The sequence below is a fragment of the Streptomyces sp. NPDC087310 genome (genome assembly GCF_044744405.1).
Taxonomy (GTDB): Bacteria; Actinomycetota; Actinomycetes; order Streptomycetales; family Streptomycetaceae; genus Streptomyces.
This window is the reverse complement of record NZ_JBIUYF010000010.1, coordinates 135990-249220: the sequence shown is the minus strand read 5'-3', so window position 1 is coordinate 249220 and position 113231 is coordinate 135990. Positions and strand designations below refer to the sequence as shown.

Annotated in this window: 103 protein-coding genes, 1 tRNA gene and 1 riboswitch (1 of these 105 only partly in view); of the genes, 39 read left to right on the top strand and 65 right to left on the bottom strand. The window is 71.6% G+C overall.

Annotation, left to right across the window (positions count from 1 at the left end; genetic code table 11):
- The 3 genes from ACIO3P_RS34210 to ACIO3P_RS34200 all read right to left on the bottom strand — a co-directional run.
- Window positions 1–77, bottom strand: partial view of a DUF6114 domain-containing protein gene (locus ACIO3P_RS34210; protein ID WP_329829542.1) — the beginning only. Its footprint begins 493 nt before the window's first position; only the first 77 of its 570 coding nucleotides appear in the window; it begins with the start codon at window positions 75–77; its stop codon lies beyond the left edge, outside the window.
- 95 nt (window positions 78–172) lie between these two features.
- Window positions 173–808, bottom strand: coding sequence for a DUF6230 family protein (locus ACIO3P_RS34205; protein ID WP_329829541.1), 636 nt, complete (start codon window positions 806–808; stop codon window positions 173–175).
- 650 nt (window positions 809–1458) lie between these two features.
- On the bottom strand, window positions 1459–2439 hold the full coding sequence (locus ACIO3P_RS34200; RefSeq protein ID WP_329829540.1) for a tetratricopeptide repeat protein: 981 nt from the start codon (window positions 2437–2439) through the stop codon (window positions 1459–1461).
- 174 nt (window positions 2440–2613) lie between these two features.
- On the opposite strand from ACIO3P_RS34200, the gene ACIO3P_RS34195 reads away from it, so the two are divergent.
- Window positions 2614–3249, top strand: a complete 636-nt coding sequence (locus ACIO3P_RS34195) for a TetR/AcrR family transcriptional regulator (RefSeq protein WP_329829539.1) — start codon at window positions 2614–2616, stop codon at window positions 3247–3249.
- A gap of 55 nt (window positions 3250–3304) precedes the next feature.
- Here ACIO3P_RS34195 and ACIO3P_RS34190 read toward each other — a convergent pair whose 3' ends face one another.
- The 6 genes from ACIO3P_RS34190 to ACIO3P_RS34165 all read right to left on the bottom strand — a co-directional run bounded on the left by ACIO3P_RS34190 (window position 3305) and on the right by ACIO3P_RS34165 (window position 8415).
- Window positions 3305–4228 (bottom strand): ABC transporter permease, encoded by a 924-nt coding sequence (locus ACIO3P_RS34190; protein WP_401851062.1) that lies wholly within the window; start codon window positions 4226–4228, stop codon window positions 3305–3307.
- Window positions 4188–5087 (bottom strand): ATP-binding cassette domain-containing protein, encoded by a 900-nt coding sequence (locus ACIO3P_RS34185; protein ID WP_329829537.1) that lies wholly within the window; start codon window positions 5085–5087, stop codon window positions 4188–4190. The genes ACIO3P_RS34190 and ACIO3P_RS34185 overlap by 41 nt, the downstream gene beginning before the upstream one ends.
- On the bottom strand, window positions 5084–5563 hold the full coding sequence (locus tag ACIO3P_RS34180) for a MarR family transcriptional regulator (RefSeq protein ID WP_329829536.1): 480 nt from the start codon (window positions 5561–5563) through the stop codon (window positions 5084–5086). Before ACIO3P_RS34180 ends, ACIO3P_RS34185 begins: the two co-directional genes overlap by 4 nt.
- A 79-nt stretch (window positions 5564–5642) precedes the next feature.
- On the bottom strand, window positions 5643–7343 hold the full coding sequence (locus ACIO3P_RS34175) for a methylmalonyl-CoA mutase (RefSeq protein WP_401791237.1): 1701 nt from the start codon (window positions 7341–7343) through the stop codon (window positions 5643–5645).
- Between the two features lie 144 nt (window positions 7344–7487).
- Window positions 7488–7814: a DUF3817 domain-containing protein gene (locus ACIO3P_RS34170; protein WP_329829534.1), complete on the bottom strand. Its 327-nt coding sequence runs from the start codon at window positions 7812–7814 to the stop codon at window positions 7488–7490.
- Window positions 7815–7908: 94 nt separating this feature from the next.
- Window positions 7909–8415, bottom strand: a complete 507-nt coding sequence (locus tag ACIO3P_RS34165; protein WP_329829533.1) for a MarR family transcriptional regulator — start codon at window positions 8413–8415, stop codon at window positions 7909–7911.
- A 198-nt stretch (window positions 8416–8613) separates the two neighbouring features.
- On the opposite strand from ACIO3P_RS34165, the gene ACIO3P_RS34160 reads away from it, so the two are divergent.
- Both ACIO3P_RS34160 and ACIO3P_RS34155 read left to right on the top strand, forming a co-directional pair.
- Window positions 8614–9696: a glycoside hydrolase family 6 protein gene (locus ACIO3P_RS34160; RefSeq protein WP_401851065.1), complete on the top strand. Its 1083-nt coding sequence runs from the start codon at window positions 8614–8616 to the stop codon at window positions 9694–9696.
- A gap of 242 nt (window positions 9697–9938) precedes the next feature.
- Window positions 9939–12683: a hypothetical protein gene (locus tag ACIO3P_RS34155; RefSeq protein ID WP_401851068.1), complete on the top strand. Its 2745-nt coding sequence runs from the start codon at window positions 9939–9941 to the stop codon at window positions 12681–12683.
- A gap of 114 nt (window positions 12684–12797) precedes the next feature.
- Here ACIO3P_RS34155 and ACIO3P_RS34150 read toward each other — a convergent pair whose 3' ends face one another.
- The 4 genes from ACIO3P_RS34150 to ACIO3P_RS34135 form a co-directional block, all read right to left on the bottom strand.
- Window positions 12798–14777, bottom strand: coding sequence for a galactose oxidase-like domain-containing protein (locus tag ACIO3P_RS34150; protein ID WP_401851070.1), 1980 nt, complete (start codon window positions 14775–14777; stop codon window positions 12798–12800).
- Between the two features lie 3 nt (window positions 14778–14780).
- Window positions 14781–16586, bottom strand: a complete 1806-nt coding sequence (locus ACIO3P_RS34145) for a glycosyltransferase family 2 protein (protein ID WP_401851739.1) — start codon at window positions 16584–16586, stop codon at window positions 14781–14783.
- Window positions 16587–16881: 295 nt separating this feature from the next.
- Complete coding sequence (locus ACIO3P_RS34140; RefSeq protein WP_329829526.1) at window positions 16882–17193, bottom strand: MTH1187 family thiamine-binding protein; 312 nt, start codon at window positions 17191–17193, stop codon at window positions 16882–16884.
- Entirely contained in the window at window positions 17190–17534 is a 345-nt protein-coding gene (locus ACIO3P_RS34135) for a DUF3817 domain-containing protein (RefSeq protein ID WP_329829525.1), read from the bottom strand. The genes ACIO3P_RS34140 and ACIO3P_RS34135 overlap by 4 nt, the downstream gene beginning before the upstream one ends.
- A 224-nt stretch (window positions 17535–17758) precedes the next feature.
- Here ACIO3P_RS34135 and ACIO3P_RS34130 point away from each other — a divergent pair, with 224 nt between their 5' ends.
- The 4 genes from ACIO3P_RS34130 to ACIO3P_RS34115 all read left to right on the top strand — a co-directional run bounded on the left by ACIO3P_RS34130 (window position 17759) and on the right by ACIO3P_RS34115 (window position 20450).
- Window positions 17759–18397 (top strand): AIM24 family protein, encoded by a 639-nt coding sequence (locus ACIO3P_RS34130; protein ID WP_401851073.1) that lies wholly within the window; start codon window positions 17759–17761, stop codon window positions 18395–18397.
- Entirely contained in the window at window positions 18397–19047 is a 651-nt protein-coding gene (locus tag ACIO3P_RS34125) for an AIM24 family protein (RefSeq protein WP_329829523.1), read from the top strand. Before ACIO3P_RS34130 ends, ACIO3P_RS34125 begins: the two co-directional genes overlap by 1 nt.
- Window positions 19048–19058: 11 nt before the next feature.
- Window positions 19059–19826 carry an AIM24 family protein gene (locus tag ACIO3P_RS34120; RefSeq protein WP_401791251.1) on the top strand — a complete coding sequence of 256 codons (768 nt, stop codon included), beginning with the start codon at window positions 19059–19061 and terminating at the stop codon, window positions 19824–19826.
- A gap of 147 nt (window positions 19827–19973) precedes the next feature.
- Window positions 19974–20450 carry a MarR family transcriptional regulator gene (locus ACIO3P_RS34115; RefSeq protein WP_329829521.1) on the top strand — a complete coding sequence of 159 codons (477 nt, stop codon included), beginning with the start codon at window positions 19974–19976 and terminating at the stop codon, window positions 20448–20450.
- Between the two features lie 90 nt (window positions 20451–20540).
- Here the strand turns inward: ACIO3P_RS34115 and ACIO3P_RS34110 are convergent, their stop codons facing one another.
- The gene (locus ACIO3P_RS34110; RefSeq protein ID WP_401851076.1) at window positions 20541–22064 is read right to left on the bottom strand and encodes a sensor histidine kinase; all 1524 of its coding nucleotides are present in this window, start codon (window positions 22062–22064) and stop codon (window positions 20541–20543) included.
- Complete coding sequence (locus tag ACIO3P_RS34105) at window positions 22061–22723, bottom strand: response regulator transcription factor (RefSeq protein WP_329829519.1); 663 nt, start codon at window positions 22721–22723, stop codon at window positions 22061–22063. Before ACIO3P_RS34105 ends, ACIO3P_RS34110 begins: the two co-directional genes overlap by 4 nt.
- Before the next feature lie 116 nt (window positions 22724–22839).
- On the opposite strand from ACIO3P_RS34105, the gene ACIO3P_RS34100 reads away from it, so the two are divergent.
- Window positions 22840–23580, top strand: coding sequence for a PepSY domain-containing protein (locus ACIO3P_RS34100; protein ID WP_401851079.1), 741 nt, complete (start codon window positions 22840–22842; stop codon window positions 23578–23580).
- A 99-nt stretch (window positions 23581–23679) separates the two neighbouring features.
- Here ACIO3P_RS34100 and meaB read toward each other — a convergent pair whose 3' ends face one another.
- Window positions 23680–24648, bottom strand: coding sequence for a methylmalonyl Co-A mutase-associated GTPase MeaB (gene meaB, locus ACIO3P_RS34095; protein WP_401851081.1), 969 nt, complete (start codon window positions 24646–24648; stop codon window positions 23680–23682).
- A gap of 52 nt (window positions 24649–24700) precedes the next feature.
- Window positions 24701–25903 carry an acetyl-CoA C-acetyltransferase gene (locus ACIO3P_RS34090; RefSeq protein WP_329829516.1) on the bottom strand — a complete coding sequence of 401 codons (1203 nt, stop codon included), beginning with the start codon at window positions 25901–25903 and terminating at the stop codon, window positions 24701–24703.
- 222 nt (window positions 25904–26125) lie between these two features.
- Between ACIO3P_RS34090 and mce the strand changes: the two genes are divergently transcribed.
- From mce to ACIO3P_RS34055, 7 genes are all read left to right on the top strand, one after another.
- Window positions 26126–26554 (top strand): methylmalonyl-CoA epimerase, encoded by a 429-nt coding sequence (gene mce / locus ACIO3P_RS34085; RefSeq protein ID WP_329829515.1) that lies wholly within the window; start codon window positions 26126–26128, stop codon window positions 26552–26554.
- Window positions 26555–26713: 159 nt separating this feature from the next.
- Window positions 26714–30436, top strand: a complete 3723-nt coding sequence (gene scy, locus ACIO3P_RS34080) for a polarized growth protein Scy (RefSeq protein WP_329829514.1) — start codon at window positions 26714–26716, stop codon at window positions 30434–30436.
- Between the two features lie 337 nt (window positions 30437–30773).
- A complete protein-coding gene (locus ACIO3P_RS34075) occupies window positions 30774–31712 on the top strand; it encodes a cellulose-binding protein (protein WP_329829513.1) in 939 nt (312 codons plus the stop codon).
- Window positions 31713–31809: 97 nt separating this feature from the next.
- Window positions 31810–32742, top strand: coding sequence for an ABC transporter ATP-binding protein (locus ACIO3P_RS34070; protein WP_329829512.1), 933 nt, complete (start codon window positions 31810–31812; stop codon window positions 32740–32742).
- A gap of 2 nt (window positions 32743–32744) precedes the next feature.
- Complete coding sequence (locus ACIO3P_RS34065) at window positions 32745–33524, top strand: ABC transporter permease subunit (protein ID WP_329829511.1); 780 nt, start codon at window positions 32745–32747, stop codon at window positions 33522–33524.
- 161 nt (window positions 33525–33685) lie between these two features.
- Entirely contained in the window at window positions 33686–34840 is a 1155-nt protein-coding gene (locus tag ACIO3P_RS34060) for an ABC transporter ATP-binding protein (RefSeq protein WP_329829510.1), read from the top strand.
- Window positions 34837–35751: an ABC transporter permease subunit gene (locus ACIO3P_RS34055; protein WP_329829509.1), complete on the top strand. Its 915-nt coding sequence runs from the start codon at window positions 34837–34839 to the stop codon at window positions 35749–35751. The genes ACIO3P_RS34060 and ACIO3P_RS34055 overlap by 4 nt, the downstream gene beginning before the upstream one ends.
- 88 nt (window positions 35752–35839) lie before the next feature.
- Here the strand turns inward: ACIO3P_RS34055 and ACIO3P_RS34050 are convergent, their stop codons facing one another.
- Window positions 35840–36169: an ATP/GTP-binding protein gene (locus tag ACIO3P_RS34050; protein WP_329829508.1), complete on the bottom strand. Its 330-nt coding sequence runs from the start codon at window positions 36167–36169 to the stop codon at window positions 35840–35842.
- A gap of 222 nt (window positions 36170–36391) precedes the next feature.
- Between ACIO3P_RS34050 and ACIO3P_RS34045 the strand changes: the two genes are divergently transcribed.
- On the top strand, window positions 36392–37420 hold the full coding sequence (locus ACIO3P_RS34045) for an LLM class flavin-dependent oxidoreductase (protein WP_329829507.1): 1029 nt from the start codon (window positions 36392–36394) through the stop codon (window positions 37418–37420).
- Between the two features lie 105 nt (window positions 37421–37525).
- Here ACIO3P_RS34045 and ACIO3P_RS34040 read toward each other — a convergent pair whose 3' ends face one another.
- Window positions 37526–37918 carry an SCO5389 family protein gene (locus tag ACIO3P_RS34040; protein WP_329829506.1) on the bottom strand — a complete coding sequence of 131 codons (393 nt, stop codon included), beginning with the start codon at window positions 37916–37918 and terminating at the stop codon, window positions 37526–37528.
- Window positions 37919–38134: 216 nt separating this feature from the next.
- On the opposite strand from ACIO3P_RS34040, the gene nucS reads away from it, so the two are divergent.
- Window positions 38135–38806 carry an endonuclease NucS gene (gene nucS, locus ACIO3P_RS34035; RefSeq protein ID WP_329829505.1) on the top strand — a complete coding sequence of 224 codons (672 nt, stop codon included), beginning with the start codon at window positions 38135–38137 and terminating at the stop codon, window positions 38804–38806.
- Between the two features lie 130 nt (window positions 38807–38936).
- Here the strand turns inward: nucS and ACIO3P_RS34030 are convergent, their stop codons facing one another.
- The 3 genes from ACIO3P_RS34030 to ACIO3P_RS34020 form a co-directional block, all read right to left on the bottom strand.
- The gene (locus tag ACIO3P_RS34030; protein ID WP_401851083.1) at window positions 38937–41915 is read right to left on the bottom strand and encodes an ATP-binding protein; all 2979 of its coding nucleotides are present in this window, start codon (window positions 41913–41915) and stop codon (window positions 38937–38939) included.
- Between the two features lie 212 nt (window positions 41916–42127).
- Complete coding sequence (locus tag ACIO3P_RS34025; RefSeq protein WP_066956508.1) at window positions 42128–42451, bottom strand: STAS domain-containing protein; 324 nt, start codon at window positions 42449–42451, stop codon at window positions 42128–42130.
- Window positions 42452–42631: 180 nt separating this feature from the next.
- A complete protein-coding gene (locus ACIO3P_RS34020; RefSeq protein ID WP_401791272.1) occupies window positions 42632–43480 on the bottom strand; it encodes a 3-hydroxyacyl-CoA dehydrogenase family protein in 849 nt (282 codons plus the stop codon).
- Between the two features lie 251 nt (window positions 43481–43731).
- On the opposite strand from ACIO3P_RS34020, the gene ACIO3P_RS34015 reads away from it, so the two are divergent.
- On the top strand, window positions 43732–44304 hold the full coding sequence (locus tag ACIO3P_RS34015; RefSeq protein WP_329829502.1) for a cob(I)yrinic acid a,c-diamide adenosyltransferase: 573 nt from the start codon (window positions 43732–43734) through the stop codon (window positions 44302–44304).
- 21 nt (window positions 44305–44325) lie between these two features.
- On the opposite strand, the gene ACIO3P_RS34010 is transcribed toward ACIO3P_RS34015, so the two are convergent.
- Entirely contained in the window at window positions 44326–44922 is a 597-nt protein-coding gene (locus ACIO3P_RS34010; RefSeq protein WP_401851085.1) for a hypothetical protein, read from the bottom strand.
- 233 nt (window positions 44923–45155) lie between these two features.
- Between ACIO3P_RS34010 and ACIO3P_RS34005 the strand changes: the two genes are divergently transcribed.
- The 3 genes from ACIO3P_RS34005 to ACIO3P_RS33995 all read left to right on the top strand — a co-directional run bounded on the left by ACIO3P_RS34005 (window position 45156) and on the right by ACIO3P_RS33995 (window position 49032).
- The gene (locus ACIO3P_RS34005; protein ID WP_401851741.1) at window positions 45156–46361 is read left to right on the top strand and encodes a sensor histidine kinase; all 1206 of its coding nucleotides are present in this window, start codon (window positions 45156–45158) and stop codon (window positions 46359–46361) included.
- Entirely contained in the window at window positions 46358–47008 is a 651-nt protein-coding gene (locus ACIO3P_RS34000; RefSeq protein ID WP_401851087.1) for a response regulator, read from the top strand. Before ACIO3P_RS34005 ends, ACIO3P_RS34000 begins: the two co-directional genes overlap by 4 nt.
- Before the next feature lie 161 nt (window positions 47009–47169).
- Complete coding sequence (locus ACIO3P_RS33995) at window positions 47170–49032, top strand: glycosyl hydrolase family 18 protein (RefSeq protein ID WP_401851089.1); 1863 nt, start codon at window positions 47170–47172, stop codon at window positions 49030–49032.
- 108 nt (window positions 49033–49140) lie between these two features.
- On the opposite strand, the gene ACIO3P_RS33990 is transcribed toward ACIO3P_RS33995, so the two are convergent.
- The 25 genes from ACIO3P_RS33990 to ACIO3P_RS33870 all read right to left on the bottom strand — a co-directional run bounded on the left by ACIO3P_RS33990 (window position 49141) and on the right by ACIO3P_RS33870 (window position 75997).
- Window positions 49141–49587 carry a DUF2550 domain-containing protein gene (locus ACIO3P_RS33990; RefSeq protein ID WP_329829499.1) on the bottom strand — a complete coding sequence of 149 codons (447 nt, stop codon included), beginning with the start codon at window positions 49585–49587 and terminating at the stop codon, window positions 49141–49143.
- Between the two features lie 161 nt (window positions 49588–49748).
- Window positions 49749–50123: a F0F1 ATP synthase subunit epsilon gene (locus ACIO3P_RS33985; RefSeq protein WP_329829498.1), complete on the bottom strand. Its 375-nt coding sequence runs from the start codon at window positions 50121–50123 to the stop codon at window positions 49749–49751.
- A gap of 120 nt (window positions 50124–50243) precedes the next feature.
- Window positions 50244–51698, bottom strand: a complete 1455-nt coding sequence (gene atpD, locus ACIO3P_RS33980; protein ID WP_329829497.1) for a F0F1 ATP synthase subunit beta — start codon at window positions 51696–51698, stop codon at window positions 50244–50246.
- A complete protein-coding gene (locus ACIO3P_RS33975) occupies window positions 51698–52630 on the bottom strand; it encodes a F0F1 ATP synthase subunit gamma (RefSeq protein ID WP_329829496.1) in 933 nt (310 codons plus the stop codon). The genes atpD and ACIO3P_RS33975 overlap by 1 nt, the downstream gene beginning before the upstream one ends.
- A gap of 20 nt (window positions 52631–52650) precedes the next feature.
- Complete coding sequence (gene atpA / locus ACIO3P_RS33970; protein ID WP_329829495.1) at window positions 52651–54246, bottom strand: F0F1 ATP synthase subunit alpha; 1596 nt, start codon at window positions 54244–54246, stop codon at window positions 52651–52653.
- Between the two features lie 157 nt (window positions 54247–54403).
- The gene (locus ACIO3P_RS33965; protein WP_329829706.1) at window positions 54404–55219 is read right to left on the bottom strand and encodes a F0F1 ATP synthase subunit delta; all 816 of its coding nucleotides are present in this window, start codon (window positions 55217–55219) and stop codon (window positions 54404–54406) included.
- Window positions 55220–55221: 2 nt separating this feature from the next.
- Window positions 55222–55776, bottom strand: coding sequence for a F0F1 ATP synthase subunit B (locus tag ACIO3P_RS33960; RefSeq protein WP_329829494.1), 555 nt, complete (start codon window positions 55774–55776; stop codon window positions 55222–55224).
- A 43-nt stretch (window positions 55777–55819) separates the two neighbouring features.
- Complete coding sequence (atpE, locus tag ACIO3P_RS33955) at window positions 55820–56053, bottom strand: ATP synthase F0 subunit C (RefSeq protein WP_329829493.1); 234 nt, start codon at window positions 56051–56053, stop codon at window positions 55820–55822.
- A 76-nt stretch (window positions 56054–56129) separates the two neighbouring features.
- Window positions 56130–56966, bottom strand: a complete 837-nt coding sequence (atpB, locus tag ACIO3P_RS33950; protein ID WP_329829705.1) for a F0F1 ATP synthase subunit A — start codon at window positions 56964–56966, stop codon at window positions 56130–56132.
- A 210-nt stretch (window positions 56967–57176) separates the two neighbouring features.
- The gene (locus tag ACIO3P_RS33945) at window positions 57177–57614 is read right to left on the bottom strand and encodes a hypothetical protein (RefSeq protein WP_329829492.1); all 438 of its coding nucleotides are present in this window, start codon (window positions 57612–57614) and stop codon (window positions 57177–57179) included.
- A gap of 273 nt (window positions 57615–57887) precedes the next feature.
- Window positions 57888–59282 (bottom strand): MraY family glycosyltransferase, encoded by a 1395-nt coding sequence (locus ACIO3P_RS33940; protein ID WP_329829491.1) that lies wholly within the window; start codon window positions 59280–59282, stop codon window positions 57888–57890.
- Between the two features lie 145 nt (window positions 59283–59427).
- Window positions 59428–60738 carry a serine hydroxymethyltransferase gene (gene glyA / locus ACIO3P_RS33935; protein WP_329829490.1) on the bottom strand — a complete coding sequence of 437 codons (1311 nt, stop codon included), beginning with the start codon at window positions 60736–60738 and terminating at the stop codon, window positions 59428–59430.
- 257 nt (window positions 60739–60995) lie between these two features.
- Window positions 60996–61649 (bottom strand): protein-tyrosine-phosphatase, encoded by a 654-nt coding sequence (locus tag ACIO3P_RS33930; RefSeq protein ID WP_329829489.1) that lies wholly within the window; start codon window positions 61647–61649, stop codon window positions 60996–60998.
- Window positions 61646–62293: an L-threonylcarbamoyladenylate synthase gene (locus ACIO3P_RS33925; protein ID WP_329829488.1), complete on the bottom strand. Its 648-nt coding sequence runs from the start codon at window positions 62291–62293 to the stop codon at window positions 61646–61648. The genes ACIO3P_RS33930 and ACIO3P_RS33925 overlap by 4 nt, the downstream gene beginning before the upstream one ends.
- Window positions 62294–62419: 126 nt before the next feature.
- Window positions 62420–63304 (bottom strand): peptide chain release factor N(5)-glutamine methyltransferase, encoded by an 885-nt coding sequence (prmC, locus tag ACIO3P_RS33920; RefSeq protein WP_329829487.1) that lies wholly within the window; start codon window positions 63302–63304, stop codon window positions 62420–62422.
- A 55-nt stretch (window positions 63305–63359) separates the two neighbouring features.
- On the bottom strand, window positions 63360–64439 hold the full coding sequence (prfA, locus tag ACIO3P_RS33915) for a peptide chain release factor 1 (RefSeq protein ID WP_401791283.1): 1080 nt from the start codon (window positions 64437–64439) through the stop codon (window positions 63360–63362).
- A gap of 199 nt (window positions 64440–64638) precedes the next feature.
- Entirely contained in the window at window positions 64639–64863 is a 225-nt protein-coding gene (rpmE, locus tag ACIO3P_RS33910; protein ID WP_066950131.1) for a 50S ribosomal protein L31, read from the bottom strand.
- Between the two features lie 245 nt (window positions 64864–65108).
- A complete protein-coding gene (locus tag ACIO3P_RS33905) occupies window positions 65109–66209 on the bottom strand; it encodes an LCP family protein (protein WP_401851092.1) in 1101 nt (366 codons plus the stop codon).
- 382 nt (window positions 66210–66591) lie between these two features.
- Window positions 66592–68664, bottom strand: coding sequence for a transcription termination factor Rho (gene rho, locus ACIO3P_RS33900; protein WP_401791285.1), 2073 nt, complete (start codon window positions 68662–68664; stop codon window positions 66592–66594).
- A 422-nt stretch (window positions 68665–69086) separates the two neighbouring features.
- Window positions 69087–70004: a homoserine kinase gene (thrB, locus tag ACIO3P_RS33895; RefSeq protein ID WP_399292883.1), complete on the bottom strand. Its 918-nt coding sequence runs from the start codon at window positions 70002–70004 to the stop codon at window positions 69087–69089.
- A 333-nt stretch (window positions 70005–70337) separates the two neighbouring features.
- Window positions 70338–71435, bottom strand: coding sequence for a threonine synthase (thrC, locus tag ACIO3P_RS33890; protein ID WP_401791288.1), 1098 nt, complete (start codon window positions 71433–71435; stop codon window positions 70338–70340).
- Window positions 71436–71442: 7 nt separating this feature from the next.
- On the bottom strand, window positions 71443–72744 hold the full coding sequence (locus ACIO3P_RS33885; protein WP_329829481.1) for a homoserine dehydrogenase: 1302 nt from the start codon (window positions 72742–72744) through the stop codon (window positions 71443–71445).
- A gap of 127 nt (window positions 72745–72871) precedes the next feature.
- Window positions 72872–74266 carry a diaminopimelate decarboxylase gene (gene lysA, locus ACIO3P_RS33880; protein WP_329829480.1) on the bottom strand — a complete coding sequence of 465 codons (1395 nt, stop codon included), beginning with the start codon at window positions 74264–74266 and terminating at the stop codon, window positions 72872–72874.
- Between the two features lie 58 nt (window positions 74267–74324).
- A complete protein-coding gene (gene nrtL, locus ACIO3P_RS33875; RefSeq protein ID WP_401851094.1) occupies window positions 74325–75395 on the bottom strand; it encodes an ArgS-related anticodon-binding protein NrtL in 1071 nt (356 codons plus the stop codon).
- Between the two features lie 56 nt (window positions 75396–75451).
- Window positions 75452–75997: a response regulator gene (locus ACIO3P_RS33870; RefSeq protein ID WP_401851096.1), complete on the bottom strand. Its 546-nt coding sequence runs from the start codon at window positions 75995–75997 to the stop codon at window positions 75452–75454.
- A gap of 12 nt (window positions 75998–76009) precedes the next feature.
- On the opposite strand from ACIO3P_RS33870, the gene ACIO3P_RS33865 reads away from it, so the two are divergent.
- Complete coding sequence (locus tag ACIO3P_RS33865) at window positions 76010–76408, top strand: hypothetical protein (RefSeq protein ID WP_329829477.1); 399 nt, start codon at window positions 76010–76012, stop codon at window positions 76406–76408.
- An 83-nt stretch (window positions 76409–76491) separates the two neighbouring features.
- Here ACIO3P_RS33865 and ACIO3P_RS33860 read toward each other — a convergent pair whose 3' ends face one another.
- The 4 genes from ACIO3P_RS33860 to ACIO3P_RS33845 all read right to left on the bottom strand — a co-directional run bounded on the left by ACIO3P_RS33860 (window position 76492) and on the right by ACIO3P_RS33845 (window position 81889).
- Window positions 76492–77766, bottom strand: coding sequence for an MDR family MFS transporter (locus ACIO3P_RS33860; protein WP_401851098.1), 1275 nt, complete (start codon window positions 77764–77766; stop codon window positions 76492–76494).
- Complete coding sequence (locus ACIO3P_RS33855; protein WP_329829475.1) at window positions 77766–79580, bottom strand: ABC transporter permease subunit; 1815 nt, start codon at window positions 79578–79580, stop codon at window positions 77766–77768. Before ACIO3P_RS33855 ends, ACIO3P_RS33860 begins: the two co-directional genes overlap by 1 nt.
- A gap of 14 nt (window positions 79581–79594) precedes the next feature.
- Entirely contained in the window at window positions 79595–81190 is a 1596-nt protein-coding gene (locus tag ACIO3P_RS33850) for an ABC transporter substrate-binding protein (protein ID WP_401851100.1), read from the bottom strand.
- A 114-nt stretch (window positions 81191–81304) separates the two neighbouring features.
- Window positions 81305–81889, bottom strand: a complete 585-nt coding sequence (locus tag ACIO3P_RS33845; RefSeq protein ID WP_401791298.1) for a GNAT family N-acetyltransferase — start codon at window positions 81887–81889, stop codon at window positions 81305–81307.
- Between the two features lie 75 nt (window positions 81890–81964).
- Between ACIO3P_RS33845 and ACIO3P_RS33840 the strand changes: the two genes are divergently transcribed.
- Complete coding sequence (locus ACIO3P_RS33840) at window positions 81965–82342, top strand: PadR family transcriptional regulator (RefSeq protein WP_329829472.1); 378 nt, start codon at window positions 81965–81967, stop codon at window positions 82340–82342.
- On the top strand, window positions 82339–83559 hold the full coding sequence (locus ACIO3P_RS33835) for a hypothetical protein (protein ID WP_401851102.1): 1221 nt from the start codon (window positions 82339–82341) through the stop codon (window positions 83557–83559). Before ACIO3P_RS33840 ends, ACIO3P_RS33835 begins: the two co-directional genes overlap by 4 nt.
- A gap of 48 nt (window positions 83560–83607) precedes the next feature.
- Here ACIO3P_RS33835 and ACIO3P_RS33830 read toward each other — a convergent pair whose 3' ends face one another.
- From ACIO3P_RS33830 to ACIO3P_RS33820, 3 genes are all read right to left on the bottom strand, one after another.
- Window positions 83608–84402, bottom strand: coding sequence for an ABC transporter ATP-binding protein (locus ACIO3P_RS33830; RefSeq protein ID WP_329829470.1), 795 nt, complete (start codon window positions 84400–84402; stop codon window positions 83608–83610).
- Complete coding sequence (locus ACIO3P_RS33825) at window positions 84399–85394, bottom strand: FecCD family ABC transporter permease (RefSeq protein WP_401851743.1); 996 nt, start codon at window positions 85392–85394, stop codon at window positions 84399–84401. The genes ACIO3P_RS33830 and ACIO3P_RS33825 overlap by 4 nt, the downstream gene beginning before the upstream one ends.
- A gap of 203 nt (window positions 85395–85597) precedes the next feature.
- Entirely contained in the window at window positions 85598–86698 is a 1101-nt protein-coding gene (locus ACIO3P_RS33820) for an ABC transporter substrate-binding protein (protein ID WP_401851105.1), read from the bottom strand.
- Between the two features lie 68 nt (window positions 86699–86766).
- Window positions 86767–86949, bottom strand: a riboswitch (cobalamin riboswitch).
- A gap of 78 nt (window positions 86950–87027) precedes the next feature.
- Between ACIO3P_RS33820 and ACIO3P_RS33815 the strand changes: the two genes are divergently transcribed.
- Window positions 87028–87684 carry a response regulator gene (locus tag ACIO3P_RS33815; RefSeq protein ID WP_329829468.1) on the top strand — a complete coding sequence of 219 codons (657 nt, stop codon included), beginning with the start codon at window positions 87028–87030 and terminating at the stop codon, window positions 87682–87684.
- Here the strand turns inward: ACIO3P_RS33815 and ACIO3P_RS33810 are convergent.
- From ACIO3P_RS33810 to ACIO3P_RS33795, 4 genes are all read right to left on the bottom strand, one after another.
- Window positions 87651–88922, bottom strand: coding sequence for a hypothetical protein (locus ACIO3P_RS33810; RefSeq protein WP_401851107.1), 1272 nt, complete (start codon window positions 88920–88922; stop codon window positions 87651–87653). The two genes, ACIO3P_RS33815 and ACIO3P_RS33810, sit on opposite strands and share 34 nt — an antisense overlap.
- Before the next feature lie 16 nt (window positions 88923–88938).
- Window positions 88939–90267, bottom strand: a complete 1329-nt coding sequence (locus tag ACIO3P_RS33805; RefSeq protein WP_401851109.1) for a sensor histidine kinase — start codon at window positions 90265–90267, stop codon at window positions 88939–88941.
- 276 nt (window positions 90268–90543) lie between these two features.
- On the bottom strand, window positions 90544–92346 hold the full coding sequence (locus ACIO3P_RS33800) for an RNA polymerase sigma factor (RefSeq protein WP_401851111.1): 1803 nt from the start codon (window positions 92344–92346) through the stop codon (window positions 90544–90546).
- A 30-nt stretch (window positions 92347–92376) separates the two neighbouring features.
- The gene (locus ACIO3P_RS33795; RefSeq protein WP_329829464.1) at window positions 92377–93579 is read right to left on the bottom strand and encodes a 4-hydroxybenzoate 3-monooxygenase; all 1203 of its coding nucleotides are present in this window, start codon (window positions 93577–93579) and stop codon (window positions 92377–92379) included.
- 172 nt (window positions 93580–93751) lie between these two features.
- Here ACIO3P_RS33795 and ACIO3P_RS33790 point away from each other — a divergent pair, with 172 nt between their 5' ends.
- The gene (locus tag ACIO3P_RS33790; protein ID WP_401851113.1) at window positions 93752–95503 is read left to right on the top strand and encodes an IclR family transcriptional regulator C-terminal domain-containing protein; all 1752 of its coding nucleotides are present in this window, start codon (window positions 93752–93754) and stop codon (window positions 95501–95503) included.
- Window positions 95504–95587: 84 nt separating this feature from the next.
- Here ACIO3P_RS33790 and ACIO3P_RS33785 read toward each other — a convergent pair whose 3' ends face one another.
- On the bottom strand, window positions 95588–97072 hold the full coding sequence (locus ACIO3P_RS33785) for a S1 family peptidase (RefSeq protein WP_401851116.1): 1485 nt from the start codon (window positions 97070–97072) through the stop codon (window positions 95588–95590).
- A 536-nt stretch (window positions 97073–97608) separates the two neighbouring features.
- On the opposite strand from ACIO3P_RS33785, the gene ACIO3P_RS33780 reads away from it, so the two are divergent.
- Together ACIO3P_RS33780 and ACIO3P_RS33775 are read left to right on the top strand one after the other, a co-directional pair.
- Window positions 97609–98100, top strand: coding sequence for a hypothetical protein (locus ACIO3P_RS33780; protein ID WP_401851119.1), 492 nt, complete (start codon window positions 97609–97611; stop codon window positions 98098–98100).
- A gap of 63 nt (window positions 98101–98163) precedes the next feature.
- Complete coding sequence (locus ACIO3P_RS33775; protein WP_401851121.1) at window positions 98164–98784, top strand: DUF4232 domain-containing protein; 621 nt, start codon at window positions 98164–98166, stop codon at window positions 98782–98784.
- Between the two features lie 135 nt (window positions 98785–98919).
- On the opposite strand, the gene ACIO3P_RS33770 is transcribed toward ACIO3P_RS33775, so the two are convergent.
- A tRNA-Arg gene (locus tag ACIO3P_RS33770) sits at window positions 98920–98991 on the bottom strand.
- A 110-nt stretch (window positions 98992–99101) separates the two neighbouring features.
- Window positions 99102–100106, bottom strand: coding sequence for a Ku protein (locus ACIO3P_RS33765; RefSeq protein ID WP_401851124.1), 1005 nt, complete (start codon window positions 100104–100106; stop codon window positions 99102–99104).
- A 70-nt stretch (window positions 100107–100176) separates the two neighbouring features.
- Here ACIO3P_RS33765 and ligD point away from each other — a divergent pair, with 70 nt between their 5' ends.
- Window positions 100177–101070, top strand: coding sequence for a non-homologous end-joining DNA ligase (ligD, locus tag ACIO3P_RS33760; protein WP_401851126.1), 894 nt, complete (start codon window positions 100177–100179; stop codon window positions 101068–101070).
- Window positions 101071–101136: 66 nt separating this feature from the next.
- On the opposite strand, the gene ACIO3P_RS33755 is transcribed toward ligD, so the two are convergent.
- Entirely contained in the window at window positions 101137–101988 is an 852-nt protein-coding gene (locus tag ACIO3P_RS33755) for a nuclease-related domain-containing protein (protein WP_401851127.1), read from the bottom strand.
- Window positions 101989–102177: 189 nt separating this feature from the next.
- On the opposite strand from ACIO3P_RS33755, the gene ACIO3P_RS33750 reads away from it, so the two are divergent.
- From ACIO3P_RS33750 to ACIO3P_RS33730, 5 genes are all read left to right on the top strand, one after another.
- Window positions 102178–102537 carry a zinc-ribbon domain-containing protein gene (locus tag ACIO3P_RS33750; RefSeq protein ID WP_401851129.1) on the top strand — a complete coding sequence of 120 codons (360 nt, stop codon included), beginning with the start codon at window positions 102178–102180 and terminating at the stop codon, window positions 102535–102537.
- Window positions 102538–102748: 211 nt separating this feature from the next.
- Window positions 102749–103201, top strand: coding sequence for an SH3 domain-containing protein (locus ACIO3P_RS33745; protein ID WP_401851130.1), 453 nt, complete (start codon window positions 102749–102751; stop codon window positions 103199–103201).
- A 115-nt stretch (window positions 103202–103316) separates the two neighbouring features.
- The gene (locus ACIO3P_RS33740; RefSeq protein WP_401851132.1) at window positions 103317–104705 is read left to right on the top strand and encodes an FtsW/RodA/SpoVE family cell cycle protein; all 1389 of its coding nucleotides are present in this window, start codon (window positions 103317–103319) and stop codon (window positions 104703–104705) included.
- A complete protein-coding gene (locus ACIO3P_RS33735) occupies window positions 104702–106159 on the top strand; it encodes a penicillin-binding transpeptidase domain-containing protein (RefSeq protein WP_401851133.1) in 1458 nt (485 codons plus the stop codon). The genes ACIO3P_RS33740 and ACIO3P_RS33735 overlap by 4 nt, the downstream gene beginning before the upstream one ends.
- A gap of 60 nt (window positions 106160–106219) precedes the next feature.
- Window positions 106220–107311 carry an amidase family protein gene (locus ACIO3P_RS33730; protein WP_401851135.1) on the top strand — a complete coding sequence of 364 codons (1092 nt, stop codon included), beginning with the start codon at window positions 106220–106222 and terminating at the stop codon, window positions 107309–107311.
- A 37-nt stretch (window positions 107312–107348) separates the two neighbouring features.
- On the opposite strand, the gene ACIO3P_RS33725 is transcribed toward ACIO3P_RS33730, so the two are convergent.
- A complete protein-coding gene (locus ACIO3P_RS33725; RefSeq protein ID WP_401851137.1) occupies window positions 107349–108248 on the bottom strand; it encodes an ADP-ribosylglycohydrolase family protein in 900 nt (299 codons plus the stop codon).
- 116 nt (window positions 108249–108364) lie between these two features.
- On the opposite strand from ACIO3P_RS33725, the gene ACIO3P_RS33720 reads away from it, so the two are divergent.
- Together ACIO3P_RS33720 and ACIO3P_RS33715 are read left to right on the top strand one after the other, a co-directional pair.
- Window positions 108365–109303 carry an alpha/beta fold hydrolase gene (locus ACIO3P_RS33720; RefSeq protein ID WP_329829428.1) on the top strand — a complete coding sequence of 313 codons (939 nt, stop codon included), beginning with the start codon at window positions 108365–108367 and terminating at the stop codon, window positions 109301–109303.
- Between the two features lie 120 nt (window positions 109304–109423).
- The gene (locus ACIO3P_RS33715; protein ID WP_401851140.1) at window positions 109424–110377 is read left to right on the top strand and encodes a diiron oxygenase; all 954 of its coding nucleotides are present in this window, start codon (window positions 109424–109426) and stop codon (window positions 110375–110377) included.
- A gap of 1067 nt (window positions 110378–111444) precedes the next feature.
- On the opposite strand, the gene ACIO3P_RS33710 is transcribed toward ACIO3P_RS33715, so the two are convergent.
- Window positions 111445–111768, bottom strand: coding sequence for a hypothetical protein (locus ACIO3P_RS33710; protein ID WP_329829426.1), 324 nt, complete (start codon window positions 111766–111768; stop codon window positions 111445–111447).
- Window positions 111769–111944: 176 nt separating this feature from the next.
- On the opposite strand from ACIO3P_RS33710, the gene ACIO3P_RS33705 reads away from it, so the two are divergent.
- From ACIO3P_RS33705 to ACIO3P_RS33695, 3 genes are read left to right on the top strand one after another with little or no spacing between them, the layout of a single operon-like run.
- Entirely contained in the window at window positions 111945–112799 is an 855-nt protein-coding gene (locus ACIO3P_RS33705) for a helix-turn-helix domain-containing protein (protein ID WP_401851142.1), read from the top strand.
- 14 nt (window positions 112800–112813) lie between these two features.
- The gene (locus tag ACIO3P_RS33700) at window positions 112814–113011 is read left to right on the top strand and encodes a DUF397 domain-containing protein (RefSeq protein WP_401851144.1); all 198 of its coding nucleotides are present in this window, start codon (window positions 112814–112816) and stop codon (window positions 113009–113011) included.
- A gap of 21 nt (window positions 113012–113032) precedes the next feature.
- Complete coding sequence (locus ACIO3P_RS33695; RefSeq protein ID WP_401851147.1) at window positions 113033–113230, top strand: DUF397 domain-containing protein; 198 nt, start codon at window positions 113033–113035, stop codon at window positions 113228–113230.
- Window position 113231: the final 1 nt, after the last annotated feature.

Below are 113231 nucleotides of genomic sequence, written 5' to 3'. Positions count from 1 at the left end.
CGGAACCGCAGACGCCAGTAAGTGAATCGGCCGGGGGAATCCGAGGAGCCTCGGGGACCTGAAGACTCGGCGCTCATGGAAAACAGCTCCCTGGTACCGGTGTTGCTGTGAGAATGTTCGGAGCGGGCGGACGGGCCCGTGCAGTGACGAACCCGCCCGCCCGGGCGGGTGCTTAGTAACACTCCTTGGCGTCCTTGTGCAGCTTCAGGCTCAGGTTGTTCAGCGTGAAGGTGCCGGCCGTGGTCGCCCATGCCGTCTGCTCCACTTTGGTGAGCGTGACCTTCTCCGCACGCTGCGCGAAGCCGTTCGGGTTGGCCCGGTCACCGGGGTTGATGCCGGTCTTGTTGCTCTTGTCGCCGGCCGCCACACCGATGTCGATCTTCGAGAACTCGGCGTCGGCTTTCAACTGGGCGATGTCGATGTAGATGTTGGTCGCCCTGACCGGCTTGTCCGCGTCCGTACCGGCCCGCAGTTCCAGGCTGATGGAACCGAAGACCGGCACGTTCGGGGTGACCACCGACTGGCACATGTTGGTGATGGTCGCGCTGCTGAACCCGGAGACGGCGACCGGGTTCTCGGTCTTGTTCCCCTTGAGGTCCGTGCCGGCGTCCATGCTGCCGTACTGGATGAAGTCGTAACCGACCAACCGGTCCGCGCTGACCTTGAAGCTCTGGCCGGACACGCTGAACGAGGCCGCGAGCGCGCCCTGTGCCAGCGCGACACCTATCGCTGCCGTCGCGGCCACACTCGGCACCATGACGACAGCGAACCGCCTCCATCTGGTCCCGCCACGAACTTGGGACTCCATGAATGTCCTCCTTCTCGGACGTACATCTCCGGATCGGGTGGGAGCCCGTCCTGGGATGGGAGAAGTGCTACGTCCTCGGGAAGGAGAGCGCCTGCCTCCGGAGGCGCCAACCGCGTCCCGGAACCACCGGCGATCACCCCCGAGCGACAACCACTGGCCACGCGTTCGCGCAACCTCTGGACAGGCCCTGCCGGGTGGGCAGGAACCCCCCTGTCCGGGCCGGCGGCAGTGCCGCCGGACCGCTCGGTGGGGACCCATGGACCGAGGGCGCGACTGGCTGCCGTGCTGATACGGAAATGGACCGAGCGTCGCCGATCGTGGTGCATTCGCGCTGTTGACACAAGGGGTTCATTACTGGCTAGTAACGGCCAGATAACCGGTACACGACCAGGTGATATCGCGCGACCACACAGGGTGCCGCGTACCGATGCGTCAGAAGCGGGTATTGCCCCCCATAGCGGGACAGATCAAGGGAGTTGATTTACTACGGGTAACAGTAATCGCTTTTACCAAGTTTTGGTAAAGAGCGACATCTGTTGGCGTCGACTCGCCAAATCCGGGGCGAGGCCGCGGAGTCGGCCGTGCCGGCTCACCCGCCCAGCGGATCAGCGGGGCGCCGGCACGACGGACGCCTCGTCAACACCCCGGAATCAGAAGAGGACCCGGGCCAGCGACGACCGCGCCGCGGTCACCCTCGGGTCGTCCCCGCCGATCACCTCGAACAGCTCCAGCAGCCGGACCCGCGCCGCCTCCCTGTCGTCACCGGCGGTACGGCGTACGGCTTCCACGAGCCGGCCGAACGCGTCCTCCACATGCCCGCCGACCAGATCCAGGTCGGCCGCGGCGATCTGCGCCGCCACATCGGCCGGCCGGTCCGCCGCGTCCTTGCGCACCTGCGCCTGGTCCATCCCCTGGACCCGCGCGAGGAGTTCCGCCTGGGCGAGGCCGAGCTTGGCCTCGGTGTTGCCGGGGTCGTCGGAGAGCACGCTGCGGTACGCCTCGGCGGCGGCGGGGAAGTCATTGGCGTCCAGCGCCTGTACGGCCGCTTCCAGCAGGGCGTCGTACGGACCCTCCGGTACGGCGGCCTCCTGCTCCGCGGAGTCGTCGTCCTCGCCGTCGGTCGCGTCGACCGCGATCCCGGTGAGCCCGAAGCGCTCCTCACCGACCTGGATGAGCTGATCGAGCGTCTGGCGGATCTGGGTCTCGGGGGCCGCGCCCTGGAAGAGCGGCAGCGCCTGCCCGGCCACCACCGCGAAGACCGCGGGGATGCCCTGGATCCCGAACTGCTGCATCAGCATCTGGTTGGCGTCGACATCGATCTTGGCGAGAACGAACCGGCCGTTGTACTCACGGGCCAACCGTTCCAGTACGGGGCTCAACTGCTTGCACGGCTCGCACCACTCGGCCCAGAAGTCGATGACGACCGGTACCTCGGTGGAACGCTGGAGGACATCGCGCTCGAAGCCGGCTTCGTCGACGTCGATCACCAGGCTGGACGGGGGTACGGCGCCGGTGCCGCCCTGCCGGGCGGACTCGGCACGGGCCTGCTCCGCCTTCGCCTTGGCCTCACCGGCCGCCTTCACCGCGGCGAGGTCGACGACGCCGCTCATGGACATGTTCCTAGGCTGCATGAGTACATCCTCCCCCCTCGGCGCGCACTTGAGAAAAGCGGTGGGCCCACTCCGTCCGCACACCGCTTCCGCTACGGGTCGTAGCGTAACTGTCGCGTCAGCGACGTGTACAGACTCCCCTTGACTCCCCCGGTGAGCCGGCTCACACCCCTACCGGCCGGTATGGTCGCTGGCATGCCCAGCGACAGCCGCCCCGGCCCCCGTGACAGCCGCTCCGGGCCGCGCGGACGCCCCCGCAGCGCCGAGGCCGACGCCGCGATCCTGGAGGCGACCCGGGCGGCCCTGGGTGAGCTCGGGTGGACGAAGTTGACGATGGGCGACGTGGCGGCCCGCGCGGGCGTCGCCAAGACGACGCTCTACCGGCGCTGGCCGTCCAAGAGCGAGCTGGTCGTGGACGCCGTCGCGGCCCCGTTCGACTCGATGGAACTCGCCGACCTGGGCAGTCTGGCGGCCGACGTCGAGAACGCCGTCCTCCAGTTCGCCGCGCTGCTGGAGCGGCCGGAGACCAAGACCGCGCTCATGGCGGTGATCGCGGAGTCCACCCGGGACGAGGCGCTGCGGCGGCGGATCAGGGTTTCCATCGTCGAACGGCAGAAACGGCTGGTGCTGCTGGGCCGCGAGCGCGCCCAGGCCCGCGGTGAACTCCCGTACGAACCGGACGCCGCGGCGGCGGCCCGTACCGCGGACCTGATCTTCGACGTGATCGCCGGCGCCGTGGTCAACCGCACCATGGTGAGCGCGGAGCCGGTGGACGAGGTGTGGGCCCGTACGTTCACGGAACTGCTGCTGGGCGGCCTGACCCCGAGATGACCCGGCGCGGTCCGGTTCTCCTCCCCGGGTGTCGTCCCGGGGGCATCTCAGGCCGTCACCTCGCCAGCCGGCCCAGCAGCGAGGAGGCCGCCGCGATCCCCAGCACGGCCGCCCCCAGCAGCACCCCGTAGTCCAGCGCGAGATGCGACGGCGTACCGAGCAGCAGCCCGCGCAACGCGTCCACCTGGTAGCTCAGCGGGTTGATCCGGCTGACCGTCTGGAGCCAGCCGGGCATGATCGCCACCGGGTAGAGGGCGTTCGAGGCGAAGAACAGCGGCATCGTGATGGCCTGGCCGATGCCCATCAGCCGGTCGCGGGTGAGCACGATGCCCGCGATCGTCATGGACAGGCAGGAGAAGAAGGCCGAGCCGAGGATCACCGCGACGGCCACACCGAGCAGCCGCAGCGGGTTCCAGGTCAGCCCCACCCCGAGGGCCGCCGCGATGACGATCACCACGACCGCCTGGATCAGCGCCTTCACCCCGGAAGCGAATGCCTTGCCGCTGATCAGCGCGGCTCTCGGGGTGGGTGTGACCAGCAGTTTGGTCAGGATGCCCGCATCACGTTCCCAGATGATCATGATGCCGTAGAAGATCGCGATGAACATCGCGGACTGGGCGATGATGCCGGGCGCCAGATAGTCGATGTACGGGATGCCACCGGTCGGGATGGCCTTGATACGGGTGAACGTCTCGCCGAAGATCAGCAGCCAGAGGGCGGGCTGCACGGCCCGGGTGTACAGCTCGGTGCGGTCGTGGCGCAGCTTCTGGAGCTCCACGACGCACATCGCGAGGACCCGGGCGGGCAGCACACGCCAGCCGGTGCGGGCGCGCGGCGGGGACAGCAGCAGGGCGAACCGCCCGGGGTCGGGGCCCGGCCCCGTACCCCCGCCCCCGACCGTCTCGGCCGACGCCTCGGCCGACGCCTCGGCCGACGTCTCAGCCGACCCGGGACGCGGTGCGGCGGGTGGACCTGACATCACGGAAGTCGCCTCCCTCTTCGTCCAGACCGCTGCCGGCGACGTCCCTGAAGACGTCCTCCAGCGTCGGTACGGGGTCCCCCGGACCGGCGAGGGCCCCGGCGACCCGGCGGTCGCGCAGCTCGGCCCGCAGCTCGTCGGGCGTGCCGAGGGCGTGGACGCGCCCGCGGTGCATCAGCGCGACGCGGTCGCAGTACTGGTCGGCCTCGTCCATGTAGTGCGTGGTGACGAGGACCGTCATGCCCGTGGCGTTGCGTACGGCGTTGATGTGCTCCCACACGCTGGTGCGGGCGATCGGGTCGAGGCCGATCGTCGGCTCGTCCAGCATGAGCAGCCGGGGCGCGCTGACCAGGGCCTGCGCGAGTTCGAGGCGGCGGATCATGCCGCCGGAGTACGTCTTGGTCATCCGGTCGGCGGAGCCGGTCAGATCGACGGCCGCCAGCGCCTGCGCGACGCGCTCGGACCGCTCGCGGCGCGGTACGTCGAAGACGCGGGCGAACAGCGTCACGTTCTCGCGGCCCGTCAGCGCGGCGTCCGCGGAGAGTTGCTGCGGTACGTACCCCAGCAGTCTGCGGACGGCCATCTTCTCCTTCGCCGCGTCGTGCCCGAAGACCCGGACCATGCCCGCCGGAACGGGCAGGAGGGTGGTGATGCAGCGGATCGCGGTGGTCTTGCCCGCGCCGTTCGGCCCGAGCAGTCCGAAGACCTCGCCCGCGTCGACGGAGAGGTCGAGGGCGGCGACGGCCTTGGTCTCGCCGAAGGAGTAGGTGAGCCCGGAGCACCGCACGGCGGGCACGGCGTCGGGTCCCCCGGTGGGATCTGGGGCGGATCGGGGGGCGGATTCGGGGGTGCGGGTCATACGCCCTCCCCTTCCTCGTGTTCTTCTTCGTGTTCCTCGTCGTGGAGGTGGTGCGCGAGTCTGCGCAGCGCCGGCAGGGCCGCCGCCAGGGCCTCGCGGTCCTCGTCCGTCAGCCGCGCCACCTGCTCGCGTACGAGAGCGGACCGGCGCGCCCGCCAGTCACTCAGCCGGGCCTCACCGGCCGGGGTGGGCGACAGCAGCGTGGAGCGCCGGTCGGCCGGATCGGTCTCCCGGCGCAGACAGCCGGCCAGGACGAGCTGGTTGACCAGGGTGGAGACGGAGTTGCCGGCGAGCCACAGCTCCTCGGCGGCGTCCGACACCCGGATCCCGGGGCGCGCCGCGACCAGCCGCAACAGCTCGACCTGGGTTCCGCGCAGCGGCGCGGCGGTCATACCGCCGCGCAGCCGTCGCCGGATCGTGCGCTGCACGCCTGCCAGCGCGTCCGCGAGCGAGTCCGGGAACTCCTCGGTGGACATACCACCCATTTTACCTCTCACTCCGAGGTAATTCACTCGGACGAGTGACCGCGGAAAGGTCGCTCCAAGGAGCCGAGGTCTAGAACCCGGGCGGTTCCGTGTACGTCCCCCACTCGTCCCGCAGCGCGTCGCAGATCTCGCCGAGCGTCGCCTCCGCCCGTACCGCCTCCAGCATCGGGGCGATCATGTTCGAGCCGTCGCGGGCCGCCGCCAGCATGGCTTCCAGCGCCGTACGCACCCGGGCGTCGTCGCGCGCGGCCCGGCGCTCCGCCAGGACCTGGACCTGGTCCCGCTCGACCTCGTGGCTGACCCGCAGGATCTCCAGGTCGCCGGTGACCGAGCCGTGGTGGACGTTGACGCCCACGACCCGCTTGTCGCCCTTCTCCAGCGCCCGCTGGTACTGGAACGCGGACTCGGCGATCTCGCCGGTGAACCAGCCGTCCTCTATGCCGCGCAGGATGCCCGAGGTGACGGGCCCGATCGGATGGCGCCCGTCCGGATGGGCGCGCAGACCGCGCTCCTTGATCTGCTCGAAGATCTTCTCGGCGTCGGCCTCCATCCGGTCGGTGAGCTGCTCGACGTACCAGGAGCCGCCGAGCGGATCCGCCACGTTGACGACACCGGTCTCCTCCATCAGCACCTGCTGCGTGCGCAGCGCGATCTCGGCGGCCTGCTCGCTCGGCAGGGCGAGGGTCTCGTCGAGCGCGTTGGTGTGCAGGGAGTTCGTCCCGCCGAGGACGGCCGCCAGCGCCTGGGCCGCCGTCCGTACGACGTTGTTGTACGGCTGCTGCGCGGTCAGCGAGACACCGGCGGTCTGGGTGTGGAAGCGCAGCCACTGGGCCTTGTCGGTGCGCGCCCCGTACACCTCCTTCATCCAGCGCGCCCAGATCCGCCGGGCCGCGCGGAACTTGGCGATCTCCTCGAAGAAGTCGAGATGGGCGTCGAAGAAGAAGGAGAGTCCGGGCGCGAAGGTGTCCACGTCCATCCCCCGGCTGAGCCCCAGCTCCACGTAGCCGAAGCCGTCCGCGAGGGTGTACGCCAGCTCCTGCGCGGCCGTCGCGCCCGCCTCACGGATGTGGTAGCCGGAGACGGAGAGCGGCTTGTACGCGGGGATGGCGGCGGCGCAGTGCTCCATCAGGTCGCCGATCAGCCGCAGATGCGGCTCGGGCTGGAACAGCCACTCCTTCTGGGCGATGTACTCCTTGAAGATGTCGGTCTGGAGGGTGCCGTTGAGGACGCCCGGGTCGATGCCCTGGCGCTCCGCCGCCACCAGGTACATGCAGAAGACGGGGACGGCGGGGCCGCTGATCGTCATCGAGGTGGTGACGTCACCGAGCGGGATGTCCGCGAAGAGGATCTCCATGTCGGCGGCCGAGTCGATGGCGACCCCGCAGTGGCCGACCTCGCCGAGCGAGCGGGGGTCGTCCGAGTCGCGGCCCATGAGCGTGGGCATGTCGAAGGCGACGGAGAGCCCGCCGCCGCCCGCCGCCAGGATCATTTTGTAGCGCTCGTTGGTCTGCCGGGCGTTGCCGAAGCCGGCGAACTGCCGGATGGTCCAGGTCCGGCCCCGGTAGCCGGTCGGGTGCAGACCACGGGTGTACGGGTACTCCCCGGGCCAGCCGATCCGCTCGAAGCCCTCATAGGTGTCGCCGGGCCGGGGCCCGTAGACCGGCTCCACGGGGTCCCCGGAGAGCGTCGTGAAGTCCGCGTCACGCTTGCGGGCCTTGTCGTACCGGGCCTGCCAGCGCCGGCGGCCCTCCTCGATGGCGTCAGCGTTCATAGGACCAATTTACTAGGACGTCCAAGTAAATGTCGATGGCCGTAGTGGCGCGACCGGGTGGCCCCACTGGACGAAACGGCCGCCCGCAGAAGGATGCGGGCGGCGGATGAGGAAAGCCGTGAAGCCTTGAAAGCTTTGAGGGCCCTACGCCTGGGCGGTTTCCGGGGCGCGGTCCGTGAGCAGCGACTGGACCTCACGGGTGATCTTCGGCTCGACGAAGAACGACGCGACGGGGATACAGCCGGCGGCCAGCACCCACAGCAGCTTCCCGAAGGACCACTTCGCCTTGGAGCCCAGGTCGAAGGCGAAGACCACGTAGATGATGAAGAGCACACCGTGGATCTGCGAGATCACCATCGTGTTGCCGGTATCGAACCCGTACTTCAGGATGATCGCCACGGTGAAGACCAGCAGCCATACGGCGGTGACGTACGCCATCACCCGGTAGCGGGACAGCACATTCGACTTCATGCGCTGAGCCTAACCGGGCACAAGGGGCGATCTTCGCCCGCCCCTCCCCCGGGCCTCCCTCGGGCCTCCGGGCCTCCGGGCCTCCGGGGCGGGCTCAGCCCTCGAAGTCCTGGGCGGCCACCCGCAGCGGGCGCAGCATCGCGAAGATCTCGCCGCACTCCTCCGCGTCGTAGACCCCGAGCCCGAAGTCCATCTCCATCAGGTCACGGGTGGCGGCCTCCACCACCTCGCGCCCTTTGTCGGTGATGGAGGCGAGCGTGCCGCGCCCGTCGTTGGGGTTGGGCCGTTTGTCGACCAGTCCGGAGGTCACCAGCCGGTCCACCGTGTTGGTGACGGAGGTCGGATGGACCATCAGCCGCTCGCCGATCTTGGACATCGGCAGCTCGCCGGCCTTGGAGAAGGTGAGCAGCACCAGCGCCTCGTACCGGGCGAAGGTGAGACCGTACGGCTTGACGACGGCGTCCACCCCGGCGAGCAGGATCTGGTGCGCGCGCATGATCGACGTGATGGCCCCCATGGAGGGGACGGGCCCCCAGCGCTGCTGCCAGAGTTCGTCGGCGCGGGCGATGGGGTCGAAGGGCAGGCTGAGCGGCTTGGACACGCCACCGACCTTACCCACTGGTCACTTGCGGGTCAGCCTCGTCTCGCACTTCGGTCGCACGGTCCGCCCCCGGCTCCCGGTATCGCGCTGTCGGTGTCGCAGAGCACTACCGGCTGAACGTTATGTAACGATATGCCGGTCTTGCCATTCCCATCGTCGCCCAGTCCGTCGCGCCCAGTCGACTTCCGAGGGGGCTGGATGTCCGGCCGCAGACCACACCCGTCATCGCCGTCACCGTCGCCGTCGCACCGTAGGCGCGCCACACCGACGGCCGTCGCCGCGGTCCTGCTCGCGCTCGCCGCGGCGGTGAGCTGCGCCCCGTCCGGGTCCGGGGGCGACGCGCCCGCCGCGCCCCGCGCGCGGACGACCCCGGCGGTCCAGGGCGAGGCGGCCCCGTCGGCGGCGTCGCCGTTCTGGATCGACCCGGACAGTGACGCGGTCCAGCAGGTCAAGGAGTGGGAGAAGCAGGGGCGTTCGGACGACGCGAAGCTCCTCAAGCGGATCGCGGACCGCGCGGTCGCCGTCTGGCCGGCCGGCGACAATCCCGAGCCGCAGATCCGCCGGGCGGTGCGGGGCGCGACCGCCGACAAGCGGACCGCGGTCTTCGTCGCGTACAACATCCCGCACCGTGACTGCGGGCTCTACTCGGCGGGCGGCGCCCCCGACGGGCAGTCCTACCGCGACTGGATCGACACCTTCGCGAACGCGATCGGCGACGCCAAGGCCGTCGTCGTCCTGGAGCCCGACGCGGTCCCGCACCTCACGGACGGCTGCACCCCCGCCGAGCACCACACCGAGCGGTACGAGCTCCTCTCCCACGCGGTCGGCCGTCTGAAGCGGCAGCCGCACACCCGTGTGTACGTGGACGCCGGCAACCCGGACTGGATCTCCGACCCGGCCAAGATCGCGGGCCCGCTCCAGCGGGCGGGTGTCGGCGCGGCGGACGGCTTCTCGCTCAACGTGTCCAACTTCCAGACGAACGACACGGTCAAGACGTACGGCACCCAGCTCGCCGGCCTGCTCGGCGAGACCCACTTCACGGTGGACACCAGCAGAAACGGCGGAGGCCCGCTCCCCGGCAACCGCGACCAGGCATGGTGCAACCCCCCGGGCCGCGCCCTGGGCACCCCGCCGACCACGAACACCGGCAACGAACTGGTCGACGCGTTCCTCTGGATCAAACGCCCCGGCGAATCGGACGGCCCCTGCCGCGGCGGCCCGGCGGCGGGCACCTGGTGGCCGGAGTACGCACTGGGCCTGGCGCGCCGGGCGAAGGGCTGATCCGGCGCGCGGACAGGGAGCGCGCGCCCCGACTTGACGCCCCGACCTCAGCGACGGAATCCCGCCACTCGCTCTGCGGCCCGGGAGCCGCCCGGGGTGGCGTCAGGACCACCCCTACGGGTGGAGGTTGTGTGCAGTGCGTCCTCTTCCGCGTTCCGTGAGCGGTAACGTGTCGAATTCCTCTGCTGGGGCATCGTTACACCAGTCGAGCGTCATTCGAACACGGTTTCAACGGGGAGATCATGACACCCGTATTCGAGAACGCCAACAAGGTCTTCGAGCTGCTGGCCACCCTTGTACGCAGGCCGAGAAAAGGTGAGTTACCCGCGGAACTCGCGGACCGTAACGGAATTCCCGTGGTCTGTCTGGTCGGTGACGACCTGGCGGAGCTGACCGACGGAATCAAGGCTTCACTCGGTGAGGCCACGCCGCACCGGATCCCGCACGAGTTCATCTCCATGTCCGCGATTCGGGACGAAGTCGCTCAGGAATCGGACCCTTTGCCTGCCGAATGGCAGCCGGTCGAGGTGTACCGGCGGGCGCTGGTGGCGCTCGCGCAGGAGTTCTCCTCGTTACGGAACGGGCGCGACGAGCGGGTACGGTTCCGGCGGTTCGGGCTGGTCAACTGGTTGCTGGAGTCGGATTACCCGGCCCGGGAGCCGGATCCCCAGCAGGACCGGGAGCTGCTGCGCAGGCTGCGTGAGCGGGAGTTCCAGCGCCGGCGGCTGTTCGGTGTGCTGCGGAGTCCGGACACCGAGGTGTCGATGCAGGGAAGCGTTCCCTGGTGGGTCCTGGTCCTCGGACTTCATCTCTTTCCGCTCGCCTGGTTCCGGGCCTGGCGCGGAGTGGGGGCCGAGTACCGATGGCTCGTGCGGCAGCCGTACATGGCGCCGCGCGACCCGGGGACATTCGCCGGGTTCGCCATGCGGCTGACGCGGCCCCGGCGGGGGCGGGAAAACCCCGAGCAGGTCGGCAAGTTGATGATCAACGCCTTTCTGGAAGATCTCCGGGTGGCATACCGGCGCCGATTCCGGCGACGCAGGGCGGCGCGCCGTACCGCGTATTGCGTGGCGTTTCTGACGGACGTGAACGACGCCAACCACGGCACGGCACTGATCCGTTCGCTGGTGGACGTACGCAACGAGACCGGGGTCTTCGATCCGCTGGCCGTCCTCTGCACCGGAACGGGGCTCGGGGGCGAACTTCTCGGCCACGAACTGCGCGGGCAGGGGCCGCTGTCGGAGGATCTGTACGGGATCTGGCGGCACAACTTCGAGGCCGCCGGGCGGAGCCGTTCGGCCGGGGTCTGGTACCTGCCGGTCGACGTGCCCGCGCCGCTGGCCCCGGACGCGCCCACGTACCAGCAGCAGAAGAACCGGGTGGAACTGGTCAGACAGCTCACGGTGGACCCGCCGCCGGGGTGGGCGCGGCGCAGGGTGACGGCGCTGGCCGGGGTGGTCGCGGTCGCGGTGCTCGCGGGCGGGTTCGCCCGGGCCTTCGACCCCGGGCCCGCGCTGAAGTGGCGGGAGCTGCACTGCGGGCTGAGCCGCTCGGACCCCGACGCGGCGACGCTGGAGCGCCGGTCGACCGGGGAGTGCGTCGGGGTCGCGCCGAACGGCTACGCCTTCGGCTCCAAGGACCCGGCGCTCAAGGAGACCCTGAGCACGATCGCCCGCCAGAACCGCGAGGCCGACAAGATCCACCGGGCGTTCGGGGAGCGGCCGGTGGTGACGCTGGTCCATCTCTCCGCGCTGCTCAGCAGCTCCGGACAGCCGCCCAGCTCACTCACGTACGTACGAGAGGCCCTGCAAGGTGCGGCGAGCGCGCAGCGGCGTCAACTGGACAAGCGGGGGGCCACCGATCCGGTGCTGCGGATCTTTCCGGCGAGTGCCGGCTCCGGGATGCGGTTCGGCGCCGACGTGGCCCGCACGGTGGAGCGGATGATGCGGAGCGACCCGTCCATCGTCGGTGTCACCGGGCTCGACCAGAGCCGTACGGCCACCATCAGGACGATAGAGGAGCTGACCCGGATCGGCCTGCCGATGGTGGCGACGTCGCTGTCGGCGGACACCCTCGACGACCACTCGCCCATGTACTACCAGGTGTCGCCGCAGAACCGGCGCCAGGCGACGGTCGCCGCGGCGTACGCGGCGCACCTGGCCACGGAGAAGAGCATTCCCCAGCGCAGCGTACGGATCGTCTACTCGGCGGACCGGACCGACGAGTACAGCGAGAACCTGCGGGCCGACGCGGCGACGAGCTTCGACTCCACCGGCTTCACCGTCGAGCAGCAGGGGTACAAGCCGTCGCCCGCGTCGTCCACGCCCTCCGGATATCCGGGGCCGCGGACCGTGGGCGAGCAGTTGTGCGGGTACGACGGGCTGGTGTTCTTCACCGGGCGGCCGGAGGACTTCGAGACGCTGCTGGCGGGGGTGAACGCGGCGTGCGGTTCGAGCCCGCCGGTCCTGCTCGGGGGTGACGACGTGGCGCGGATGGCGGCGGACCCGGTCCGGCGGACGGCGTACCCCAAAGTGCCCTTCGATTTCCTGGACTTCACCCTGGGGTCCACGTCGTGCACGACCAGGAGCGATCTTTACAGCACCCTGCGGAAGCTGTTCCCCACGGAGTGCGAGCAGTTGGCGAACACGTCGCTGGACGGCCATGCCTCGCTGGCCTTCGACGCGGTCAACCTTTACCTCAAGGCGGTGGGGCAGCTCCAGGACGCGCCGTCGCGGCTGCCGCTCTCCTCGCTGACCGTGTGGCACTCGCTCAGCAGCATCCACGGGACGGCGGCGCTGGACGGGGAGAGCGGGCGGATCGACTTCGGCGGGGTGGTGGACCGTCAGATTCCGCTCGACAAGATCATATCGGTGCAGCGGGTCGACGGGGTGAAGCGTCCCGCGCAGGTCGGGTTCTGCGGGCGGTGGGGGACGCTGAGCCAGAGCGCGTGGTGTCCGCCGCCTGAGCAGCGCGGAGGGACCAGGTAGAGCTGGGGGCGCGTAGTGGGGAAGCTGCGGGACGCGCGTACGCGGGGCGCCGCAGAGGGGCGCGTACGCGGGGTTCCCGCTTCCCGCGTACGCGCGTCCCGCTGCCCGCGGTCGCTACTCGACCTGGATCCACTTCGCCTCGGAGGGGATGCCCGCCGCGTCCGTGACGAAGAGCATGTACCAGCCGGGCGGTACCAGGGCGCGGTCCTTCGGGACCTCCACCGTCAGTGAGCCCTTGCCCTTCTCCATCGTGAGGTCGACCGAGCGCTGCTCGACGTCCGTCGTGTGGGTGACCGCGCTCGGGCGCATCAGCCGCGCCTTGGCGATGGCCTCGGGGTGGTCCGTACGGAACGTGGCCCGGCCGTTCGCGCCGACCCGCTGCGGGCCCGCGCCCAGCTTCGGGCGCTTCTCCTGGGCCTTGTCGCCCTGGAGGTACGGCGGGGTGTAGATCTCCACGCGCTGCTCGAAGGTGCCGAGCTTGGTGTTGTCCGCGTCGTCGAAGAGCGGGTCGGAGCCGAAGGTCACCACGCGGCCGTCCGGCAGCAGCAGCGCCTCCGAGTGGTAGTTGCGGCCCACGGTCGGGTCGGCGGCGCGGCGGAAGGTGTTGGACTTCGGGTCGTAGAACTGCGCCTTCAGGATGTCGCTGGCGCTGCGGCCCCGGTAGTCCGAGGAACCGCCGGTGGTGAACACCGAGTCGTCCGGCAGCAGCACACTGCTCAGGTACCGGGTGCCCTGCGGCAGCTTCGGGCCCTCCTGGAAGGCCGGGTTGTCCGCCTTCAGGTCGACGACGGCCGTACGGGCGGTGGCCCTGGAGGACTCGCCGACCCCGCCGCCGCCCAGCAGCATCACCCGCTGGTCCTGTACGGGCGGCAGCATCAGGGAGGCGGAGGTCTCGGTCTGGTCGAGGTCGGTGAGCCCGCCGATCCCGGTGAACGTGTTGGTCTTCACGTCCCACAGCCCCGGCTCGCGGCCCTTGTCGGCGGGGCCGTACCCGGCGTTGGAGCCGGAGTAGAAGAGCTTGCCGCCCTTGGTGAGGAAGAGCGCGGGGTAGGTCGGGAAGTAGCGGGTGGGGCCCTTGGACCACTTCTTGGTCGCCGGGTCGTACAGCTCGTTGTCCCCGGTGAGTACGGCGCCCACGTCGTCCAGGCCGGAGACGGCGAGCACCTTCCCGTCCTCCAGGGTGACGAGCGTGGGGTACCAGCGGGCCTCCTTCATCGGGTCGACGGGGATGTACTTCTCGGCCCTGGGGTCGAACTCGTACGCGGCCTTGATGCCCTGGAAGTCCTGCTTCTCCGTGGTGATCTTCTGGGCGAGGCCGTAGAGGTTGTCGGCGTCCTTGCCCTTGAGGCCGAGGATCTCGTACTGCGCCGCCTGCGTCGTCAGCGCCTGTGGGCCCGTCTTCGCCGCCTCCACGAAGACGCGCGCCTCGCCGGCCGTGACCTTGGTCTTCCAGGGCAGCATCCGGCCGCTGGACGCGTACGCGACCTTGAACTCGCGCTTCGCCTTGGGGACGGTGACATCGAACTTGCTAAGGTACTCGACGCCGGACGGGGAGCGGAAGCGCGTCCCCTTCTTGAAGGTGTGCGCCTTGTCGGGGTTCTCGTTCTTGACCCGCATCCCGCCGCCCGCGCGGTCGATCTTGCCGTCGAGCACCTCGTAGCGCGCCGTGCCGCCCGCGACCAGCAGCCGGCCGTCGGGGAGCTGGGAGTGGCCCGAGCAGAAGAAGTCCTCGGGGGTGGGGATCTTCTTGAAGGAGTTGTCGGCCGGGTTCCACAGGATGGTGTCGAAGGAGCCCTTGTCGAACTTCTTCTGGTTGTTGCCGGAGCCCGCGATGATCAGCACCTTGCCGCTGTGCAGCAGGGCCGCGTGGATCGCGTTCGTACGGTACTCCTCGGGCACGGCGAGGGTGCTCCAGGAGCCGAACTGCCGCTTGTAGCCGGGCTGGGCGATCTTGTACGCGTGGTACTTCTCCTGGGCGAAGGAGACGGCGGCGGGGGCGTTGAGGCCCACGAGCACCACCACCGCTCCCCCGCCCATCAGCGTCTTCCTGAGCTTGTTCGACGGCCGGCGTCGGGGCCGGTACGGCTCGGGCATCGGTCAGTTCCCTCCGGTCGTCGTCGACACGGGCGTCGCGCGGTCCGCCCGCTGTTCGTCCGGTGCCATGGGCTGGGGCGGTGCCGCCGGCTTGGGCGGGAAGGCCGGCTTCGGCGGGATCGCGGGCCGCGGCTCGGGGGAGGCGGGGGCGAGTGCCGGGGTGGGGGCGAGGGCCGCCCTCCGCTCGGCGCGCTCCTGGCGGAGCGTCCAGCCCCAGACCGCGACCGGGGCCAGCGCGATCGCCAGGGCCAGGACGGCCCAAGTGCGCATCGCCACATGGGAGTGGCCGAGGAACACGGACGCCATGAGCGAGCTGATCAGTACGGCGGCCCAGTAGAGGTGCACCCGGAACGTCAGCAGCCGGTCGGGGCTGGCCTCCCCGCCCTTGGGGGTGACGACGAAGCGGCCACGGGTACGCAGCACCGCCGAACCCAGGGACTTGAGGTAGATCGGCGCGGAGAGCGCGGACATCGCCATCCCCGCGAGTCCGCCGGAGCCCTCGGGCTCGTGCGGCGAGACGTTGTGGCGCCGGTTCCAGAGGTAGAGCCCTATCTGGAGGGCGGCGGCGTCGCTGTAGAGCATCAGCAGGACCGAGGACGAGACCTGGGTGCCGGAGGCGCCGAGCCACAGGAACAGGACGCAGCTCAGGATGCCCAGGAACCAGTTGACCGCGGTCATCGGGTAGTAGACGAGCATCATCGTGTAGCTGAGGAGCCGCCCGGGCGGCACCCGGAAGGGCGCCTTCCAGTACTGCTTGAGGAGGGTCTCGTACGTGCCCCTGGACCAGCGGAGCTGCTGGGTGAAGAAATCCGTCCAGGAGGCGGGCCCCTCGCCGACGGCCAGCACGTCGGGGGTGTACACGGAGCGCCAGAACCGGCCGGTGAGCGGGTTCCTGCGGCGGTGCAGCTCGAAGCCGGTGGCCATGTCCTCGGTGATCGAGTCGTACAACCCGCCGACCTGCTTGAGCGCGGTGATCCGTACGACGTTGTTGGTGCCGACGAACATGGGCGCGCGGTAGCGGTTGCCGGCCCGCTGGATCAGCGCGTGGAAGAGGAATTGCTGGGACTCGGCGGCCTTGGTGACCGGTGAGGTGTAGTTGCCGTACACCTGGGGGCCGACGACGAAGGCGACGTCCGGGTCGCGGAAGTAACCGAGCATCCGCTCCAGGAAGTTGGGGAGCGGTATGTGGTCGGTGTCGACGGAGGCGAAGAAGTCGTAGTCGTCGCCGTGCATCGCGACCCAGGCGTTGTAGTTGCCGTGCTTCGTCCTGGCCTTGTGGACACCGCGCTGACGGTTCCACTCGGGCACCCCGCGGCGGGTGAAGTGGCGCACGCCCAGCTCGGCGCAGAGCGCGCGGGCGGCGGGGCTGTCGCCCTCGTCGAGCAGCCAGATGTCGAGCGGGCCGCTGTGGCGCAGTCGTACGGCGCCTTCGAGCGTGTCCCGCACCATGGCGAGGGGTTCCTTGCCGGGGACGTACGTGGTGAGGAACGCGACCCGGGTGCCCGTCTCGGCGCGTACCGGTACGGGGTCCTGGGCGACCATCGTGGCGTGGGCCACGGAGACCACGTTGACCAGCATGAAGAGGGCTATGAGCCCGATCGAGCCGAGCATCACGTGGTCGAAGACGATGAGCCAGCGGTCGCCGCCCTCGCGCTCGGTGCGGTGGCTGGGCCAGACCAGGTAGACGAGCAGGGCCCCGGAGAGGAGCGGCGCCAGGGCCATCAGCGCGACGGCACGTATTCGGCGGGGTTCCCGCGAGAGCAGACTCCGGTACTGCACCCGGTAGGCGGCCGTCCGGTCCGGCTCCATGAGGGGGCCGGCCAGGCAGCTATGGATGTCGTAGTCGTACTCGAAGCTCTCCGGGCGCACGGTGCCACCAGCTTTCTCACGAGGTCGATGTCCCCACAAAAAGGGACATTGACCGGCGTGTCGACTGGAGGGGTCCGTGCGGGGGGCTTTACCTTCGAGGGTTCGCCCGTACGGAGGCCCCGGACCGAGGCCCCGTACGGAGGCCCGGGACCGAGGCCCGTACGGAGGCGGCCCCGGACATCGAAGCGGGGACCCGCGTGAAGAGCGCGCGGGTCCCCGGAAGCTCGCGTCCGGTTCAGGCGGAAGCGGGGCGTTCCGCGGAGAGGTGACGTTCCACCGTCTCGACCTTCGAGGTCAGGCCGTCGGTGACGCCGGGCCTGATGTCGGCCTTGAGGACGAGCGAGACGCGCCCCGCACGGGCCTCCACGGCGGCGACGGCGCGCTTGACCACGTCCATCACCTCGTCCCACTCCCCCTCGATCGAGGTGAACATGGCGTCCGTACGGTTCGGCAGTCCGGAGTCGCGGACGACGCGGACGGCGTCGGCGACGTACTCGCCGACATCCTCCCCGACGCCGAGGGGCGACACGGAGAAGGCGACGATCACGCGCTCACCGTGCCTTCGCGGCGGGCGCGGGAGGCGATGACCTCGTCGTCGGCGGCGCGCTTGAGCTTGCGCTCGGCGAAGAAGCCGCCGGCGGGCAGGACGGAGAGCACGAAGTAGAGGGCGGCCGTGCCGAAGGACCACTTGGTGCGGTTCCAGGCGTCCAGCCAGAAGAGCACGTACAGGACGAAGAGCAGACCGTGGACGGCGCCCATCACGGGGACCGCGTTGAACTCCGTCGTCCGCTTGAGGACCGAGCAGACGAGGAGCAGGAGGAAGGACACGGCCTCCGGGGCGGAGACCAGGCGGAGGCGGTGGAGGGAGGAGGCGGTCTTGATGTCCACGGGGCAGGCACCTTCGTCATCGGGGGCAGCGTGAGGGCAGGTCGACACGCGGCTTCACGCACGCGATCTTGTGAAAGCGCGCACAAGCGCTTCCTCATTGTGGCAGGACCATTTGACCCGACCGTTATCAGGGTCCGGGTCGGGGCCCGGCTCCGGGAAGAGTCGGGGCCGTGTCGGGGCCGTGACCCCTGTTCCGTGTCGGCGGCGCCGGATACCTTCGATCCGTGGCTCAGTTCCGACTGCAAGGCAGCAAGGTGCTCGCCGTCGACCTGACCGGCGACGCCGTCAAAGCGAAGAACGGCTCGATGGTCGCGTACGACGGGCGGATGACCTTCAAGAAGATGACCGGGGGCGGTGACGGACTGCGCGGGATGGTGACGCGCCGCCTCACCGGCGAGCAGATGACCGTGATGGAGGTGAAAGGCCAGGGCACGTGTTACTTCGCCGACCGGGCGAGCGAGATCAACCTCGTCTCGCTCCACGGCGAGAAGTTCTACGTCGAGTCGAGCAATCTGCTCTGCACGGACGCCGGGCTGCGTACGGGCACGGCCTTCACCGGGCTGCGGGGCGGCGCGACCGGAAATGGCTTGTTCACGACCACGGTCGAGGGCACGGGGCAGGCGGCGGTCATGTCGGACGGTGAGGCGGTGGTCCTCCGGGTGGCGCCGCAGTACCCGCTGTACGTCGACCCCGGCGCGTACATCGCGCATCAGGGCAACCTCCAGCAGAAGTTCCAGTCCGGGGTGAACTTCAGAACGTTCATGGGCGAGGGCTCGGGCGAGTCCTTCCAGATCCGCTTCGAGGGCGACGGTCTGGTCTATGTGCAGCCGAGCGAACGGAACACGATCGGGGGCGATGTCTGATGCCGTTCCGCGAGCTCAACTCACGGATGGTCGAGGCGACGGTGGCGCCCGGCCAGAAGCTGTTCAGCCAGCGCGGCGCGATGCTCGCGTACCGGGGCGAGGTCAGCTTCACGCCGAACATCCAGGGCGGCCAGGGCGGGCTGATGTCGATGATCGGCCGGCGGGTGGCCAACGAGGCGACGCCCCTGATGACGGTCGAGGGCAGCGGCACGGTGATGTTCGGCCACGGCGGCCACCACATCCAGGTGGTCAATCTGGCGGGCGACACCCTGTACGTGGAGGCGGACCGGCTGCTCGCCTTCGACGGCACCCTCCAGCAGGGCACGATGTTCATGGGCTCGCAGGGCGGTGTGATGGGCATGGTGCGCGGCCAGGTGACCGGCCAGGGGCTGTTCACGACCACGCTCAAGGGCCACGGCGCGGTCGCGGTGATGGCGCACGGCGGGGTGATCGAGGTGCCGATCACCCCGGGGCGGGACATCCATGTGGACCCGCAGGCGTATGTCGCCCACCACGGCGACGTACGGAACAAGCTCTCCACGGCGCTCGGCTGGCGCGACATGGTGGGGCGCGGCTCGGGTGAGGCGTTCCAGTTGGAGCTGAGCGGCAGCGGTGCGGTGTTCGTCCAGGCGTCGGAGGAGAAGCTGTGAGCGGAGGAGTCATGAGCGCGCCGGTGATCCACGATCCGGTGACGCTGCCGAGCGACGACAACGTCAACGCGTACACCTTCTGTGTGGAGTTGAAGGGGAGCCGGTGGTTCCTCCAGAAGGGCAAGATGATCGCCTACTACGGGCAGATCAACTTCGACGGGATCGGCCACGGCCGCTTCGAGGGGCTGGTGCGCAGCAGCTTCCACTCGCCGCTGCACGCGGCGGACTGGGTGGTCGCGGAGGGCAGCGGCAAGATGCTCCTCGCCGACCGCGCCTTCGACGTCAACTCCTTCGACCTGGAGGAGGGCAATCTGACGATCCGGTCGGGGAATCTGCTGGCGTACCAGCCCTCGCTGGCGCTGAAGCAGTCGATCGTGCCGGGTTTTCTGACCCTGATCGGGACGGGGAAGTTCGTCGCGGCGTCCAACGGGCCTGTGGTCTTCATGGAGCCGCCGCTGCGGGTGGACCCGCAGGCGCTGGTCGGCTGGGCGGACTGCCCCTCCCCCTGCCACCATTACGATCATGGCTATATGTCCGGTGTGCTCGGCGGTCTCCGGTCGCTGACGGGGATCGGGGGCGTCTCGGGCGAGGAGCACCAATTCGAGTTCGTCGGCGCCGGTACGGTGCTGCTGCAGTCGACGGAGACGCTGATGGCCGAGCAGCCGACGGGCGCGGCGGCCCCGGAGGCGGGGGTGCCGGGCGGCGGGGGCGGTCCGTCCTCCGGTCCGTCCTCCGGACAGGGAGGACTTGGCGATCTCCAGCGCCGCTTCGGGCTGTGAGCGGTAGTCTGCGGAGTGTGACGTCGAACGCGTGCGCCTTTCCCGTGGCGTGTCCGCTCTCCGTGGCACGTCCGCGTGCCGGGCGTCACACGTATCACCCCTCCCACATTTCGTCCAGAATTCAACTTCTTAGGTAGAATCGATTACATGGAGACCGAGACGGCCACCCGCTGGCTGAGCGATGCGGAGCAGTGCGCCTGGCGCACCCACCTGGATGTCAGCAAGCTGCTGACTCACCAGTTGGAGAAGGACCTCCAGCCGTTCGGGCTGACCATGAACGACTACGAGATCCTGGTCAATCTGTCGGAGTCGGCGGAGCGGCGCATGCGGATGAGTGATCTCGCCACCACGACGCTCCAGTCCAAGAGCCGGCTCTCGCACCAGATCACCCGCATGGAGACCGCGGGCCTGGTGCGCAGGGAGAACTGCGAGTCCGACCGGCGCGGGCTCTTCGCGGTCCTGACCGACCAGGGCATGGAGACGATGCAGCGGGTCGCCCCGCACCATGTCGAGTCCGTACGACGGCACTTCATCGATCTGCTCTCGCCCGAGGCGCTGGCGGAGCTGCGGGCGTCGCTGACCCCGGTCGCCGAGCAGCTCCGCGGACGGCGCGGCAAGGTCTGATCCCGGCGCGGCCCGCACGCCCCGCCCGCCGGGCCTTACGCGCCGGGCGCCCGCACGCCGGGCTTACCGCCGGGCCCCGCACCCAGGGCCCTACGCGCCCGCCTCGGCGTCGCCGGTCGCCGCGGGAAGCCGCAGTTCGAAGAGGGCGCCGCCGGACGGCGCCCCGCCGACCGTGAGCGTGCCGCCGTGGCGCTCCGCCACATCGCGCGCGATGGCCAGCCCGAGCCCGGCCCCGCCGTCGTCACGGCTGCGGGCGTCGTCGAGCCGGACGAACCGCTCGAAGATCCGCTCGCGCTCCGCCTCCGGCACCCCGGCCCCGTCGTCGGCGACCGCGAGCACCACCCAGGCGCCCACCCTGCGTACCGACGCCTCGACCGAACCGGCCGCGTGCCGCTGCGCGTTGTCGAGGAGGTTGCCGAGCACCCGGGCGAGCTGACCGCGCGAACCGTCCACGTCGAACCCCTCCCGGGCGCGCACCGCGACCGGGATACGGTCCGTGGCCCGCTGCGAGACCTCCTCGCGGACCAGCGCGCCCAGATCGGTCCTGGTACGCCCCGGCCGCTCCCCCGCGTCCAGCCGCGCCAGCAGCAGCAGGTCCCCGGCGAGCTGCTGGAGCCGTACGGTGTCCGCGACCGCGCCCGGCACGTCCAGCAGCCCCGGGTGGGCGTGGCCCACTTCGAGCTGGGTGCGCAACGAGGCGATGGGGCTGCGCAGTTCGTGCGAGGCGTCGGCGACGAAGCGGCGCTGCCGTTCGACGGCGGCCTCCAGCGCGGTCAGCGTCTCGTTGGTGGTCCTGGCCAGCCTGGCCACCTCGTCGTGCGTGGCGGGCTCCGGCACCCGCCGGGACAGGTCCTCGGAGGCGGTGATGGCCGCCATCTCGCTCCGGATGCCCTCCACCGGCCGGAGCGCGCGCCGCGTGACCAGCCAGGTCACTCCCCCGACGATCAGCAGCAGGACCGGCAGGCCCAGCAGCATCGCGGCGGCGGTGGTGTTGACCGCGCTCTGCCGGTCGGCGAGGCTCGCGCCCGCGTGGACGAGGACGGTCCTGCCGGTGCGGTCGGTGGCCTCGACGGTCGCGAAGCGGTACTGCTCCGCCCGGCCGTCGACCGTCGCGCTCCCGTCGCTGTACGCGGTGGTGTCGTCGATCTCCCCGACGGCGGGGTCGTCGTCCCCGTCGTTCCCGCCGTCGTCATCGCCGTCGTCGTCATCGTCGTCGCCGGAGACGCCCGTGCCGGAGACGCCCGTGCCGGAGCTGGCCGTGGGCCGCGGTGCCGCGCTCCCCGCCCTGTCGACCGTGGCGACACCGGAGCCGCTGATCCGCTCCAGCCCCTCGCTGAGGGCGAGCAGCCGCCCGCCCTCGTCGGTCACCTGCACCGGATGGTCCTCGGCGTCCGGCAGCTCCAGCTTCGCGTACGGGATCCGGTCGGGGGCCTGTGCGGCGATCTCCAGGGCCACCTCGCGCGCCGCCCGGTCCGCCGCGCGCTCCGCCTGTCCGGTGAGGTTCCCGCGCAGCGAGAGCAGGACCGCGATCCCGGCGGCCACCAGCGCCACCGCGACGACCGCCGTCGCGCCGAGCGACGCCTTGGCCCGTACGGACGAGAAGCGCCCCCTCACAGCGCGACCAGCCGGTAGCCGGCGCCGCGCACCGTCTGGATGGACGCGGCGCCGATCTTGCGGCGCAGCGCGCTGACGTACACCTCGATGATGTTGGGGTCGCCCTCGTAGGCGAAGTCCCAGACGTGCTCCAGGATCTCCGGCTTGCCGACGACCTGCCCGGCCCGTACCGCCAACTGTTCCAGTACGGCGAACTCCTTGGCCGTGAGCGCCACTTCCGTACCGTCGCGGAAGACGCGCCGGGCGGCGGTGTCGACGGTGAGCGCGCCGATGCGCAGTACGGGCGAGGCGCCGGCCGAACCGCGGCGGCGCAGCAGGGCCTTCACCCGGGCGACGAGGACGACGTACGAGAACGGCTTGGTCAGATAGTCGTCGGCGCCCGTGTCGAGCCCCTCCGCCTCGTCGTACTCGCCGTCCTTGGCGGTGAGCATCAGGATCGGTACGTCATGGCCGGCGGCGCGCAGGGCGGCGCAGACCCGGTAGCCGTTCATGCCGGGCAGCATGATGTCGAGGACGACCAGGTCGTACACTCCTTCACCGGCGCGGTGGAGCCCTTCGAGGCCGTCGTGGACGACATCGACGGCGAACCCCTCGGCGGTCAGGCCCTTGGCGAGCGACACCGCGAGCCGCTTCTCGTCCTCCACGATCAACAGGCGCATGCGTACAGCTTCGCAAACGGAACCTGAAGATCACTTCAGGTGACTTCAGCCTGGCTTCAGCTTCGGTACGGCAGATTGAAGGCGTTCGACACGGACCGACTCGGGAGGCCCTCCTCATGAAGCGCAACTTCGTCATCGCAGCGATCACCGCGGCGGCCCTGATCGGCGGCGGCACCTACACGGCCGCTGTCGCGCTGAGCAGCGACCACGGGCAGGACGGCACGGACGCGGCGCCGGTGGTGCCGGTCGTCACCGCGACGCCCACGGCCTCGGACGGCGCCTCGGACGACAACGGTGGCGACCGCGACGACCGGGACGGCAAGGACGACGACGCGGGCGACGACACCACCGTCGCGCCGGCCCCGCCCCGGACGACCGACCCGACGCCGAGCACGCCGAGCGCGCCCCGGGGCAACCTCTCGGCGGCCCAGGCCGTCGCTGCGGCGCTCGCGGCGCACCCGGGGGCGGTGTCGTCGATCGAGCGGGACGACGACAGTGCCGCCGACCGCTGGGAGATCGATCTGCTCGGCAAGGACAACCGCTGGGTGGAGCTGCGGGTCGACGCGGCGAGCGGCACGGTCCGGGTGGTCCCGGACGACGACGGTACGGACGACGACGCCGACGACCGCGCCGCCCTGCGCGCCGCCACGGTCGACGTCCGGCGGGCGATGTCCGCCGCCCTCGCCTCCGTACCCGGGACGGTGACCTCCGCCGAGCTGGACGACGACCGGGGCGGGCCCTGGGAGGTCGAGGTGCGCGGCAAGGACGGCCGTACGCACGAGCTGAACGTCCACGCGAAGACCGCCACGGTGACGGTGGACCGCGACGACGACAGCGACGACGGTGACGACGACTGACGGCGGCCGGCAGCGGCCGACAGCGGCCGACACGCTGACGCGCTGACACCCTGGCGACACGAGCCGGACGGGCCGGGAACGGCGGCCCGTCCGGCGGACTCAGACGGCGGACGGGCCGGTCGTGATCCCCGCGACCAGCTCGTCCGCCGCCGTGTACGGGTCCAGCTCCCCCGCCACGATGCGCTCGGCCAGCGCGTCCAGACGGCGGTCGCCGTGCAGGTTCCCGATGCGTTCGCGCAGGGTCGTGACGGCGATGGTCTCCACCTCGTGGGCCGCGCGGCGGGCCCGGCGCTCGGCGAGGACGCCGTGCTCCTCCATCCAGGCGCGGTGCTTCTCCAGCGCCTCCACCACCTCGTCGGTGCCCTCGCCCCGCGCGGCGACGGTCTTCACGATCGGCGGGCGCCAGTCGCCAGGGCCCCGGGACTCGCCGAGGCCGAGCATGTGGTTCAGCTCGCGGGCCGTGGCGTCGGCGCCGTCACGGTCCGCCTTGTTGACCACGTACACGTCACCGATCTCCAGGATGCCCGCCTTGGCCGCCTGGATGCCGTCGCCCATGCCGGGCGCCAGCAGCACCACCGAGGTGTCGGCCTGGGAGGCGATCTCGACCTCCGACTGGCCGACCCCGACGGTCTCCACGATGATCACGTCGCACCCCGCGGCGTCCAGCACCCGGATCGCCTGCGGGGCCGCCCAGGCCAGGCCGCCGAGATGGCCGCGGGTCGCCATCGAGCGGATGTAGACGCCCGGGTCGGAGGCGTGCTCGGACATCCGGACCCGGTCGCCGAGGAGCGCGCCGCCGGAGAACGGGGACGAGGGGTCGACCGCCAGTACGGCGACCCGCCGGCCCGCCCGGCGGTACGCGGAGACCAGCGCGGAGGTCGAGGTCGACTTGCCGACACCGGGCGATCCGGTCAGGCCGACGACGTACGCGTTGCCCGCGAGCGGGGCCAGCGCCGCCATCACCTCACGGAGCTGCGGGGACGCCCCCTCGACCAGGGAGATCAGCCGGGCCACGGCCCGCGGCCGGCCCTCGCGTGCCTGAGCGACCAGCTCGGGGACGTCCTGCATCACAGCTCCGTTCCTGTCGCTCTCCCGTACGTCATATATGGCTGATTTCCTGTCACCGCGCGGGCACGCGGACGATCAGCGCGTCGCCCTGGCCGCCGCCCCCGCAGAGTGCCGCCGCGCCGGTCCCGCCGCCGCGCCGCTTCAGCTCCAGCGCGAGATGGAGCACGAGCCGGGCGCCGGACATCCCGATCGGGTGGCCGAGAGCGATCGCACCCCCGTTCACGTTCACCTTTTCCGGCGACACCCCGAGGTCCTTCATCGACTGCACGGCGACCGCCGCGAACGCCTCGTTGATCTCGATGAGGTCCAGCTCTTCGACGTCGAGGCCGTCCTTCTCCAGGGCGTGCAGAATCGCGTTCGAGGGCTGGGACTGGAGGGAGTTGTCCGGGCCCGCCACATTGCCGTGCGCGCCGATCTCGGCCAGCCACTCCAGGCCCAGCTCCTCGGCCTTCGCCCTGCTCATGACGACGACCGCCGCCGCGCCGTCGGAGATCTGCGAGGAGGTGCCCGCCGTGATCGTGCCGTCCCCGGCGAACGCGGGGCGCAACCGGGCCAGCGACTCCACGGTGGTCTCGGGGCGGATCCCCTCGTCCTCCGAGAAGAGCACGGGCTCGCCCTTGCGCTGCGGGATCTCCACTGGGGTGATCTCCTCCTCGAAGATCCCGTTCTTCCGGGCGGCGGCGGCCCGCTGGTGGGAGAGCGCGCCGAACTCGTCCTGCGGGGCGCGGGCGATGCCGAGGCGGGCGTTGTGCTTCTCCGTGGAGGCGCCCATGGCGATGGACTCGAAGGAGTCGGTCAGCCCGTCGTACGCCATGGAGTCCAGCATCTCGATCGCGCCGTACTTGTGGCCCTCGCGGGACTTGGGCAGCAGATGTGGGGCGTTCGTCATCGATTCCTGGCCACCGGCGACGACGATGTCGAACTCGCCCGCGCGGATGAGCTGGTCCGCCAGGGCGATGGCGTCGAGCCCGGAGAGACAGACCTTGTTGACGGTGAGGGCGGGCACGCTCATCGGGATGCCGCCCTTGACGGCGGCCTGGCGCGCCGGGATCTGCCCCGCCCCGGCCTGGAGCACCTGGCCCATGATCACGTACTGCACCTGATCGCCGCCGATACCGGCCCGCTCCAGGGCGGCCTTGATGGCGAAGCCGCCCAGGTCGGCGCCGGAGAAGGTCTTGAGCGAGCCGAGGAGCCGCCCCATGGGGGTACGGGCGCCGGCGACGATCACGGACGTGGTGGTGTTCGTTCCAGACATGGGACGCGATCCCCTTTGTGTGCGACTGCGTGCGGCTGAGTGCGGCTGCGTGCTGCGTGAGGAGTGGACAGTGGCGGAGTGGACAGTGGTGGACAGTCGTGGACAGTCGTGTGAACGACGGTTCACTTCAAATGTACTGAGCGGTACGGCTCCGGGTCACCCGGCGGCACGTGTGACGGCGCGCACGTTGCGTAATCACCTCCCTACCGCTGCACTGTCAGCATGCTGACGAGAATCGACCACATCGGAATCGCCTGTTTCGACCTCGATACGACCGTCGAGTTCTACCGGGCCACGTACGGCTTCGAGGTGTTCCACACCGAGGTCAACGAGGAGCAGGGCGTCCGCGAGGCCATGCTCAAGATCAACGAGACGTCCGACGGCGGGGCCTCGTACCTCCAGCTCCTCGAACCCACCCGGGAGGATTCGGCCGTCGGCAAGTGGCTGGCCAAGAACGGGGAGGGCGTCCATCACATCGCGTTCGGGACCGCGGACGTGGACGGGGACGCCCAGGCCGTACGTGACAAGGGCGTACGGGTCCTCTACGACGAGCCGCGCACCGGCTCGATGGGGTCGCGCATCACGTTCCTCCACCCCAAGGACTGCCACGGCGTACTCACAGAACTGGTCACCTCCCGCCCGGAGCACTGACCTTAAGGATTCCCGGCCCGGTAGAGTGGCGCTTCCGGGCCGGGGCCGGGCCGGGGCCGCGCCCCTGTCGTTAATCTGTCACCATTCCCCCGGGGGTCCGTTCGCCGAGAACGGTGCCCAATAGGGCAGTTGCGACCAGGGGACGGATGGGACCGCGCAGTGCGGGGCTACGAAAGCCAGCAGAGCCACCGAGCTGAGGACGACCACCTCTCGCGGTTCGAAGCCGAGATGGACCGGCTGAAGACCGCGCGGGAGAAGGCCGTCCAGCACGCCGAGGACCTCGGTTACCAGGTCGAGGTGTTGCGCGCCAAGCTCCACGAGGCACGGCGCGCTCTGGCGACCCGTCCTTCTTCCTCGTACGACAGCGGCGACCTCGGCTACCAGGCCGAACAGCATCTGCGGAACGCCCAGATGCAGGCCGAGCAGATGCGCCAGGACGCCGAGCGCGAGCTGCGCGACGCGCGCGCCCAGACGCAGCGCATCCTCCAGGAGCACGCCGAGCACCAGGCGCGGCTCCAGGCGGAGCTGCACACGGAGGCCGTCCAGCGCCGCCAGCGGCTCGACCAGGAGCTGGCGGAGCGCCGGCAGACCGTCGAGTCCCACGTCAACGAGAACGTCGCCTGGGCAGAGCAGCTCCGTGCCCGTACGGAGGCCCAGGCCAGGCGGCTGATGGACGAGTCGCGCGCCGAGGCGGAGCAGGCGCTCGCCGCCGCCCGCGCGGAGGCCGCCCGGGTCGCCGACGAGGCGCGGCGCCGGCTGGGCTCCGAGACCGAGTCGGCCAGGGCCGAGGCCGAGGCGCTGCTGCTGCGGGCCCGCAGGGACGCCGAGCGGATGCTGAACGCCGCGTCGTCGCAGGCCCAGGAGGCCACCAGCCACGCCGAGCAGCTCCGTACCTCCACCACCGCCGAGGCCGACCAGGCCCGCCAGCAGGCCACCGAGCTGAGCCGCGCCGCCGAGCAGCGGATGCAGTCCGCCGAGGAGCGGATGCGGGAGGCCAGGGCCGAGGCCGAGAAGGTCGTCACGGAGGCGAAGGAGACCGCGGCCAAGCGGCTCGCCGGCGCCGAGTCGCAGAACGAACAGCGCACCCGTACGGCCAAGTCGGAGATCGCCCGGCTCGTCAACGAGGCGACCAAGGAGGCCGAGGCCACCAAGGCGGAGGCCGAGCAGGCCCTCGCCGACGCCCGCGCCGAGGGCGAGAAGCTGGTAGCGGAGGCCGCGGAGAAGGCCCGCGCGGTCGCCGCCGAGGACACCGCGGCCCAGCTCGCCAAGGCGGCCCGTACCGCCGAAGAGGTCCTGACGAAGGCGTCCGACGACGCCCAGGCCACCACCCGCTCCGCGAGCGAGGAGGCCGACCGGATCCGCCACGAGGCCGAGGCCGAGGCGGACCGGCTGCGCGGCGAGGCGGCCGAGCAGGCCGACCAGCTCAAGGGCGCCGCCAAGGACGACACGAAGGAGTACCGCGCCAAGACGGTCGAGCTCCAGGAGGAGGCGCGCCGGCTGCGCGGCGAGGCCGAGCAGCTCAGGGCCGAGGCGGTCGCGGAGGGCGAGCGGATCCGCGGCGAGGCCCGCAGGGAGGCCGTCCAGCAGATCGAGGAGGCGGCCAGGTCCGCCGAGGAACTGCTGACGAAGGCGAAGGCCGACGCCGACGAGCTGCGCAACAGCGCGACGACCGAGAGCGAGCGGGTACGCACCGAGGCCATCGAGCGCGCCACGACGCTGCGCCGGCAGGCCGAGGAGACCCTGGAGCGCACCCGCGCGGAGGCCGAGCGGCTGCGCGAGGAGGGCGAGGACCTCGCCGAGGTCATGCGGGTCGCCGCCGAGCAGGCCGCCACGGAGCTGCGCGAGGAGGCCGAGCGGGGCGTCGAGGCCCGCAAGGCCGAGGCGGCCGGTGAGCTGACCCGGCTGCACTCGGAGGCGGAGGCGCGCTTCGCGTCCGCCGAGGAGGCGCTGACGGATGCGCGCGCCGAGGGCGAGCGGATCCGCCGCGAGGCGGCCGAGGAGGCCGAGCGGCTGCGCACGGAGACCGCGGAGCGCAGCCGTACGCTCCAGGCGCAGGCCGAGGAGGAGGCGGAGCGGCTGCGCACGGAGGCGGCCCAGGACGCCTCGGAGTCCCGCGCGGAGGCGGAGAACGCGGCGGTACGGCTGCGTACGGACGCCGCCACCGAGGCGGAGCGGCTCAAGACCGAGGCGCAGGAGACCGCCGACCGGATCAGGGCGGAGGCCGGTGCCGCCGCCGAGCGGGTCGGCACGGAGGCCGCCGAGGCGCTGGCCGCCGCGCAGGAGGAGGCGACGCGCCGCCGCCGCGAGGCCGAGGAGACCCTGACGGGCGCCCGTGCCGAGGCGGAGCAGGAGCGCGAGCGCGCCCGCGAGCAGAGCGAGGAACTGCTCGCGTCGGCCCGTAAACGCGTCGAGGACGCGCAGACCGAGGCGCAGCGGCTGGTCGGCGAGGCCGACTACCGCGCGACGGAGCTGGTGGCCGCCGCCGAACAGACCGCCCAGCAGGTACGGGACGCGGTCGCGGGCCTGCACGACCAGGCCGAGCAGGAGATCCTGGCGCAGCGGGTCGCCGCCGAGCAGGCCGCGGACCGGCTCCAGGCGGAGACGCGCGAGGAGACGGAGCGCGTACGGGCGGAGGCGCACGCGGAGCGGGAGCGGGCCACCACGGACGCGAACCGGCTCCGTACCCGCGTCCAGGAGGAGTCGGAGGCCGCGCAGGCCCTCGCCGAACGGACCGTCAACGACGCGATCGGGGAGGCGGAGCGGCTGCGCTCCGACACCGCGGAGTACGCGCAGCGGGTACGGACGGAGGCGTCGGACGCGCAGGCGGCGGCGGAGCAGGACGCGTCGCGCACCCGTGCCGAGGCCCGCGATGACGCCAACCGGATGCGGAGCGACGCCGCCGCGCAGGCCGACCGGCTCATCGGCGAGGCCGCGGGCGAGTCCGAGCGGATGCGTGCGGAGGCCGCGGAGACCGTGGGCTCCGCGCAGCAGGCGGCGGAGCGGGTACGCGCCGAGGCCGAGCAGCTCAAGCGGGAGAGCGAGGCCACGGCCGAGCGGGTCAGGACCGAGGCGCAGGAGGAGACGGACTGGCTGCTGGACGAGGCGCGCAAGGACGCGGCGAAGCGCCGCTCCGACGCCGCCGAGCAGGCGGACCAGCTCATCAACAAGGCCCAGGAGGAGGCGCTGCGCGCCGCCACCGAGGCCGAGAAGCAGGCCGACGCGCTGGTGGGCGCGGCCCGCAAGGAGGCGGCCCGGATCACCTCGGACGCGACGGTCGACGGGAACTCCCTCGTGGAGCAGGCCCGTTCGGACGCGAACGAGCTGCTGGTGGGGGCGCGCCGGGACGCGACGGCGATCCGGGAGCGGGGCGAGGAGCTGCGTACCCGTGTCGAGAACGAGATCGAGCAGCTCCACGAGCGGGCGCGGCGCGAGACGTCCGAGCAGCTTCGGACGGCCGGCGAGCGCGTCGACAAGCTGATGAAGGCCGCCGACGAACAGCGCGCCGAGGCCGAGCAGAAGGCCAAGGAGCTGGTCGCGGACGCCAATTCGGAGGCGAGTTCGGTCCGGATCTCCGCGGTGCGCAAGGCGGAGGGGCTGCTCAAGGAGGCCGAGCAGAAGAAGGCCACCCTGGTCAGGGAGGCCGAGCAACTGCGCGCCGAGGCGGCCGCCGAGGCGAAACAGATGGTCGACGAGGGCAAACGCGAGCTGGACGTCCTGGTGCGCAGGCGCGAGGACATCCAGGCCGAGATCTCCCGTGTCCAGGACGTACTGGAGGCGTTGGAGTCGTTCGAGGCGCCGTCAGGCGGCGCCAAGGACAATCCCGTCAAGGCGGGCGCAGTGGCCGGAACCACCCGTTCGAGTAGCAAGTCCTCCGACAGTTAGACCATCCGTCAGTTGGGGATGGGAGAGGGAACCGGGGGTAGGTGCGTGCAGGTGCGAGGCGGCGGCCCGAGTCGACGCGCGGCGTCGGTGACGGACGACAACGCCGCGGACGCGCATGCCCATCTCCGCGCCGCCGCCCCCCGGCTGACGCTCCGTCCGGGTGTCCCCGGAACCCGTCCGAGTGTCTCCGGAGCCCGTCCGGGTGTCTCCGGAGGGCGACTTGCCACTCAAAAGGCTGGACATTCTCCATATCAAAGCTGCATCGGCTCGATGACACGCCGCTTAGGCCCCTAGGATTCCCCCTATCACCTCACCGGTCTCATTCGACAGGAACCCCATGAGCGACACTTCCTCCCCATTCGGCTTCGAGCTCGTGCGGCGTGGTTACGACCGCGGTCAGGTGGACGACCGCATTACCAAACTCGTCGCCGACCGTGACAGTGCACTGGCCCGCATCACCGCTCTCGAAAAGCGCATCGAGGAACTGCACCTTGAGACGCAGAACGCCCAGGCCCAGGTAACCGACGCCGAGCCGTCGTACGCCGGCCTCGGCGCCCGCGTCGAGAAGATCCTCCGCCTCGCCGAGGAGGAGGCGAAGGACCTGCGCGAGGAGGCCCGTCGCGCGTCGGAGCAGCACCGTGAGCTCGCCGAGTCGGCGGCCCAGCAGGTGCGCAACGACGCCGAGGCGTTCGCCGTCGAGCGCAAGGCGAAGGCCGAGGACGAGGGCGTCCGTATCGTCGACAAGGCGAAGGGCGACGCGGCGACGCTGCGTTCGGACGCGCAGAAGGACGCGCAGTCCAAGCGTGAGGAGGCCGACGCGCTCTTCGAGGAGACCCGTGCCAAGGCCGCCCAGGCCGCCACGGACTTCGAGACGAACCTCGCCAAGCGGCGTGAGCAGTCGGAGCGCGACCTGGCGTCCCGTCAGGCGAAGGCCGAGAAGCGCCTGGCGGAGATCGAGCACCGCGCCGAGCAGCTCCGCCTGGAGGCGGAGAAGCTGCGTACGGACGCGGAGCGCAGGGCCCGTCAGACCGTGGAGACGGCGCAGCGTCAGTCCGAGGACATCGTGGCGGACGCGAACGCCAAGGCCGACCGGATCCGCAGCGAATCGGAGCGCGAGCTGGCGGCGCTCACGAACCGCCGCGACTCGATCAACGCCCAGCTCACCAACGTCCGCGAGATGCTGGCGACGCTGACGGGTGCCGCGGTGGCCGCCGCCGGTTCCCCGGCGGACGACGAGCCGATCTCCCGCGGGGTCCCGGCGCAGCAGTCCCGCTGAGACCCTCGGCCCTGCCCGATCGATCGATCGGGTAACGATCGCGCAGCCCCCTGTCACTCCGGTGGCGGGGGGCTTTGTGCGCGTTTAGGTTGGCCGCATGATCGAGGTAGAGGGGCTCACCAAACGCTTCGGCCGTAAGGTCGCGGTCGATCACCTCTCCTTCCAGGTGCGGCCCGGCGTGGTGACGGGGTTCCTCGGTCCCAACGGGGCGGGCAAGTCGACCACGATGCGGATGATGCTCGGTCTGGACCATCCGACGGGTGGCTCGGTCCGGATCGACGGAAAGCACTACCGGGACCTCGCGGAACCGCTCAAGCACATCGGGGCGCTGCTGGAGGCCAAGTCGGTGCACGGCGGGCGCACCGCGTACAACAACCTCCTCTGTCTGGCGCAGAGCAACCGGATCCCGGAGAGCCGGGTCGCTGACGTCCTCGACGTGGTCGGACTGACGGCGGTGGCGCGGAAGAAGTCGAAGGGATTCTCCCTCGGGATGGGGCAGCGGCTCGGTATCGCGGCGGCGTTGCTCGGCGATCCGGAGATCTTGATGTTCGACGAACCGGTGAATGGTCTGGACCCCGAGGGAATCCACTGGATCCGCAATCTCATGAAGGCACTCGCACACGAAGGCCGCACGATCTTCGTATCCAGTCATCTCATGAGTGAAATGGCCCTGACCGCCGATCACTTGATCGTGATCGGGCAGGGCCGGCTACTCGCGAACACGTCGATGGCCGACTTCATCCACGCGAATTCGCGGAGTTACGCGCGACTGCGTTCCCCACAGCGCGAGCAGGTGAAGGACGTGGTGCACGCGGCGGGTTTCACGGCGGTCGACGCGGCCGACGGGGTCCTGGAGATCGACGGGGCGACCACGGAGGAGCTGGGTGAGCTGGCCGCGCGCCACGGGATCGTGCTGCACGAGCTGAGCGCCCAGCGCGCCTCCCTCGAAGAAGCGTTCATGCGGATGACGGCGGAGTCGGTCGAGTACCACTCCCGCGGGTCCGGCGAGGGTGAGGGTGAGGGGGTCTGACCATGGCTTCGGTTCCGGCGGTCCTCCGCTCCGAGTGGACCAAGATCCGTACGGTCTCCTCCACGACCTGGACGCTGGTCAGCGCGCTGGTGGTGACGGTGGCCCTGGGCGGGGCGCTCTCGGCGGTGGTGAACTCCCAGTTCGGCACCCTCTCGGAGATCGACCGGGCGAGCTTCGACCCGACGTACACCAGCTTCTCGGGGATGGTCCTCGGGCAGCTCGCGATGGTGGTCTTCGGGGTGCTGGTGGTCGGCTCGGAGTACAGCTCGGGCATGATCCGCAGCTCGCTGGCGGCCGTACCACGGCGCGCCACGTTCCTCTTCGGCAAGATCCTGGTGGCCGGGGTGCTGGCGCTGGTGGTCGGGCTGATCACCGGCTTCCTGGCGTTCTTCCTCGGCCAGGCGCTGCTCGGCGACCACGGGACGAGCATCGGCGAGCCGAACGTGCTGCGCGCGGTGATCGGCAGCGGTCTCTACATGACGCTGATCGCGCTGTTCTCGATGGGCGTCACCGCGATGCTGCGCAGCTCGATCCTCTCGCTCGGCATCCTGATGCCGTTCTTCTTCCTCGTCTCGCAGATCCTGGCCGCCGTCCCCGGCGCCAAGGACGTCGCCCGCTACTTCCCCGACCAGGCGGGGCGCCAGATCACCCAGGTGGTGTCCGGGGCGCTGAACTCGACCCCGGCGCCGTACGGCCCGTGGCAGGGGCTGGGGATCATGGCGCTGTGGGTGGTGGCCGCGCTGGCGGGCGGGTACGCCGTACTGAAGAAGCGCGACGCGTAGGTCCGGCTGTCGCGCGTGGCTCGGCATGTGGGGCCGACTCCCCGCCGGAACGACTTGGCCGGAACCGTCAACGCGTGGATATCCTCCTTACTCTAACGGGGGCCTTAGGCCCGGACCGGCCACTGCCCCGAAAGACGTGACCTTGTCGATGGGGCTGGAGAATGATCGAGGCAGTCGGCCTGACGAAGCGCTACGGTGCCAAGACGGCCGTGTACAACCTTTCCTTCCAGGTGAGGCCCGGCCATGTCACCGGGTTCCTGGGCCCCAACGGCTCCGGCAAGTCCACGACGATGCGGATGATCCTCGGTCTCGACCGTCCCACCAGCGGCCATGTCACGGTCGGCGGCCACCCCTTCCGGCAGCTCCCGAACGCCCCGCGCCAGGTCGGCGCGCTCCTCGACGCCAAGGCCGTGCACGGCGGGCGGAGCGCGCGCAACCACCTCCTCTCGCTCGCCCAGCTCTCCGGCATCCCGGCCGCCAGGGTCGACGAGGTCCTCGGCGTCGTCGGCCTCCAGGACGTCGCCAAGCAGCGCTCCAAGGGCTACTCGCTCGGCATGGGGCAGCGGCTGGGCATCGCGGCGGCGCTCCTCGGGGATCCGCAGGTGCTGCTCTTCGACGAGCCCGTCAACGGGCTCGACCCCGAGGGCATCCTCTGGGTCCGCAATCTGATGAAGCAGCTCGCGGACGAGGGCCGTACGGTCTTCGTCTCCTCGCACCTCATGAGCGAGATGGCGGTGACCGCCGACCACCTCATCGTGATCGGCCGCGGCCGGCTCCTCTCCGACATGAGTGTCAAGGACTTCATTTCGGCCAACTCGGCCGACTTCGCCCGGGTCCGCACCCCGGGGGACGAGCCGGAGCTGCGGGAGAAGCTGCACGCGGCGCTGACCGGGGCGGGCGGCCAGGTGCTCTCCGAGCCGGACGGCGCGCTGCGCGTCACCGGCCTGCCGCTGCCCCGGATCAGCGAGCTGGCGCACGGCGCTGACGTACGGCTCTGGGAGCTGTCCCCGCACCAGGCGTCGCTGGAGGAGGCGTACATGCGGATGACGCAGTCCACCGTCGACTACCGCTCCACGGCCGACGCCCTCGCCGGCTTCACGCCGCCGCCCCAGCCGCCCGGCTACGGGCCCCCGCAGGGGTACGGGGCGGCCCCGCAGGGGTTCGCGCCGCCCGTGGTCCCCGAGGTGCCGCAGCAGGGCTGGTACCCCCCGCCGCCGCCCGGGGCCGGGGGTACCGGCCCCGGCCCGATCCAGCAGGACACCCCGGCGCCCGCGGCGGAGCCGACGAAGCGTGACAGCAGCGAGGACCCCCGATGAAGACCCCGCCGACCCCGTCCACCCCGTCCACCCCGCCGCCCCCGTATCAGCGGCCGGTCCCGTCCCAGCAGGCGCCGCACCCGTCGGCCGCGCCCCAGCAGGCGCCGTACGCCTCGCCGATCCCGGCCCGGCGGGCCCACCTCGGGGACGCCCTGGCCTCCGAGTGGACGAAGCTGCGCTCCGTACGGGCCACGATGTGGTCCCTCGGTGTGCTGGTCCTCCTGATCGTGGGCGTCGGGGTGATCGCGGCGCTGCTCATCGTCTCCGCCCGGGACACCAGCGACGTGGACGCCGAGGTCAGCGGGGAGTCCATGCTCGGCCTCGGCTTCTTCGGGGTGCTGCTGGGCTCGCTCTGCGTGATCACGCTCGGGGTGCTCACCATCACCTCGGAGTACGGCACGGGCATGATCCGTACGACGCTCACCGCCTGCCCCAGCCGTGCCCGGGTACTGGCCGCCAAGTCGCTGGTCTTCTTCGCCGTGGTCTTCACGGTCACGACCGTGACCACGATGATCGTCGCCGCGCTCCAGATCGCGATCCTCGACACGGACGCGCCCGGCACCACCGAATGGATCCGCGCGACGGTCGGTGTCAGCTTCTACCTGGCGATGCTCGGGCTGCTCTCGATGGCGGTCGGCGCGCTGGTCAGGCACTCGGCGGGGGCGATCACCGTGATGATCGGCCTGGTGCTGCTGCCGCTCGTCCTCGCGATCTTCATGATGGCCAGGTCGCTCCGCGGCGTCCAGGAGTTCCTGCTGACGTACTCGATCCCGAGCCAGCTCGTCCAGCTCTACGGGGACGCCTTCGGCACCGTGGGGCCGGGCGGGTGGGCGGCGCTGTGGATCATCACAGGGACGACCGCGGTCGCGATGGTGGGCGCGTTCTTCTCCCTGGACCAGCGCGACGTATGACAGGCGACGTATGACAGGCGGCGTGCGACATGTGACGGGCGGCGTGTGACGCGCGACGTGTGACGGGGCCGGGCAGGCCGGGCCGGGCTCAGTACCTCGGTGCGTTACGGGACCGCTGCACCCGCGAGGTGCGGCGGTCCTTCGCGTTCCAGCACGCCTGGTGCCAGTGGCGCCGGTCGTCCACCCCGCCGTACTCGGGCCACGCCACCACATGGGCCACCGCGGAGGGGATCTCCTGGTCGCATCCCGGGCACCGGTACCGCTTACCGGCGGCACTTGCCCCCGCCACGTGACGAACTGACCAGTTCTCGCCCTGCCATGTTTCCGATCGCTGGAAACCGCCGTACCGGTCGCCCGCCTCGGCGGCTCGGTCGGTCGGGTTCTCGCCGCCTCGGGGGCGGTTGCGACGCGGGGACACGGAACACCTCACGGGGCAGACAGCACGGACCGATTCCAGCCTACGGCCAGCGCCACAGGGCAGACGCCCCTCAGGGACGCGCGCACCCCGCCTCCGCAGGAGAGCCACGGACGGCACTCACCGGACAATCGCACGAGTTTTGCGCCCGGCCGTGCCTTTGGCACGTGTCAGACGTTGTTGCCAGTAGGGGGAGTCGCGTCGGCCGCGAGGAGGCAGAAGGCGATGCGTGTTGGAGCTTTTGTACTGGCCGCCCAGTTCCCGGGCCAGGGACAGGGGGAAGCGCTGCACCGGGCGGTGCGCACCACGGAGCTGGCCGAGGAGTCGGGACTCGACGCGGTCTGGCTGGCCGAGCACCACTTCGTGCCGTACGGAGTCTGCCCGTCGGCCGTGACCCTGGCCGCGCTGCTGCTCGGCCGTACGCGACACATCCGGGTGGGTACGGCGGTCAGCGTGTTGCCGAACGTACATCCGGTGGCGCTCGGCGAGCAGGCCGCGCTGCTCCATCTCGTCTCCGGCGGGCGGTTCACCCTCGGGGTGGGACGGGGCGGCCCCTGGGTCGACCTGGAGGTCTTCGGGACGGGCCTGAGCGCCTACGAGCGCGACTTCCCCGAGGCGCTGGAGCTGTTGCTGCGCTGGCTGCGCGGGTCACGGGTGGGGACCTCCGGCGACCGGTACCACTTCCGTGAGGTCGCCGTGGTCCCCCGCGCCGACGAGTTGACGTACCCCGGCGGCCGGCCCGAGACGATCATGGCTTGTACGTCACCCAGGAGCGTGCGGCTGGCGGCCCGGCACGGGCTGCCGATGCTGCTGGGCATGCACTGCGGTGACGAGGAGAAGGCGGAGATGGTCGCGCTGTGGCGTACGCACGCGCGCGCGGCGGGCCTGGCGCCCGCGGAGATCCAGAACGCCCCGCATGTGTCGGCCGGCGTGGTGCAGCTCGCGGACAGCCGCGCCGCCGCCTCGGAAACCCTGGTCAAGGCGATGCCCGGCTGGCTGCGCCAGGGGCTCGGCGCGCATGTGACGGTCGACGGCCGGTCACGCTCGATGCGCGACCCGGTGTCGTACACGGAACTGCTCTGCGCCCTGCACCCGGTGGGGCCGCCGAGGCTGGCGGCGGACCGGCTCGCGGCCACGGCGGAGCGTACGGGCATCACGCGCTTCGCCCTGCTCGTGGAGGGCTCCGGCGATCTGGCGGCCACGGAGGAGAACGTACGGCGCCTGGGGACGGAGGTGCTCCCCCTGCTCGCGTGAGCGAACAGGACCCGTGCCCACGGGCCCGTACCCACGGGCCCGTCAGGGACGCTGCCGCTCCGGCGCCGTGGCTCACCCACGGCGCGGGAGCGGCAGCCGAAACCGTCAGCAGTCCCGGAGCTCAGGGGACTGGTTGAGCAACTGGCCCCTCACCGAGGTGAAGCGGGCCAGCCGCTCGTCGACCGAGGGGTCCAACGGGAACACCGCGACGCGGTGGCAGTTCTGGAATGCGAGCCGCACTCCGAAGTGACGCTGGAGCGCACCGCGAATGGCATCACTCGCGAGCGCGCGCAGCAGTTGACCACGTGCCTGCTCGTCCGGCGGGGGCGTCTGGTTGTCGGCGAACTGTCCACCGTCCACCTTTAGCTGAGCCACCAGAGAACTGATCATCTCCCATGCGTAGGGCAGGGAGGTCCGGACGCAGTCGACGAAAGCCGCTTCGTCGACCTCGCCTCGCTCGGCCTGATCCAACAGTGCCGGTGAGACGTCGAGCGACATGGGTTCTCCTCTCGCGACCCCGCGGGGAACGGGGCCTTACGGGCAGGGAAGGAGGGCGACGACGACGCAGCGTGCACGACCGGCGACCTCACGCATCCACGTTAGGCGCGCCGACGGGAGGGCACCAGGAGAATGGGACCACAACCGGCCAATAACGAACGGGGGCTTCCAGGGCGAATCGCGCGCGGTGGCGGCAGTCGAGTAGCGTTGCCGACCATGCGTCTCGTCATTGCCCGCTGCTCCGTCGACTACGCGGGCCGGCTCACCGCCCACCTGCCCTCCGCCCCCCGTCTCATCCTGGTCAAGGCGGACGGCAGTGTGTCCATCCACGCCGACGACCGGGCGTACAAACCGCTCAACTGGATGTCGCCTCCTTGCACGTTGAAGGAGGGTACGGACGATGACACCGGCGTCTGGACAGTCATCAACAAAGCGGGCGAGAAATTGATCATCACGATGGAGGAAGTCCTCCACGACTCGTCGCATGAACTGGGCGTCGACCCCGGTCTCATCAAGGACGGCGTGGAAGCGCACCTCCAGGAGCTGCTCGCCGACCGTATCGAGACGCTGGGCGAGGGGTACAGCCTCATCCGCCGCGAGTACCCGACGGCGATCGGCCCGGTGGACATCCTCTGCCGGGACGCCGACGGCGGCACGGTCGCGGTGGAGATCAAGCGGCGTGGCGAGATCGACGGTGTGGAGCAGCTCACCCGCTATCTGGAGCTGCTCAACCGCGACCCCCATCTGGCGCCGGTGAAGGGTGTGTTCGCGGCACAGGAGATCAAGCCGCAGGCGCGGGTGCTGGCGACGGACCGGGGCATCGGGTGTGTGGTGCTGGACTACAACGGCATGCGCGGCATCGAGGACGACAAGCTGCGCCTCTTCTGACGTGAGCCTGTTCCGGCGGCGTAAGGCTGTGATGACGTAACTGCCCGGTCGTACAAGAAGAACCGGCGGGCCGCGCGATGTGCGCGGCCCGCCGGCTCTTCTTGTACGAAGCCGTCAGCCCGTCAGTCCGTCATACGACGCCCGGCTCGACCGTCCGCTCCTCGCTGAGGCTCGGGTCCGGGCCGCTCACCGAGGTCTGCGGGGTCGACGGCGCGGGCGCCGTGTCCGTGTCCGAGGGTTCGCCGGAGGGCTCCTCCGTGGGCGGTGTGACGGACGTCGAGGGCGACGGCGGCTCCGAGGAGCCGGTGGGGGTGTCCGACGGCTCGTCCGTGGGGTCCGTCGGCTGTCCCGAGGCGGACGGGGAGTCGCCAGGGGACGAGCTGGTGCCGTCCGACGGCGTGCCCGAGGACGAGGGCGAGTCGGAGGGTTCGGCGCTGTCCGTGGGGCCCGTGGGGCTCGGGGAATCGGGTCCTGCGGGGACGCCGCCCGGGTTGTACGTGGAGGTGTCGACCGGCTGCTCGGCGGGGTTGCCGTCGTCGCCGTTGTTGTCGTCCGGGTCCGTGGACTGTTCCGTACGGACCTTGTCCGGCGGCAGGGGGTCGCCGTCCGAGGTCGCGCCGAGGGTCACGACCGTACCGAGCACGGCCGCGAGTACGGCGCCCGCGCCCGCCGCGACCAGGTTGCGGCGGGCACCGCCGAGCGCCGGGCGGCGCGAGTGGCCCGGCGGCGCGGCCCGCGGCGCGGCGTGGGCGGGCCGGGCGCCGGAGCCGGGCGGGAGGGCGGGGGTGTCGCGCCGGGTCACCAGCGCCATGTTCTCGCCGGAGCCGGAGCCGGACCCCAAACCTGAACCTGAACCTGCGCCGGAGCCGACCCCGGAGCCGATCCCGGCCGCGGGGACGGCGCCGAGGCCGAGCCCGGCGCCGGCGGCCGAGCCGCCGCCCGTACCGGTCCCGTGCCCCGCGGCCTGCCCCGGTCCCGTACGGGACGGCTTCGACAGCCCCGGCAGTTCGGGCAGCCCGGCCGCCCGTGACAACGGCTCCGCGTACCGTACGGTCGGCGCCTCCGAGCCCGGCGGCTTCGGCCCCGCCAGCGCGGCCTCGCGGTCGGTGACCAGGGCGAGCGCCCTGCGTCCCGCGACCGTGCCGATCTTGTCGGCGAGGGCGCCGCGCATGCCGATGGACGCCTCCAGCTCGGCGCGCGCCCGGTCCAGGTTGCCGACGCAGAGCGCGAGAACGCCCAACTCGTGGTGGAAGTACGCCTCTTCCGCGACCTCTCCGGCCATCCTGGCCGCCTCGGAGCCGGCCCGCAGGGCCCGTTCCCAGGCGCCCCAGTGCAGTCCCGCGAGGAACGCGGGCGCGGCGCTGCGGGCCAGCAGCACGGCGGCGCTGGGGTGGCCGGCCTCCGTGCCGGGGACCAGCGGGCCCATCGCCGCGAGGATGGCGTCCGCCTCGGTGGCGGCCCGCTCGGGGGTGACCGAGGGGTGCCCCGACCACCAGGCGTAGTGCTGGGCGGCGGTGTGGGCGTGGGCCACGGCGTCGTCGCCGTACCCCCGCGCCTCCAGTTGCGCGGCCACGCCGGCCGCGAGCCGGTAGCGTCCGCCGACCGGGGTGAGCAGTCCGCAGCTCATCAGCTCGCCGAGGGCGGCGTCCGCGTGGGTGTCGCCCACCAGCGCGGGCAGGTGCGCCTGGTGCGGGACCTCACCGCCGAGCGCGACGGCGAAACGCAGGGTGGCGCGCGCGGCCTCGCTCAGCCGGGCGGCGAGCGGGGCGGCGGGCGCGGCGCCCTCGCCCAGCGTGGGCAGGGGTACGTCGTAGCCGCCGGGGACGGCCGGCGTGGCGGCCGTCGCGCCCTCGCCGGACGTGCGCTCGAAGGGGCGCACGAAGGGCTCGAACTCGTCGACGGCATCGGCTCCGGCGCGCGCCTGGTCGCGCTGGCGCAGCAGCGCACCGGCCTGGACGAAGCGCAGCGGCAGCCCCTCGGACTCGAACCAGAGGTCGCCCGCCCAGTTGGCCTCCTCGTCGGTGAGCGGCCGTTCGACGACGTGCTCCAGGAGTTCCAGCGAGGAGCCGCGGCCGAGACCGCCGAGGGTGACCTCTTCGAGGCGCGCGTCCGGCGAGGGCACGGCGGTGTCGGGGGTCGCTGCGCACAGGTAGGCGCACTCCGGGGTGGCGGTGAGGAGTTCGTCCAGCGCCTCCCCGCCCAGTTCCAGGTCGTCCAGGACGACGACCGCGCCGATGTCGCGGACCCGGTCGAGGAGTTCGGGCCGGTCGGGGCGGGCGAGCGGCGAGCGGTGGACGGCCGCGTACAGCTCGTACAGCAGCTCGGTGGCGGTGCGGCGGTATCCGGAGAGCCGGACGACGCCGTCGGGCGCGAGGTCCGCGCAGTCCGCGGCCACGGCCTCGATCAGCGCCGTACGCCCGGAGCCCGCGGGCCCCGTGAGGCGTACGGAACGGCCGCGCCCCAGCAGTTCCGCCAGCTTCGCGCGCTCCTCGCCCCGTTCCAGCAGCGGGAGCGCGGGCGCGGCGGGCCCCGCGGGTACGGGCGGGCGGCCGGCGCGCTGGACGGCGGTGCGCTCCTCGGCGGTGAGCCGGGCGGGCGCGGTGTGTTCCCGTCCGGGCGGGCGGCGTTCGATCTCGCTGCCGTCGACGGGGTTGACGGTCACCAGCAGGTCGCCCGAGACGAGCTGGACCGTACGGACGGGCTGCGCCGGTGTGATGGGGCCCGCGCCCTTGATGTGGGCGACGGCCGGGAGGGGTGCGGGCGCCGGGGTCGGAGCCGGCGCCGGGACGCCGGGCGTGATCGACACCCGGGGCGGGCGAGGCGGTTCGGCCGCCTCGCCGCCCGTCGCGGCGGGTTCGCCCTCGTGCACACTCACGACGGCGCGTTCGACGTCGTGCCCACGGTCGGGACGCGGCGCTTCGTACTCTCCGTCGGTGCGCGGCGCTTCGTACCCGCCGTCGGGGCGCGGCGCTTCGTGCCCGCTGTCGGGGCGCGCGTCGTACCCGCCGTCGGGACTCGCGTCGTACCGGCCGTCGGGGCGCGCGTCGTCACCGCGCGCGTCGTCGTCGCGCCGGCCGTGCTCCTCCGGCCCCCGGCTTATCGGGTCCATGGTGAAAAGCCCCCAGATCGTGGCGTGCCGTTGCCCCGGCCTCACACGCCCATCCGCCGCTTCTGGTCCGGTGCCTGCTCCTCAGGGTCCGTCGAGCCGCGTACGGCCGAACCCTGAACCTCCGCACAGTATCTACGAACAGCCGGGGCGACACCTCGTCCGGGACATCACGGTCTCGTGAGGATTGTGCGAGGTGGCCAGGTCAGGCCAGGTCAGACCCGAGGGAGCGATTCTGCGGCGATGCCGCCCTCGATGGCAAGGATGCGGTGCAGCCGGGTGGCCACCAGCAGACGTTGCATCTGCGGCGGGACACCCCTCAGCACAAGCCTCCGGCCACACCGCCCCGCGCGTCGGTGGGCTCCCATGATGACGCCGAGTCCGGTGGCGTCCCAGGAGTCCAGTTCGGTCAGGTCCAGCACCAGATCGCCGGCTCCGTCGTCGACGGCCGAGTGCAGGACCGTACGGGCGTCCGCCGCGCTGCGTACGTCGAGGCGGCCCCCGACGACCAGCTCGGCGTGGTCGCCCCTGATGTGCATATGCTCTCCCCGAGAGTGCTTCCGTGCTCCGGCCTGTTCTGTTCTGTTCTTGTCCTCAAACAACTGACTGCCGGACGGCCTGAGAAGTTGCCGTCTGTCGGCGAACCGATATCGAATTCACCCCGTGGGGTGAGGAAACGGCCGACACGGGCCGGCGCCGCGTGGGGCACCGGCCGGACCTCAGTGCTTGTAGAACCCCTGCCCGCTCTTGCGGCCGATGTCACCCGCGTCCACCATCCGGCGCATCAGCTCCGGCGGCGCGAACTTCTCGTCCTGGGTCTCGGCGTAGATGTTGTTCGCGGCGTGCAGCAGGATGTCGACACCGGTGAGGTCGGCGGTGGCGAGCGGGCCCATGGCGTGACCGAACCCCAGCTTGCAGGCGATGTCGATGTCCTCGGCGGACGCGACGCCCGACTCGTAGAGCTCCACGGCCTCCACGACGAGCGCGGAGATGAGCCGGGTGGTCACGAAGCCCGCGACGTCGCGGTTGACGACGACACAGGTCTTGCCCACCGACTCGGCGAACTCCCTCGCGGTGGCGAGGGTTTCGTCGCTGGTCTTGTAGCCGCGCACCAGTTCGCACAGGCGCATCATCGGTACCGGCGAGAAGAAGTGCGTACCGACGACACGCTCCGGACGCCCGGTGACCGCCGCGATCTTGGTGATCGGGATGGCCGAGGTGTTGGAGGCGAGGACGGCGTCCTCCCGTACGAGCTTGTCGAGCGTACGGAAGATCTCGTGCTTGACGTCGAGCTGTTCGAAGACGGCCTCGACGACGATGTCCGCGTCGGCCACGGCGTCCAGGTCGGTCGTCGTGGTGATCCGGGCGAGCGCGGCGTCGGCGTCGGCCTCCTCCAGCTTGCCCTTGGCGACGAACTTGCCGTACGAGGCCCTGATCCCGTCCACGCCCCTGGCCAGGGCCGCGTCGGTGACATCACGCAGCACGACGTCCCAGCCCGCATGGGCCGAGACCTGCGCGATTCCGGACCCCATGAGTCCGGCCCCGATGACGGCGAGCTTCCTGGCCACAACGCACCCCACGTTTCCCGATCGGCTTCTGTTCAGATTTAACGCATGTTTACTTCTGCTGCCTCTGCCGGAGGTTAGCGGTCGAGGCGCGCCGTGTAACGGTGAAGAGATGCGCGTCACGTCTCACATGACGGACATCACACCGCCGCGCCCCGCCCGCGCGCCCCCATCCGCCCCTCACGCCCCATCAGGCGCCGCGCGCGGCGCACTTGACCGCCCTCCTGGGGGCAGTGGCTGATTAGGGTGGCCGTATGGTCAATCTGACGCGCATCTACACCCGTACCGGCGACCAGGGCACGACGAGTCTGGGCGACATGAGCCGTACCGCCAAGACCGATCCGCGGATCGCCGCGTACGCCGACGCCAACGAGGCGAACGCCGTCATCGGCACGGCGATCGCCCTGGGGCAGCTCCCCGCGGAGATCGTGAAGGTCCTGGTCCGCGTCCAGAACGACCTCTTCGACGTGGGCGCCGACCTCTCCACCCCCGTCGTCGAGAAACCCGAGTTCCCGCCGCTGCGCGTCGAGCAGGCGTACATCGACAAACTGGAGGCGGACTGCGACCACTTCCTGGAGGGGCTGGAGAAGCTCCGCAGCTTCATCCTCCCCGGCGGTACGCCCGGCGCGGCGCTGCTGCACCAGTCCTGCACGGTCGTCCGGCGGGCCGAGCGCTCGACATGGGCGGCGCTGGAGGTGCACGGCGAGGTGATGAACGCGCTGACGGCGACGTATCTGAACCGCCTCTCCGACCTCCTGTTCATCCTGGCCCGCGCGGCCAACAAGGAGGTCGGGGACGTGCTCTGGGTCCCGGGCGGCGAACGCTGACGGCCGCCCGGGCGGGGCGGATCAGCGCTTCGTCAGCCGCCCGGGACGCTCCACCCGGGTGGGGACGGCGGTTCCCGCCTGCTCGGCCGGGGGCTTCTTCGGCCAGAGCGCGTACGTCAGGGCGATCACCCCGTGGATCCCGGCGACCCGCGCCGCCGTGAGCTGCCAGGCGGTCAGGGATCCGGTGTCGTTCGCGTCGCCCACGTACACGACGGCGAGCTGGAGCAGCCCGGCGGCGACCGCGGCGCCGAGCAGCGTACGCAGCCACAGCTTGGCCTCGTGGCGGGCGCGGGCGGCGCCGTAGCGCGGCGGCTTCGGCGGGGGCGGGGCGCCGGCGAGGCGGTGGGCGGCGTGGCCGTCGAGCCAGGTGATCGTGTAGTGGCCGTAGGCGACGGTGTAGCCGATGTAGAGCGCCGCGAGACCGTGTTTCCAGTCCGGCTCCGCACCGTTCCTGAGGTCGACGGCCGTGACGACCAGCAGCACGACCTCCAGCAGCGGCTCCAGCAGCAGGACCCCCGCGCCCAGGCGCCGCATCCCCGCCAGGTAGCGCAGCGCGAGACCGGCGGCCAGCAGCGCCCAGAAGCCGACCTCGCAGATGATGATCAGGGTGACGATCACGCGATCTCTCCTCTCTCTCCCTCCCAGCCTCCCGGCGCGGCCGGCGCCCCGCGTCGTCTCCGGTGACGAGAGGCGACTGCATCCTTCGGTGTACGTCGTTGTGTCGCGGGCTCGGCCGGTGTGTGGAGGACTGCGCGCGACGGGCGGTGTTGGATGGAGGGGTGATCGCCTCCCGCCTCGGCTCCCCCGGCCCGCGCACGCCGCGCGGCGTCCGGCCGCACCGTCATGACGTGATGATCGCCGCGGCCGGGCTCTGCGGCGGTCTCGTCCTGTGGGGCGTCGGTCTCGGCATGCGCACGGCGCAGGTGCTGCTGCTCGGGGCGTGGGTGCTGCTGCCGATGGTGGTGATGGCCGGGACGGAGCTGCTGCGCAGGACCGCGCCGCGCACCGCGCTGATCGTGGGTACGGTCGCCCTGATCGCGGACCAGTTCACCACGGGCAGTGTGGCGACGGTGCTGATGTACACGGACGTCATGTACGCGGCCGTGCTGTACGGGACCCCGGCCTCCGCCCGCCGTATCCCCCGGATCACCGGGTTCATCACGGTCGCGATGACCGTCGGGTTCTCCGCCTGGCTCCAGACGGTGGAGTCGCTGCTGATCGGGCTGGCCACCGGTCTGGTCGCCTTCGGCCCCGCCACCACGGGCGCCCTCGTACGCAACCACCGCGACGCCGCCGAGGCGGCCCGGCTCCGGGCGCGGCAGACCGCGCTGCTGGCGGAGATCGACCGGACGCAGGCGGTGACCGCCGAGCGTTCGCGGATGGCCCGCGAACTGCACGACATGGTCGCCAACCACCTCTCGGCGATCGCCATCCACTCGACGGCCGCGCTCTCGCTCGACGACGAGCGCACGAGCCGGGACGCTCTCGGCGTCATCCGGGAGAACAGCGTCGCGGGGCTCGCCGAGATGCGCCGGCTGATCGGGCTGCTGCGGGAGGGCGACACGGAGCGGGAACCGGCCGCCGCGCCGACGCTGGAGGCGCTGGACACCCTGGTGGACCAGGCCCGTACGAACGGCGCCTCCAGCGGGCTCGGCTTCACCCTGACCGACCGGCGCGCCACCGCGGCGGCGCAGGGCGCGGGCCCCGGTGGCGCGCTGCCCGCGCCGGTGGAGCTGGCCGCGTACCGCATCGTCCAGGAGTCGCTGACCAACGCGCTCAAGCACGCGGTGCCGGGCACGGTCGCCGTCGAGCTGGGGCTCACGGACCGCACGCTGGACGTACGGGTCACCAGCCCGTTCGGTGACCGGCCGGGGCCGCGCGCCCCCGGGTCCGGCGCCGGTCTGGTGGGGATGCGCGAGCGGATCGCGCTGCTGGACGGGGTGTTCGAGGCGGGCCCGGTCGCCTCCACCGGCGGGGCGGGCCGGGTCTGGGTGGTACGGGCGGAATTGCCGGTCGGAGCCGCGGCGCCGGCCGGGGAAGGGGACGGTACGCGATGACGATCCGGGTTCTGGTCGCCGAGGACCAGTCGGCGGTACGGGCGGGGCTGGTGCTGATCCTGCGCAGCGCGCCCGACATCGAGGTCGTCGGGGAGGCCGCGGACGGCGAGCGCGCGGTCGCGCTGGCGCGGGAGCTGCGCCCCGATCTGGTGCTGATGGATGTGCAGATGCCGCGCCTCGACGGGGTGTCGGCGACGCGGCTGGTGGTCGCTGAGGGGCTGGCGGACGTTCTCGTCCTGACCACGTTCGACCTGGACGAGTACGTCTTCGGGGCGCTGCGCGCGGGCGCCTCCGGCTTCCTGCTGAAGAACGCCGAGGCGGCGGAGTTGCTCACGGCGGTACGGACGGTGGCGCGCGGCGAGGGTCTGATCGCCCCGTCGGTGACCCGGCGGCTGATCGCGGAGTTCGCGGCGCCGCGGCCGGTGCGGACGGCCGGCGGGCCCGATGCCGCGGTCCTGGACGTGCTGACCCGCCGGGAGCGCGAGGTGCTCTCCCGGCTGGGCGAGGGGCTGTCGAACGCGGAGATCGCGGTGCGGCTCGACATGGCGGAGGCCACGGTGAAGACGCATGTGAGCCGGGTGCTCGGCAAGCTGGAGCTGCGCAGCCGGGTGCAGGCGGCCGTACTCGCCCAGGAGTTGGGCGTCTGACGTCCCGTCACCGAGGGGTTCGGGTCAGGCCCCGGCTTTGGTCTGGACCTATTGACGATTGGTCCAGACCTTCCTACTCTCACCGCACACACACTGCGGTGAGCCTCGCAGCGTGGACGCAACGCCGGTACGTACTCCGGTACTCACCCGAGGAGCGCGCCTTGACCACCCGACCCGTCCCCCACCCCCGCAGACGCAGACCCGGATCCCGCACCGTCGCGGCCCTGACCGCCCTGCTGCTCCCCCTCGCCGCCCTCGTCGGGCTGGCCACCCCCGCCCAGGCCGCCACCTCCGCCACCGCCACGTACACCAAGGTCTCCGACTGGGGTACGGGCTTCGAGGGCAAGTGGACGGTGAAGAACACCGGCACCACCGCCCTCGACTCCTGGACGGTGGAGTGGGACTTCCCCTCCGGCACCGCCGTCACCTCGGGCTGGGACGCCGACATCACCGGCTCGGGCACCCACTGGACCGCGAAGAACAAGTCCTGGAACGGCACGCTCGCCGCCGGTGCCTCGATCAGCTTCGGCTTCAACGGCAGCGGCGCCGGCGCGCCCTCCGGCTGCAAGCTCAACGGCGCCTCCTGCGACGGCGGTCCGGGCGTCCCGGGCGACAACCCGCCCTCCGCGCCCGGCACCCCGACCGCGAGCGACATCACCAACACCTCGGTCAAGCTGAGCTGGAGCGCGGCCACCGACGACAAGGGCGTCAAGAACTACGACGTGCTGCGCGGCGGCACCAAGGTCGCCACCGTCACCGGCACCACGTACACGGACACCGGGCTGAGCGCGGGCACGGACTACTCGTACACCGTCCAGGCGCGCGACACCGCCGACCGGACGGGCCCGGTCAGCGGCGCCCGCGCGGTCCGTACGACCGGCTCCACCGATCCGGGCACACCCGGTCCCGGCGCCAAGGTCAAGCTCGGCTACTTCACCGAGTGGGGCGTCTACGGGCGGAACTACCACGTCAAGAACCTGGTGACCTCGGGGTCCGCGTCGAAGATCACCCACATCAACTACTCGTTCGGCAATGTCACCGGCGGCAAGTGCACCATGGGCGACAGCTACGCCGCGATCGAGCGGGCGTACACCGCCGACCAGTCCGTCGACGGTGTCGCCGACACGTGGGACCAGCCGCTGCGCGGCAACTTCAACCAACTGCGCAAGCTCAAGGCCAAGAACCCGAACATCAAGGTGCTGTGGTCCTTCGGCGGCTGGACCTGGTCCGGCGGCTTCGGCCAGGCCATGCAGAACCCGGCCGCCTTCGCGCAGTCCTGTTACGACCTGGTGGAGGACCCGCGCTGGGCCGATGTCTTCGACGGCATCGACCTGGACTGGGAGTACCCCAACGCGTGCGGCCTGTCCTGCGACACCAGCGGCCCTGCCGTGTTCAAGAACATGATGCAGGCGATGCGCGCCAAGTTCGGCGCGAACAACCTGGTCACGGCGGCCGTCACGGCGGACGCCTCGGCCGGCGGAAAGATCGACAGCGTGGACTACGCGGGCGCCGCACCGTACATGGACTGGTTCAACGTCATGACGTACGACTTCTTCGGCGCCTTCTCCGCCCAGGGCCCGACGGCCCCGCACTCCCCGCTCACCTCGTACCCGGGCATCCCGAAGGCGGGCTTCAACTCCGCCGAGGCGATCGCCAAGTTCAAGGCGCAGGGCGTACCGGCCAAGAAGCTGCTCCTCGGCATCGGCTTCTACGGACGCGGCTGGACCGGCGTCACCCAGTCCGCCCCCGGCGGTACGGCGACCGGGGCCGCGCCCGGCACGTACGAGGCGGGCATCGAGGACTACAAGGTCCTGAAGAACACCTGCCCGGCGACCGGCACGGTCGGCGGCACGGCGTACGCGCACTGCGGCACCAACTGGTGGAGCTACGACACCCCGGCGACGATCGCGTCCAAGATGGCGTGGGCCAACCAGCAGAGCCTGGGCGGCGCGTTCTTCTGGGACTTCACCGGTGACACCACCAACGGCGAACTGGTGACGGCGATCAACAGCGGTCTCGGCTAGCCGCTCGCTCGCTGGTACGACGGAGGGGCGGCGCCGCGGAAGCGGTGCCGCCCCTCTCCTGTGCGCCGATGAAGGCGGTGCGAGGCAGTGTGAAACGGTGTGCTGGGCTCAGGCGACGTTCACACGCTGTCCCGGAGGCGCCGCCTCCAGCCAGGCCAGAAAGCCCGTGAGCGCGTCGTCGCTCATCGCCAGCTCCACCTTGACCCCGTGGTGCGTACAGCCCAGGATCACCGCGTCGGAGAGGAGCGCCAGCTCCTCCTCGCCCTCGGGGGCGCGGCGGGCCAGCACCTCGATCGCGGAACGCTCCAGCGTACGGCGGGGGCGCGGCGCGTACGAGAAGACCCGGAACCAGTTGATCCGGTCGCTGTTGTAGCGGGCGACCCCGTACACCCAGCCCTTGCCGGAGAGATCCGGCTCCTCGGGGACGTTCCACCGCAGACTGCAGTCGAACGTGCCACCGGAGCGCTGGATCAGCCGCCGGCGCAGGCCGAAGACGAAGAGCCCCACCGCAACCAGTACGACGACCAGTCCGCAGACAAGCAGAGCGAGGACCATCAACACCGACCTCCTCGCCTCATCCAGTCAACCGGAACAGGAACCGCATACCGCTGTACCGCACCCGCATCTGTACCGCACCCGCATCGCCTCAGCCGCGACCCGGTCCGGAAGGGTCCGGAACGAGCCGCGGCTGAGGGTGAATCCGTTGCGACGCCGCGCTAACGCGCCGCCACCGCACGCAGCCGGACGGCGGCGCGACGCTCGGCGGCGTCGTCCTCACCCGACTTCGCGCGCTCCAGCGCGTGCTCGGCGCGCTGGGTGTCGATCTCGTCCGCCAGCTCGGCGATCTCCGCGAGCAGCGAGAGCTTGTTGTCGGCGAACGACAGGAAACCGCCGTGGACAGCCGCCACGACCGTTCCGCCGTCACTCGTACGAATGGTCACCGGGCCCGACTCCAGCACACCGAGCAGCGGCTGGTGTCCGGGCATGACGCCGATGTCGCCGGAGGTGGTACGCGCGACGACCAGCGTGGCCTCGCCGGACCAGACACTGCGGTCCGCGGCGACCAGCTCGACATGCAGCTCAGCAGCCATGGGTGGCTCCTCGGGTCACCACCCGGCGGTGTCGCCGGGTGTTGGCTTCAATTCTATGGGGTGTCGATGACGGCGATCGGAGGGGGGCGGGAAACCCGCCCCCCTCCCTGAACCGGAGGCTCAGGAGACGCCGAGTTCCTTGGCCTTGGCCTTCAGGTCGTCCAGGCCACCGCACATGAAGAACGCCTGCTCGGGGAAGTGGTCGTACTCCCCTTCGCAGATCGCGTTGAACGCGGCGATCGACTCGTCGAGCGGCACGTCGGAACCGTCCAGGCCGGTGAACTGCTTGGCGGCGTGGGTGTTCTGCGACAGGAAGCGCTCGACGCGACGGGCACGGTGGACAACGAGCTTGTCCTCCTCGCCCAGCTCGTCGATACCGAGGATCGCGATGATGTCCTGGAGGTCCTTGTTCTTCTGCAGGATCCCCTTGACGCGGCTGGCCGCGTCGTAGTGCTCCTGCGAGATGTACCGCGGGTCCAGGATGCGGGACGTCGAGTCCAGCGGGTCCACCGCCGGGTAGATGCCCTTCTCCGAGATCGGACGCGACAGCACGGTCGTCGCGTCGAGGTGCGCGAAGGTCGTGGCCGGGGCCGGGTCGGTCAGGTCGTCCGCGGGCACGTAGATCGCCTGCATCGAGGTGATCGAGTGACCACGGGTCGACGTGATGCGCTCCTGGAGCACACCCATCTCGTCCGCCAGGGTCGGCTGGTACCCCACCGCGGACGGCATACGGCCGAGCAGCGTGGAGACCTCGGAACCGGCCTGGGTGAAGCGGAAGATGTTGTCGATGAAGAGCAGCACGTCCTGCTTCTGCACATCGCGGAAGTACTCCGCCATGGTCAGCGCGGAGAGCGCCACCCGCAGACGCGTGCCCGGCGGCTCGTCCATCTGGCCGAAGACCAGCGCGGTCTTGTCCAGCACGCCCGACTCGGTCATCTCGTCGATGAGGTCGTTGCCCTCACGGGTGCGCTCACCGACACCGGCGAACACGGAAACACCGTCGTGCAGCTTGGCCACACGCATGATCATTTCCTGGATGAGGACCGTCTTGCCGACGCCCGCACCACCGAACAGACCGATCTTGCCGCCCTTGACGTACGGGGTCAGCAGGTCGACGACCTTCAGGCCGGTCTCGAACATCTCGGTCTTGGACTCGAGCTGGTCGAAGGCCGGGGCCTTGCGGTGGATCGGCCAGCGCTCCGTGACCTGGGCCTCGGCCTCGTCGTCGTTCAGGATCTGGCCGAGGGTGTTGAACACCTTGCCCTTGGTGATGTCACCGACGGGCACGGTGATGCCGTTGCCCGTGTCGGTCACCGGGGCCTGGCGGACCAGACCGTCGGTCGGCTGCATCGAGACCGCGCGCACCACGCCTTCGCCCAGGTGCTGGGCGACTTCGAGGGTCAGGGTCTTGAGCTTGCCGTCCTCGGCCGGGTCGGCCACCTCGACGTGCAGCGCGTTGTAGATCTCCGGCATCGCGTCGACGGGGAACTCCACGTCGACGACCGGGCCGATGACCCGGGACACGCGGCCTGCGGCCGTGCTCCCCGGGGTGGCCGCCTCAACTGTGGTCGTCATTAATTTTCACTCCCCGCGGTCGCGTCGGCCAGGGCGCTCGCGCCACCGACGATCTCGCTGATTTCCTGGGTGATTTCGGCCTGGCGGGCCGCGTTGGCAGACCGGGAAAGGCTCTTGATGAGATCCCCGGCGTTGTCGGTCGCCGACTTCATCGCGCGGCGGGTGGCAGCGTGCTTGGAAGCGGCGGCCTGGAGCAGCGCGTTGTAGATACGGCTCTCGACGTAGCGCGGCAGCAGGGCGTCGAGGACGTCCTCCGCCGACGGCTCGAAGTCGAACAGCGGAAGGACCTCGCCACCCCGCTTGAGGACCTCGGCGGACTCCTCCGCGGTGCTCGGGGTGAGCGCCAGCGGCAGCAGCCGGTCCTCGATCGGGGTCTGCGTCATCATCGAGATGAACTCGGTGAAGACGATGTGGATCTCGTCCACCCCACCGTGCGTGGTGTCCTTGGTGATCGCCTCGATGAGCGGGGCGGCCACCGCCTTCGCGTCGGCGTAGGTGGGGTTGTCCGTGAAGCCCGTCCACGAGTCCTCGACCGGACGCTCACGGAAGCCGAAGTACGAGACTCCCTTGCGACCCACGATGTAGGTCACGACGTCCTTGCGCTCACTGCTGAGCCGGCTCGTCAGACGCTCGGCCGCCTTGATCGCGTTCGAGGAGTAGCCGCCGGCCAGTCCGCGGTCGCTCGTGATGAGCAGGACCGCGGCCCGGGTCGGCCGCTCGACCTCGGTGGTCAAGGGGTGCTTGGTCGTGGAGCCGGTCGCCACCGCGGTCACCGCGCGGGTGAGCTCGGTCGCGTACGGCGTCGATGCCGCCACCTGGCGCTGCGCCTTGACGATGCGCGAGGCGGCGATCATCTCCATCGCCTTGGTGATCTTCTTGGTCGCGGTGACGGATTTGATGCGACGCTTGTAGACCCGGAGCTGGGCTCCCATGAGTCAGGTCCCTTCCGTCGTCACTTGGAGACGTTGACGGCCGGCGCGTCGTCGCCGAGGAGCTGCCCGTCCGAGGTCTCGAACTGCCGCTTGAAGGCGGCGATGGCGTCCCCGACCGACTGCAGCGTGTCGTCGGACATCTTGCCGCCCTCGGCGATGCTGGTCAGCAGCTCCTTGCGCTCGCGGCGCAGGTGCTCCAGCAGCTCGCTCTCGAAGCGGCGGATGTCCTCGACCGGTACGTCGTCCATCTTGCCGGTGGTGCCGGCCCAGACGGAGACGACCTGCTCCTCCATCGGGTACGGCGCGTACTGGGGCTGCTTCAGCAGCTCGACCATGCGCTTGCCGCGCTCCAGCGAAGCCTTGGAGGCCGCGTCCAGGTCAGAACCGAAGGACGCGAACGCCTCCAGCTCACGGTACTGGGCGAGGTCCACACGGAGCCGGCCGGAAACCTGCTTCATGGCCTTGTGCTGGGCGGAGCCACCGACACGCGAGACCGAGATACCGACGTTCAGCGCGGGCCGCTGGCCGGCGTTGAACAGGTCGGACTCCAGGAAGCACTGGCCGTCGGTGATGGAGATGACGTTGGTCGGGATGAACGCGGAGACGTCGTTGGCCTTCGTCTCGACGATCGGCAGACCCGTCATCGAACCGGCGCCCAGCTCGTCGGAGAGCTTGGCGCAGCGCTCCAGCAGACGCGAGTGCAGGTAGAAGACGTCACCCGGGTACGCCTCACGGCCCGGCGGGCGGCGCAGCAGCAGGGACACGGCGCGGTAGGCGTCGGCCTGCTTCGAGAGGTCGTCGAAGATGATGAGGACGTGCTTGCCCTCGTACATCCAGTGCTGGCCGATGGCCGAACCGGTGTACGGCGCCAGGTACTTGAAGCCGGCCGGGTCGGACGCGGGGGCGGCGACGATGGTCGTGTACTCCAGCGCACCGGCCTCCTCCAGCGCACCGCGTACGGACGCGATGGTGGAGCCCTTCTGGCCGATGGCGACATAGATGCAGCGGACCTGCTTCTTCGTGTCGCCGGAGCGCCAGTTGTCACGCTGGTTGATGATCGTGTCGACGGCCAGGGCGGTCTTGCCGGTCTGGCGGTCGCCGATGATGAGCTGACGCTGGCCGCGGCCGATCGGCACCATGGCGTCGACAGCCTTGTAGCCGGTCTGCATCGGCTCGTGGACCGACTTGCGGACCATGACGCCGGGGGCCTGCAGTTCGAGGGCGCGGCGGCCCTCGGTCGCGATCTCGCCGAGACCGTCGATCGGGTTGCCGAGGGGGTCGACGACGCGACCCAGGTAACCCTCGCCGACCGCTACGGACAGGACCTCGCCGGTACGGGTGACCGGCTGTCCCTCCTCGACACCGCTGAACTCACCGAGGACGATCGCACCGATCTCGCGCTCCTCAAGGTTGAGGGCGAGACCGAGGGTGCCGTCCTCGAACTTCAGCAGCTCGTTCGCCATGGCCGAGGGCAGTCCCTCGATCTTGGCGATACCGTCGCCGGCCACGCTGACCGTACCGACCTCCTCGCGCGAGGCCGCGTCCGGCTTGTACGACTGGACAAAGTTCTCCAGCGCGTCCCGGATCTCCTCCGGCCGGATCGTGAGCTCCGCCATCTGGGTTCCCTGCTCTCCTTGTTGGGCCCGAAGTTTCTTGGGGGTCTGCGTTCTTGCCTCTGGGGGCGACCCCCAGGAATCTTCTGCAATTCTCTGCACGGCCCAACCGGGCCGCTGGTCCTGCTCTGTCGCTCTGTAACTCTGAAGACTGCCGGCGTCAGCCGGCCAGCCGCCGGGTCGCCTCGTCGAGACGCTCCGCGACCGTGCCGTTGACGACCTCGTCGCCGACGCGTACCGACACCCCGCCGAGGACCTCGGGGTCCACGTCGAGGTTCAGATGCATCGGGTGGCCGTACAGCTTGGCCAGGGCCGCGCCGAGGCGCTGCTTCTGTCCTTCGGTGAGCGGCACCGCCGAGGTGACGACGGCGACCATCCGCTCCCGGCGCGCCGCGGCGAGCCGGGAAAGGGTCTGGAGACCCGCTTCCAGGCTACGTCCCCGGGGCTCGGTCACAAGACGCACTACCAGGCGTTCGGTGGCCGGATTGGCCCGGCCGCCGAGCAGGCTGTGCAGCAGTGCGACCTTGGCGGGAACCGTCGCCGACCGGTCCGTGAGCGCGGCGCGCAGCGCGGGGCTGGACTCGACGATCCGGCCGAACCGGAACAGCTCGTCCTCGACGTCGTCCAGACCGCCGGTCCGCTGCGCCTGGGTCAGCTCGGCGAGAGAGGCGAGCTCCTCGACCGAGTCGACCAGGTCACGCGGCTGCGACCAGCGGCTGCGGACCATGCCGGTGACCAGGTCGGCGGTGGGACCGCCCACCTGGCCGCGCAGCAGCGACCCGGCCAGCTCGGCCTTGGACTCGCCGGTCCGCGCCGGGTCGGTCAGGACCCGGCGCAGCGACACCTCGCGCTGGAGCAGCGCGGTGACCGCCGCCAGCTCGTCCGCGAGCTTCGTGACGTCGACCGACGTGGAGTCGGTCAGCGCGTCGAGTCGCTCACGTGCGGCGGACTGCGCCTCGCGGCTCGCTCCGCGCACCGTCATCGGGTGGCCTCGGCCTTCGATGCGCCGTCCTCAAGCTCGTCGAGGAAGCGGTCGATGGTGCGGCTCTGCCGGGCGCTGTCCTCAAGGGACTCGCCGACGAGCTTGCCGGCCAGGTCGGTGGCGAGCTTGCCCACGTCCTGACGGAGCGCGGCGGCCGCGGCCTTGCGATCCGCCTCGATCTGGGCGTGCCCGGCGGCGATGATCTCTTCCCGCTGCCGCTGACCTTCCGCCTTCATCTCCTGGATGATGGCGGTGCCCTGCTCGGTCGCCTCCTGGCGGAGCCGGGCGGCCTCGTGGCGGGCTTCGGCGAGCTGGGCCTTGTACTGCTCCAGGACGCTCTCGGCCTCGGTCTTGGCGGCCTCCGCCTGCTCGATCCCGCCCTCGATGGCCTCGCGGCGCTCGTCCAGAACCTTGTTGATGTTCGGGAGAAGCTTCTTGGCGAGGAAGCCGAGGACGATGACAAAGGCGATCAGGCCGATGACGAGCTCGGGGATCGGCGGGATGAGCGGGTTTTCCGCTCCCTCCGCCGCGAGCTGAACCAGAGGGTTCACATCAGTGCCTTTCGTCTAATAAAGCTGGTGGTCGCGGTTCGTCTTACGGGTAGACGAAGGGCATGACCAGGCCGATGAGGGCCAGCGCCTCACAGAACGCGAAACCGAGGATCTGGTTGGCGCGGATGAGGCCGGCGGCCTCGGGCTGGCGGGCCAGGGCCTGCGTGCCGTTACCGAAGATGATGCCGACGCCGACGCCGGGGCCGATGGCGGCAAGACCGTAACCGACGGAGCTGAGGGAGCCGGTGACGGCGGCAAGGGTCTCAGTGGCAGCCATGCTGATTCTTCCTTCTCTTTCACGGACCGGTGGGGGTTGGCCACCGGACGTCTGCGGGATCTGAAGTGGTGGGCGTTCAGTGGCTCTCGGCGAGCGCGCCCTGGATGAAGCTGCACGTCAGGAGGACGAACACATAGGCCTGGACGGCCTGGATGAAGAGCTCGAAGGCGGTCATCACGAGCACCATCACGAACGAGACACCGGCGTAGGCGATGCCGATCCCGTTCAGCAGATACCAACTGGCGATCGTGAAGAGCAGCAGCAGCGTGTGGCCCGCGAACATGTTGGCGAACAGTCGCACCGCGTGGGTGAACGGCCGGACGAGCAGGTTCGAGAAGAGCTCGATGGTCATCGACAGCGGCAGGACCGCACCGAGCGACTTGTCGTAGCCGGTGAAGTTCTTGAAGGCGCCGACGAAGCCGTGTCGCTTGAAGGTCAGGGAGACCCACGTGACGTAGACGATGGCGGCCAGGCCGGCCGGGTACGCGATGATCGATGTCACCGGGAACTGGGCGAGCGGGATGATCGACCAGAGGTTCATCATCCAGATGAAGAAGAACAGCGAGACGACGAGCGGAACGTACTTCTCGCCTTCCTTCTTGCCGATCGTCTCGTAGACGACGCCGCGCCGGACGAAGTCGTAGCCGGCCTCGGCCACCATCTGGAGCTTGCCCGGGACGACCTTCGGCTTGCGGAAAGCGGCCCAGAAGAAGCCGACGATGATGATCGAGCCGAGCAGCGCCAGCAGCATCGTCTTGTTGAAGTACACGTTGCTGTCCGCGTCGCCGAAGATCGGCTGGAACAGGAACGAGTGCAGGCCGGGTGCCGGAAAGCCACAACCGTCGAAGATGTGGCAGTCGGTCTCGAAGGCGAGCACCTGCGTCGGGTCAGCACTCACCGCGGGCTCCTTCAGCATGGCGCATAGGTACGGCAACCTCGTTGTGTCGGCGCGGCGCGCAGCCGCGGTTCGGCACTGGACTGGTGTGACGGATGTGGGGACGGCGGTCGGGCGTTGAGCCTCGCGTAGGAACAGGCGTCAGCTCGGATGCCCGCGCCCGCAATGCCGCAGTTGGCACCGGACGATAGCAGGATTCCGAACGGGCACTTATCCCGGCCCTACCCCTCACGCCGAGGACCCTGACTTCTCGGCCTTTTCGGCCGTCGAGGACTCGGGTTCGACGTAGAGGATCTTGGCCTTCATGTGCGCACGCGCCTGTGCGGCGATCCAGACGAGGGTCGCCACGACGAGGGTGAAGGCGAACGCCTTCGGCTCGAACAGCGTGGTGTCCTTGAACAGACCCACGAAGATGATCATCAACAGCAGTTGCGCCGTGTAGAGCATCAGGCCCATCGCCTGGAAAAGGTGCGGAAGTGACTTGGCCGTGCGTTCGAGCACCACGAGCCCGATGCCCATGAAAACGATCACCACCACTGCACCGACAGCGGCCCCCAGGGCCCCCTTGCCGCCCGCGACCACGGCACCGACGGCCACGGCGATGGCGCCGACGGCCGCGGTGGGCACGGCGGTGTGAAGGAGGTTCCGGACGTCGTTGGACGGCATGGCGGCAGCTCCGCTGAATGGGTGGGGCAGGTGGTGTCGTCACAGACGAGCGTAGGCCCGGTCCGAGGATGAGTTTCTCGGGCCAACGGACCGTCGCACTACGGTCCTTCGGCTCTGTCGCCGGGTCTCGTGAACAGTATCACAAACTATTTGATGAGGTCTTTACCATGGGGGTGTGCTAACTGTCACACATGAGTGGGAGGCCGCGCGTGTGTGCGCGACAAGACGGTCCCGGTCTGCTATTGGGGCCCGGCGTGGAGAAGGGACGCCCGGTCACTGCCGGGAGCCTGCCTTCCTTCGATCGGGTAGACGCGAACGAGCGCCGAGGGCGGTCGCCCCGTTGACGCCGGCAGGAACGGGCGTACGAACCTCGGCGGCCGGCTCGTGCTCCTGTGCGTGGGCACAGGCCGCCCCGACCGCCGCACCGTCCGCGGTCTCCGTAACGCCCTCCGCGCCTTCCACGCCCTCGACCGCCTCCCGCGCCTCCGCCTCCGTACGCCTGCGGCGCCGGTAGCGCGGCGGTACGAACGCCTGCGCCCACAGCGGCGCACGCGGGGTGAAGCGCGGCAGCAGCAGAAGCACCAGGCCCACCGCGCTCAGCGCCACCACGACCAGCAGGATCCACATCGACGCCGAGTGCACCGAGTACGCGACCACACCGAACGCGATCAGCGCCGACCAGAAGTACATGATCAGCACCGACCTGCTGTGCGAGTGCCCGATCTCCAGCAGCCGGTGGTGCAGGTGGCCGCGGTCGGCGGCGAACGGCGACTTGCCGTTCCAGGTACGGCGTACGACCGCCAGCACCAGGTCAGCGAACGGGATCGCGATGATCGTCAGCGGCAGCAGCAGCGGGATGAAGACCGGCAGCGCCGCGTGGGTGGCCTGGCGGGTGGAGCCCTCGAAGATCTTCAGCGCGTCCGGGTCCACCTGGCCGGTCACCGAGATCGCGCCCGCCGCGAGCACCAGGCCGATCAGCATCGATCCCGAGTCGCCCATGAAGATCCGCGCCGGGTGCATGTTGTGCGGCAGGAACCCCACGCACATGCCCATCAGGATCGCCGCGAAGAGCGTCGCGGGGGCGGCTGCCTCGATGCCGTAGCCGTACCAGATCCGGTACGTGTACAGGAAGAACGCCGCGGCGGCGATGCAGACCATGCCGGCCGCGAGACCGTCGAGACCGTCCACGAAGTTGACCGCGTTGATGGTGATCACCACCAGCGCCACGGTCAGCAGGGTGCCCTGCCACGAGGTCAGCGCGACCGTGCCGACGCCGGGCACCGGGATCCACAGGATCGTCAGACCCTGCATGACCATCACACCCGCGGCGATCATCTGCGCGCCGAGCTTGATCAGGGCGTCGATCTCGAACTTGTCGTCCAGGACGCCGATCAGCCAGATCAGCGCGGCTCCGGAGAGCAGCGCGCGCGGCTCGTTCGACAGCTCGAAGACCCCGTTGAGGTTCTGCAGGTTGTCGGCGACGAGCAGTCCGGCGCACAGGCCGAAGAACATGGCGATGCCGCCGAGCCTCGGCGTCGGTTCTCGGTGCACGTCGCGGGCGCGGATCTCCGGCATCGCTCCGGTCGCGATGGCGAACTTCCGCACCGGCCCGGTCAGCAGATAGGTCACCGCGGCCGTCACGCAGAGCGTCAGCAGGTAATCACGCACGGGCTGCCCCACAGGAATCGCTGGCCATCTCAGCCCCACACACTAGCCCGCGCCGGAGCCCCTGATGGAAACCCGGCTGCCATATGAGCCAGGACATCGAGTGGAGCGGAATGGTTGCACGGCTTCCCCGTACGGAAAGTTCCATTCAGGAAACGGTCGCATACGGCGGGAAACGACCGACCAGCCCCTTCACCGTGTCGCGGAGCGCGCCGAGGGCCTCTGGGGCCCCTTCAGCGTCCTCGCGCAGCGCCGAGGTGATGATGGCTCCGATCCGCTCCATCTCGCCCTCACGCATGCCCTGAGTGGTCACGGCGGCCGTCCCCAGCCGTACGCCGCGCCCGTCCGCGTACGGCAGCGCGCAGGTGTCCACCACCAGGCCCGCCGCCGCGAGCCGCCCGCGCGCGGCTCTGCCGTCCACACCGAGCGGCGCGGGATCGACGATGAGCAGATGGGTGTCCGTGCCGTCCGTGGTGATCCCGAAGCCCCTCTCGGCCAGCGTCTCGGCCAGCGCCCGCGCGTTGGCGACGACCCGGTGCGCGTACGTGGCGTACGCGGGCGTGGCCGCCTCCCCGAAGGCGACGGCCTTGGCGGCGATCGTGTGCATCTGCGCGCCGCCCTGCGTGAACGGGAACACGGCGCGGTCCACACGCTCCGCGTACTCCGCGCCGCACAGGATCATCCCGCCGCGCGGCCCGCGCAGCACCTTGTGCGTCGTCGCGCACACGATGTCCGCGTACGGCACAGGGCTGGGCGCCGCGCCCCCGGCGACCAGCCCGATGGGGTGCGCGGCGTCGGCGATCAGATAGGCACCCACGTCGTCGGCGATCTCTCTGAAGGCCGCGTAGTCGACATGGCGCGGATAGGAGATCGAACCGCAGACCAGCGCCTTGGGGCGGTGCGTCCGGGCCAGATCGCGGACCTGCGCGTAGTCGATGAGCCCGGTCCGCGCGTCGACCCCGTACCCCACGAAGTCGAACCACCGTCCCGAGAAGTTGACGGGAGCGCCGTGCGTGAGGTGGCCGCCGTACGGCAACCCCATGGCGAGGACCGTGTCCCCGGGCCGCAGCAGCGCGGCGTACGCCGCGAGCACGGCGGACGACCCGGAGTGCGGCTGTACGTTGGCGTGCTCGGCCCCGAACAGCGCCCTGGCCCGCGCGACGGCGACCCGCTCGGCGGCGTCCACCAGCTCGCAGCCGCCGTGGTGACGGGCGCCGGGATAGCCCTCGGCGTACTTGTTGGCGAGCGGGGAGCCGAGGGCCGCGAGCACGGCGGGCGAGGTGAAGTTCTCGGCGGCGATGAGCTGCAGGCTGTCGGCCTGGCGGCGCGCCTCGCCGAGAATGATCTCGGCCATCTCGGGATCCTGCCGCCGCAGCGCGTCCAGCGCCGCTTCCGGCGCGCTCCGTGTCGCGTGGGGGCCCGCGTGAGGCTCCGTGTGGGGTTCGATGACGACCGGCATGACGGGCTCCGGGCCTCGGTGGGGCGTGACGCTTTCCAATGTAGGTCGCGGCAGCCCGGCCCGCCCGGCGCCAAGTCCTCCGCCCGCCTCCTCGCCCGGCCGGCGAGTGAGCCGAAGGGGTGCGCCGGCGCCGTAAGGGCGAGCGCGCGCAGGTTTGTGAGGAACGAGCAAACCGAGCACGGTCAACCGTCGGCGCCGGCTTAAAGCGCCCGGAGGCGAACCGAGCCTCAAAAAAAGAGGGTGGGCGAACCGAGCCTCTAAGAAGACTTCGCCGGCAGGCCGGTGAGCGCCGTTACCACCGGGTCCAGGGCCTGGTGGATCTCCTCGCCGATCGAGCGGAAGAACGTGATCGGCGCCCCGTACGGGTCGTACACCTCGTCCGCCTCCGCCGTCGGTGCGAGCAGCCAGCCGCGGAGCGCCGCCGCCGCGCGGACCAGGGCGCGGGCGCGTTCCACGACGCCCTCGTCCAGGGGGTCGGGGAGCGTCGCCGGGTCTATGGCGCGCACCAGGCGTGTGAACTCCTTCAGGGTGAACGTGCGCAGGCCCGCCGAGTGGCCCATCGAGATGACCTGGGCCCGGTGGTCGCGGGTCGCGGTGAGGACCAGGTCGGCGCGGATGACGTGCTCGTCGAGCAGTTCGCGGCCCACGAAGCCGGAGGCGTCCGCTCCGAAGTCGGCGAGGACGGCCTCCGCGTTGGCCTCCATGGGGGCGCCCTCGTGCCCCCAGGTGCCGGCGCTCTCCACGATGAGGCCGCCGGTCAGCCGCTCCCCCAGCCGGTCGCTCAGGGCATGCCGGTTGAGCCGCTCGGTGATGGGCGAGCGGCAGACATTGCCGGTGCTGACGTGGAGGATGCGGAAGGTGGTGCCGGTGGTGGAGGTCTCCGCTATGCCACGCCCCTCAGGGGCGGTCAATTGGCCACCTCAAGGTCGGGTACCACCTTGCGGAGCTCCTCCGCGTCGAGGGCGCCGGCCCGCAGCAGCACCGGGACCTTGCCGGTGACGTCGACGATCGACGACGGTACGTTCGCGGGGGTCGGGCCGCCGTCGAGGTAGACGGAGACGGAGTCCCCCAGCATCTCCTGGGCCGCGTCGCAGTTCTCGGGGGCCGGGTGTCCCGTGAGGTTGGCGCTGGAGACGGCCATCGGGCCGACCTCGGTGAGCAGTTCGATCGCCACGGGGTGCAGCGGCATCCGGATCGCGACCGTGCCCCGGGTGTCCCCGAGGTCCCACTGGAGGGACGGCTGGTGCTTGGCGACCAGGGTCAGGGCGCCCGGCCAGAACGCGTCGACCAGTTCCCACGCCTGTTCGGAGAAGTCCGTGACGAGGCCGTGCAGGGTGTTCGGGGAGCCGATCAGGACGGGGGTGGGCATGTTGCGGCCCCGGCCCTTGGCGTCCAGCAGGTCGGCGACGGCCTCGGAGCTGAAGGCGTCCGCACCGATCCCGTACACGGTGTCGGTGGGCAGCACGACCAGCTCACCGCGGCGCACGGCCGACGCGGCCTCGCGCAGACCCGTGGTGCGGTCGGTCGCGTCGTTGCAGTCGTATCGCCGGGCCATCTCAGGAATCCTCCTCGTGCGCGTACACGGTTTCAGTCATCGAAGCGGAAGGGGCGTGCGGAACGGAAGAGGTACGGGAAGCGGGCGCGGCGGCCCTGTGCGGGGTCCCGGCGTTCGCGGACGCGGTCACGGCATCGCCTTGCGTGCCGTGGCGAAGCGCGGGCGCTTGTTCAGGTCCGGGTGGTCCGCGGCGTCCGCCCAGCCGGACTCCTCGCTGAAGATCCACGGGACCTGTCCGCCCTGCGTGTCCGCGTGCTCGATGACGACGAGGCCGCCGGGCCGCAGCAGCCGGTGCGCGGTGCGTTCGATGCCGCGGATCGTGTCGAGGCCGTCCTCGCCGGAGAAGAGGGCCATCTCCGGGTCGTGGTCACGGGCCTCGGGGGCGACGTACTCCCACTCGGTCAGCGGGATGTACGGCGGGTTGGAGATGACCAGGTCGACCTGGCCGTCCAGCTCGGGAAGGGCGCTCAGGGCGTCCCCGCGGTGCACGGTGACCCTGGACCCCTCCGCGTTCTTCCGCGTCCAGGTCAGGGCGTCCTCGGACAGCTCCACGGCGTGCACGCGCGAGCGCGGCACCTCCTGCGCCATGGCGAGCGCGATCGCGCCGGAGCCCGAGCACAGGTCGACGACGACCGGCTCGACGACGTCCATCGCGCGTACGGCGTCTATCGCCCAGCCGACGACCGACTCGGTCTCGGGGCGGGGCACGAAGACACCGGGGCCCACCTGGAGCTCCAGGTAGCGGAAGAAGGCGCGTCCGGTGATGTGCTGGAGCGGTTCGCGGGCCTCACGGCGCGCCACGGCCTCCCAGTAGCGGGCGTCGAAGTCCGCGTCCTTGACGCGGTGCAGCTCTCCCCGCTTGACGGCGTGCACGTACGCGGCGAGTTCCTCCGCGTCGAAACGCGGCGAGGGCACGCCCGCGTCGGCCAGCCGCTGGGTGGCCTGGGCCACCTCCGCGAGCAGCAGGCTGCGCCGCTGGGAGTCGCTGGGCCCCCCAGAAAGTGGCTGCACGCTGGTTCCTCCGGACTGCGAGTGTGGTCACCGGGGGTGGTGGCCACAGATCTTTTTACTGGGCGGCTGCTAGCTTCGCGGCGGAGTCGGCGTCCACACATGCCTGGATCACGGCGTCCAGGTCCCCGTCGAGCACCTGGTCCAAGTTGTACGCCTTGAAACCGACACGGTGGTCCGAGATCCGGTTTTCCGGGAAGTTGTACGTACGGATCTTCTCGGACCGGTCGACGGTACGCACCTGGCTGCGCCGGGCGTCCGCCGCGTTCTTCTCGGCCTCCTCCTGGGCCGCGGCGAGCAGCCGCGACCGCAGGATACGCAGGGCCTGCTCCTTGTTCTGGAGCTGGCTCTTCTCGTTCTGGCAGGAGGCGACGACTCCGGTCGGCAGATGGGTGATGCGTACGGCGGAGTCGGTGGTGTTGACGGACTGACCGCCGGGGCCCGAGGAGCGGTAGACGTCGATACGGAGATCGTTGGCGTGGATCTCGACGTCGACCTCTTCTGCCTCGGGCGTGACGAGCACACCGGCGGCCGAGGTGTGGATGCGCCCCTGCGACTCGGTGGAGGGCACGCGCTGCACGCGGTGCACGCCGCCCTCGTACTTCAGCCGCGCCCAGACGCCCTGTCCCGGCTCGGTGGCGCCGTTGCCGCCCTTGGTCTTGACGGCGACCTGGACGTCCTTGTAGCCGCCCAGCTCGGACTCGGTGGCGTCGATGATCTCGGTCTTCCAGCCGACGCGCTCCGCGTACCGCAGGTACATGCGCAGGAGGTCACCGGCGAAGAGCGCGGACTCGTCGCCGCCAGCGCCGGCCTTGACCTCCAGGATGACGTCCTTGTCGTCGCTGGGGTCGCGCGGCACGAGGAGCAGGCGCAGCTTCTCGGTCAGCTCGTCGCGCTGCTTCTCCAGGGTCTTCGCCTCGGCGGCGAAGTCCGGGTCGTCGGCCGCGAACTCACGGGCGGTGGTGATGTCCTCGCCGGTCTGCTTCCAGGAGCGGTACGTCGCGACGATCGGGGTCAGCTCGGCGTAACGCTTGTTGAGCTTGCGCGCGTTGGCCTGGTCGGCGTGGACCGACGGGTCGGCGAGCTGCTTCTCCAGACCGGCGTGCTCGCCGATCAGTTCCTCGACCGCCTCGAACATTCGGGGGCTCCGTGTTTCTCGCGTGACGCGCGTAAAGAAGGTGCTGCCGTGCAGAAGGTGCTGCCTGAAGGGGACGCCGTCCGAAGAGGACGCTGCCTGAAGGTGCCGCGAAGGCGGGACGGCAGTGCTGCGGGACGCCAAAGCGCCGGTCCCGGCGCCCCGCGGGAACGGGGCGCCGAGGACCGGCGCAGGTGGCTCGCTACTTCTTGGCGGAGGCGGCGGCCTTGCCGAAGCGGGCCTCGAAGCGGGCCACACGGCCACCGGTGTCGAGGATCTTCTGCTTGCCCGTGTAGAACGGGTGGCACTCGGAGCACAGGTCGGCACGGATCGTGCCCGACTCGATGGTGCTGCGGGTGGTGAACGACGCACCGCAGGTGCAACTGACCTGGGTCTCGACGTACGCGGGGTGGATGTCGCGCTTCAAGGGGTTCTCCTAGTTTCGGGAGGGCGCCGGGTCGTACGCGCTGATTGCGTGGACGTGAACCGGGGCCGACGTACCAGTCTGCCAGGACCGGCCGTATCTCCCAAAACCGGGGGGCGGCCGGAAGTATTCCGGGGGCTCGCGGGGGCTCGTCCGGGACCTGGTGGAGGAGCCCCGGACGAGCCTCCGCGGGCCCCCGGTAATGCCCCCGGTAACCCCGGTAAGCGCCCGGTAAGCCCCCGCCCGCGTCAACCGCTGTTGACCACGCTGTGGGCCGAGCCCTTGTCGCCCGCCGAGTCCCTGGTGGCGGAGGCGGGGATCGGCCTGTCCTGCTTGAGGGCCGTCCAGACCTGCCGGCCGGCGGCCGGGAGGGGCAGGACGCGGTTCGGGTCCTGCGGGTCGTACCGGACCGGGAGCGTGACCATCTGGACGTCCTGGGCGCCGAGCTCCTTGAGCCCGCCGGCGAATCCGACCAGCTTGTTGACCGTGTCGAGCTGGGAGTCCGGGGTGATCGCGCGGGTGGCGGTGTCCGCGAGGTCGTAGAGCTTCTTCGGGTTGCTGAACACGCCGACGCTCTTGACCCGCTCGATCAGCGCCTTGATGAAGGACTGCTGGAGCTGTATGCGGCCGAGGTCGCTGCCGTCGCCGACGCTGTGGCGGGTCCGTACGAGACCGAGGGACTGCTCCCCGTTCAGGGTGTGCGTGCCGGGGGCGAGCTTGAGGTGGCTCTTGGGGTCGTCGATGTTCTGCGTGGTGGTGATCTTCACCCCGCCGAGGGTGTTGATGAGCTTCTTGAAGCCGGTGAAGTCGACCTCGATGTAGTGGTCCATCCGCAGACCGGACATCTGCTCGACGGTCTTGACCGCGCAGGCGGGGCCGCCGACCTCGTACGCCGTGTTGAACATGACGAGCTGCTGGCCTCCGACGGCGGCCCCGTCGGAGTCGGTGCAGGCGGGGCGGTCGATCAGGGTGTCCCTCGGTACGGAGACCACGCTGGCCTTCTTGTGGCCCTTGTAGATGTGGACGACCATCGCGGTGTCCGAGCGGGCGCCGCCGCCGTCGCGGCCGTACTCGGCGTTCGCGCCGGAGCGGGAGTCCGAGCCGAGGACCAGGATGTTCTGGGAACCGTCGCCGGAGTCGGCGGGGCGGTCACCGCCGAGCTGGGCGTTGATGTCGACGCCCTTGAGGTTGCCGTTGAGCTTGAAGTAGACGTAGCCGAGCCCGGAGCCGCCGATGAGGACCAGGGCCGCCGCGGACCACGCGGCGACGACGGTGGCGCGGCGGCGCCCGCCCGTCTTCCTGCGGCGTTTGCCGCGGCCCCGTATTCGGCTGCTGATCCCGTCGCCCATGATCTCCCTCTGTCCGTCGTGCGGGCCCCGCTACCTCCTGCCGTGCTGACGAGGCGCACTTTGTCGCCACTTGTACAGACAGTGAAGCACCAAGAAGGGTTGCACAGCATGCGGGGGAGATGTCCGGACAGCGGTGCGCGCGGGTGACGGACCCGCTCCTGGCCCGCTGTGGCGCCCTGCCCGCCGCAGCGCCCGTCACCTGCGCTTTCGGCCCGCGGAAGGCTCCACCGTACGTCCAGGGGCCCGCGTGGGGGGTGTGGGATTACTCTCCGGGGGCTCCGGAAGCTCCGAGGGGGGCGTCCGATGCCTGATACGCCACGAACCGCCCCGTCACCTGGGGTGACGGGGCGGTTCGTGTGGTGCGGGACGCTTCGGGGTCCGGTCAGTCGTTGCCGTTGGAGCCCGGGGTCGTCTTCTGGATCTGGAGCAGGAACTCCGCGTTGGACTTGGTCTTCTTCATCTTGTCCAGGAGCAGCTCGATCGCCTGCTGCTGGTCGAGCGCGTGCAGCACCCGCCGCAGCTTCCAGACGACGGCCAGTTCCTCGCCGCCGAGCAGGATCTCTTCCTTACGGGTGGAGGACGCGTCCACGTCGACCGCCGGGAAGATGCGCTTGTCGGAGAGCTTCCGGTCGAGCTTGAGCTCCATGTTGCCGGTGCCCTTGAACTCCTCGAAGATCACCTCGTCCATGCGCGAGCCGGTCTCGACGAGCGCGGTGGCCAGGATGGTCAGCGAGCCGCCGTCCTCGATGTTGCGCGCCGCGCCGAAGAAGCGCTTCGGCGGGTAGAGCGCGGTCGAGTCGACACCACCGGACAGGATGCGTCCGGAGGCGGGAGCCGCGAGGTTGTACGCACGGCCCAGACGGGTGATGGAGTCGAGCAGGACGACCACGTCGTGGCCCAGCTCCACGAGACGCTTGGCGCGCTCGATGGCCAGTTCGGCGACGGTGGTGTGGTCCTCGGCCGGACGGTCGAAGGTCGAGGAGATGACCTCGCCCTTGACCGACCGCTGCATGTCGGTGACCTCTTCGGGCCGCTCGTCGACGAGGACGACCATCAGGTGGCACTCGGGGCTGTTGACCGTGATCGCGTTGGCGATGGCCTGGAGGATCATGGTCTTGCCGGTCTTCGGCGGGGCCACGATCAGTCCGCGCTGGCCCTTGCCGATCGGTGCGACGAGGTCGATGATCCGCGTGGTCAGCACGCCCGGGTCGGTCTCCAGACGGAGCCGGTCCTGCGGGTAGAGCGGGGTCAGCTTCTGGAACTCCGGTCGGCCGCGGCCGGATTCGGCCCCCATGCCGTTGGCGGAGTCGAGGCGGACGAGCGCGTTGAACTTCTCGCGGCGCTCGCCGTCCTTGGGCTGGCGGACGGCTCCGGTGACGTGATCGCCCTTGCGCAGGCCGTTCTTGCGGACCTGGGCGAGCGAGACGTACACGTCGTTGGGGCCCGGCAGGTAGCCGGAGGTCCTGATGAACGCGTAGTTGTCGAGGATGTCGAGGATGCCCGCGACGGGGATCAGCACATCGTCGTCGGCGACCTGCGGCTCACCGGGGCCGAACTCGTCGCGCCCGCGGCGGCCACGGCGGTCGCGGTAGCGTCCGCGCCGGCCGCGCCGGCCGCCCGCCTCGTCGTCGAAGTCGTCCTGAGGGCCGTTGTTCTGGGGGCCGTTGTTCTGGCCCTGGCCGCCGCCGCGGTTGTCGCGGTCGCCCCGGCCGCCCTGCTGCTGGCGGTTGCCGCCGCCCTGCTGCTGGCCGCCCTGCTGGTCGTCGCCCTTGCCGCGGCGGTCGCGCTGCCGGTCGCGGCGTCCGTCGCGGTCACGGTCGCCGCGCTCACCGCGCTGGCCGCGGTCCTGGCGGTCGCCGCGCCGGCCGTCGCCGTCGCCCTGGGAGCCGGAGCCGCCGGAGGCCGCCTCGGTCTTCTCCTCGACCTTGACGTCGGACGGGGCGTCCGCCGCGGCCTCCGCCTTGGTCTCGGGGCTGCCGGCCTGTGCGGTGGCCCTGCGGCGGCGGCGCTCGCCCGTGGGCTGGTCGTCGCTGGCGGGCTGGCCGGGGATGTCGATCTGCTGCTGGGCCACGGCCTGCTCGGCCTGGCCCGCCTTGGTGACGTTCTCCTCGGCCGCCGGGGCGGCGTCGCCCGTACGGGCCTTGGAGGTCGCCCGGCGCTTGGGCTTGGTCTCTGCGTCGGCGCTGCCGTTGGCACCGGCGGCCTTGGCCGCGGAGCCGCCTCCGGCCTGCGCTTCCTTGATGACCTCGATCAACTGGCTCTTGCGCATCCGCGCGGTGCCCCTGATGCCGAGGCCCGACGCGACCTGCTGCAACTCGGCCAGGACCATGCCGTCAAGGCCGGTGCCGGAGCGGCGGCGCCGTGCGGTGGTGCCAGTGGCAGCACCTTCGGCGGGCGCGGTGGTGTCGACACTGCTGTCGGCAGTCACGCCCATCAGATCGGTGGTGTCGCTCACGAAGGGTCCTTCCCTGGAGCGGACGTCGGCCTTCTGGCTCGGCGACCGGTTGTGCTGCCGGCTGCGGTCCCATCGTGTGGACCGGGCCGGGGCGGTGGTCCCGCCGGGTATACGGCGGAGAAATCTGCAAACGTGCATACAAGCGATGGGTCCGGCCCGAGGTCCCCCTGCTCGGCCCACCGCTGGGAAAAACGGGGGGTGTCGTGCCGGTTCCGGTGCGTGCTCAAAACTGCTCAGGCAGGCTGCTCAGGCAGTTGGGGAGGCTCCCGGAAGAAGGGCGGTCCCGATGTGGGACACGAAGCACCGCGCCTGAAAGACGTCGGTTGCAGACTTGAGGTTAACACTACCGGCTCCAACAAACATTCCCCCTCTCCCTCACCGGCAATCTCCTGTGGCTGTTCTTGCCAAGAGCTCTGCGTGCCCTACGAGCCGAGCGGCAGAACGCTCGCCCCCGCGGCGTCGAGGGAGAGCCGGTTGGCCGCCCATCCCTCGCCCGCCAGCCGTGCGACCTTGTCGGCCGCACCGTCCTCGACCAGCGCGAGCACCGTGGGGCCAGCGCCGGACACAACTGCTGGGACGCCGTCCGCGCGCAGCCGGTTGACCAGAGCGATGCTCTCGGGCATCGCGGGGGCCCGGTAGTCCTGGTGGAGGCGGTCCTCCGTGGCGGGCAGCAGCAGCTCGGGGCGTCGGGTCATGGCCTCGACGAGGAGGGCCGCACGACCTGCGTTGGCCGCCGCGTCCACATGGGGGACCGTACGCGGCAGGAGGCCGCGGGCCGTCTCCGTCAGGACCGCCTTGGCGGGTACGAAAACCACCGGAACGATGGAACCGACCGGGTCCATCCTGATGGCGCGGGCCGCTCCCCCGTCCATCCAGGCGAGCGTGAAGCCGCCGAGCAGGCAGGCGGCGACATTGTCCGGGTGGCCCTCGATCTCGGTCGCCAGCTCCAGCAGCGCCGCGTCGTCGAGCCGGGCGTCCCCGCCTATGGTGACCGCGCGGGCGGCGACGATCCCGGCGCAGATGGCGGCCGACGAGGAGCCCAGGCCACGGCCGTGCGGGATCCGGTTGGCGCAGACGACCTCCAGGCCGCGCGGCTGTCCGCCGAGCAGGTCGAAGGCGGTACGCAGGGACCGTACGAGCAGATGGTTCTCGTCGCGGGGAAGCGTCTCGGCGCCCTCACCCGCGATGTCGACGTGCAGCCCCGAGTCGGCGACCCGGACCACCACGTCGTCGTAGAGCCCCAGCGACAGGCCCAGGGCGTCGAAGCCAGGGCCGAGGTTGGCGCTGGTGGCGGGGGTGCGCACCCGTACGGCGGCGGCGCGGAACGCGGGACCGGCCATCGCTCTGACGACTCTCCTTGTGACTGCGGTACTGGGTAACCTGGCTTGCTGGGGTGACGGCGAACTTGCGTGGCTGCGAGGGGTTCCGGGTGGTGCGGGAGGAGGTTTCGAGAAGGCCGTACGGAACGCCCGGGGCCACGGCGGCGGCAACACCACGGCATGTGCGGCGGGGCGGATTGGGTACAGCTTATCGAAGGATGGATCCGTGGCGACATAGGGCGCACAGGAGGCGCACGATGCGTGTCGCGTGCCTGCCTGTGCGCCTATGTCGGTCATGCCCACGGGCCGCCCCCGGAGCCGCCGGCCGGGCGGCGCGTCAGGGCCGGGAGGGCGTCAGACGAGGCCGAGGCGGGCCGCCGCGGCGACCGCGTCGACCGGCACGGTGACCGGCTGCGGAGCCCCGGCCACGGCCCAGTCGGGGTCCTTGAGGCCGTTCCCGGTGACCGTGCAGACGATGCGCTGGCCGGGGTCGACCTTGCCCTCGTCCGCGGCCTTGAGCAGACCGGCGACGGAGGCGGCCGAGGCGGGCTCGACGAAGACGCCCTCCTGGGAGGCCAACAGCCGGTAGGCGGCGAGGATCTGACGGTCCGTCACCTCGTCGATGAAGCCGCCGGACTCGTCGCGGGCGTCCAGCGCGTACTGCCAGGAGGCCGGGTTGCCGATCCGGATCGCGGTGGCGACGGTGTGCGGGTCCTTGACGATCTCGCCGCGCACGATCGGCGCGGAACCGGACGCCTGGAAGCCCCACATGCGCGGCTTGCGCCCCGCGACGCCGTCGGCGGCGTACTCGGTGTAGCCCTTCCAGTAGGCCGTGATGTTGCCGGCGTTCCCGACGGGCAGCACATGGATGTCCGGGGCGTCGCCGAGCGCGTCCACGATCTCGAACGCGGCGGTCTTCTGGCCCTGGATACGGACCGGATTGACCGAATTGACCAGCGCCACCGGGTAGTTGTCGGAGAGCGAGCGGGCCAGCGTCAGACAGTCGTCGAAGTTCCCCTCGACCTGGAGGATCTTCGCGCCGTGGACCAGCGCCTGCCCCATCTTGCCGATGGCGATCTTGCCCTGGGGCACCAGTACGGCGCAGACCATCCCGGCCCGTACGGCGTAGGCGGCGGCCGAGGCCGAGGTGTTGCCGGTGGAGGCGCAGATGACCGCCTGGGCGCCCTCCTCCTTGGCCCGGGTGATGGCCATGGTCATCCCCCGGTCCTTGAAGGACCCGGTGGGGTTCGCGCCCTCGACCTTGAGATGTACCTCACAGCCCGTACGCTCGGAGAGCACCTGGGCCGGAACGAGCGGCGTACCGCCCTCGCGGAGGGTGACGACAGGCGTCTTCTCCGTCACCGGGAGGCGGTGCCGGTACTCCTCGATGATGCCGCGCCACTGGTGGGCGCCCTCACGGCTGCCATTGCTGGTCAGGCCATTGCTGGTCATGGGTCCCTTACTCCCCTTCAACACGCATGATGCTGGCGACACCGCGCACGGTGTCGAGCTTGCGCAGCGCCGCGACGGTCCCCGAGAGGGCCGCGTCGGCCGCGCGGTGGGTGACGACGACGAGGGCGGCCTCGCCCGCACCGTCCTGACGGCCCTTCTGCCGGACCGTGTCGATGGACACGCCGTGCTCGGCGAACACCGTCGCGACCTGGGCGAGCACACCCGGTTTGTCGGCCACGTCGAGACTGATGTGGTAGCGCGTCACCACGTCGCCCATGGGGCTGACGGGAAGCTGGGTGTACGCGGACTCGCCGGGGCCGGTGGCTCCGGCGAGCTTGTTGCGGCACACGGCGACGAGGTCGCCGAGGACGGCGGAGGCGGTCGGTGAGCCGCCCGCGCCGGGGCCGTAGAACATGAGCTGCCCGGCCGCCTCGGCCTCGATGAAGACCGCGTTGTACGCCTCGCGCACGGAGGCGAGCGGGTGGCTGAGCGGGATCATCGCCGGGTGGACGCGGGCGGTGACGGAGCGGCCGTCGGCGGCGCGCTCGCAGATCGCGAGGAGCTTGACCGTACAGCCCATGCGCTTGGCGGAGGCGAGATCGGCGGAGGTGACCTCCGTGATGCCCTCGCGGTGCACGTCGTCGAGGCGTACGCGGGTGTGGAAGGCGATCCCGGCGAGGATGGCGGCCTTGGCGGCGGCGTCGAAGCCCTCGACGTCGGCGGTCGGGTCGGCCTCGGCGTACCCGAGGGCGGTGGCCTCGTCGAGCGCCTCGGAGTAGCCGGAGCCCGCGCTGTCCATCCGGTCGAGGATGAAGTTGGTCGTGCCGTTGACGATGCCGAGGACGCGGTTGACCTTGTCCCCCGCCAGCGACTCGCGGAGCGGCCTGACCAGCGGGATGGCGCCCGCGACGGCCGCCTCGAAGTACAGGTCGCGGCCGTGCCTGGCGGCGGCGTCGTAGAGCGTCGTGCCGTCCTCGGCGAGCAGCGCCTTGTTGGCGGAGACGACGGAGGCACCGTGCTCGAAGGCGGTGGTGATGAGCGTACGGGCGGGCTCGATGCCGCCGATCACCTCGACCACCACGTCGATGTCACCCCGTTTGACCAGAGCGGTCGCGTCGGTGGTGACGAGGGAGGGGTCGATGCCCGCGCGAACCTTGGAGGGGCGCCGGACGGCGACCCCGGCCAGCTCCACCGGGGCCCCGATCCGCGCGGCGAGGTCGTCGGCGTGCGTCGTCATGATGCGCGCCACCTCTGAGCCGACCACACCACAGCCCAGCAGCGCCACCTTCAGCGGACGCGTACGCATCATCCGACCTACGCCTTTCATCCAGTCCGTCGAGCGCGACCGCCGAGATCGGGCGGAAGCGTGATTGCCAACCAGTCTCACTCACCGGACGGGAGTTTCTGCCCCTCGTCCAGATTGCGAGACATGTATTTCAGTGACCGACATCGAGACGCAGCAGATCTTCCTCCGTCTCGCGCCGGACGATCACCCGGGCCTCGCCGTCCCTGACGGCGACGACGGGCGGCCGGAGCGCGTGGTTGTAGTTGCTCGCCATCGAGCGGCAGTACGCGCCGGTGGCGGGCACCGCGAGCAGGTCGCCGGGGGCCAGGTCGGCGGGGAGGAACGCGTCCCGTACGACGATGTCGCCGCTCTCGCAGTGCTTGCCGACGACGCGGGTCAGCATGGCCTCGGCGTCGGAGGCGCGGGAGACCAGCGCCACGCTGTACTCGGCGTCGTAGAGCGCCGTACGGATGTTGTCGGACATGCCACCGTCCACACTGACATAGGTGCGGAGCCCGTCGAGCGGCTTGATCGTGCCGACCTCGTACAGCGTGAAGGCCGTCGGGCCCACGATGGCGCGTCCCGGTTCGACGGAGATGCGCGGCGTACGGAGCCCGGCGGCCTCGCACTCGCGGGTGACGATGTCGCTGAGCGCCTTGGCGATGTCGTGCGGCTCGCGCGGGTCGTCCTCGGAGGTGTACGCGATGCCGAGGCCGCCGCCGAGGTCGATCTCCGGCAGTTCCACGCCGTGCTCGTCGCGCACCTCGGCGAGGAGCTGGACGACGCGGCGGGCGGAGACCTCGAAGCCGGCCATGTCGAAGATCTGCGAGCCGATGTGCGAGTGGATGCCGATCAGTTCGAGGCCGTCGAGCTTGAGGGCCCTGCGGACGGCCTCGGCGGCCTGTCCGCCGGCCAGGGCGATCCCGAACTTCTGGTCCTCGTGCGCGGTGGCGATGAACTCGTGCGTGTGCGCCTCCACGCCGACCGTGACCCGGATCTGCACGGGCTGGCGCCTGCCGAGGCGCTGCGCGACATGGGCGACCCGCACGATCTCCTGGAAGGAGTCGAGGACGATGCGGCCGACCCCGGCGGTGACGGCGCGCTCGATCTCCTCGGTGGACTTGTTGTTCCCGTGGAAGGCGATGCGCTCGGCGGGCATCCCGGCGGACAGGGCGGTGGCCAGCTCGCCGCCGGAGCACACGTCGAGGTTGAGCCCCTCCTCGTGCAGCCAGCGCACGACGGCGCGGGAGAGGAACGCCTTGCCGGCGTAGAAGACGTCCGCGTCCTTGCCGAAGGCGTCGGCCCAGGCACGGCAGCGGGCGCGGAAGTCGTCCTCGTCGAGGAAGTACGCCGGGGTGCCGAACTCCTCGGCCAGCTTGGTCACTTCGATCCCCGCGAGGGTCACCACGCCGTCCTCCCCGCGGCGTACCGTACGCGACCAGACCTTCTCGTCCAGGGCGTTGAGGTCGGCGGCGGGGGCGCTGTAGTGGCCCTCGGTGAGTACGTCGGCGTGGCGGGGGCCTGCGGGGTGTGCGGAACGGCTCATGTGCGTGGCTCTCTTGGCTTCTTCTCAGAGGTGTGCGGAACGTTCACGGATGCCCCGTTCACAGATGCTCCGGGGCGTCGACGCCGAGCAGGGACAGGCCGCCGGCCAGCACCGTCCCGGTGGCTTCGGCGAGCGCGAGCCGGGACCGGTGGGCGGCCGAGGGTTTCTCGTCGCCGAGGGGCAGCGGGTGGCAGGTCTCCTGGAAGCGCAGGAACGCGTCCGCGGTGTGTTCGAGGTGGCGGGCGAGCCGGTCGGGGGCGCGCAGCCGGGCGGCGGCCTCAAGGACGGCGGGGTGGTCGCCGAGGAGGGTGAGCAGGGCGGCGGCGGAGTCCTCGGGGACCGTGCCGCCGGTCTGCGCCGGGGTGTCGGTCCACGTCGGGGTGTCGGTCTCCGGGGTGAGGGAGAGCCGCGCGGCGCCGCGCGCGGTGGCGCGCGTGCGGGCGTACGCGTAGCGCACGAGGAAGAGGCCGTTGCTCTCGCGCTGGACGAGCAGCGCGCGGGCCGCCTCGCCGTCGGTGTACGGCCTGTCGTGCGCGGCGGGCCGCAGCAGCGCCCAGCGGGCGGCGTCGGGCCCGAGCCGGGCCTCCAGCTCGGCGGTGGTGGTGGGCGCGGGCACGGGGACCGGCCGCAGCGCCTCGGCGGCGCCGGGGACGACCGCGGCCTCGGCGCCCTGGGTGCGGAGCAGCGCCACGACCGTACGGGTCCACAGGGCGGCCCGTGGCTCCTCGGTGGACGCCAGGACAACGGTGGTCCCTTCGAGGGCGTCGCCGTGTCCGTAGCGCGTCCCGGTGCGCCGGATGGTGCGGAGCAGGGCGGCGCGGGCGTCGGCGCGGCTGCCGGAGGCCAGGGTGAAGTTCAGGAAGCCGGGTCCGGTGATCTCGACGTGGGCGATACCGGATCCGGGTGAGGTGCGCAGCAAGGCGGTGCGCAGGATCTCGGCGACCTCGCGGGGCGGGCGTCCGGCGGGGCCCGCGAGCCGGAGCGCGACGTTGGTGGCGTAGTCCCCCCGGCCGCCGGGGCGGGGCCGGTCGACGGCGACCCGTTCGGGCACGGGCCCCGGCAGTGCGTCGTCCTCGACCGCGCGGCACACGGCGTGCAGCACGGTTCGGGAAAGCTCTGCGGGGGTCACGGGGTCCAGCGTAGGCGAGAGTGGGGGGCTGCCCGCCAACCGGTTTCGCGATGCGGTCAGCCGAGGGTGCGGCCCGCGTGCCCGGCGCCGTGCCTGCCGTCCAGGGACGGCGGCCCCTCCTGGTGGCGCAGCCGGCGTACGAGGCGGACGAGGTCGGCCGGTTCGAAGGGCTTGGCGAGGAAGTCGTCCACCCCGGCGGCGCTGCCGGTGTCCATCTCGTACTGGGTGCAGGCGCTGACGATCGCGATGGGCACCCTGCTGGTGCGGGGGTCGGCGCGCAGCCGGGCGGCGGTGCGCAGGCCGTCGAGACGCGGCATGACCACATCGAGGGTGATGACGTCGGGGGCGACTTCGTGGACCACGTCCAGGCATTCGGCACCGTCGGCCGCGGTCACGACCTCGAAGCCCTCAAGTTCGAGATTGACCCTGATCAGTTGCCTGATGACCCTGTTGTCGTCGACAACGAGCACCCGGCCGGACGCTCCAGACACAACTCGAGAGTAGGTCCGAAGCCGGTGCCGCGTCCGGGTTTTGCCGACTTCCACACCGTCCCGCGCACGCGCCGCGGGGTGAACGGCGGTCAACCCGCGTACGCCCCCCATAGAGTCTGGTCCATGGAGCAGAACGAAGTCGTCCTCAGGGCCATCGGCATTCTCACGCAGTCCGCGGAGTGGATCCGCACGGCCGACCGTGACGCGGAGGCGGGCCCGGCGGCCGGTGCGGAGCCGGTGGCCGGCGCGGACTCCGGCGGCGACACCGGGGCGGGGCAGATCGGCTCGCTGCTCGCCGAGGTCTTCCCGTCCTTCACGGTCTCCTCGGAGGCCACCCCGCTGGAGGCGGCGCACTCGGTGACGGAGGCGGCGCTGCCCCCGATCATGCAGCTCATCGGGGCGTTCACCTTCGTCTTCACGGAGCTGGCCCGGGTCCATGACGCGGGGCGTACGGACATCACGTCGGAGGAGCTGCTGCGCGAGCTGGCGCTGCGGATGTCCCGGCCGAACGGCGAGGACTAGAGCGACGGGGACGAGAGCGACGCGGACTGGAGCGACGTGGACCGGTGACGCGGACCGGTGACGCGGGCCGGTGGCGTGGGCGCCTACGGCTTCCCGGCGCGCGGGAGCAGCGCCACCGCCGCCAGCGGGATCGCGGCGAGGACCAGCCACGGCACCGCCACCGGCAGGCCCGCGTCGAGGAGGGAGCCCGTCGCCGCGCTGCCGACCAGGACGATCAGGCCGGAGACGGACGACAGCGCGCCGACGTAGAGGCCCAGCCGGCCGGGGGCGGCGAGGTCGGGGACCCAGGCGCGGGCGGCCGGGGCTATCAGCATCTGGCCGAGGGTGAGCAGGGCGACGAAGCCCGCGACGGGCGCCAGTCCGCCGGTGCCCGTCAGGCCGGCGGGGCGGGCCGCCGCCACGACGGCGAAGCCGGCCGCCAGCAGGACCAGGCCCGCCGCCATGGAGCGGCGCGTGTCCAGCCGGTCGGCGGCCCAGCGGGTGACGGGGAGCTGCGTGGTGACGACGAGCAGCGAGGAGAGCGCGAAGAGCCAGGCCAGCGGCGCCTGGGAGCCCGCGGCGCGCTCCACCTCGGCCGGGACTGCCAGGTAGAGCTGGTTGTACGCGAGGAGGTACGTCCCGTACGCCAGGCAGAGCGCGAGGAAGCGCCGGTTGCCGAGCAGGCCGCGTACACCGCCGGGGCCCCTGGTGGGGGTACGGCCCGGTATGTGCTGCGGCAGCAGCCACCAGTGGCCCGCGAGGACGAGCAGGAAGATCACGGATCCGGCGAGGCAGACCGTACGGAAGTCCGCCTCCAGCAGCAGCGCGCCGAGCAGCGGTCCGACGAAGGCGCCCGCCTGTCCGGCCATGGTGAACAGCGCCAGTACGCCGGTACGGGGGCCGCCGCCCGCGTCCTCCCTGGCCACGGCCTGGCGGGCCACCTCGGACTCGACGGCGGGCGAGAACAGGGCGGCGGCGAAGCCGACGAGCAGGACGGCGCCGATGACGGACCAGGACCGTTCGGCGAGGCCGAGCCAGGTGAAACCGGCGATGCGCAGGACGCACCCGGCCAGCACCACGGGCCGTACGCCGTACCGGTCGGCCAGGGCGCCGCCGACCACGAACAGCCCCTGCTGGCTGAAGGTGCGCAGCCCCAGGACCAGGCCGACGAGCCAGCCCGCCATGCCGAGGGCCCCGCCGAGGTGGTCGGAGAGGAAGGGAAGGACGGCGAAGAAGCCTACGTTGAAGGCGAGTTGCGTGAGGATCAGCAGGCGGAGCAGCGGGGTGAGTCCGCGCCACAGGCCGAGGCCCGACCGGTGGGGTTCAGGGGTGGAACCGGGTATCGCCCCGGGCCTGGAGTGTGCCTCTGCCTCGGTCATCAGGCTTCCTTCGGGGCGGCGATCACATAGGCGTCGGTCCTGGCGGCCCCGGCCGCCTTGGACCCGCGCCGCCGGCCCCGTATCCCGCCCGCCGCCGACACCGCGAGCGCGCCCAGCAGGGCCAGCACGGCGGCGGGGGCGAAGACCGCCCAGGGCGCGCGCTCCGCGTACGGCAGGTTCTCGGCGAGGAGCAGGCCCCACTCGGGGGACGGCGGCTGCGCGCCGAGCCCGAGGAAGCCCAGCGAGGCCAGGGCGAGCGCGACGGCGGGCAGCCGGACCAGCGCGTGGCGGGCCACCGGCGGTACGACGGCGGGCAGCAGCTCGCGGCGGAGCAGGTGGAGCGGGCCCGCGCCGAGCGCGCGGGTGGCGGCCAGGTGGGTGGTGGCGCGTTCCTGGAGGAGCAGCGCGGAGGCGTGCGCGGCCAGCGGCGCCCAGGCGACGGCGGCCACCGCGAGCGCCGGGGTGGCCGGGCCGCTGCCCGCGACCCCGGCGACGAGGAGTCCGGCGAGGACGGGCGGCACGGCGTTGACGGTGTCGACGGCCGGCCCCGACACCTTCGGTACGAGCCCGAGGAGCACGCCGAGGAGGAGCGCCGCCGCGCTGACCGCCAGCGCGAGCGCGAGGGTGGTGAGCGCGCCGTGTCCGATCCGGGCCAGGACGTCGCGGCCGAGGGCGTCCGTGCCGAAGGGATGCGCCCATGACGGCGCCTGGAGCCGGGCGGCGGTGTCCAGGCGCAGCGGGTCGCGGGTGAGCCCGGCCCCGATGACGCCGAGCAGGAGCGCGCCGTACACCAGGGGCAGGGTACGGCCCGCCGGGGGCGTGGGCCGGTGCGTGGACTGGAGCGCGCCGTCCCGCAGCGCGGGGCCGATCATGAGGTGCGCCGCGGTGCGCGCGAGGCCGCCCGCCGCGGCGGCGAGCAGGAGCAGGGCGAGGGTGCCCGCCTGGAGTACGGGCAGGTCCTGGGCGATCGCGGCTTCCAGGGTGAGTCGGCCGAGGCCCGGGATGTCGAAGATCTGCTCCACGGCGACCGAGCCGCCGGTGAGGCCGACGACGAACAGGCCCAGGTTGGGCAGGAGTCCGGGGAGGCAGCGGCGCAGCGCCTGCCGGGCGATCCGGTGGCCCGGGATGCCGCGCGCCGCCGCCGCGCGCGCCCACGGTTCGGTGAAGGCGCCGGGCAGCGCGTCGTCCAGCATCCGGCCGAGCAGCGCCCCGGCGGGCAGGCCGAGGGCGAGCGCGGGCAGCACCAGCCACGGGGGTCCGTACCAGCCGAGCGCGGGGAGCCAGCCGAGCTGTACGCCGACCACGGTGGCCAGGACGGACGCCGTCAGGAACTCGGGGAGCGCGGCGAGCATCGCCGCCGCTCCCCCGGCGCGCGGGCGGCCGGTCCTGCCCCGCGCGCCGCGCCGGAGCGTACGGGCGCACACGGCGCCGCCGGTGGCGACGGCGACCGCCATCGCGGTGGCCATCAGCAGCAGGGAGGCGCCCATCGCCTGGCCGACGGCGGGCAGGACGGCGGATCCGGAGATCCAGGACTCGCCCGCGTCGCCGCGTGTCAGCCCGCCGAGCCACTGGCCGAGGAGGTGGCCGGGGCCCGCGCCGAGGCCGAGTTGGTCCCGTACGGCGTCGAGGGCCTCGGGGGTGGGGTCGCGCTCCGCTGAGCGCGCCTTGAGCACGGTCAGCGCGGGGTCGGTGCGCGAGAGCCAGGGCAGCAGGCCGATGGCGCAGAGCAGGGCGCCCGCGAGGGCGGCGCGCCAGAGGAGGGTGAGACCGGGGGGCGCGGTGAAGGGCGCGCGTCCGGCCGGGGGGCGGTTCATGCCGGTCCGTCCGCTCAGCGCCGGGTGCCGGGGGCGACGACGGCGCGCTCGTACAGGTCGAGGAGCACGCCCCGTACGGCGGTGGCGACGCCGAGGACATTGCGCTGGTGGACGAGCGGGACGACCGCGTCCGTACCGAGGATCCTCGCCTCGGCGGCCAGCACGGCGCGGCGCCGTCCCTCGGGGTCGGCGACCGCGTCGGCGGCGGTGACGGCCCGGTCCACGGCCCGGTCGCAGAGCAGCGCCAGGTTGTAGGTGCCGTCGCAGGTGTAGTCGGAGGCGAGGACGGAGACGGGGTCGCCGGTGTCGAGCATGGTGTTGCGGGCGCCGACGAACGCGTCGAACTTCCCGGCCAGCGCGTCGCTCTCGATCCGCGAGGACTCCCGCACGGTCAGCTTGACGGTGAAGCCGGCCTTCTCCAACTGCTGCTGGAGGACCTGGGCCACCTCGGGCAGCTCGGGCCGGTTGTCGTACGTGGCGAGGGTGACGGTGGTGCCCTTGACCGCCGCGGCGGAGGCGGGCTCGGCGCGCCCGGTGGGCTGCTTGCGCAGGCCGGCCGCCCAGTTCAGGGCGGGTCCGAAGACGCCCTGGCCGGGGTCGGCGTACCCCTCGTAGACGTTCTTGGCGAGGACGGAGGTGTCGACGGCCTGCCGGGCGGCGGCCCGTACCTTCGGGTCGGCGAAGGCGCCGGAGCGGGTGTTGAGGAAGAGGCTGGTGGTGCGGGCGGTGGGCACTTCGCGGGCGACGCCCTTCGGGAGGGAGGCGGCCTGCGAGACCGGTACGGCCTCGGCGATGTCCTCCTCACCGGTGCGCAGCGCGTTGGCGCGTGCGGTGCCGTCGGCGATGAACTTGGCGTCGATGCCGGACGCCTGGGCCCGGCCGCCCCAGTAGTCGTCGAAGCGGTCGAGGGTGGCGGAGGCGGAGCCGTTGACCTTGGTGATCGTGAACGGGCCTGTGGCGTGGCCGACCGGGTCGGGCGCACTGCCCTTCCCTGCCTCCTTCTTCCCGGCCGTCTCCGTCTTCTTCCCGTCCGCCTGCTTCCCGTCCGTCTTCTTCCCGTACGCCTTCGGGGAGAGGACGGCCAGGCTCGGTCCGGCCAGCCGCAGCGGCAGTACGGGGTCGGCGGTCGCGGTGGTGACGCGGACCGTACGGTCGCCGGACGCCCGTGCGGTGAGCTTCACGCCCGCGAGCGCGGTGGGCAGGGGGGTGGCTTCCGTGGCGTGGGTGAGGGCGGCGGCGACCGCGTCCGCGGTGACGGGCGCCCCGTCCTGGAAGGTGGCGTCGCGCAGGGTGAAGAGCCAACTGCGGCCGTTCTCGCGGCGCCAGGACTCGGCGAGGGCGGGCGAGGCCGCGCCGTTGCCGTCCAGCCTGGTCAGCCCCTCGGTGACGCCGAGCCGGCTGAGGAGGGTGGCGTCGGCGCCGTACGGGGAGAAGTTCTCGGACGGCGGGAAGGCCAGGGCGATCCGCAGCCGCGCGCCGTCCGACGAGCCGCCGGAGCCCGGCGCGCCGGTGGAGCCGCCGTCGGCGGCGAAGCAGCCGGTGAGCAGCGGGGCGAGCAGGGGAGCGAGCAGCAGACCGGCGACCGGACGGCGGCGGTGGGCAGGGCGCATGGTCCTCGTTCTCTACGCGATGAGCAGCCTTGTGCGGGGCCCTCGGGACAGGGCGAACGAAAGATTACATGACAATCGTTTTCACCAGGCGCGGGCGGTCGCGGGAGCTCCGCATCAGACCATGGGGACTTCGAAGTGGACGACGCTCCCCGTGCCACCCGTGCCACCGGGGGCCCCGGGGACCCCCTCCGCACCCTCCCGCTCGTCGCACACCACTTTCCCGAGCGACCGCCAGAACGGCTCGGCGCCGGTGACCGCCGGGTCGGTGTGCAGATAGACCGAGGAGTAGCCGCCGTCCGCCGCGGCGAAGTCCAGCAGCTCGCGCACGAGCGCGCGGGCGAGTCCCTGGCGGCGGTGGGCGGGACGTACGTACACCCGGCGGAGCTGAGCGGTCTCCCCGGAGGGGTAACGCTCCGCGAGCCAGCGGGGATTGGGGGGATGTGCCGGACCCCGGGAGTCGAGGGCCGCGGTGGCGACGACCGTCCCCGCACCGCCTCCCCCCTCACTACCGCCCTCTTCCACGGCGACCAGCAGGGTGTGGCGCGCGGGGGTGAGGTAGGCGGCCTCTATGTCGATGATGTCGCCGTGCCAGCGCGGCACATACCCCGAACGGAAGTCGTGGTAAACGGTGTCGAGCATCACCACGCGGGCGGCGTCGGCGTCCTCGGGGGTCGCTGTTCGAATGCGGTAGTTCGGCACTTGCGCATCATATGCAGTAAGCCTCGCCGGATTGTCACGCGGATATATATCGGCTCCCGATGTATCATCGGCGCCATGGCTTCCCGACCCCTCACCGAAGCGGGCTTCTTCGTCCTCCTTGCGCTGACGGACGAGCCACGTCACGGATACGGCATCAAGCAGGAGGCGGCCGAACTCTCCGGCCACCGCGTCGATCTGCGGGTGGGCACCCTGTACGGGGTGCTGGACCGGCTCACCGCCGACGGCCTCACGGAGCACGACCACGACGAGGTGCACCAGGGGCGGCTGCGCCGCTACTACCGGCTGACGCCCCAGGGCGAACGGGCGCTGGAGGCGGAACAGGCGCGGATGGCCGCCAACGTACGGGCCGCCGAGCGGCGCCTGACCGACCGCAGGCCGGGCACGGCCCCCGGGACGGGCCCCGGCACGGCCCCCGCCGGAGGTGCCGCATGAGCCGGGCGGCGGACCGGGCACGGAATCAGGCACGGAATCAGGCACCGGACCCGGCACAGCCGCCGCCACCGGCCGAGGGCCCAACGGACGGAGCTCCGACGGCCGAGGCTCCGACGTCGGCGCCGACGGCCGGGGCTCCGACGCTGCTGGAGACGCGCTTCCGGGCCGTGCTGCGCGTCCTGCCCGCCTACTACCGGCGGGAGCGCGAGGAGGAGATGGTCGACACCTTCCTCTCCGACTGCGAACCGCTCGACGAGGAGATCGCCTTCGGCCGCCCCGGCTTCCGCGAGGTGACCGGCGTGCTCGCGCTCGCCGTACGCAGCCGGCTCGCGGGCCCCGAGGCGCCCGGCCGCTACGCCGCCTACGGCCGTACGGCACGGCTGGTCGCGCTGTTCGGCGTGGTCGCGCTGGCCTCGGTGGTGCTGGTCGGCCTGCTGACCGACCTCGCGGTCCTTCTCGCCGGATCCCCGTTCGACCGGCGGCTGGTGCTCGACGCGCTCACCGGGGCGGCGGCCTCCGGGTACGGCGCGACGGCCTGGTCCGTCGCCACGTACGTCCTGCCGCTGGGCTGGATCGGCGCGTGCGTGGCGCTGCTCGCGGGACGGCCGCGCACGGCCGGGCCGCTGGCCGTGGGCGCCGCCCTGCCCCAGGTCGTGGCGGTGGTGCGGGGCCTCGACGGCTCGCCGCTGCTCGGGCTGACGGCGGCCTCCGCCGCGCTCCCCTGCCTGGTGGCGGCGGCGACGCTGAGCGCCTTCCCGCCGGGCGCGCCCCGTCCCGAGATCTCCGGGCGTGTGGTCGAGTGGCTGCCGCCCGCGTGCCTGCCCGTGGCCCTGGCCTCGTATCTGGTGGGCCGTCATACGCCGGTCTTCCAGGACTGGGCGTACGGCTGGACGTTCCTGACCGCCGGAGCGCTCTGGCTCGTGCTGCGCGCCCGCGCGGCGCGCCGCCCCGCCCGCCCCGCCCGCTCTGTGCCGCCGGACCCGGCGGTGCCCTCGGCGCTGGCCGTCCTCGGGCTGCCCGTACTGGCGCTCGGAGTGGTGAACCTGGCCTTCCTCGTCCCGGCCGGGGCCGGCGCCGAGGGTTCGCCGTTCGCCGGCGCGATCACCGTCAACGCCGTACAGACCGGGTCGATCGCCGTACTGGAAGCCGTCCTGCTGACGGCCGGCCTCCGCGCGCTGCGCCGCGAACCGCGCACCCGGCCCCCGCTCCCGGCGTAGGGACCGCACCACTCGGGCTCGGGCTCCCGGGCCCTTGAGCTGTCGGGTTCAGTCCCGCGGCACCGTACCGAGGAACCGCACATGGGGGCGGCCTCCGGCGGCGTCCCGGGTGACCGCCGCCCGTACGCGGTAGACGTCCGCGATCAGTTCCTCGGTGATGACGTCGCCCGGGGCGCCGCCCGCCACCGCGCGGCCCTCGCGCAGGACCACCACCTCGTCGCAGTACATCGCGGCGAGGTTCAGGTCGTGCAGGGCGATGACGGTGGTGACCGGGAGCGCGGCGACCAGGTTCAGCAACTCCAGTTGGTGCTGGATGTCGAGGTGGTTGGTCGGCTCGTCCAGGAGCAGTTCGCGGGGGTCCTGGGCGAGGGCGCGGGCGATCTGGACACGCTGGCGCTCACCGCCCGACAGGGTGTGCCAGGACTGCTCGGCGCGCTCCGTCAGTCCGCTGCGCTCCAGAGCCGTCCGTACGGCGATGTCGTCCTCGGCGGACGGCGCCGACCAGGCCCGGCGGTGCGGGACACGGCCGAGCCGTACGACCTCGCGGACGCTCAGCTCGACCTGCGTGTCGGTCTGCTGCTCGACCACGGCGACCCGGCGCGCGACCGCGCGGCGGCCCACCTCGCCCAGCGTCCTGCCGTCCAGGGTGACGACGCCCGCGGTGGGGGCGAGGACACCGGAGAGCAGCCGCAGCAGGGTGGACTTGCCCGAGCCGTTCGGGCCCAGCAGCCCCACCGTGGAACCGGCCGCGGGCGCGAGGGAGACCCCGTCGAGGATGAGGCGGCCCCCGGCGGTACGGGAGACCCGGGCGGCGTTGAGGCCCGGTGGCGCGGTCGTCGTCATCGGGTCCTCCGGGTGCGGTGGAGGACCAGCACGAACGCCGGTACCCCGATGAGCGAGGTCACCACGCCGACCGGCACCTCCTGCGGGTCGAGCACCGTACGGGCCAGGGTGTCGACCCACACCAGGAAGACCGCCCCGGTCAGCGCGGTGACCGGCAGCAGCCGGCTGTGCCCCGGGCCGACCAGGGCGCGGGCGGCGTGCGGCAGGACGAGCCCGACGAAGCCGATCGCGCCCGCCGAGGAGACCAGCGCGGCCGTCAGCAGCGCGGTGACACAGAGCAGCACGAGGCGCGTACGGGCCACGGAGACGCCGAGGTGCCCTGCCGCGTCCTGCCCGAAGGCGAACGCGTCGAGCGTGCGCGCGTACCCGCCGCACACCACCAGCGCCACCACGAGGACGGCGCCGCAGACCTGGACGTCGGTCCAGCCGGCGCCGCTGAGCGAGCCGAGCAGCCAGAACAGCACCCCGCGGGTGGTCTCCGCGTCGGCGGCCGTCATCACGACGAAGGAGGTGAGGGCCGAGAAGAGCTGCATCGCGGCGACCCCGGAGAGCACCACCCGGTCCGTCGTCCCGCCGAGCGTGTGACTGAGCACCAGCACCATCGCGAACGAGCACAGCGCGCCGAGGAACGCCCCGCCCGAGATGGACAGCGCCCCTCCCCCGGCCCCGAGCACGACCACCAGGACAGCGCCGGTGGACGCCCCCGAGGAGACGCCGAGGACGAAGGGGTCGGCGAGCGGGTTGCGCAGCAGGGACTGCATGATCGCGCCGCACACCGCGAGCCCGGCGCCGCACACGGCGGCGAGCAGGGTGCGCGGCAGCCGCAGGTTCCAGACGATGCCGTCGCGGATCGGGGTGAGGTGCGACTCGCCCCAGCCGAGATGCGCGGCGACGACCGACCAGACGTCGCCGACGCGGATGTCCGCGGGCCCGATGGTGATCGCCACGGCGACGGAGAGCGCGAGCAGGGCGAGGGCGCAGGCCCAGCCCACGGGGCGGGCCCAGGCCGCCGCCCGGACCCGGCGGAACCGGCCGGCGGGGGACGGGGCCGCGGGAGACGGGGCCGCGGGGGACGGGGCGCTCTCCGGCGCGGGCGACGTACGCGACGCCTGCTCCGTGGTCGTGGCCTGCTCGGGGGCGGTGGCCTGCTCGGGGGCGGTGGCCTGCTCGGGGGGCGTGGGCCGCTCCGTGGTCGTCACGCGGCGGGCGCGTACGCGCGCAGCGCCGCCGCCACCCGCTCGACGCCCTCCACGGTGCGGATGCTCGGATTCATCGCCTGGCCGCTGAGCCGGACGTACCGCTGGTGCTTCACCGCGTCCATGTTCTTGGTGACCTGGTTGGTCTCCAAGAACTCGATCTTCTTCGCCGCCGTCTCGGCCGTCTCCGACCTGCGCGAGAGATCGCCGATGACGAGGAAGGCGGGGTCGCGGTCGGCGACCGTCTCCCAGTTGATCTGGGGCCACTCGTCATGGGTGGAGTCGAAGACGTTCTTCGCGCCGACGGCGTTCGTGATGATGCCGGGCGCGCCGCAGCAGCCGCCCATGTAGGGGGCCTCGGAGTTGGCGAACCAGTAGAGGAAGGTGGTGTCCTTCGCCTTCTTGGCGTCGATCCCGGCGACCGCCTCGCTCATCCGGCCCTTCAGCTCGGCGATGAGCCGGTCGCCACGGTCCTCGACGTCGAACACCGTGGCCAGATCGCGGATCTCGCCGTAGATGTCCTCCATCGTCAGCGGTGTCGCGCGCGATCCGTCGGTGTCGCCGCTGTTGTCCTTGGCGCAGTCGGACGGGGAGACGTACGTCGGCACGCCCAGCTTCTCGAACTGCGCGCGTGTGGCCACGCCGCCCTTGCCCAGGGTGGACTCGAAGGAGGAGGCGACGAAGTCGGGCTCGGCGTCCAGGACCTTCTCGAAGGAGGGGTTGTTGTCGGCCAGCCGCTCGACCTTGGCGTTCTCCTTCTCCAGGCTCTTCGGCAGCGGGTCGGTCCAGGTGGCGGTGCCGGCCATCCGGTCGCCGAGGCCGAGGGAGAGCAGGATCTCCGTGGTGCCCTGGTTGAGCGAGACGGCGTGCTCGGGCGGCGCGTCGATCCGTACCTTCTGACCGCAGTTGGTGACGGTACGGGGATAACCGGCGGCCTTGCCGGAACCGGAGTCGGAACCGGAACCGGACCCTGAGTCGGTCCCCGCCCCGGAGGCGCCGTCCTGAGCGGTGGTCGTTCCCCCTCCGCCGCAGCCGGTCAGCAGCAAGGTGCCGGCGGCGAGGACAAGAGCGGTACGGCGGACAAGGCGTGCGATCGGCACGGAGTCGTTCCTCTGCGTCGAGGGCCCATGCGCGGAGCCCGGTCGTACGGTGCTCCCCCGCCACGGGACGCGGACGGAGGCCCGCCAGCAGGTCTTCGGACTCGGGGTCATCCGGACGGAAGCGCCTTCCCGGACTGCCGTCCAGTGGCCGATGCCCCGCCCGTCGCCCTCACCGCTGCGCGTCAGCTCCGGATTCGCACCGGATTCCCTGACCCACGTACATGGGTTCGACTGGCCTCGGCAAGCTATCACAGGCGGTTTTCCGCCCCACTGCGGCACTTTCCGGCGCTTTCCGCCCGGCGGCGCTCCGGGGCTGCGGACAATGGGGCATGCCGGAAACCGCGCCCGTGAGCGTCGCCCTGATCGACGACCATCCCGTGGTCCTCGCGGGCATCGAGTCCTGGTACGCGGCGTCGGAGCGGCCGATCGCGGTGACCGCCAAGGGGCCCGATCTGTCGGTGGCGACGAGCGGTCCCGGCCGGGACGCGGATGTGGTGGTGCTCGACCTCCAGCTCGCCCACGGGGTGCCCGCCTACCCCGAGCTGCGGCAACTCGTCGCACAGGAGCGGCAGGTCATCGTCTACACCATGCAGGACAGCCAGGAGACCGCCCTGACCTGCCTGGACCTGGGTGCGTTCACCTACCTCACCAAGGCCGAGGGGGAACGCCACCTCATGGCGGCGACCCTCGCGGCGGCCGACTGCCGCCCGTACACCCCGCCCGCGCTGGCCGGGGCGTTCGGCAGCGACGCGCGCAAGGGGCGGCCCGCGCTGACCCCGCGCGAGGTGGAGGTGCTGCTGGAGTGGTTCCAGTCGGAGTCCAAGGCGATGGTCGGGGCGAGCCTGGGGCTCTCGGTCCGTACGGTGAACACCTATCTGGAGCGGGTACGGATCAAGTACGCCAACGCGGGCCGGCCCGCGACCACCAAGGCGAACCTGGTCGCGCGGGCCATTCAGGACGGGCTGACGTCGCTGGACGAGCTGTGACCCCGGCCGGCCGGGACAGCGGCGAGCGCGCCCTCCGCGCCGGCCGCCATGCCAGCGTCCGCGCCGTCCGCCGGGGCCGTGCTCCCGGCCGGGGCGTCGAGGGTGCAGGACGCCTCCACCAGCAGCAGCCCCTCGCTGCGTACGGTACGGACCCGCACCCCGTGCTCGGCCGTCTCCGGGATCTCCGTCAGCGCCGTCAGCGGACTGTCCGTCACGACGCTCACCCGCACCAGGCCGCCGCCGCGCACGACCGTGGCGCGGGCGCTGCGCTCGGCGGTCGCGAGCGCGGCGAGCACCGGCTCGGTGAGCGCGCGGCGCAGCCGCCGGTCCACCGGGGCCGAGGCCCCCCGTACGGCGAGCTGTACGTCGACACCGTGCCGTTCGGCGACATCGATACCGGCCCGTAGTTCGTGGAGCAGCGGATCGTGCGCGTGGTCGCGCTCCGCGAAGAGCCGCCGCAGCCGGGCGGCCTCGACGGCGGAGCGGCGCCGTACGGTCCCGTCGCCGGGACGGAGCGAACCGTCGGCGAGCCCGGTCAGCAACGGCAGCACGGAGCGGCCGAGTTCGGCGTAGCGGGCCCGCTGGTCGGCGTGGACCTGGGCGGCGACGGCCGCCTCCGTACGCACGCGCTCCTGTTCGCGCCCCGTGGCGCTCGCGGCGGCGGCGCACTCCCCGAGCGACCGGGCGAGCATCGCGGCGGCGACCTGGAAGGTGCAGATGGCCAGGGCGCTGACGGCCATGCCGGAGGCGGCCTGCCGGGTCGGCACCCCGGCGAGCAGCAACTGCGTGAGCGTGAGCACGAGATGACCGCCGATGAAGACGAGCGTCGGCCCCAGTCCTGCGTCGAAGAGCAGCAGCACCCCGAACCAGCCGATCTCCAGGAACGTCCAGTGCGGGGTCCCGATGAAGTCCTCCACGGGCAGCCGGCTGGTGGCGACGGTCGACGCGACGAGGGCGCAGGTCAGGCCGAGCACCACCCAGGGTCGCGGCCGGCCGCGACCGTCGGCGCCGAGCAGCGCGTCCACCATGATGAGGAGGGTCAGCAGGGTGAACGCGAAGAGCTGGACCCAGGGCTGGTCGTAGTCGCGCAGGCTGGTGAGGAGCGCGGGCAGGGCGAGCCCGAGGTGCACGGCGGTGAGGATGAACAGCCCGGCCACGCGCAGCCCGGCGCGCATGTCGCGGGCGATCCGGTCGGTCAGCGGATCGGCGCCGATGCCGTCAACGGCGTTTTCCGTCAAGGAACTTGGCTGTGGATCAGACACGGGGCCACTCCAGCCGTACGGTCGTGCCCTCGCCGGGCCGTGAGGCGATCGTGGCCCGGCCTCCCGCCGACTCCATCCGTTCGACGATCGAGCGGGCCAGCCCCCGGCGGTGCGCCGGTACGCGCGCCCGGTCGAAGCCGGTGCCCTCGTCGCGGACGGTGACGGTGACGGTGTCCCCGTCCCGGGCCGCCGCCACCGTCGCGGAGCCGGTGCCCGCGTGCCGGTCCACATTGCGCAGGGCCTCCCCCAGCGCGCCGCGCAGTGCGACGGCGGCGGGGCGCGGGACCGGGCCCAGGGAGCCGGGCGTACGGTCGAACGCGGCGCGTACGGAGAGCGGGTGGCCGTCGAGTTCCGCGAGCAGCTCCCAGGTCAGATCGGTCAGGCCCGTCTCGTACGCCTCGTACGACTCGTGCGGGGCATGCGAGGCGTGCGGATCGCGCGGATCGTGCGGCTCCGGGGGGTGTGCGGGCGCGCGCTCCGCGGCGAGCCTGCGCAGGTCCTTGCCCGCCTGGGTGCGGACCACGTCCGGGTCGAGGGAGCCGCCGTGCGCCGAGACCATCAGCAGGGTGGCGCACGCGGTGTCGTGCAGCGTGGCGAGGTGTTCCCGCTCGGCAGACCGCTGGGCCTGCGCGACATCGTGCCGCCGCCGGGCCTCGGCAGCCCGCGCGCCCGCCGCGTCGGCGGCCCTGCTGCCGCGCAGGACGAGCCGGTACATCCCCTGGCAGAGCAGGGTCTGGACGAAGAGCCAGCCCACGTTGGGCAGCGCGTACGTCCAGCCGTCGGGGCGGTCGAGCACCGCGCCGGCCAGATCGACGGCGGCGAGCAGGGCGGCCACCGGCAGCGCGAGCCGCGCCGGGTGCGTGAGCTGGTAGGCGACGGCGACGATGCTGACGACGACCAGCACCCAGGTACTGCCGTACTGGGTCTGGGAGGCCGGAATGGTCAGCGCCTGGGTGAGGCAGAGCGCGGTCAGCACCGCGAGGTCGGCGACGAGGGTCCGGCGCGGATGACGGCCCGCCCGCGCGAGCCGGTAGTGCAGCAGGCTCCAGACGATGACCCCGGCGGAGACGGCCGAGGCGGCGGGCATGGCGTCCACCGGCATGGCCGGTACGGCGAGCAGGGCACCGGAGCAGACCACGACGACCCGGATCCGGTGGGCGTACCGGAACGCGAAGGCGACGAATTCACGTTCGGCCGGGCCGGGGGCGTGCGGGTCCGGCGGGGGCTTTGGGGCCTGTTGACGCCGGTGCTTCTCCGGAAGGCTCCCTAAGGGGCTGGTGTTCTTCCCATGCTTCCCATGCTTCTCATTCGCCTCATGCACCACTCGGCGCCTCACCCGTCACATTTTCCCGTGCCGATTGTCGGTCGATTGACCGTCACACGTCGGGGGCGTCCGGCGATAGCGTTTCTCCGGTCAGGGTCCTGACGTTTCGACCGCTCTCAGGGGGGAGCGGTCATTGTGGCCGCACGCACCCCTGCCTCATGGGGGTGGGCAGGGGTACGTGCGGGATTACCCTCAGGCGCCCGTACGGGTTCCGTACACATTTCCGTACGGGCGCGGTTCGGGCAGGCGTACGAGCAGGCGTACGGGCGCGGTTCAGGTCGCGCGGGCGCCGGTCAGCGGTCGGCGGAGGTCCGAGTCCCGCTGCACGGTCAGCGGATCCTCGGGCCTGGCCCGGGTCAGATACTGCGGCACCGGCGCCGAGTCGCGCCCCGTGTCCCGTACGAGCCCGTAGCGCGAGCGCGGTGCGTCCTGCCCGCCGTCCGGCGGGGTGGTGAGATCCGCGGAGACGGCGTCCCAGGACAGGGGCAGGATGTCGAGGTTGTAGTCGGCCTCCGTCTCGTTGAGGTGGAGGGTCACCTCGCCGTCGAGATGGAAGTACTCGTTCTTCCACATCTGCTGGGCGCCGGGCGGCAGGACGATCAGACCGTCCCGCTGATTGCCCATCCAGGTGCCCGTGGTACCGGCCTTGGGATCGTCCATCCGGTAGCCGCCGCCGGACGCCACATGGAAGAGCTTGCCCCGAAGGCCGGTCCAGGTGGGCATGGTCAGGCCGCCGGGGCGCTGGGCGAACATCACGTCCCAGCGGACGGTGAAGTAACCCTGCCCCCGTACGGTCACCCACTCGCCCCGGTGCACGATCTGGTACCCACCGCCGACGACCGTCTTTCCGGGGAAGCTGCTCAGGGCGACACCGCGCTCGCCCCGGCGCGGTAGCGGCCCGGGGCGGGCGGCCGGGTCGGGCGCGAGGTCGGGGGCGTCGACGGTGGCACCGTACGCGCCGGCCGCCGGGGTGGCGGCGGGCGTACGGGACGCCGAGACCGACGGTGTCGGTGTGGGGCTCGGGGACGGCGACGCGGACGCCGACGACGGGGTGGTGGACGGCGACGACGAGGCCGCGCCCCTCGGACCCGCGGCGGCGGGCGGAGCGGCGCGCCGTTCATGGTCCTCCCACGGGGCGCCGTACAGCAGGGCGGCGCCGCCGCCGATGGCGAGGATCCCGGCGGCGAGCAGGGCGGCCGGCTTGGCGGCGAACGCCGCGGTACCGGCGGGCGCGGCGCCGGTGGCCCCGGACGGGGTGGCCGTCGCCGTCGTACCGACCGCCCCCGGCAGCCAGGACCTGAAGGCGAGCGCCACCGGCAGTGGCAGCAGGGCGAGGGGGGCGAGCAGCCCCTCCGCCGGGAGCAGTTCCCGCTCCTGTACGTGGCAGCGCGGGCACTCCCGTACGTGCCGGGCGAGCCGTTTGCGCCACAGGGCGCCGGGCACGCCGTCCCAGGGGGCGGTCAGCAGCGTCAGCTCCTCGCAGGCGGGGCGCGCGCGGAGCGCCCGTACCACCAGGCGGGCGGCGTCCAGCCGGGCCTTCATCCGCTGGACGCGTACGGCGATGTGCGGGCCCGGCAGCCCCAGCGACTCCGTGGTCTCCGCGCGGGTGAGCTCGCCCGCGGTCTCCAGCCACCACAGGGAGAGCAGTTCCCGCTCCTCGTGCTCCAGCCAGCGGGTGGCCTCGGCGACCTCGCGCCGCTGGCCGGAGAGGCGCAGTTCCAGGATGGTCAGATCGACGAAGTCCGCGCCGGGGTCGGCCGTTTCGGGGGTGTCCTGGAGTGCGCCGGCCTCCGGCAGGGCGGTCCTGGTCCGCCACCGCTCCCGTATCTGGTTCATGGCGATGGCCACGGCCCAGGAGCGGAAGCGGCGGGGGTCGTCCAGGCCGTCCAGCCCCTGGAGGACGCGCAGCACGGTCTCCTGCACGACGTCGTCGACATCCGCGTGGCCGTCGAGGGCGCGTCCGACGATGTTGTAGATCAGCGGCAGATAACCGGTGACCAGAGCCTCGACGGCGCGCTGGTCCCCGGCGCGCGCCGCGGCCACCACATCGGCTCCCGGCCGCTCCCGCACGCTCATCCGTTCCTTCCCCCACTCGCCCTGGTCGGCTCACCCGCCGAACGGCAGTCCCGCGTAATTGTCAGCCAGTTCGGCGGCGGCGTGCGGCGAGGTCGCGACGCGGTCGAGCTGGGCGAGCTGGAGGCGGGTCTCGAAGGCGGACCGGGCCGGATCGGTGTGCAGGGTCGTGGTCATGAAGTACGAGAAGTGCTCGGCCCGCCACACCCGCCGCAGACAGGTGTCGGAGTACGCGTCGAGCAGGGCGGTGGAGCCGGTCCCGTACACCTCGGCCAGGGCGCGCGCGAGGACGATGACATCGGCCGCCGCCAGGTTGAGCCCCTTGGCGCCGGTCGGCGGGACGATGTGCGCGGCGTCCCCGGCCAGCAGCAGCCGGCCGTACCGCATCGGCTCCGTGACGGAACTGCGCATCGGCAGCACGGACTTGGCGGTGACGGGCCCGCGCTCCAGCAGCCGTCCGGGCGCCGAGCCCTGTCCGGGCTCCGGGCGGAGGGCGAGGCGGGCGTCCAGTTCGTCCCAGATCCGCGCGTCGGGCCAGTCGGCGGGGTCGGTGCCGTTCGGTACCTGGAGGTAGAGCCGGCTGACGGCCGGGGAGCGCATGCTGGCCAGGGCGAAGCCGCGCTCCGAGTGCGCGTAGATCAGCTCGTCGTACACGGGCGGCGCGTCGGCCAGGATGCCGAGCCAGGAGTACGGGTAGGTCCGCTCGTACGTCGTCCGCACGCCCTCCGGTACGGCGGTACGCGTGACGCCGTGGAAGCCGTCGCAGCCGACCACGTAGTCGCAGGTCAGAACCTGCTCGCGGCCCTCGTGCAGATAACGGACGGCGGGCGCGCCGGAGTCGACGCCCGTCACCGCGAGCGCCTGGGCGCCGAAGAGCAGCGGTCCGCCCTCGGCGAGCTGGAGGGCGATCAGGTCCTTGACCACCTCGGTCTGCGCGTACACCATCACGGCGCGCCCGCCGGTGAGGGCCGGGAAGTCGATACGGTGCGCCCGCCCGCCGAAACGCAGCTCGATGCCGTCGTGGACCAGGCCCTCGCGGTCCATCCGGGCCCCGGCCCCGGCGGCACGCAGGGCGTCCACGGTGGGCTGTTCCAGGATTCCGGCGCGCTGGCGCTGCTCGACGTAGGCGCGGTCACGGCTCTCCAGGACCACGCTGTCGATGCCCGCGTTGTGCAGCAGGCGTGCCAGCAGGAGACCGGCGGGGCCGCCTCCGACGATGCCGACCGTGGTGTGCATCCGCTTCTCCGCTCGTGGTCGCCCATTGACTGTGGTTCGCCTGGTGAACTATTGTCCACCTGAGATGAGCCATGAGTCTGCGTTCACCGGGGGCCCATGTCAACGCCCGATATCCGCGCCCCGTTCGACCGATGTCCCGGGGCCGGAGCCGGGAGACCGGAGAGCCGACCCGATGCCGTCCACGCCCCCTCCTCCTGCTGAGACGCCCGCCGAGACACCCGTCGAAACGCCCGCCGAGGCCGTGAAGCCCCTGATGCGCGGCGTCTCCGTACTGCGCGCGCTCAGCGACGCCGACGGCCGGGCGAGCATCGGCACCCTGGTCCGCACCACCGGTCTCGCCCGCGCCACGCTCGACCGGGTCGTCGCGACACTGGCCCGCATGGGGTACGTACGGCTGACCGGCCCCGACGCCGTGCTCGCCCCGCGCCTCATGGAGCTGGGCAACGCCTATCTGTCCGCGTCCCGGCTGCCGGGACGGCTCGGTCCGCTCGCGGAACGGCTCGCGGACGAGCTGGACGAGTCGGTGTCGCTGGCCGTCCCCGACGGTGACGGCATCCGCTTCGTCCACCAGAGCACCCGGCGCCGCGCCATGTCGCTGACCTTCCGCATCGGCGATCTGCTGCCCGCCGAACGCACCGCGCCGGGGCCGCTGATCGCCGCGGGCTGGTCCGGGGAGGAGTGGGCACGCTGGCGGGCGCGCCGGGCCGCCGACCCCGAGGACCGGGGCTTCCCCGCCGTACCGCCCCGGGACGACCGGGCGGCGTACGGCGGCAGGACCGGGCACGGCCGGCGCTTCGAGGAACTGGCGGCGCGGGCCAGGGAGGACGGCTGGGCGCTGGACGACCAGCTCATCGAACCGGGGCTGATCGCCCTCTCCGTACCGCTGGGGCACGGGGGCGAGGCGGGCCGGGCGCGGCAGCCGGTGTGTGTCGCGAGCGTGGTCAGCCACACCAGCCGGCACAGCGCCACGTCACTCCGGGAGACCCTGCTGCCCCGGCTGCGGGCGGCCGTGGCGGAGATGGAACGCGAACTGGCCCGCCCGGCCGGGGAATCCGCCGCCGGGTGGCCGCCCGGGGAAGGGCGTTCCGGGCTGGCCGACTGGACCGGCGCGTCCAAGCAGGAGCTGGGCCGGGAGTTCATCGAGTCCCTGGCCCGCGGGCTGACCGTACTGACCGCGTTCGGCGAGGGCCGGGACGCGCTCACGCTCAGCGCCGTCGCCGAGGCCACCGGCCTGGCCAGGGCCACCGCCCGGCGCGCCCTGATCACCCTGGAACATCTGGGCCACGTCACCGCGGCGCCCGACCGGACGTTCCGGCTCACCCCGCGGGTGCTGTCGCTCGGCTTCCCCGCCCTGTCCCGTACGACGCTCCCCCAGATCGCGGCGCCCCATCTCGCGGCGCTCGCGGGGCGCGTGCACGACTCGGCGTCCCTGGCGGTGCTGGTGGGAGACGACGTCCAGTACACGGCGCGGGTGGCCACACGGCGCATCATGAACGTCAACATCACCACCGGTACCCGTTTTCCCGCGTACGCGACGTCCATGGGCCGGGTCCTGCTGGCCGGGCTGATGGACGACCTCTCGTACGACGAACTCACCACCCGGCTCGCACGCGCCGAACCGAAGGCACTGACCCGGCACACGGTCACCCGCCCCACGGAACTGGCCACGATCCTCGACGGCGTACGCCGCGCGGGGTACGCCCTGGTGGACGAAGAGCTGGAGGAGGGGCTGCGCTCGATCGCGGTGCCGGTCGTGGACCGTACGGGCGCGGTCGTGGCGGCCGTGAACGTCGCCATGCACACGAGCCGCCGCGATGTCGGGGCGTGCCTCACGGAGGTGCTGCCGGAGCTGCGCGCGACGGCGGCGCGGGTGGCGGCGGACCTGGAGGTGGCGGGCCGCTTCACACGCGTACCAACGGTCTGACCGGCGCCGTACGACACGGCGGAAGGACCCCGCCGGTCGGCGGGATGCCTGACCGGGGGGTCCTTCTGAGAGGGCGACGCCAGGTCAGTGACCGTTGCCGTCGCCGTTGTCTCCGTTGCCCTGATTGCCGTTACCGACGTCACCGGCACCGTTACCGGCACCGGCGTCCGCGGCACCGTCGCCGGCCCCCGCGTCAGCCGCACCGTCACCCGCACCCGCGGCGGCGGCACCCTCGTCACCGGCGCCCGCGTTGGCGGCACCCGCGTCAGCGACGCCGTCACCCGCACCGGCATCAGCGGCACCATCACCCGCACCGGCATCGGCGGCACCGTCACCCGCACCGGCATCAGCAGCGCCGTCACCCGCGCCCGCGTCAGCCGCACCGTCACCAGCACCGGCGTCGGCAGCACCATCACCCGCACCGGCATCGGCGGCACCGTCACCGGCACCCGCGTCACCGGCGCCGATCTGGGCACCGACCGCCTCCAGCGCGGTGGTCACCGGCTGGAAGAAGGTCTCGCCACCGACGGTGCAGTCGCCGCTGCCGCCGGAGGTCAGGCCGATGGCGCCGCCGTCCGCGGTGAACAGCGGGCCGCCGCTGTCGCCCGGTTCGGCGCAGACGTCGGTCTGGATGAGGCCGTTGACGATGTCACCGTTGCCGTAGTTGACGGTGGCATCGAGACCGGTGACCGCGCCGTCGGCCAGCCCGGTGGTGCTGCCCATCCGGATGACTTCCTGGCCCACGGCGGCCTCGGCCGCCGCGGCGATGTCCACGATCTGGCCGTCACCCGTGTCGACCGTGCTGGCGACCTCGGTCGCGGGGTCGTCGTACGCGGCGAGGGCGAAGTCGCCGCCGCCCGCGAAGGTCGCGTCCTGGATGGTGGCGACCGGCTGCCCGTTCTGGTCGTCCGACCACTCCGCGGCGGCGACGCCGCAGTGCCCGGCCGTGAGGAAGCCGGGGGCGCCGTCCGCCGTCACGACGTTGAAGCCCAGGGAGCAGCGCGCGCCGCCACCGAAGATGGCGTCGCCACCCGCGGCCAGGGGCTTGAACTCCCCGGCGCTCCGCTTGATCCGGGCCACATCCGAGCCGAGCGACTTCACGGTCGACTCGATCTGGTTCCACTTCGCACCGGTCACGGTGCGGTCGGCGGTGACCTGGATCTGGTTCGTCTTGGGGTCGACGGACCAGGCCGTACCGGGGATGGTCGCCTGCGCCTTCAGCGTCTGCGAGGCGGCCTTGAGCTGGGCCGAACTGTTCTTGACGTTTCTGACGACGGCACCGGCCTGCTTGGCCTGGAGCTCGACCTTGTTGTTGTCACCGACGACGTTGATGACGATCTGCTGCTTCGCGGAGTCGTAGTACGACCCGGCGAAAGCGTCGCCCAACTGGGCGGCGATCTGCGAGGCGAGATCCCCGGCGGCTGCCGCGGTCACCTTCTTGGGCGTCGTCTCCGGCTCGCCGCCTTGTGAGGCATTGGCATTCGGCAGCAGAATCGCGGCCGCCGCAATGGCTACAGCGCCACCCCCGGCGAATACGATCTTCCGCTTGGGTATGCGTTTGTGGCTCAACTCAAGACCTCCTGTGGGGACGGAGTCCGCTCGCCGGCAGCAGACGAAGAACGCTCGGCCCTGTATACGGAGGTGACGCGAGGGGCGTTCAACACAACTTCCCCGCAACCGAGTTCACCCCCTCCGGAACGGCACCGGCCCCCACCCGGACCTCCCGGGCATAACCCTGCGAAGGACACCAATTCACCTGGCTACGATCAGCCGATGCGTCCCCTCAAATACGGCTATACCAATCGCCCCCTGGGCGACGGAACAACCGTCGAGAAAACTTTCGCTCGGCCTCGCCCCCGGCACACCTGCCCCACACGCACGTCCCACTTCACGCGTTAGCCTCTGTGAAGCGTCTGCCCACGGGGGCCGTTCGCATGAACGAGGGAGAAAGCGCCGCATGAGTACGGAACAGAGCGCCGGGAATCGGCACTGCACTTCATCGGCTACTACGACTGGCTGAAGTACGCGGAGATCGCGGACGGCCCGATGACGAGCGCCGTGAGCCAGACCGTCACATGGACCGAACGCATTTCGGGAAAGAGCCAGTGAGCACCGCACGCCCGAAGGACCGGATCAGGCCGATGGCCACCACCCTCGCGCTGGGCGCCGTCGCACTGATGTCGCTGACCGCCGGGTGCGCGGAGGGCCAGGGCCTGTGCGGACCCGCCCCGGCCGAGGACGTCTTCAGGAGCGACCTGTACGGCACCTACGCGGGCCCCCACAACGCCCGCCTCACGCTGCGCGACAACGGCGACAACACGGTGGGCTTCTCGGTCACCGACTGGCCCGACAGCAGCGATCCGGAGATCCTGGAGACGAAGCCCGCCGCCTTCGACGGCCACGGCACCTGGCGGATCGAAGCCGATCCGGACCAGGGCGACCGCATCGGCCTCCAGTTCGAGGACGACGACCAGGAGCACACGGGGCTACCCGTCAAGCAGCTTCGGGTCGGCACGAAGGACGGGCGCATCGTGCTGTTCGACCAGCTCGGCGACCCCGATGTGTGCCGGGTGTTCGAGCTGCCCCGTTCTTCGTGACCACCGGCCCCCGCGCGGTTGTCGAAATACCCTGCCGCGACGAGGGAGTGCGATGATCGCCGCGTGACCGTCATACGCATCGGACATGTCCTGACCCTCGCCGTGGCTGCCGTACTGGCTACCGGTTGCAGCAGCCTGGAGCGGGAGCTGGAGCGCGAGCGCAACCCCGCGAGGACCGCGACGCCGGAGCCCGCACCGCCGGTGGTGCCCACGGACCGGGCCCTGCCGACCGTCGCGCCGTCCGAGCCCGCCGCTCCTGCCACGGCCTGTCCCGAGTCGGGCGTGCGGATCGCGCCCGGGCTGGTCCAGGGTGCGATGGGGCTGCGTGCCATGACCGTGACGCTGACCAACTGCGGTACGCGCCCGTACGAGTTGAACGGTTACCCCTCCGTCCGGGTCCTGGACGAGGACCGCGATCCGTACGACATCACGGTCCACCAGGGAACGGACGCCATCCCGATGGCGGGGCCCGCCCCTGACCCCGCACCGCTGACCCTGAAGCCCGGCGAGTCGGCCTGGTCGGGGCTGAGCTGGCGCATGATGTCGCCCGACGCGTCGAGGACCTTTGTGGAGATCACCCCGGCCGCCGGGGAACGCCCCCAGACCGTGGAGACGATGGACGGCCCGCTCGACCTGACGGACACCGGCCAACTCGGGACGACACCCTGGCAGAAGTCCGACTGACACCCCCACGCACCGGACCGGACCGGACCGGTGCGGGCAAACGAGAAGAGCGGGAGTCAGTGGTAACTGACTCCCGCTCTCTCATGTCGGCATCCGCCCTGGTCACCTACCAGCTCTGGTAGGTGGTACGGCGAGTGCCCCCGGCAGGATTCGAACCTGCGCACACGGCTCCGGAGGCCGTTGCTCTATCCCCTGAGCTACGGGGGCGTACCGCCTGTGTTGCTTGGCGACGAAGGAAACCCTACCAGCTTCGACGGGGTGGCCGTGAACAGGTATTTCGGGGTCTCGTATCGGGGGTCCGGGGCGCCGGGCGGGGGTCAGGCCGAGGCTCGCTTGGTGGTGGTCGAGCGGGGCTTGGCCGTGGTCTTCTTCTGCGTGGCCTTCTTTGCCGTCGTCTTCTTCGCGGCTGTCTTCTTGGCTGCCGTCTTCTTGGCTGCCGTGTTCTTCGGCGCCGCTTCCTTCGTGGCGGCGTCCTTGGACGTCGCCGTCGCCTTGCGTCTTCTGGTCGGGAGGTCCGTCACCTCCGCGACCTGCTTGTCCTCCCCCCGCGCCTCCTTCGCCGCGCGCACGCTGTTCTCCAGCGCCGCCATCAGGTCGAGGACGCGCCCGCCCTGGGCCTCCGCCGGCTCGTGCTCGGGGGGCGGGCCGCCCTCCGACTTCGCGGCGATCATCTCCTCGACCGCCTCCCGGTAGTCGTCGTGCAGCGAGTCGAGGTCGACGGAGCCGAGGGTGTCCATCAGGGCGTCGGCCAGGTCGAGTTCGGCGTCGCGTACGGTGACCTCGGTCTCCGGGGCGACGCCCTCGGGTGTGCGGATCTCGTCCGGCCAGAGCAGGCCGTGCATGGCGATCACGTCACCGACCACGCGCAGCATCCCCAGCCGCTCCCGGCCCCGTAGCGCGAATTTGGCGACGGCCACCTTCTGGCTGCGCTTCAGCGCCTCGCGCAGCAGGGTGTACGGCTTGGCGGCCGGGACGCCGCTCGCGGAGAGGTAGTACGCCGTGTCCATCTGGAGCGGGTCGATCGAGGACGCCGGGACGAACGCGACGATCTCGATCGTCTTCGCCGTCGGCAGCGGCAGTCCGGCCAGGTCGGCGTCGGTGATCGGGATCATGGTGCCGGTCGCGTCCTCGTACGCCTTGCCGATGTCGGGGGTCGCCACCTCCTCCTGGTCCAGTTCGCAGACCTTCCGGTAGCGGATCCGGCCGCCGTCCGCCTTGTGGATCTGGCGGAAGGAGATGGAGTGGTTCTCGGTGGCGTTCACCAGCTTGATCGGGATGCTGACCAGCCCGAAGGAGATCGCGCCGTTCCATATGGATCGCAAGGTTCCGCACCTTTCATCCAGGAAGAAGAGGTAAGCGAGGTTCCTGATGAATGTATGGGATTCTCATCTTATGACGCCTGTCACCGAGGTGGAGGGGCGGCGCCTGGCCCTGAGCAATCTGGACAAGGTCCTGTACGCCGCCACCGGCACCACCAAGGGCGAGGTCCTGCACTATTACGCCCGTACGGCGGCCCCTCTGCTGGCCCATCTCAGCGACCGCCCCGTCTCCTTCCTCCGCTATCCGGACGGCCCCGACGGTCAGCTCTTCTTCACCAAGAACCCGCCGCCCGGTACCCCCTCCTGGGTACGCATCGCCGCCGTACCCCGCCGGACGGCCGACACCGGGAAACAGGTGGTGGTGGAGGGGCTGGCGGCGCTGATGTGGGCGGCGAACCTGGTCGTGGAGTTCCATACGCACCAGTGGCGGGCCGAGGCGCCCGAACGCGCCGACCGGCTGGTGTTCGACCTCGATCCCGGGGCGCCGGCGACCGCCGTCGAGTGCTGCGCGGTGGCGCTCTGGCTGCGCGGGCGGCTGGGCGACGACGGGCTCGCCGCGTATGTGAAGACCTCGGGGTCCAAAGGGCTCCATGTGCTCGTACCGCTGGTACGGACGCCTTCGGCGGAGGTCTCCGCCTATGCGAAGGGCCTCGCCGTCGAGGCCGAGGCCGCGCTGCCGGGGCTGGTGGTGCACCGGATGAGCCGGTCGCTGCGGCCGGGGAAGGTCTTCGTCGACCACAGCCAGAACGCCGCCGCGAAGACGACCGCGGCGCCGTACACCCTGCGGGCACGCCGGGAGCCGACCGTCTCCACGCCGCTGACCTGGGAAGAGGTCGAGGGTTGCACGGCCGCCTCGGAGCTGGTCTTCCGGCTGGACGACATCGCCGCGCGGCTGGAGCGGTACGGGGACCTGCTGGCGCCGCTCGCCGCCGGGGAGGGAGCGGGGGCGCTTCCGCCGCCCGCCTGATGTCGTCCGATGATCGCCTGATGCCCGTCTGATGCTCTCTTAAAGGCGGCACCTCCTGGGTCGGCCTTATACGCGTCGCCAGGTGTGGCGGTTCCTCGCCGTCGCGTACAGCGTCTCGATGTCCGCCGGCTTCAGTACGCCGCCGAGCGACGCCAGCGCCGGAATGTCCGTCTCGCTCAGGATCCGTACGTCCGGCGGGGCCGGCAGGGCGCGGGGCGGGTGCGCCTCCACCACGGCCAGTACGGGGCGTACGGCCGTGGCCAGCGCGAGCGAGGCGCGCTCCGCGTCGCGGCGGGCCCAGCGCAGGTGCGGCAGCGGTTCGCCGCGCCCCGTGGTGACCAGCGGGTCGTCCACCCGGACGCGCCGGCCACCGGCCGCGAGGGTCCGTACGGTCAGGACGCCCGCCGGGCCGATCGCCAGGTGGTCGATACGGGCGGCGCCGGGGAGCGGGATCGAGTGCAGGACCCGCCAGCCCGCGCCCTCCAGGGCGTCGAGCGCCGCGCCGAGGATCTGCTGGGCCGCCAGCTCCGCGCGGCGGGGGTCCTGGCGGCGCCAGAGGACGGAAAGGGCCGACAGGGCGGAAAGGGCCGGGAGCCGCTGCCCCTCGACGGGTTCCTCGTGGTCGTCCAGTACGGCGTGCAGCGCCTCGCCCGGACGGTTGGGCGCCAGGTCGTCGTCGGGGTGGAGCGAGAGCCGGTCGAGTTCGGCGGGGGTCGGCACGGGGGCCGGTCCCACGGTCACCTCGCCCGCGAGGTACGGCGCCAGCGCGGCCAGTACGTCCTCGCGGCCCGCGCCGGTGAGCAGATTGACCCGGCCGGTTCCCTTGTCGTACCAGGCGACGGCCGTGCCGTCCCGTCTGCTGACGTAGAGCCGGTCCCGGCCCCGCCGGTACCCCGGTGTGACGCGTAAGCCAGTCATGCCGCCCCCATCCCCCGCACCATGGGAACAGCAGTCCGACCGCGCGGGCAAGAGCGCCTGAGGGCGCCTGCCTGCCCGGACCGCCAGGACTGCCCGGACCGCCAGGACTGCCCGGACTGCCCGATACCGGCGGCGTACGGCACACTCTCCTCGAACACTCTCGGCCATTCCCAGGTAAGGAATCGACTCATGATCATCTTTGGCACCAAGGGGTACCTCTACCAACTGGCGATATTGACGCTGGTCTGCGGCCACTGCGGCAATCCCTCGGCGCACACCCTCAGGAAGCGCGTCACCAAGTTCACGCTCTTCTTCATCCCACTGTTCCCGTTCTCCACGAAGTTCGCGACACAGTGCACCTTCTGCGGCGTGGACCAGCAGATCTCCAAGGAGCAGGCCGACCAGCTCCTCGCCCAGAGCGCGGAGCACAGCGCCGGCGGCCAGCAGTACGGGCAGCCCGGCGGCGCCCCGGCGTACGGACAGTCGCAGCAGCCCGGACAGCCGGGGCAGCCCGGACAGCCCGGACAGGGGAATCCTTACCAGCGGTGAAACGGGGCCGTCGCCCCACGCCCCTCCGGCCCGGCCTGCCCTTCGTCACCCCTTGACCTGAACCTTTCTGACGGTTTGTACCGTATTGCGGACCCCGAGTGACGGCCCTAGCGTGATCACACGAGCACGAGCCACCTGCCGGAATCACCGGCTCCTCGCCCCTCAGGTTCGATCAGGTTCGATTCGGTTCGATCAGGTTCAAGGAGTCACCATGCCCCCGCGTTCCCTCCGCCGCACCGCCGCCGCCCTCGCCGTCGCCACCGTCACCGCCGCGACCCTCGCCACCGCCGTCGCACCCGCCGTCGCGCGAACGGCCGATGACGGGGCGCCGGCCACCGGAACGGCGCCCACCGGAACGGCAGCCACCGGCACCGCGGCGTCGGCGTCCACCGGAACGGCCGCCGCCGACTCCCCCCGCGCGGTCCCCGGCAGGTACCGGGGCGAGGTCGTCGCCAGGACCGGGCTCATCCTCCGCGACAAGCCGACCCGCGCCAGCCGGGACATCGGCGAGCTGCCCTACGGAGCCATCGTGCGGATCTTCTGCAAGGTGGAGGGCGGGTCCGTGGACGGCAACGACCACTGGTACCTCCTCGCCGACGGCAGCTACGCATGGGCGTCCGCCCGCTACATCCGCAGCCTCGACGAGATCCCGCACTGGTGCTGACGGACCGTCCATGAAGGAGGGCCGCCCGTGCGACGTGGCGCGCCCGTGAAGGCGGCGTGCCGCATGAATCCGCATAAGCGGACATAAGGCGCGCCGCCTTGCTACGTTGCGAGGCATGACCGCAACGAGGGCGGACGCTCCCCCACCCGAGCCACGTCTCCCCAAGCGCCGCGGCGTCGAACTCTCCCTGCTCCTCTGCGCCGTCCTCATCTCCGTCTTCGGTTACGTCGCCGTCGGCCTCGGCAAGGACCGCGCCGTACCGCCGGACGCGCTCGGTTACGGCGCCGGCCTCGGCGCGCTCGCGCTCCTCGCGCACCTCGCGGTCCGTCTGCGCGCCCCGTACGCGGATCCGCTGCTGCTCCCCATCGCGATCCTGCTCAACGGGCTGGGCCTCGTCCTGATCTACCGGCTCGACCTGGAGACCCCGGACGACCGGGCCGCGCCCACCCAACTCGTCTGGTCCACCCTGGGCGTGGCGCTGTTCATCGCCGCCGTCGTGTTCCTGCGCGATCACCGCGTGCTGGCGCGGTACGCGTATCTCTCCGTCGCCACCGCGCTCTTCCTGCTGGTCCTGCCGATCGCCTTCCCCGCCGTGAACGGGGCCAAGATCTGGATCAGGTTCGGCGGATTCTCGTTCCAGCCCGGCGAGTTCGCGAAGATCCTGCTCGCCGTCTTCTTCGCCGCGTATCTCGCCGCCAACCGCAACGCCCTGACGTACACGGGCCGGAGGTTCCAGTTGCCCATGGGGCGGGTCCTCGGTCCGCTGGTGGCGATCTGGCTGCTCAGCGTGCTGGTCCTGGTCCTCGAACGGGATCTGGGCACCTCGCTGCTCTTCTTCGGGCTGTTCGTGGTGATGCTGTACGTCGCGACGGGGCGCACCGGCTGGATCGCGGCCGGTCTGCTGCTCGCCGCGGTCGGCGCCTACGCGGTCGGCTCGCTCGAACCGCATGTCCACAGCCGCGTGGAGGACTGGCTCCACCCGTTCGCCTCCATCGCCGCGGGCCAGGGTCCCGGGCAGCTCGCCCAGTCGCTCTTCGCGTTCGCCGCGGGCGGGATGTTCGGTACGGGGCTCGGGCTCGGCCGGTCCATCCTGATCGGCTTCGCCGCCAAGTCGGACTTCATCCTGGCGACGGCGGGCGAGGAGCTGGGGCTGGTCGGGCTGACGGCCCTCTTCCTGCTGTACGCGCTGCTGGTGGCCCGTGGCTTCCGCGCCGGGCTCGCGCTGCGCGACCCGTTCGGCCGTCTGCTCGCCATCGGCCTCTCCTCGCTCCTGGGCCTCCAGGTCTTCGTCATCGCGGGCGGGGTGATGGGGCTGATCCCGCTGACGGGGATGGCGATGCCGTTCCTGGCGCAGGGCGGCTCGTCCGTCGTCACCAACTGGATCATCATCGCGCTGCTGATGCGGCTCAGCGACTCGGCCCGCAGCCCGGTGCCGAGTCCGGGGCCGGGCCCGGGGCCTGCACCCGCACCGGCCCCCGGCACGGCCTTCGAGGGGCCGCGATGACCCGCTGCATCCGGTGGACCGCCGGCTTCTTCCTCCTTCTCCTGGCCGCGCTGCTCGTCAACGCGGCCAGGATCCAGGTGCTCGACGCGGACGACCTCGACCACAACCCCGCCAACCGCCGTGACACCGTGGCCCGTTACTCCCAGAAGCGCGGCGACATCCTGGTCGACGGCAAGGCCGTCACCGGCTCCAGGGACACCGGGGAGCATCTGCGCTACGAGCGCACGTACCTCCACGGCCCGCTGTACGCGCCCGTCACCGGCTACGCCTCCCAGACGTACGGCACGACGCTCCTGGAGAACACCGAGGACCCGATCCTCTCCGGTACGGACCCGATGCTCGCCCCGTTCCCCTTCTGGAACGACATCACCCGCAGCCGGCAGCCCGGCGGCGACGTCGCCACCACGGTCAACGCGTCGATGCAGCGCGCCGCGTACGAGGGGCTCGCCGGGCGGCGGGGCGCGGTCGCGGCGGTCGAGCCGTTCAGCGGGCGGATCCTGGCGCTGGTCAGCAGCCCGTCGTACGACCCGGGGGCGCTCTCGGGCACGGGGAGCGGCGTGGCGGACGCGTGGGCGCGGCTGAACGGCGAGAGCGCGCAGCCGATGCTCAACCGGGCCATCCGGGGGACGTATCCGCCCGGCTCCACCTTCAAGATCGTGACGGCGGCGGCAGCGCTGGACTCCGGCACGGTCACGGACCCCGACGCGCCGACCGGCATCGCGGAGCCGTACGTCCTGCCGGGCACGGACACGACGCTGCCCAACGAGGCGGAGGGGTGCGACCGGGCCTCGCTGGCGTACGCGATCCAGTGGTCCTGCAACACGGTGATGGCCGGGCTCGGGGTGCGGACCGGGCAGTCCGACATGCTCGACACCGTACGGAAGTTCGGCTTCAACGACACCGGGATCAGGATCCCCTCCGGGGTCGCCGCCTCGCACTTCGACACCCGGATGAGCGACGACCAGCTCGCGCTGTCGTCGATCGGGCAGTTCGACACCCGGGCCACGCCGCTCCAGATGGCGATGGTCGCGTCGGCCGTCGCGAACGGCGGGGACCTCAAGTACCCGTACCTGGTGGACCGGACGCTCGCCTCGGACGGCGACATCGTCTCCCGTACGGGACAGCGCTCGTACGCCCGCGCGATGAACCCGCTCACGGCGCAGCGGCTGCGGACGATGATGATCGACGCGGTGGAGGACGGTACGGGGTCGAACGCGGCGATCGACGGGGCGACGGTCGGCGGGAAGACCGGGACGGCGCAGCACGGGGTGGACAACACCGGTACGCCGTACGCCTGGTTCATCGCCTGGGCCCAGTCGGGCACCTCGGGCCGGCCGGCGGTCGCGGTGGCGGTGGTCGTGGAGGACGCGGAGGCGAAGCGGACGGACATCAGCGGCGGGGGCGACGCGGCGCCGATCGCGCGGGCGGTGATGGAGGCGGCGCTGCGAGACTAGTGCCGTCCTGCCTGGCGGAGGCGGAACGGGGGGGTAACGGGGCGTAACGGGGGGGGATTCATGGGCGGATCACCGGAGGCTGTCGCGGCGGCGCTCGCGCGGATCGGGCGGCTGGACCCCGCGCTCCACGCCTTCCTCGACGTATGGGACGAGGAGGCCGGGCGGCGGGCGGCGCGGGTGGATCGCGCGCTGCCCCTCGCGGGGACGCCGTTCGCGGTGAAGGGGCCGTCCGGGATCCGGTCGTACGCGGCGGGGCGGCTGATCGCGGCGGGCGCCGTGCCGGTCGGTTCGACGGCGGTGCCGGGGCCGGGTACGTACTGGCAGACCTGGGGGCAGGGCCGGGGCGGCCGTACGGTCAACCCGTACCGCGCGGACCGTACCCCCGGCGGTTCCTCGGCCGGTGCGGCGGTGGCGGTCGCGGCGGGGATGGTCCCGCTGGCGACGGGGAGCGACGGCGCCGGTTCCGTGCGGATCCCGGCGGCGTGGTGCGGGGTCTTCGGGCTGAAGACGACGAACGGCCTGCTGCCCTCCCCCGACCGTACGGGGCTGGCCTCGGCGGGCATCCTCGCGCGTACGGCGGCGCAGGCGCGCGGGTATCTGCGGTGGGTCCTGGACGCCCCCGAGGACGCGCGGCTGGTCCCGCTGCCGGTCCCGCTGCCCGTCCCGGCGGTGTACTCGGCGGATCTGGGCTTCGCGGAGGTGGATCCGCAGGTCGCGGCGGTGGTACGGGCTGCGGTGGACCGGCTGGAGGCGGCGGGGGTGGTACGGCTCGACGCGCGCCGGCGGCCGTTCGCGCTGCTCGACCCGTGCGAGGCGTGGCAGGCGATACGGGGCGGCGCGCGGCCTGAGGCGGCGGAGGCGGTACGGGCGGCCGAGGTGCGGGCGGAGAACGACCGGCGGCTGGACGCCCTGTTCGCCCGTACGCCGCTGCTGCTCACCCCGGTCACCCCGAATCGCCCGCATGGTCACGAGGGCCCGGGTGAGCTGTACTCGACGGCGCTGACCTGGGCGTTCAATGTGAGCGGGCACCCTGCGGCCAGCATCCCCGCCGGGTTCACGGCGGACGGCTGCCCGGTGGGGCTGCACCTGGTGACGGAGCGGGGGACGGAGGCGGCGCTCCTCGACATCGCCGTCGCGGCCGAGACGGCCTAGGCGGTGGCCCTGGGGTCGGCCACGGCCCCGGCTACGACTACGGCAGCGGCTCGCACCGCTCCCGCCACCGCGCCGGTACCGAACCCGTCCCCGTACGGGCCGCGACGATGCCCCCGGTGATGGCGCAGGTCGTGTCGGTGTCGCCGAACCCCTCCACCGTGGACCAGAGCGCGGCCGTCAGGTCGTCGCGGTGGCGGGCCGCCGTCCAGACCGCGAAGGGGACGGTGTCGTCGGCGCGGATGCGCCGGCCGCTGCCGAGCAGGTCCGCCGCCTTGCGGGGCTCGGTGGTGAAGGGCAGCTCCGCCGCGCGGGCCAGGCCGTCCCGTACCGGGCCCTCCGGGGTGGCGCGGGCGACGGCCGCCACGGTGAGTTCGGACCGTACGGACAGGGCCGCCGCCACGGCGACCGCCACCGCGCCCGCGATGCCCTGCGGGTGGGCGTGGGTGACCTCGGCCGACAGGACGGCCTGACGCTCGACGTCCGCGAGGTCGCCCGCGAACCGGGCGCCGAGCGGCGCCACCCGCATCGCCGCGCCGTTGCCGAGGCTGCCGCCCTCGAAGAGGCCGGGCGCCAGCGCCCGCCAGTCCTGCGGCCGGTCGAGCAGGGCGGGGAGCAGCATGTGCATGCCGTGGCCGTAGCCGCGCCCCGGGCCAGACTCGTACGCGAGGGCGAACGCCGAGGCCAGCCGGTCCTGTTCGACGGTGCCGTGCTCGTCCAGGACGCGGTGGAGGGCGAGGGCCATGGCCGTGTCGTCCGTCCAGGGCCATTCCAGCTCCTGGGGCGTGACCCGGGCCTTGATCTCCTCGTACGCGCGGTCGTGGTCGCGGGAGAGGGGGAACCAGCGTTCACCGAAGGCGTCGCCCAGGGCGAGCCCCTCCAGGCTGCGGCGGGCGGCTTCGCGGTCAACACCTGTTCGTCGGGCGGTCATACACACCATGGTGCCGCGCGGCGCCGTTCCTTCTGGCTCTTATCCATTATGGGCTCATAGAAGGCCAGATTCCCTCGTTCCGGCGGATGATCTTCTCGTCCAACGGCCGTACTACCGTGATCCGCATGCCTCCTCCCTCTCTCTCCTCGCCCCTCCATGCCCATGACCACGGCGGCGAAGGACCGCCCCTCGTCCTGCTGCACGGCTCGGGCCGTTCGCTCGCCGACTGGGACGCCGTCGCACCGCTGCTCGTGCCGCACCACCGGGTGCTCGCCGTCGATCTGCCGGGGCACGGACGCTCCCCGGACGCGGGTGAACTGTCCGTCGGGGGCTGGTCGTTCGAGGCGGCCTGCGAGGCGATCGAGCGGACCGTGGCGGCGTACGGTCTCTCCGGCGCCCTGCCCGTGGGGCACTCCCTCGGCGGCATGATCGCCCTGCACCTCGCGGCCTCCGGGGCTGCTCCGAGCGCCGTCCCCGGCTCGGCTCCCGGCGCCGCTCCCGGTGCCGTGAACCTCGACGGCTTCTGGTGGAGCCGGCTCGCGCACTACCCGGGCCTCGACCCGGCCGCCGTCACCACGGGCCTCGACCGGATCGGCGCAATGGTGCGGTCGGCCGCCGGCCTGATCGCGCCCGCCGAGTACGTGGAGCAACAGGTGGCGTACGCGGGCACGTTCGGCATCCCGCGCGACCGCGCCGAGGCGACCATCCGCGCCTCGGTACGCGAACTGCCCGACGGCACCTTCCAGACGCTGCCCCTGCGGGAGACGGCGCTGGAGATGTTCGACGCGCTGGACGCCCTCGACCTGTTCGCGCTGGCGCGCCGCGTCCCGTGCCCGGTGCTCTGTGTACGGGGCCGGCGCGCGGGGCCCCCGACGCCGGGCATGGAGTGGTTCGAGGAGCTGACGGCCTCGCACGCGAAGGGCCTGGACGGGGACCTCGCGGCGCTCGCGGAGGAGCGTACGCACCCCACCTTTGTCGAGGACATCGACGCGACGCACGCGATGCTGCTGGAGGAGCCGGAGGCGGTCGCCGCGCTGCTGCTCGCCTTCACCCGCACGCTCTGACGCACCGCACAAGGGATCGGCACACAAGGGATTGACGACCTTACTGACAGGTAGTCTCATAAGAGGTGACCGCCGGTAACACCAGTCGTCCGCCCAGCCGTGACCGTGAGGTGCGCCCGCATGACACCAGCGACCCCAGCGACACCAGTGACCGAACGCGACGCGCAGCTCCTCCGCGACGCGCTCGGCCCGCTCCGCGACCGCGAGCAGGTCGCGGAGCGGCTCCTCGAATCCTCCGCCAAGCACTCCTTCGACCCCGACAGGGAACTCGACTGGGAGGCACCGCCCGAGGACGGGAAGTGGTACTGGCCGCCCGAACTGGTCTCGCTCTACGACACGCCCCTGTGGCACACGATGCCCGAGGAACAGCGGATGGACCTGGCCCGGCACGAGGCCGCGTCACTCGCCTCCCTCGGCATCTGGTTCGAGATCATCCTGATGCAGCTCCTGGTCAGGCACATCTACGACAAGCCCGTGACCAGCAGTCACGTCCGGTACGCCCTCACCGAGATCGCGGACGAGTGCCGGCACTCGATGATGTTCGCGCGGCTGATCCAGAAGGGCGGGGCGCCGACCTACCCCGTACCGGGCAGGTACCACAACATGGCGCGCGTCCTGAAGACGGTCTCCACCACACCGGGTTCCTTCGCGGCCACGCTCCTCGGCGAGGAGATCCTCGACTGGATGCAGCGGCTGACGTTCCCGGACGAGCGGATCCAGCCCCTCGTACGCGGAGTGACCCGGATCCATGTCATCGAGGAGGCACGCCATGTGCGGTACGCACGCGAGGAGTTGCGGCGCCAGATGGTGACCGCGCCGCGCTGGGAGCAGGAGTTCACCCGGCTGAGCTGCGGCCAGGCGGCCCGGGTCTTCTCGGTCTGCTTCGTCAACCCGCAGGCGTACGCGAACGTCGGACTCGACCAGCGCGCGGCCGTAGCCCAGGTCAGGGCGAGCGGCCACCGACGCGAGGTCATGCAAGCGGGCGCGAAACGCCTGACGGACTTCCTGGACGACATAGGCGTCCTACGCGGCCCAGGCCGCAAGCTGTGGCAAGCCTCGGGCCTGCTGCCCTGACCTGGGGCGGAGTGCGGCGGGGCCGGGTGCGGGTTCGGGCCGGGGCCTGTCGGGGCGGCCCGGTGGTGTTTTATGGCGGGCGGTCCGCCCCCTCCCTGGTCCGATGATCGCGGCTCCGGGGCGCGCGTCAAGGGCGCTCCTACGTCGCGTCGGCTTCGCCGATTCCGCTTCGCTCCACCCTTGACCCCCACCCCTCCACCGCTGAAAAAGGCGTGGGGAGGGGGCGGGGGGGAGGGGTCCCCTGGGAAACACCGATGTCGCGGGGGTGGGTCCCAGGCTGGCGGCCGGTTCGCCCTGCGGGGCACGCGGCAGTGGAGTGGGGCGGTGGCGCGCTTCGTCAAGCGGCTCTCCACCGGCCGTGCGTTGAGCTTCATGCCCCGCTGGTCACCCGCCGCGGGTGAGAGGGTCGGGTGGATTCGAGGCGGGGACGTGACGTGTGGGGCGGGAGTGGTGCGCAACGGGGGTGTGCGCGCCGGGAGTTCCGGATAGGGGTGCCGGGAGTACGCAGGAATGGAACAACGGATGGACAACCCTCCAGCCAGGTAGGGCACATTAGGGCATAACGCATGCTTTTTGGGTGGGGAAGCACCCGATCGGACCTCCCGGCACCGCACCCCGCCCCGGCACCGCACCCAGCTCCGCCAAGTCGGCCCTCCCCGCCAAGTCGCACCACCCCACGCCGCATTCACCACCGCCCCCACCCACGGCGAATGACCAGCGGGGCATGAAGCCCAGCGCACGACCGGTCGACGGACGCTTGACGAAACGCGCCACCACCCCACTCCACTACCGCGCGCCCCGCAGGGCGAACCGGCCGCAAGCCTGGGACCGAGCGAAGGCACATCGGTGTTCCCCAGGGGACCCTCCCCCCCCCGCCCCCTCCCCACGCCTTTTCCAGCGGCGCAGGGGTGTGAGTCAAGGGTGGCCGAAGGCCATCGGCGAAGCCGACGCGACAAAGGAGCGCCCTTGACGCACACCCCGAAGCCGCGATCATCGAACCAGGGAGGGGGCGGGCTGCGGCGCCCAACTCACCCCCGGCCCACCCCACCAGGCCCCCGGCCCCCCGCTCACGCCGCCGGGGCGCTCACCTCTGGTGCGAGCCACACCACTCGGGACGCGCACCCGTCACCGCGTCCGAAGTACCGCGCCACATTCTCCGGTGCCGCAAGCCGCAACCGACCGCCGCCGCCCACCCGCGTGACCTCGGCCCCGCCGTCCTCGTGTGCCAGCCCCCAGGCGACGACGGCGGCGTCCCGGTCCCACTCGCCCTCCCCGTCGCGGTACTCCACAACGACGGCGAAGAGCCGGGGCGCGGTATCGCGCACGAGTGCGTACAACTCCCTCTCGTAATCGAACGAGTTCAGGGCGGAGTCCTGCGGCGATACGGTCATGACGATCCCCTTCGGTAGACACACCCGTCCGCCCACCCGAGACGCAGCAGGGCGCAACGGAGCGAAGACGCCTCGCGGCGTGGCCACTTGCTGTGGCGTGCCTCACACCGTAACGGCGTCACTATGATTCATCTACCTGCCTAAGGAGAGAGCATCCAAATGAGTGAGGGAGAAAAATGCGCCCCAAGCACATTCCTGCCACCGTGCGGCAGCGTCGTCTCGGCGCTGAACTGCGCAGGCTCCGCCAGCAGGCCGAGCTGACAACCGCGCAGGCGGGCGCACTCGACGGCTCCTCACAGCCGCGCATCAGCAGCATCGAATCGGGGCGTTACGCGGTGGGCGCGGACCGGGTTCGGGCCCTGGCCCGGAGCTATAGCTGCACTGATGAGGCGTACATCGAGGCGCTGGCAGAAATGACGGGAGGGCGCACACGTGGATGGTGGGACGAGTACCGCACTCTGATGCCGCCAGGCGCCCTCGACCTGGCCGAACTCGAACACCACACCACCTCGATGCGGACCTCAGCTATGGGCCACATTCCCGGGCTGCTCCAGACCAGGGCCTACGCCCACGCCGTCATCAGCGATGTCGTGCCGCCGTTCGCACCCCATGAGGTGGAACACCGGGTCTCCTTCCGGATCAAACGGCAGGTGGCGGTGTACGGAGAGAACCCGAAGCCGATGACGACCGTCCTTCATGAGGTCGCCCTGCACATGGGGTTCGGTGGCCCTGAAGTGACCCGGGCGCAGCTCATGCACCTGCTCGAAGTGAGCGAACTGGAGCACATCACGATCTCGGTCGTCCCTTTCGGGGCAGGCACGTTCCCGAGCGCCGGAACCGGCATCTACTACATGGCCGGAGCGGTCCCGGCCCTGGACACCGTTCAGCTCGACACAGATCATGGACTGACGTTCCTCGACGCCCCGCCGCAGTTGGCAAGGTATCGGATCATCCTGGACCACATTGAGCGTTGTAGCCTCAAACCATCAGAGTCCCGGGACCTGATCCGCCGCGTCGCGGCAGCGTTGTAAGAAGGGAAAGGCGCATGGCCGCTCTCCACTGGCAGAAGTCCTCCTACAGCGGCGATGGCAACGGCTGTGTCCACGTCGCCGCCGCCCCCGACGGCACCGTCAAGCTCGTCGAGAGCGACGACCCCGGCCTCATCCTCACCACCACCCCCGACAAACTCCACGCCTTCATACTCGGCGTCAAAGCCGGAGAGTTCGACCACTTCGTCACGTAGGCCCACCGAGGAGAACTAGGCGTGTCCGCCCTCCACTGGCAGAAATCCTCGTACAGCGGCTCGGCGAACGGCTGCGTCCACCTAGCCGCTGCCCCCGACGGCACCATCAAGCTCGTCGAAAGCGACGACCCCGGCCTCATCCTCACCACCACCCCCGACAAACTCCACGCCTTCATACTCGGCGTCAAAGCCGGAGAGTTCGACCACTTCGTCACGTAGG

Excerpts from the sequence above, each read along its gene's own strand:
- prfA (WP_401791283.1), bottom strand. The coding sequence starts at position 64,439 with ATGTTCGAGGCGGTCGAGGAACTGATCGGCGAGCACGCCGGTCTGGAG.
- ACIO3P_RS34120 (WP_401791251.1), top strand. The coding sequence starts at position 19,059 with ATGAGCGCGCCGGTGATCCACGATCCGGTGACGCTGCCGAGCGACGAC.
- ACIO3P_RS33835 (WP_401851102.1), top strand. The coding sequence starts at position 82,339 with ATGAGCCGGGCGGCGGACCGGGCACGGAATCAGGCACGGAATCAGGCA.
- ACIO3P_RS33750 (WP_401851129.1), top strand. The coding sequence starts at position 102,178 with ATGATCATCTTTGGCACCAAGGGGTACCTCTACCAACTGGCGATATTG.
- ACIO3P_RS34155 (WP_401851068.1), top strand. The coding sequence starts at position 9,939 with ATGACACCCGTATTCGAGAACGCCAACAAGGTCTTCGAGCTGCTGGCC.
- ACIO3P_RS34055 (WP_329829509.1), top strand. The coding sequence starts at position 34,837 with ATGAAGACCCCGCCGACCCCGTCCACCCCGTCCACCCCGCCGCCCCCG.
- ACIO3P_RS33975 (WP_329829496.1), bottom strand. The coding sequence starts at position 52,630 with ATGGGAGCCCAGCTCCGGGTCTACAAGCGTCGCATCAAATCCGTCACC.
- ACIO3P_RS33925 (WP_329829488.1), bottom strand. The coding sequence starts at position 62,293 with ATGGCCCGGCGATACGACTGCAACGACGCGACCGACCGCACCACGGGT.
- ACIO3P_RS33850 (WP_401851100.1), bottom strand. The coding sequence starts at position 81,190 with ATGCGCCCTGCCCACCGCCGCCGTCCGGTCGCCGGTCTGCTGCTCGCT.
- ACIO3P_RS33905 (WP_401851092.1), bottom strand. The coding sequence starts at position 66,209 with ATGGGCGACGGGATCAGCAGCCGAATACGGGGCCGCGGCAAACGCCGC.
- ACIO3P_RS34115 (WP_329829521.1), top strand. The coding sequence starts at position 19,974 with ATGGAGACCGAGACGGCCACCCGCTGGCTGAGCGATGCGGAGCAGTGC.
- ACIO3P_RS33745 (WP_401851130.1), top strand. The coding sequence starts at position 102,749 with ATGCCCCCGCGTTCCCTCCGCCGCACCGCCGCCGCCCTCGCCGTCGCC.
- ACIO3P_RS33790 (WP_401851113.1), top strand. The coding sequence starts at position 93,752 with ATGCCGTCCACGCCCCCTCCTCCTGCTGAGACGCCCGCCGAGACACCC.
- nucS (WP_329829505.1), top strand. The coding sequence starts at position 38,135 with ATGCGTCTCGTCATTGCCCGCTGCTCCGTCGACTACGCGGGCCGGCTC.
- ACIO3P_RS33720 (WP_329829428.1), top strand. The coding sequence starts at position 108,365 with ATGCCTCCTCCCTCTCTCTCCTCGCCCCTCCATGCCCATGACCACGGC.
- ACIO3P_RS33755 (WP_401851127.1), bottom strand. The coding sequence starts at position 101,988 with ATGACTGGCTTACGCGTCACACCGGGGTACCGGCGGGGCCGGGACCGG.
- ACIO3P_RS34125 (WP_329829523.1), top strand. The coding sequence starts at position 18,397 with ATGCCGTTCCGCGAGCTCAACTCACGGATGGTCGAGGCGACGGTGGCG.
- ACIO3P_RS34070 (WP_329829512.1), top strand. The coding sequence starts at position 31,810 with ATGATCGAGGTAGAGGGGCTCACCAAACGCTTCGGCCGTAAGGTCGCG.
- ACIO3P_RS33830 (WP_329829470.1), bottom strand. The coding sequence starts at position 84,402 with ATGACGACGACCGCGCCACCGGGCCTCAACGCCGCCCGGGTCTCCCGT.
- ACIO3P_RS34075 (WP_329829513.1), top strand. The coding sequence starts at position 30,774 with ATGAGCGACACTTCCTCCCCATTCGGCTTCGAGCTCGTGCGGCGTGGT.
- ACIO3P_RS33730 (WP_401851135.1), top strand. The coding sequence starts at position 106,220 with ATGGGCGGATCACCGGAGGCTGTCGCGGCGGCGCTCGCGCGGATCGGG.
- ACIO3P_RS33840 (WP_329829472.1), top strand. The coding sequence starts at position 81,965 with ATGGCTTCCCGACCCCTCACCGAAGCGGGCTTCTTCGTCCTCCTTGCG.
- ACIO3P_RS33740 (WP_401851132.1), top strand. The coding sequence starts at position 103,317 with ATGACCGCAACGAGGGCGGACGCTCCCCCACCCGAGCCACGTCTCCCC.
- ACIO3P_RS34205 (WP_329829541.1), bottom strand. The coding sequence starts at position 808 with ATGGAGTCCCAAGTTCGTGGCGGGACCAGATGGAGGCGGTTCGCTGTC.
- lysA (WP_329829480.1), bottom strand. The coding sequence starts at position 74,266 with ATGAGCCGTTCCGCACACCCCGCAGGCCCCCGCCACGCCGACGTACTC.
- ACIO3P_RS34180 (WP_329829536.1), bottom strand. The coding sequence starts at position 5,563 with ATGTCCACCGAGGAGTTCCCGGACTCGCTCGCGGACGCGCTGGCAGGC.
- meaB (WP_401851081.1), bottom strand. The coding sequence starts at position 24,648 with ATGCAGGACGTCCCCGAGCTGGTCGCTCAGGCACGCGAGGGCCGGCCG.
- ACIO3P_RS33815 (WP_329829468.1), top strand. The coding sequence starts at position 87,028 with ATGCCGGAAACCGCGCCCGTGAGCGTCGCCCTGATCGACGACCATCCC.
- ACIO3P_RS33885 (WP_329829481.1), bottom strand. The coding sequence starts at position 72,744 with ATGATGCGTACGCGTCCGCTGAAGGTGGCGCTGCTGGGCTGTGGTGTG.
- ACIO3P_RS33705 (WP_401851142.1), top strand. The coding sequence starts at position 111,945 with ATGCGCCCCAAGCACATTCCTGCCACCGTGCGGCAGCGTCGTCTCGGC.
- ACIO3P_RS33870 (WP_401851096.1), bottom strand. The coding sequence starts at position 75,997 with ATGGGGGGCGTACGCGGGTTGACCGCCGTTCACCCCGCGGCGCGTGCG.
- mce (WP_329829515.1), top strand. The coding sequence starts at position 26,126 with ATGCTGACGAGAATCGACCACATCGGAATCGCCTGTTTCGACCTCGAT.
- ACIO3P_RS33855 (WP_329829475.1), bottom strand. The coding sequence starts at position 79,580 with ATGAACCGCCCCCCGGCCGGACGCGCGCCCTTCACCGCGCCCCCCGGT.
- thrB (WP_399292883.1), bottom strand. The coding sequence starts at position 70,004 with ATGGCCGGTCCCGCGTTCCGCGCCGCCGCCGTACGGGTGCGCACCCCC.
- ACIO3P_RS34185 (WP_329829537.1), bottom strand. The coding sequence starts at position 5,087 with ATGACCCGCACCCCCGAATCCGCCCCCCGATCCGCCCCAGATCCCACC.
- ACIO3P_RS34015 (WP_329829502.1), top strand. The coding sequence starts at position 43,732 with ATGGTCAATCTGACGCGCATCTACACCCGTACCGGCGACCAGGGCACG.
- ACIO3P_RS34105 (WP_329829519.1), bottom strand. The coding sequence starts at position 22,723 with ATGCGCCTGTTGATCGTGGAGGACGAGAAGCGGCTCGCGGTGTCGCTC.
- ACIO3P_RS33715 (WP_401851140.1), top strand. The coding sequence starts at position 109,424 with ATGACACCAGCGACCCCAGCGACACCAGTGACCGAACGCGACGCGCAG.
- atpA (WP_329829495.1), bottom strand. The coding sequence starts at position 54,246 with ATGGCGGAGCTCACGATCCGGCCGGAGGAGATCCGGGACGCGCTGGAG.
- ACIO3P_RS34060 (WP_329829510.1), top strand. The coding sequence starts at position 33,686 with ATGATCGAGGCAGTCGGCCTGACGAAGCGCTACGGTGCCAAGACGGCC.
- ACIO3P_RS33985 (WP_329829498.1), bottom strand. The coding sequence starts at position 50,123 with ATGGCTGCTGAGCTGCATGTCGAGCTGGTCGCCGCGGACCGCAGTGTC.
- ACIO3P_RS34065 (WP_329829511.1), top strand. The coding sequence starts at position 32,745 with ATGGCTTCGGTTCCGGCGGTCCTCCGCTCCGAGTGGACCAAGATCCGT.
- ACIO3P_RS34195 (WP_329829539.1), top strand. The coding sequence starts at position 2,614 with ATGCCCAGCGACAGCCGCCCCGGCCCCCGTGACAGCCGCTCCGGGCCG.
- ACIO3P_RS34170 (WP_329829534.1), bottom strand. The coding sequence starts at position 7,814 with ATGAAGTCGAATGTGCTGTCCCGCTACCGGGTGATGGCGTACGTCACC.
- ACIO3P_RS34200 (WP_329829540.1), bottom strand. The coding sequence starts at position 2,439 with ATGCAGCCTAGGAACATGTCCATGAGCGGCGTCGTCGACCTCGCCGCG.
- ACIO3P_RS33725 (WP_401851137.1), bottom strand. The coding sequence starts at position 108,248 with ATGGTGTGTATGACCGCCCGACGAACAGGTGTTGACCGCGAAGCCGCC.
- ACIO3P_RS33860 (WP_401851098.1), bottom strand. The coding sequence starts at position 77,766 with ATGACCGAGGCAGAGGCACACTCCAGGCCCGGGGCGATACCCGGTTCC.
- ACIO3P_RS34090 (WP_329829516.1), bottom strand. The coding sequence starts at position 25,903 with ATGTCTGGAACGAACACCACCACGTCCGTGATCGTCGCCGGCGCCCGT.
- ACIO3P_RS33800 (WP_401851111.1), bottom strand. The coding sequence starts at position 92,346 with ATGAGCGTGCGGGAGCGGCCGGGAGCCGATGTGGTGGCCGCGGCGCGC.
- thrC (WP_401791288.1), bottom strand. The coding sequence starts at position 71,435 with ATGACCAGCAATGGCCTGACCAGCAATGGCAGCCGTGAGGGCGCCCAC.
- ligD (WP_401851126.1), top strand. The coding sequence starts at position 100,177 with ATGACGCCTGTCACCGAGGTGGAGGGGCGGCGCCTGGCCCTGAGCAAT.
- ACIO3P_RS33990 (WP_329829499.1), bottom strand. The coding sequence starts at position 49,587 with ATGGTCCTCGCTCTGCTTGTCTGCGGACTGGTCGTCGTACTGGTTGCG.
- ACIO3P_RS34145 (WP_401851739.1), bottom strand. The coding sequence starts at position 16,586 with ATGGAGCCGGACCGGACGGCCGCCTACCGGGTGCAGTACCGGAGTCTG.
- ACIO3P_RS33710 (WP_329829426.1), bottom strand. The coding sequence starts at position 111,768 with ATGACCGTATCGCCGCAGGACTCCGCCCTGAACTCGTTCGATTACGAG.
- ACIO3P_RS33735 (WP_401851133.1), top strand. The coding sequence starts at position 104,702 with ATGACCCGCTGCATCCGGTGGACCGCCGGCTTCTTCCTCCTTCTCCTG.
- ACIO3P_RS33865 (WP_329829477.1), top strand. The coding sequence starts at position 76,010 with ATGGAGCAGAACGAAGTCGTCCTCAGGGCCATCGGCATTCTCACGCAG.
- ACIO3P_RS34030 (WP_401851083.1), bottom strand. The coding sequence starts at position 41,915 with ATGGACCCGATAAGCCGGGGGCCGGAGGAGCACGGCCGGCGCGACGAC.
- ACIO3P_RS34045 (WP_329829507.1), top strand. The coding sequence starts at position 36,392 with ATGCGTGTTGGAGCTTTTGTACTGGCCGCCCAGTTCCCGGGCCAGGGA.
- ACIO3P_RS34000 (WP_401851087.1), top strand. The coding sequence starts at position 46,358 with ATGACGATCCGGGTTCTGGTCGCCGAGGACCAGTCGGCGGTACGGGCG.
- atpE (WP_329829493.1), bottom strand. The coding sequence starts at position 56,053 with ATGGCTGCCACTGAGACCCTTGCCGCCGTCACCGGCTCCCTCAGCTCC.
- ACIO3P_RS34100 (WP_401851079.1), top strand. The coding sequence starts at position 22,840 with ATGAAGCGCAACTTCGTCATCGCAGCGATCACCGCGGCGGCCCTGATC.
- ACIO3P_RS34160 (WP_401851065.1), top strand. The coding sequence starts at position 8,614 with ATGTCCGGCCGCAGACCACACCCGTCATCGCCGTCACCGTCGCCGTCG.
- ACIO3P_RS34040 (WP_329829506.1), bottom strand. The coding sequence starts at position 37,918 with ATGTCGCTCGACGTCTCACCGGCACTGTTGGATCAGGCCGAGCGAGGC.
- ACIO3P_RS33700 (WP_401851144.1), top strand. The coding sequence starts at position 112,814 with ATGGCCGCTCTCCACTGGCAGAAGTCCTCCTACAGCGGCGATGGCAAC.
- ACIO3P_RS34005 (WP_401851741.1), top strand. The coding sequence starts at position 45,156 with ATGATCGCCGCGGCCGGGCTCTGCGGCGGTCTCGTCCTGTGGGGCGTC.
- ACIO3P_RS34190 (WP_401851062.1), bottom strand. The coding sequence starts at position 4,228 with ATGTCAGGTCCACCCGCCGCACCGCGTCCCGGGTCGGCTGAGACGTCG.
- ACIO3P_RS33945 (WP_329829492.1), bottom strand. The coding sequence starts at position 57,614 with ATGCCGTCCAACGACGTCCGGAACCTCCTTCACACCGCCGTGCCCACC.
- ACIO3P_RS34025 (WP_066956508.1), bottom strand. The coding sequence starts at position 42,451 with ATGCACATCAGGGGCGACCACGCCGAGCTGGTCGTCGGGGGCCGCCTC.
- atpD (WP_329829497.1), bottom strand. The coding sequence starts at position 51,698 with ATGACGACCACAGTTGAGGCGGCCACCCCGGGGAGCACGGCCGCAGGC.
- ACIO3P_RS34175 (WP_401791237.1), bottom strand. The coding sequence starts at position 7,343 with ATGAACGCTGACGCCATCGAGGAGGGCCGCCGGCGCTGGCAGGCCCGG.
- glyA (WP_329829490.1), bottom strand. The coding sequence starts at position 60,738 with ATGCCGGTCGTCATCGAACCCCACACGGAGCCTCACGCGGGCCCCCAC.
- ACIO3P_RS34150 (WP_401851070.1), bottom strand. The coding sequence starts at position 14,777 with ATGCCCGAGCCGTACCGGCCCCGACGCCGGCCGTCGAACAAGCTCAGG.
- ACIO3P_RS33795 (WP_329829464.1), bottom strand. The coding sequence starts at position 93,579 with ATGCACACCACGGTCGGCATCGTCGGAGGCGGCCCCGCCGGTCTCCTG.